The organism is Shewanella sp. MF08487 (assembly GCF_050848685.1).
In the GTDB taxonomy this organism is placed as follows: Bacteria; Pseudomonadota; Gammaproteobacteria; order Enterobacterales; family Shewanellaceae; genus Shewanella; species Shewanella glacialipiscicola.
Map to the genome: position 1 here is coordinate 1 of NZ_JBOZPB010000007.1, position 115,343 is coordinate 115,343.

A 115,343-nucleotide genomic window follows, 5' to 3' on the forward strand; every position below is an offset into this window, starting at 1 on the left:
TTGTCATAAACACGGCCTGTGCTTTTCATTAAATGAAATAGCTTTTCCCAGCGTTCATCGGTTAGCATAAGTCTTGGCATGGCTTGAGGTTATGGTTACTTTTGGCGAAGCAAATTATAACGTCTTGTCATGCTGTCTAAAAATCACTCTCGAAAGATCAACAGACCCTAAAGAATTGACTCAAAGTCGGTGATAACACGCTTAGTATTATTATCGTTATTTCAGCAGCGGTGATGCCTAACCAAGACGCTTCATATATAGGAAGAAAACCCTCAAAAACCCCGTCATTTGGGCGTTGTTAATCCGTTAGGGGCATCACTCAATCGAGCATTTCCCTTTATTTGTGGCATTTTTAACGGTAATCTTGGGCAAATAATGAAAAACACCTGAAATAGACAGAAATAATGAGTAAAACCACGCCTATCGTTCACAAAACCCGCACCCAATTAGTTGTTGAAGTGCTTAGAGAGAGAATTCTTTCAGGGGACATAGCCGCAGGGGAACCACTCAGACAAAGTGCCTTAGCTGAGGCGTTAAATGTTAGTCGCATTCCGGTAAGAGAAGCATTATTACAGCTTGAAGCTGAAGGACTGGTAAAATTCGAACCTCATAAAGGTGCTACAGCAACAGTTTTATCCGTTGAGCAAGTCACCGAACTGTTTGAATTACGCGCCATGATCGAAACCGATCTGCTCGCAAAAGCTATACCTCTACTTCAAGACGCCGATTTAAAAAACGCAGAACGTGTACTCGAGCAATTGGAGTCAGCCTTCAAACATGAAGATGCCGTCGCCAGTTGGAGCGAGTTGAATACGCAATTTCACACTTGCTTATATCAAGCGGCTAATCGCCCGCACACACTTGAGGTTGTTCGCAGCCTCAATACCAATTGTGATAGATACATTCGTTTGCAGTTATTGCTCGCTGGGGGGATTCCAGCTGCAGAGCATGAGCACAGGGCATTGCTTAACTATTGCAAACTAAGAGAAACAGAAAAAGCGACGGCGCTATTGCGCCATCATATTTTGCATGCCGCAATGACAATTCGAGAACTCGTCGCCAAACAGGCGGTCTAGCTCACGGACGACCATTACTTTTGCCGATAAGCTTTGTTGTCGATTCAAGGCAGCACCCAGGTTCTGCCTTTTTTATTTGAGAGAAACCACCATGCAGTACGCCACTATCACAGGTTGGGGCAAATGTGTTCCACCAGCCACCCTAACCAATGATGATCTTGCGACCTTTATCGAAACCTCCGATGAATGGATCAAATCTCGCACCGGCATTAGCCAGCGCCATATTAGCCATGTTAACACCTCTGAACTTGCTTCTGTTGCCGCACAACGCGCGCTAGCAGCAGCAGGTATCGATGGCAGTGAAATCGATATGATCATTCTGGCCAGTGCCAGCCCAGATACGTTAATCCCCAACATAGCCTCGACTGTACAAGCGAATATTGGCGCCAGTTGTGCAGCGTTTGATATCAATGCGGCTTGTAGTGGCTTCTTATATGGCTTAGGTTTAGCCAGCTCACAGATAAAGAGTGGCCAGAGCAAGAAAGTATTGGTCATTGGTGCCGAGCGTCTTTCTTTCTATTTAGATTGGTCGCGCCGAGATACCGCGGTGTTATTCGGTGATGGCGCAGGCGCTGTTGTCGTTGAAGCGACAGATGTAGCTGGCGGTGTGCTTGGTTATGAGCTGAATAACGATCCAGAAGGTCGTGATATTCTGAAAGCGGGCTTTGGCACGGCGATGGACAGATTCTCAGCCGACTCATTGGACTTTTTTATTGAATTCGATGGCCAAGAAATCTTCAAGCGTGCGATTAACGGAATGAATAAATTGAGCACAAAAGTGCTTGAAAAGTGTGGCGTTGATAAAGATGAAGTGGATTTAGTGATCCCGCATCAAGCTAACGAGCGTATTATCGATACGTTAGTCAGTCGGATGAAAATTCCCAAAGAAAAAGCCTTCGTTAACATCGCTAATTATGGTAATACCTCGGCAGCGACCATTCCAATTGCGATTTGTGATGCATTAGAGCAAGGCGTTATCAAGCCAAATCAAACCATACTTTCTTGCGCCTTTGGTGCAGGACTAACCTCTGCCGCACTCCTGCTGCAATGGGGAGAGCGCGTGACACCGATTAATATCAGTGATGCAGAGCTGCCACCTTGTGATAAAACAGGTATAGAGTTAGTTAAACGCGCAGTAGATTATTTTTGTAAGCCATAAGCCATGTTTGACTAACCCCAAAAAAAGCCATCTATTGAGATGGTTTTTTTCGTTTACGGCCTTCTATAACATAATCATTTAGACGTGTACTTAATTCGGCCATGAACGGCAATGTTAAACGAGGAGCGGTTAAGCAGATTGATGTAATACATCCGCTACGGTAAGTTGCGCACAGCCGCCCATTGCCGCCATTTGTGCCAGCAATAATTCACCACAAGCTAAAGCATCGGTCAGGGCGCTATGTGCACTATAAATGGGTAAACCATAACGTTCACGGCAAGCACCAAGACGTAAACTGCCCTCTTTAATAGCACTGTGCTGCCGTAATAAGCGATGTTTTTCAAGCATTAATGTATCAATAGCGGGTAATACAATGGCTTGATGGTAAATGGTTAATAAATCCTGCTGCAGAAAACGGCAATCTAAGGGAGCATGGTGCGCTACTAACACGCGGCCATAGGTTTGATTGATAAACCACGTCATTGCCTCTTCAATCGTCACAGCCTGTACGAGATGATTATCGAGAATACCGTGTATGGCCGCACTTTGGCCGACACTACCGCGAATTTGCACTAGCTTTTGTTCCGCACGCGCCAAAGGTATTTCACCGCGCTCAATCGGCACAAGTCCAATACTGAGTATTTGATCTTGCTGCGGATTAAGCCCTGTCATCTCCAAATCCATCGCCATCAAAGGTGCTTCGGATAACGGCATAGCTAGCAGTGGTAATAGCGATTGGTAATACCCCTTAAATAACTGATGTTGGCATCGTAATGTCCGCCAATTGAGCTGAGTTTTAAGCAGCAGTGTGTTCATATTAAAAACTGCGCATAAATTTCATTTTCATCCCAGCCTGCGCCTCATGCACCACCTTAAAGGCATCTCGTAACTGATGACGAACCAGCGATGACAAGTGTGCGGGCAATAAGTAATTACTCACCTTTAGCCCTTGGTTATGTTGGTAACCTTGATTTGATAACCGCATATGAGCAATAAACTCGTGAGCATCGGCCAGATTAAGTGCATCTTTACGATTAAGGATATTTGCCTCCATCAAAGCACGAATACGTTTAGCGGTATTCACCTCTTTGATCCCAGCAGACAAAGCATAAACACGGGCGATATCATTGATTAAAGCATTGCCCTTATGCTTCAAATCTATGCCTTTAACTTCGCTACCATCCCGTTCAAGCACAAATTTGCGGAAAAAGCCGAGCGGTGGCGACTCCACCAGCGAATTACCTGTCATGCCCGCGAGGAAAATATCATTATCGCGGGTTTGAGCTAAGACTTTATCCTGCAGCGCATCAAATAAGGTTTGTGGACCGTACACCGAGCGCATGTCAAAGAAGATGCTGGCGTGCATTAACGCCTTAGGCTCAGGCGTTATGACCCATTTTTCAAATACCTGTTGCCACTGTTTAAGCGACATTCGCCACTGTGGGTTTTGCGCCATAATGTTGCCGGGGCAAAAATCATAACCGCATTGGTCAAGCCCAGCGCACACCGCATGAGTTAAGGCATCGAAATAACCTTTGGCAAAATCGTCCATTTCTTCAGCGACTAAAAGGCCATTATCTTGATCCGAGCACGCCGCCTGATCTTGGCGCCCCTGCGAGCCAAACGCCAACCAACAAAAGGCCATCGGTGGCTCGCCGAGCAATTGTTGATTAAGCACGATTAAGCGCCGCGTCAGCGCATCGGTAACGGAGGTTAATACTCGGCCAATTTCTTCGGCTCTGGCATCGGCACTGATCAAGTTTTGCAACAACAGCGAAATTTGCCTACTCACATTGATTAAACTGGCCAGATCTTGCTGACGTTCAATTTCACCAATTAACAACAGTGGCTGTGAGCCCTGCCCGCGTAAAATATCGGTACTGGTCACCATGCCGAGAGTTTTATCTTGATCGATAATCGGTAAATGATGAATGTTATGCTCACTCATCAGCAACATAGCTTCAAAAATCAACGCATTCGATGAAATAGAAATCGGTGAAACCGTCATCGCTTGGTGCACAGCAACACGACCATCAAGCCCAACTGCTAATACCCGATTACGTAAATCCTTATCGGTTAAAATACCGACTAATTTGTGATTGTCCGTCACCAATAAAGATGACACTCGGCTATTGCGCATTAACAGCGCAGCCTGCGTGACACTAGCATGGGCATCAATGATAATCGGCGTCGATGACATTAACGTGCTGACTCGACTGGTTGTGGTCAAATCTTTTGCCTTAAAGCGTCCCTCATGGCGCAGGCGTTTAGCAAACGCGCGAGTAAAAAACTTATCGAAATCGCGGCTCTCACTTCTGAGTTTATCGAACAAGGTTTGAGGTAGATGATAGACCAAGCTATCTTCTAAAATAGCAACCTTATTAACCACTTTCTCCCCCGATAACAAAGTGGAAAAACCAAAAAACTCCCCTTCGCCGGCTCTATCTAGCAGTACACCATCGGGATCGCGCACTTCAAAAGCGCCACTGCGCACTATATACAGTTTAGGGGTATTGATATTAAAGGTGACATAGCCAGAAGCCTTACTGTAATAGCCAACCGTCACCGCCTTAGCGCAGCGCAGCAGCGCATCTTCGGCTAGAGTGTCGAATGGCACTAACCCTTGTAGAAATTGAACGACGGGTTGTAACTCGCTGGCATTCATGACCACACCTTATTTTTAAGCAGAATTTTTACCCTTATATAACCACTATAACCTGCATTATCACTATGCTACATTCGACTAAAGTCAGCACAGGGTTAATTTAATTGATTCATCAAAAACGCGGCAGTACCTAGACTAAAGGCTTACAACAGCCCGGCCAAAAGTCATAAAAAAGAGCGCCGGAGCGCTCTCTTATAATGAAACTCATCATTACATCATCAGATTAATGATCACTGGCTTCACCTGAACCTTTAGGGAAACGAATCGATTCAACCATTTCTTGAACATGTAATGGCGTTGCAGCTGTCACTCGGCTCACTAATGCAGCCACACCAAAGTTGATGAGCATGCCTACCATACCAATTCCTTCAGGCGAAATACCGAGGAACCAGTTAGCCGCGACGTTACCCGTTGGGTCAACAAACTTGAAGTAGATGATATAACCCGCAGTAAACAGTAAACCCGTCAACATACCAGCAATAGCGCCTTCTTTGTTCATTGTCTTAGAGAAAATCCCCATAATAATCGCAGGAAACAGTGACGATGCCGCCAAGCCGAAGGCGAACGCTACCACTGCAGCCACAAATCCTGGCGGATTCACGCCAAAGTATCCCGCAATCACAATACCGACACCCGCTGCCACACGAGCAAACATCAGCTCTTTCTTATCAGAGATATTTGGCATTAGGTTTTTCTTCAACAAATCGTGTGAAACCGACGTTGAAATCACCAATAACAAACCTGCCGATGTCGATAGTGCAGCCGCCAAGCCACCCGCAGCCACCAATGCGATAACCCACGCAGGTAAGTTAGCGATTTCTGGTGTAGCTAATACGATAATGTCGTTATCAATCTTCATCTCGTTTTTGCTAGCAGGATCTTCAATCTTGCCTGACGAGTAGTAAATCTTACCGTCGCCATTTTTATCATCCCACTTGATTAAACCGGTTTTCTCCCAGCTTTTGATCCAATTTGGCGCAGACTCATAAGCCACACCTTTAGCATCTGGACCATTAATGGTTTCAATCATATTCACACGGGAGAAAGCCGCTAAAGCTGGTACAGTCGTGTACATAATAGAAATAAACACTAAGGCCCAACCTGCTGAAATACGTGCATCTTTTACTTTAGGCACAGTAAAGAAACGCACGATAACATGCGGTAAGCCTGCAGTACCGACCATCAATGCCCCTGTGATACAGAACACATCAATCATGCTCTTAGAACCATCGGTATAAGGCGCAAATCCTAATTCAGTGGAAACATTATTGAGTTTCTCTAAAAGGTATACGCCACTATTATTACCTGCAGCATCTAGCAGCTCTGCACCAAAACCGATTTGCGGCACAACGTGGCCTGTCATCATCACTGAAAGGAAAATCGCAGGTACCATAAAGGCAAAAATCAGAACGCAATATTGGGCAACCTGAGTGTAAGTAATACCCTTCATACCACCAAGTACAGCGTAGAAAAAAACCACCGCCATACCAATATACACACCAGTGTCAACGTCGACTTCTAAAAAGCGCGAGAACACCACACCCACACCGCGCATTTGCCCCGCAATATAAGTAAAGCAAATGAAGATAGCGCAGATAACCGCAACCGTACGCGCCGCCTGTGAGTAATAACGCTCACCGACAAAATCAGGTACCGTAAACTTACCGAACTTACGTAAATATGGTGCCATACACAGGGCCAACAAGACGTAACCACCGGTCCATCCCATTAAATACACGCTGCCGTCATAACCTGTAAACGACACAATACCCGCTAGCGAAATAAATGATGCCGCCGACATCCAGTCTGCCGCCGTTGCCATGCCGTTCACAACAGGGTGAACACCACCGCCAGCAACATAGAACTCTTTAGTCGAACCCGCTCGGGTCCATATCGCGATACCAATGTAGAGCGCAAACGAGAGCCCTACAATAATATATGTGAGTGTTTGAACATCCATTTAAAAGCTCCTTAGTCTTCTTGTACGTTATATTTTTTATCTAAGGCGTTGGCTTTTGCCGCATAGACAAAAATAAGCGCAACGAATACATACATAGATCCCTGCTGTGCAAACCAGAAACCTAATTTGAATCCCATAAAATGGACTTCATTGAGTACATCAACCAATAAAATGCCGCATCCAAAAGAGACGACGGCCCAAATAGCCAATAGGAACAACACGAGACGTATATTCTCGCGCCAGTAGCCTTTAGCCTTGTCATTGTTTTCAAAACCCATAGTGACTCCCCTGTGCTGTTTTAATTTTAAGTCATGTTTAATCTAGCAACAGCTGGAGTGACCACAATCAAGACCTTAGTCTAATTTGCGACTAAGCTCACGACGGAGAAGTTGAATAAAAACTTAAAATCAAAGAGTTAACAATGATTTTACATTTAGATACAGCTTCAAATATTTCAACAGGTTAGACCAATGTCGAACAAGGAACGGGGGAATTTCAGGATATTTACGCCAAGTTAGGCGCTAAGGTGACTGAAGAGGGGCAATAAGATATTGTCCAAACTCGCAAAAAGAGTAAAACCAATAGAGAAATAGTCATCTGTAATGCGTTATGGTTTGAAGTTTTAATGAAGGGTTAACTGCTGCTGTAGATGCGATTCTATGCATCAACAAACGTGGTATTGGTTATTATCTTTCATCATGTTGACGCAAGAGATTTAAGATAAACCCCAACATAAAAATAACCCAACTTAGGTTGGGTTATTCACTCGAGGCTAAAACAGGTTTATCCTCACGTTCAATTATGGTATTAGTTGAATAAATCTAAAAAATTTCAACTAATTTAATGATTTAGTGGCTAAGAATTTAACTAACTCGGCCAATTCTTCAGGGCTATGGTCTGTTGAGGTCAACATATAGCGACCATTTACCAGTAATGAAGGCACGCCCTTGATACCTGAAAGTTCAGTTTGAGAGTCATAATTCATCAGGGTAAATTTAGCGTCAACAGAAGTCATTGCAGCATCCACATCATTGACTTTGGCCCCTTGCGCGATGAAAAAAGCTTTAACTTGTTCAGGTGTGGTAAACGGTTCACCTTTCTCATGAATTTGCTTAAAAACAGCCAGATGCACTTGATTCGTCATCTTTAATTTTTGCGCTATATAATAAGCAAACTGGCTCAATTCCCACGCAGGACGCCCCACGCCAACGGGTGTACGTTCAAAAGCGATATCTTTGCCTAATAATTTTACTGTTGATGCCATTAGTGGATCTTGTTTATAACAATGAGGGCAATTATAAGAAAAAAACTCTCGCAGCACAGGCTGTTGTACTTCAGTAATACCCGTAACGGTGACGTAGTCTTTGCCCTCTTCAAAGCTTGCAGCCTGCAAAGAAAAGCTAGCAGTCAGCATTAATCCACATACAAACACGGTCATGGGTAGAACTCGATTAAACACATTCATTTGATAGTCTCTTTTTATGAGTAATTTTTTATATAAGGATTACGCCTTCGCTTAAGTCAAACTTGAAGCCAAAAGATAATCTAAAAATATCGACTTTTACCTTTAACAATAATTAACCTTTTTAGCATGCTGCAAGCATATCCAATGGCGAAGCATACTGATAACGAAAGCCCAAATCTGTGACAATTGCGTCAGCTTGAATGACTTTACTTGGCATAGATTGTTGATTAAATTCGGGCGCAACTAAGCCTAAAGACTGTGCGGCGGCTTCATAAAACTCAGATTTTTTAGGGTGCAAAGGCGCACACAGATTATAAATCGGCGCGACAGATAACCCCGAACGCGTGGCGGCGATAATCGTACTCACTGCGCGAACACAATCATCAAGGTGAACTAAATTCACTGAAATATTAGCACCACTCACGTCGGTTTTGCCCGCCAGAAAACGGCCAGGGTGGCGCTTTGGACCAACAAGACCAGCAAAACGGACAATACAGGCATTGGTTTGAGCTTGGAATAAGGCTTCTGCATCGAGCAGGATTTGACTATCACTCGATTCTGCTACGGCATCTGCTTCGGTCATTAGCTTATCTTGAGCAGGATACACACCCGTAGTGCTAATAAACACAATCCGTTGATATTGCCAACCTTGGGTTAATGCGATGAGTTGTTGTAATTCTTCAACATAAGCGGCGTTACCACGCTTTAATCGAGGCGGAATGTTCACGACTAAATAATCGGTCTGAAATAGCCCCGCTAACGCTTTAGCATCGGGCGCACTTAGTGCATCGCTACCTAATTCCAGCGGATAAGCTTCAATCCCTGCTGTAGTTAATTCTGAAAGTTCATCCACACTGCGCTTACAACCTGTCACTCTGTAACCCTCATGGACCAGCTGTTTTGCTAAGGCAAAGCCAAACCAACCACAACCGACTAAGGCTACACTTTGTGCTAGCGCACCGTTTTTTGCTGTTACATTCACCCTATTCATCCTATGAAAGCCAAAAATCAAAGGATAGAATACGGAATTTAGTGCATAAGGTTCAAGTTTGAAGCGAACTAAAATAAAAACTAATGCCTTTATCGACTTGCAAGCTCCGAATAGCCCCTTCGGTTAGCTCTTCTGCTTTAATTGCCTGTTGAATGGTTACACCTTCGTGGATCAAAAAACGCAGCGTGGCATCACTTCCATCTTCTTTGCAAGCCCACACTTGCGGTTGACTGACCTCTTTTGTCGTCATAATCACTTTTGCAATATAACCATCAGACAATTTGACTATGGTGCCTGGTGGATAAATGCCTAGTATTTTAACTAATACTGAAATTAAGGATTCTGCATGTTTACTGGCATGATTTTTAAACAGAAAACCTAAAGCAATTTGGGGAGACATTATCTGTTGACCACTAAGCTGCTGATCGTAATCATTCGCTAAGCTCACAATTTGAGTGGTGATCGGGATCTTATTGCCAGTTAAACCATCAGGAAAACCCGAGCCATCCACAAACTCATGGTGGTGTAATACGATATTAAGCACTTCTTTAGGGAACAGTCCGCAACGATTAAGCATATCAAAGCCGAAATTAGGGTGCATTTGTATGAAATTGGTTTCTTGTGGTGTTAAAGCGCCATGCTTGCGGCGGATAGCCTCTGGAATTTTGAGTTTACCAATATCGTGAAATAAGCTACCGAGGGCAATATCACCTAATTCTTTAGGTGCTAAATCAAGGGCGTGGCCAATCATCATCGCCAATACTGCCACTGACACCCCGTGCTGGGTCACGCTCACCTCTTTTTCATCCATCCCCACTAAGGTAAGAAAAGGTGTGTCGACTTCCTGTAAATGACTTAATAAGTCTTGTGCTAGTACGGCCGATAATCGATAAGCCCCTTCGGGATCGCTGACGACTTTACCGTAAACATCTCGGCAATTATTCACACTCATTAAAAAACGCTTCTGACTTAAGCGTATCGCCTTACGGGTATCAGCCTTGAGATCCCGCTCAGGTTCGATTTCTATCTCATCTTCGGTATCAGCTTTAGCAATATTCGGTTTGGTATTCAATTCAGACAATAAAAAAACGTAAGTCACACCTAACCCACGGATCATCTCGATTTGAGCGTCACTATTAACCTCTACTCGATTAAATAAAAAGGGGTGATTAGTCCACGACAAAGGCAACTTAACTGTCATGCCAAGCTGAAGTTCTGATAGTAATAACTTTTTTTGCGGTACTTTTGCCACGCAATATGACTCCTTCCAAATGTGATGTTATCGAGTAACTGATGACATCATCAATTAATCGAGCCTGCACATTTAAGCTAAGTACATATAACTATAGATTATTTAAAAAAATTGAACCGCCAAATAAAAGCATAATGCAGATTGAATAGAGGGTAAGATATATAACGCATCACGTAAAAACGACTTAAACACAAGCATAACAACAGCTTAGTGAATGACTGTTAAAGTTTGGTTTTATCTTCTTTAGTCCAATCATTAAGGTAATAACTCAGTCGTTTCGATTTGAGTAGGTATATGCTGGACCAGAACAGCATCAAAGCATCTAAAGCTAAGCTCCAATGAAACAAAAACTGACTGTGAAGTAATCTTTGTCCGAGCAAGACAGCATCAAGCACTAATAATAACCATAATCCCCACTTCAAATGCACAAAAACCGGTATTAACCAATAGGGCGAACGGCGACGCTCAGCAATCACCACCAGATAAATCAATACGGCGCCCAGCCCTGCTGCCAGTGCCAGTAAAAAATCTGATTTTTCGGGATAAAAAATCCTTACCAACCCAGAGCGGTCACTCATTTGAGTCAGCGATGCAATAAAAATGCACCAACCGCGAGCAAGGTAAGCCAATAGAATATAGAGAAATATCGGCGGTTTAATATGCCCTTTGTCATCGAGCCAAGTGATGTGACTAAAATTCAAATTGATTTCCAATGAGCAAAAAACAGCATATACATGTTAATCATAATGGTGGCAACCGCAGCAAATTCAATCGTGTACGCCATAAAATTGGCCGTGTTTTATACATTTCAAACGGCTAAAAATAGTTTTTTAAAAGAGTTTTTTGAAAAGAGTGCTTTAAAACAAAGCACTATTTTAATACCTAACAGTTAATAAAGTTTCACCCATAAAAATGCTCAGCCAAACGACCTTTCCGCTCACAACTATCCAGCATTAGCGGCAAAAAGAGCTAAAAGACCCTCTTCATCAATCACTTTCACCCCGAGTTCTTGTGCTTTAGCAAGCTTTGAACCCGCAGCCTCACCCGCAACTAAGCAATCAGTATTTTTTGAGACACTGCCAGCGACTTTCGCCCCCAGTGCCTGCAGTTGTGCTTTAGCGTCATTACGATTGAGCTGATTTAAGGTACCCGTTAACACCCATGTTTGGCCTTTAAGCGGCTGTGCCTCTGTACTTGGCGCTTCTATGGCGGGCCAATGCACACCAGCGGCAACTAAGGCATCGATAACTTCAAGATTATGGGGCTGGGCAAAAAAGTGGGCCACATGTTGGGCGACAACAGTACCAACGTCTTCTACTGCAGTTAACTGCTCAACGGTGGCCGCGCGCAGCGCATCTAAACTGGCAAAATGCGCGGCAAGGTTTGCCGCCGTTGCTTCGCCAACTTCGCGAATACCTAAAGCATACAAAAAACGCGCAAGCGTAGTCGTTTTGGCCGCTTCAATTGCAGCGGCCAAATTGGTTGCCGATTTCATCCCCATGCGGTCAAGCATCGTCATCATAGAAGCTGTGAGTTTGAATAGATCGGCCGGACTTTGAACTAACTCTTTATCAATCAGTTGCTCGACAACCTTATCGCCCATGCCATCAATATCGAGTGCCTTACGCGAGGCAAAATGCTTGATCGCTTCTTTACGCTGCGCCTCGCAGAATAATCCACCGCTACAGCGAGCCACAGCCTCACCTTCAAGACGCTCGACTAAACTGCCACACACAGGGCAATTATGCGGAAATACAATGTCAGTCGCCGTTTCAGGACGTCTTTCTGGCACTATGGCAACAATTTGCGGGATCACATCACCGGCGCGGCGAATAATGACGGTATCGCCGACTTTAATACCTAAACGAGCAATTTCATCGGCATTGTGTAATGTGGCGTTTGATACTGTTACGCCACCCACAAACACCGGCTTTAAACGTGCGACTGGCGTAACGGCGCCCGTACGCCCCACTTGAAAATCAACCCCTTCAAGTACGGTCATTTCTTCTTGCGCAGGGAATTTGTAAGCTATTGCCCAACGTGGAGATTTTGCCACAAACCCTAACGTTTGCTGCTGGGCAATATCATTAACCTTCATCACCACACCGTCGATTTCAAAGGCTAAATCACTGCGGCGAGTTAAAATATCTTTATAGTAGTCATAAACTTGGCTTAACTCATCGCAAACCTTTACTTCACTACTTACTGGTAAACCCCAAGATTTAAGCTGCTGTAATTGCTCGAAATGGGTTTGGCCTAGTCGATGAGAACTTGGCTCAACGACGCCCAAGGCATAAGCATAAAAAGCCAAAGAGCGCGCCGCGGTAATTTTACTATCAAGCTGACGTAAGCTTCCTGCCGCCGCATTGCGCGGGTTAACAAACAGCTTCTCATTTTTAGCCCGCGCCCTCTCGTTGAGTGCCTCAAAGGCTGCTTTAGGCATAAAAGCTTCGCCGCGCACTTCAACCAGTTCAGGATAATCTTGACCACGCAATTTAAGCGGTATTGATTTGATAGTTTTGACATTTTCGGTAATATCTTCACCGACGCTACCATCGCCGCGGGTCGCCGCTCGCTCAAGCACCCCATTGCGGTACAAGATACTCACGGCAAGACCATCTAATTTTGGCTCACAGCAAAAACTCACATCACCGACTTTATCAGTAACACGTTTATGGAATGCACTGAAATCGGCTTCATCGAAAGCGTTATCTAAGCTCAACATAGGTTTGAGATGGGTTATCTGAGCAAACTTTGCCAGCGCCATCCCGCCCACTCTTTGAGTCGGTGAATCAGCAGAAATAAAATGCGGATATAGCGCCTCTAATTCCAGTAAACGCTGCATCAACCTATCGTACTCAGAATCTGTGATGCTTGGGGCATCATCCACATAGTAACGAATATTGTGCTCGTTCAGTGATTGGCTAAGGGCCTGCATCACCTGCGGCGCATTTTCAGCGGTTACTGTGTCAGAAAGGAGTTTATCGAGTTGAATGTCTTGCATAGGTTTATCCAGATTTTTAAATCACAAAAGTAGACTGCAACAAATGAGGCCGCGATTGCGGCCTCATTTATACATTAATGTCGTTTTAGGCGTTAGCGCGAATACGGTGTAAGTAGTCTTGCTTTGTAAACTCACCCCAAGGTAAACGCTGGCCGTCCAGCACAACCGCATCAATATCATCTGCAAGTTGACGGGCAGAATTAAGCATAATAGAAAAATTCATTAGAGCGTCACCATAACAAGGTAAAGTCATGAAAAATACCACACCTTGAGTAGTAAACTGCTCCATGTTATCGGGATCGAACACGCCCGGCTTTAACATGTTCGCGATCGAGAATAAGACTTCACCGTTACCTGCGTTATCCACATGGCGGTGGAAAATATTCATATCGCCATATTTAAAATTTAAGGTTAAGAAACATGGCAATAATTCAGCGCCGTTTAGTTGTAGGCCATCTTTTGCAACAACATGCAAAACTAATACGTCACGTGGCTCGCCTAAACTCTCTTCAGCAACCGGCTTAACTACCGCAGGTTCTTGAACAACAGTTTCTTGAACAGCAGGTTCTTGAATCGTATCTTTATCATCGGACTCATCAAATAGAGCCGTTTGCTGCGGAGTTGTGCGCTTGGCATATTCTTGTTCTGCCGCCTTTTGCGCCACAATGGCAGCATGGGATTGACCCATTAACGGCGCTTGCGTGTTAACAACAGGCTCTTGTCGCGACACTTTTGGACCACGGTGCTGTTCTTTTGCCACCGGAGACTGCAAGCTAAAATCGCTCGGAGCTTGCATAGGCTCGTGTATCGCTTGCGTTGTTAATTCTGCTTTAAATCCTGCAGGTTTAAGCTCTGCAAATTTTACTTCTGGCGATTTAAATTCGGGCTTAGGCTCTAGTTTTACATCCTGTTTTAAATAGGGGTTTGCTGCGGGAACCTCATTATTAGGCGATAACTCACCCGCCTTGCGAACTCGCACCGAGCCTATCCCATCGGCATCAAATCCTTCAGAATCGATTCGCTTAGGCTGTGGTTCACCTGATTCTGACTGCTTTTTATAAAAATTGCTCATGGGGCTATCTTTCAATGATTTAGGCTGTTGTTTCCTGATAGACCAAAATCCATGCACCAGCACAGCAACTATGGCGATGGCGCCTAAAACGAATAATACCAGTTGCAAATCTTCCATTGGTTACCCTGTTTTTCTTCTAGTTATCCAGCGTCAGCCATTGCCACCGCTTGCTCTATGTCTACCGCGACTATACGAGATACACCTGGCTCGTGCATAGTCACGCCTATGAGTTGGTCAGCCATCTCCATGGTTATTTTGTTATGGCTGATATATATAAATTGTACGCTTTGTGACATTTCTTTCAGTAATCGACAGAAACGTTCTACGTTGGCATCGTCTAAAGGCGCATCCACTTCATCTAACATACAGAAGGGAGCAGGATTCAGCCTAAAAATAGCAAATACCAATGATAAAGCGGTTAAGGCTTTTTCTCCACCCGAAAGAAGATGGATTGTACTGTTCTTCTTACCCGGTGGCTGCGCCATGATGGTGACGCCAGTTTCCAGTAAATCATCATCGGTTAAAGCTAAATATGCCCGACCACCACCAAATACTTTAGGGAACAAGCGTCCGAGATCTTCGTTGACTGAATCGAATGTCGTTTTAAAACGGCTTCGGGTTTCTTTGTCTATCTTGCGAATCGCTTCTTCTAGCGTAGCAAGCCCTTTATTTAAATCGTCATCTTGATGATCAAGATAGGATTTTCGCTCACTTTGCTGTTCAAATTCTTCGATCGCCGCAAGGTTAATGGCACCTAAGTGAATAATTTTTTGCCGAATTTGATCTAAATCACGCTGCCACAGGTCTGGGTTAGCCTCACCCAGCAGGTTTTCAATAATTTCAGACAATACAATTTGCTGTTCTTGCAAAGCTTCAAGCTGGCTATTGGCCTGACCTTTTATGCCTTCACGACGTAACTTTAACGTGCTGAGCTTTTGAGTCAAGCCCTCAAGCTTACCAAGTTCTTGTTTTTGCTTTATTCCTATACTATTTAATGCATCAGTAAGAGAACTTTGTTGTTGTCTTACGTCTTTTAATCCCTGTTGCTGTTGATGCTGTTGTTTGAGTAACTGTGCTAATTGCTCCGTCAGTTGCACACTATTTTGCACACCGTTCAACTGAGCAATTTGAGCCAGTTCGGCTAATAGTGCTTCGCGGGCGTGGATCAACTCATTAACGCGTACTTGTTGTAATTCAATTTGTTCCGTACTCACCGCAATGCGCATAGTTACGGTTTGCAGACTTACGGCTAGCGTCGATAGCTGACGCTCAACCTCAGTCATGCGTGTTTTTAATGTTTGATGGCGCGCACTATCGGCTTGTGAGTCTTGGCTGAGCTGTTGCTGAATATTGATACTCGTCTGCAGGGCCTCATCGAGTTCGACCTCTTGTTCGGTTAATAGTTCTAAATGTGCAGACAAACCCTCAACTTCTGCCACGCTACGGCTTAACATAACCTCGAGTTTGCTTAACTGTTCTGCTCGAGCGGTTAATTGCTCAGTTAAGCCGCTGAGCTGCATCGACTTAGTGGCTTTGTCTAACTGTAATTGATGACGTTTTTGCGTGCCGTCGGTCAATTGTTGCCTTTGCTGCTGCAACATTGCCGCAAGTTCTGTCATCACAGCTTGCTGTTCATGCAAACTTTGTTGTAAATCGAGGATATTTTGCGCTAACTGAGTTTGCTCTTTACTGAGCTGCACCAGTGACTGTCCGCCCTCTATCTTACTGATTAAAAAGCCTTGCCCCAGTAGATAACCATCGGCAGTGACAATCCGTTCATCGACTTTTAGCTTGGGTAGCAGTTGCTTAGCCACATGAATATCTGTTACCCACTTAAGACCGGTTAACCAAGGCGCTAGATTGACCTTAGCCTGCAGAAACTCACTTTTGGTTGATTGCAACCCCAACGCCTGAAAACCTATTTCGGTTTCAGCAACGCCAACAGGCAAGGTCAACAACCCATTCAAGGCCAATTCGGCGGCAGTTTCCCAACCATTATCAACAGTTAAACTTTGCCATAACTGCGGCTTATCGCTTTGTTGCTCCTGCTTTGCTAACCACTGCTCAACCAGCTCATGGCGTGCTTTAGTCGCGGTTAATTGCTGCTGAACTTGCTCGGCGCTGTGGCGGGCTTCATCTAAGGCTTGCGTACTTGCGCTTACCAAGGCTTCTTGTTGCTGGTTAACCTCAACTTGCAGTGCGAGCACATTGTCGAGCCGGTCAACCTCTTGTTTAAGCGGTGCGATACTCGAGGATAAATCATTATCGACTAAGGCAGACAGTTGCGCTCGTTGTTCACTGCTTTGTTGCTGTTTTTGCTGCAATAATTGCTGCTGATGCGCTAACTGACTGCGGCGCAGCTCAAGCTGCAACTTGTTTTGTGCAACCTCAGCCGCCTGTTGACACGCGGCCTCGGCTTGTTGCTGGCTACGCTCTAGACTCATGTCCCATTGGGATTGCAGCTCGTCGATAATTTCTTGCTGTTCATCATGCTGCGGCCCAAGCGTAGCAAGTTCAAACTCTAACCCACTAAGACTCGCTTTATAGCCGTTGAGCTTGTCAGTATTTTGTAGGATTTGGTTTTTCACTTGGCTTAATTGGGTTTCAAGCTGGGCATCGCGCTGCTGTTGATTTTGTAATTGTTGCTCTAACTTGGCGATGTCAGTGCCGGTCAGATAATAGGCTTCAACCGCGCGCTGCTCTTGCTCTGCCAATTGCGCGAGTTGTACTTGTAGCTCAGTTGTTTGCAACTCATCGGTTTGCGCCAATGACTGCGCCGCAGCTTGCTGTACTTCGATGCTACTTATCTGCTCAGATAAGCCCATCATTTGCGCTTGCAGCTCTTGATAACGCATCACGAGGAGTTCAGCATGGGTCTTGCGCTCGGCCTGTTTCAGCTCGCGGTATTGTTTGGCGGCCGTGGCTTGTTGCGCCAACTTATCAAGCTGCTTACCTAGCTCACTGCGAATATCTCCCAAGCGTTCGAGGTTTTCACGGGTATGGCGGATACGATTTTCAGTTTCGCGGCGACGCTCTTTGTACCGAGAAATCCCTGCGGCTTCCTCAATAAAAGTACGTAAATCTTGCGGTTTTGATTCGATCAGTCGTGAAATCGTGCCTTGTTCAATAATCGCATAACTACGGGGGCCAAGGCCTGTGCCCATAAATAAATCGGTAATGTCTTTACGGCGACACTTTTGACCATTGAGAAAATACCAAGACTCGCCATCGCGGCTGACTTGGCGCTTAACGGCAATTTCTTCATAACTGGCATATTGACCCGCGAGGCGACCGTCTTTGTTTTCAAAAATGAGTTCAACACCCGCCATAGAGACAGGCTTGCGCGCGCTTGAGCCGTTAAAAATCACATCGCTCATCGAATCGCCGCGCAGGTTTTTAGCCGAGCTTTCGCCCAGTACCCAGCGCACGGCATCAATCACGTTCGATTTACCACAGCCATTTGGGCCAATAATAGCGGTTAATGCCTGTAAAAAAGGAATTTTTGTGGTATCAACAAATGACTTAAAGCCGGCAAGTTTTATCTGTTTTAATCTCATGGTGCCAGTGATTACGTCTCTGAAGTTTGGCCTAAAAATGGCCTAAGTTGTGCAAATGCATTCTGTGGCTAACTTTAACAAAGCGAGCGGCATTTTGTAACGCTTTTTATTGAATTCATGCGGTTTTTAGCTTGTTATCTGACGATGAGTTGCTCACAATCGCAGTTATCTGTATCTCAACTTTTTGGAAATACAATATGACACAGAAAACCACCGCTCCCTTCCCCGTTAAAAGTGGTGTTAACTACTTTTTTGATGGTTTTAGTTTAATCAAACGCAAGGGCTTACGGACTTTCGTATTTATCCCGTTAATGATTAACCTACTGCTATTTGCGGGCGTCATTTATGCGGCAATAGGCCAGTTAGATACCCTATTCACTTGGATGAATGCACAAATTCCCGACTATTTGAGTTGGTTAAATTTTTTGCTCTGGCCGCTCGCCGTGACCACTATGCTGGTAATGCTCGCCTTTGTGTTTAGCTCAGTGATGAACTGGCTCGCCGCCCCGTTTAACGGCTTATTAGCGGAAAAAGTCGAGCAGTTATTAACAGGTAAGCCACTGAACACCGGCTCAGGTATCGATTTAATCAAAGATTTGCCACGTATTTTGGGCCGAGAATGGATCAAGCTTAAATATTATATTCCCCGGGCACTGGTGTTTTTGTTGCTGTTTTTAGTGCCTATGGTGGGACAAACGCTAGCACCGATTTTATGGTTCCTGTTTAGCGCCTGGATGATGGCGATTCAGTACTGCGATTATCCCTTTGATAATCATAAAGTCAGTTTTAAGGATATGCGCTTTGCGTTGAATCAAACCCGTGGTACCAGCTTTAGTTTTGGCGCCACAGTGACGTTATTTTCGATGATCCCTATTGTGAACTTTATTGTGATGCCGGTTGCCATTTGTGGCGCGACTGCCATGTGGGTGGATAAATACCGCGAAACCTATCGAAACGCCGCCATTGCGCCAGAGTAAATGACGGATAAAATAACAAAAAAGCCTCAAATGAGGCTTTTTTTATGTCTACACATAGAGTGTTAAGCGGTTTACGCTCGGTAAGGCGAATTAGCTCTTTTGTAAAATAACGCTACCGATAGAATATCCCGCGCCAAACGAGCTCAATAAACCTAAATCACCCGCTTTAAAGTCGCTGGAGTATTTATGGAACGCAATCACAGAGCCCGCAGATGCGGTATTGGCGTATTCATCTAATACCACTGGCGCTTGTTCTGGTGACACATCGTCGCCTAACAGTTTTTTCACCACAAACTGATTCATATTGATATTGGCTTGATGCAACCATAAACGCTTAAAGGACTGCGGCGTTAATGCTTGCTCTGCTAGATGATCATCCAGATGCTGATAAATCATCGGCAGCAATTCTTTAAACACTTTGCGACCTTGTTGATGGAACAGTTTGTCGGCTTGATGAGCAGCACTGGGATCGCAGCGATTCAAAAAACCAAAATTACTGCGAATATTGTTCGAGTAATCTGTAAAGCAGCGGCTTGAGAGGATTTTAAATACACTGTCAGACTGCGCCAAGCTTTGTTCTTCTAACACTAACGCTGTTGCTACATCTCCAAAAATAAAATGGCTATCACGGTCACGATAATTCACCTGCGCCGAGCAAATTTCAGGGTTTATCACTAACACTCTTGAGGCTGAACCCGTGGCAATGGCATTCGTCGCCGCAACAATGGCAAACGTCGCCGATGAACAAGCTACCTGCATATCGTAACCGTAACCACGAGTGCCTAACGCACGTTGAATTTCAATCGCCATTGCGGGATAGGCGCGCTGCGTATAAGCGCAGGCAACAATCACCAAATCAATCTGCTCCGCCTTAAGATTAGCATTTTTAAGCGCCATCAATGCCGCTTCAACCCCAATTTCAGCCTGCATAGATAACTCGTCGCTGCTGCGCTCTGGGATTAATGGCATCATCACCTCAGGATCGAGAATGCCTTCTTTCACCATCACATAGCGGTGCTTAATACCTGAGGCTTTCTCAATAAATTCACTTGATGAGTAAGATAAGGCTGCCACATGGCCTTGCTCAATTGAGCCAGCATTTTCAAGATTGAAAATATCCACATAAGCGTTAAAACTTTCAACCAAGGCTTCATTCGAAATACTGTGGGGCGGCGTAAATAAGCCACTTCCCGAAATCACGACCTGTTTCATAGTTGCTCCAAACGGGTGCTTGTTATAAGTTGAGCAGCAATGGCATCATCTCTTGTATGCACAAGAACTATCTTTAAGGTGAATCTATGCTTGCTGCTATAATCGTTACTTTTTAGATATTTGTGCTAAGTCTATCACGATTATTAAAGATTCTTGTCTTGGATTAATGGTCAACTAAACATCGCAAATAGCCGTGTTCAGTAAACTAACGCGTACACAAATAAATTATCATTCTAAATGTAACAATACTTTATCATCGGTAAAATAATGGCACATTATAAACAGACGACTAATCGGCCTTGCGAATAACAGCACATGCTTTAATAACTAAATAGCATAACGAAGAACAAACAATCACTTCTAAAAATGCTACAGCCGATTATGATTCAATAGTGAAAACATAGGAGCAAGCAATCCATGAGCAAAATTTTCGAAGACAATTCATATACTATTGGTAATACCCCGTTAGTACGTTTAAACCGTGTTAGCCAAGGTAATGTGCTGGCAAAAGTTGAAGCACGCAACCCAAGTTTCAGTGTTAAATGCCGTATCGGTGCCAATATGATTTGGGATGCCGAGAAAAAAGGCCTGCTCACCAAAGATCACGAACTGATCGAGCCCACATCAGGTAACACGGGGATTGCACTGGCCTATGTTGCGGCAGCACGTGGTTACAAGCTAACCCTGACAATGCCAAATACCATGAGTTTAGAGCGCCGCAAGCTGCTCAAAGCACTCGGCGCGAATGTTGTGCTGACGGAAGGCGCAAAAGGCATGAAAGGGGCGATTGATAAAGCAGAAGAAATTCGCCAATCAGCACCTGAAAAATATGTTTTACTACAACAATTTAATAACCCAGCAAACCCAGAAATCCACGAAAAAACCACAGGTCCAGAAATCTGGAATGATACCGATGGTGAAGTAGACGTGTTTGTTGCAGGTGTGGGTACTGGCGGTACTATCACGGGTGTAAGCCGTTACTTGAAAAGAGTGGCAGGTAAAACCATTACCTCTGTTGCCGTTGAACCAACGGATTCGCCTGTTATTGCACAAACATTGGCAGGTCTGCCTATTCAACCTGGGCCACATAAAATTCAAGGTATTGGCGCAGGCTTTATTCCTGGCAACTTAGATTTAGAATTAATTGACCGTGTTGAAGCCGTAACTAACGATGAAGCCATTGAGATGGCACGCCGTTTAATGGTTGAAGAAGGTATTCTAGCGGGTATTTCATCTGGCGCAGCGGTGGTTGCAGCCAATAAGATTGCCGCATTACCTGAGTTTGCGGGTAAAACGATTGTCGTTATTCTACCATCTGCTGCAGAACGTTACTTATCAACTGTGTTATTCCAAGGCCAATTTGGCGACGAAGAAAATATCCAGTAATCAATACCTTATTTCTCTAATCTACCTAGCTTCGGCTGGGTAGATTATTGTTGCTATTTGATTAAGAGATTAATCAGTTACCCCAGCCACTATCCCACGGCATGTGAAGTAAACTCTCACCTAAAGAAGTGTTAGCCGTACTATATCAAGCTAAACGGTATGCCTAAATTAATCATCTCGATTTTGGGTACATAACTGCACGACAACCCTCAGCAGTAAATAAAATTTAATCAACGAATAACATTAATCAAATTTTATTACCATTGATCCCCTTCGTATAATCACTATATCAAAACAGCGCTCCTATTGAAGCTATGTTAAGCAGTTGGTATTGAGAGGGTATTGAGAGGGTTTTAAAATGACTTCAAGACGCAAACACTGGACATCACAGGCCGCTAAACTTCCCAGCCCGATTGCAGGACTCGCACTCGCTATTGCCAGCTTAGGTTGGACTTGGGAGAGCATGACGCCTTCACTTAATGGCGCAGGTCAAGTCACAGGGGCAATCATTGCTTCGATTTTCCTGTTACTGCTCATGGGTAAATTCATACTGCATCCAAATATTTTAAAAGAAGAGCTCAGCCACCCTGTGATTGGTAGCGTGATCCCTACTTTCGCCATGGGGTTGATGGTGGTATCTAAATCATTGGGCGACTATTTTCCTAATACAGGCTTAACCTTATGGCTTACTGCCATCGCTATTCACCTTATCTTCTTAGGCGCATTTATCTACTATCGTGCCATTGATTTTAAACTCGAACATATGGTGCCCAGTTGGTTTGTGCCCCCTATTGGTATTATCGTCGCGGCGGTATCTTTCCCCGTATCGGATTACCAATGGCTAGTGAATGCTATTTTAATTTTTGGTATGTTGTCTTACTTAGTCATGCTGCCTTTAATGCTCTATCGGCTTATTTTCTGCCAAGCGATACCCGATGCGGCTAAACCCACTATTGCGATTCTGGCAGCCCCTGCGAGTTTGTCTCTGGCGGGTTATATGACGGTGTGCGAACAACCATCAATTCCCTTAGTGGCCTTACTGCTCAGTATCGCTATTTTGATGACTAGCGTTATCTACTTGGCTTTCTTTCATCTATTGAAATTACCTTTTAGCCCTGGCTACGCCGCATTTACCTTTCCGATGGTAATAGGAGCGACGGCACTTTTTAAAACCACGACCTGGTTAGCGCAATTTAGTAATATGAGTGAGTTAGCCGCATGGTTAAAATACTTAGCGGAATTCGAACTGGTGATCGCGACCTTAGTGGTTATCTATGTCGCACTACGCTATTTAGGACACTACTTCCCGCTGCAATTAAAAATGATGGAAAAAAACAGCAATCTTAAACAGTAAATAACTAAATTTAAATAGGACTAATTCTATTCAATAATTTATCACTTGATAGACACGCTTGATTCAGCAATGAAAATGAGTGATTTATATTCATTACAGCATGTCATTAAACATACTCATAATAATAAAATAATCACTCTACAGCCTTCATTATTAAACATCCCTGGCGATACAATAAAAACTCACCTAGACATAATTTAAAAAACACAATGACAATATAAAAATAGACCTTGAACAATCTAAAAATGTTACAAAAACAAAATTCAGCAACAAAATAAAAACAAAAAAATCAGAATGTTAATTTAGCACTATCACTGCCACTAAATAAGCACAACCTAATTTTAAAAGCCAATTTAAAAAGCCAAAAACCATTTTAATTTACATTTAACAAACATATTATCTTGTATTTACAATATTGCATTTATGATGCCGTTATGGTTATATCCATCCAAAATTTAAATATGCTCCAAATTAATTCAAATCACGAATTTGGATATGTATTTACGCCATTAAAAAATCAAACGATGTAATACCAATCGTATTAAATATATGTTCATTCAGCGGGAGTTCAACGCGCTTTAGACAAGGCGAAGGCTTGAAAGCATAGTGGTGCTCTGTCGAAAGCCTTAAACGCAGTATAAAGCGCGTTGCCATGCCGTTAAATCAGCCGCCCTTTGGGAGAATCACAGGCATCTCACTCCCGCGTTACATTGACTTAAAAGGGAATAACCATTTCTGCGTCAATGCACCTCGGATTGAAATACCTGTGAGGCTCTGAACTGATTAAATATTTAATGTGATGGGTATAATATAAAGGTAATAAAACATACATGAATCCTACATTAGCAAAAGCAGTTCACTTTGCATTAATGGCTAACGCAGCAACTGCCGGTTTATCAACTTTTTCGGTATTTGCTGCTGAAAATGAGACGAATTTTGAACGTATCGAAGTAACAGGTTCTCGTATTATTAGAGAGGGAGCCATGGCGCCAACACCCGTCACGGTTATCACTGGCGATGAATTACTATCGACGGGTGTCACCAATATTGGTGAAGCGTTAAATCAATTGCCTGCACTGGGTAGCACGTTTTCTTTAGCAAATTCTGGACGTTTTATTGGTATTTCAGGATTAAACCTTTTAGACCTCAGAAGTATGGGCACCGACAGAACGCTCGTACTGGTAAATGGTAAACGTCATGTTGCCAGCTCTGCTGGAACCGCTTCTGTTGATATCAATACCATACCCAGTGTTTGGGTTGATAAAGTTGAAGTCATTACTGGTGGCGCATCGGCCATTTATGGTGCAGACGCCGTAACTGGTGTCGTCAATTTTATTCTAAAAAAGGATATTGAAGGACTCGATGTGTCTGCCACTAAAGGCTGGGCTGACGATAATCCACATGCTAAAGATCGCTTATCATTATCTTACGGGACCCATTTTGGCCAAGAACGCGGTAATGCTGCTTTTGCGGTTGAATACAGTGCTCAAAATCAATTAGAAGCATTTGATCGAGATCAAACCTCCACGTCATTTACGAGCTTTAAAAATACCCATCGTCCAATAGGGCCCGATGGCAAGCCAATCGATTCTAATCACCCCACCGATCCTGATAAATATTACACACCTAATAGTGGCCCTTTTGTCATTAGTAATGCGGGAACATTCTTTTTAGATGGTTGGAAAACCTTTAATGCCGATGGTTCATTACGTGATGTGTATTCTGGTCCTAACGTTGACGGTATTAACTGTGTCGACTGTGATTATCTGAATATTAATCAATTTGTTGAGCTACAACCGGAATTTAAACGCTATAACATTAACTTCAAATCAGATTACCAATTCAACGACTCGATAAACGCCTATTTCGAAGCGAAATATGTCAATAGTCAATCGACCAATGAAAGGCAGCCTGCACTTTTCTTTGGCAAAGTGAGCGATCCTCTCAAAAATAACGATATCAAAATCGATAATGCCTTCATTAGCCCAGAACTCATCGCATTAATGAAAGCCAATAAAGATGCCAAAGGTAATCCTGCACCACTTGAGACTCTTAATATCCATCGTTTTATGACAGATCTCGGTCAACGAATAGAAGACGATAACCGTGAAACCCAGCGCTATGTAATGGGTCTTGAAGGCTTAGTTTTTGAGGACTGGGATTACGATGTCTATGGCATTTATGGTCAAACAGATCTCGAGCGAGTCAATAAAAATAACCTCGTACTAGCCAACTATCAACATGCATTAGACTCAATCACTGTCGATGGTAATGCGGTATGTCGTGATGAAAATGCCAGAGCGGCAGGTTGTGTTGCCTTAGATATTTTTGGTTTTGGCAAACCAAGCCAAGCGGCGATTGATTACGTTAACACCACTTCAACGGGAAACTCAGTTATTAAACAAACGGTTTTTGGCGGCTCTGTAACAAACTCAGCTCTATTTGAACTGCCTGCGGGAGCCGTGGGGTTTTCAACGGGAGTAGAATATCGTAAAGAAGAAAGTGAAATTTTTGAACCTACAAATGCACAAGGGACCTTCTTTAATGTTCTAGGTGAAGATAAAGGGGCTTTTGATGTCAAAGAAGTCTTCGCAGAAATGAGCCTGCCCTTACTAACTGATTTACCGATGATCCGTCAACTTGATATGGAGTTTGCAGTCCGCTTTGCAGATTACAGCACTATCGGTAACGCAACCACTTGGAAAACCGGTCTAAACTGGCAAGTCAATGATGAACTGCGTGTCCGTTCAACTTACTCAGAAGCCATTAGAGCACCGAATATCAGTGAGTTATATGGCGCCACGAGCCAAAATTTTATCAAAGTTAATGATTCATGCAAAACCCAATACTTAAACGACTTAAATAATCCAGGCGTTCGTAAAGCCAACTGTGCAGCATTAGGTATCCCAGCAGATTTTAACTCTGATTACGATTCACTAAGAATTGAAGGTGTGGGTAGCGGTAATCGCGATTTAGATCCAGAGGAATCAAGCAGTTACACTATCGGATTTGCTTATCAGCCTAGTTTAATTGATGGTTTATCTATCACGACTGACTACTGGGATATCGCTATTGATAACGCTATCTCCTCGGTCAGTGCACAAAATATTATCGACCGCTGTGTTGATTCAACCTCAGGCATTAATAACGAGTACTGCGCATTACTCACACGCAATCCAACGACTCATGAAATATCCTCCATCAAGCTGTCATCGCTCAATATCGCCGCTTTAGAAGCCGCAGGCATTGACTTTGATGTCGGTTATCACTTTGAGGCATTAAAAGGTGATTTTCGGACCAACTTAATTGCCACCCGTTTACTCAAGCGTAAAAACTATTCTTTTCAAGATGATCCTGATGACTTTGAAGAATTAGCGGGAACATTAGGTTACGCAAAGTGGCAAGCTAACTGGTCATTGAATTATGCCATTGAGCAATGGAGCGCTAACTGGAGAACCCGTTTTATTGAAGGTGTAAGTCTCTACACTGATAAAGAACTGGCTCTTAATGCTAACCCAAGCAGTAATTTAGAATATGATGACTATTTCATCAGTGATATCTCTATTGCCTATGCTTTTGATTCAGGTGTGACGCTCAAATTAGGTGTCGATAACCTATTCGACAGTGATTTACCCTACGGAACAACCGGTACAAGCGCAGGAGCTGCGGTATACGATAATGTAGGCAGATTCTTCCACACCACAGCAAGCTTTAAATTTTAATCTACGTTTGTAACTTAAACGAACACGAAAAACGGCATCCTAAGATGCCGTTTTTTATTAAAAAGTATTCAATATTTCCTATGAAAAATAGATTTAGCATCATTCTAAAACACCACTAAACTCGATCACTTTATGCTTATACAATATCCATTTATCGACAACATTAACCATTATCACTTTTTACACTGCATTGGTATAAAACATCAATTTGCGAAAAAAATAAAAATGCCCAACTTTATGCTGGGCATTTATTATTACTCTACCGAGTGGCTTAAAAAACTACGAATGCTTAGTTAATTTACGCTCGGTCGAATGCTGAGTTGTTTCATCCTGCGTATAAGATGTTGATACCTTGTCATAGTGAGCTTTATGCGGCTCAGCTAACGTTGTTTTACATTGCTCTATCCACCAATAACCTAAGCCTACAACCACACCGCCACCAACAATATTCCCGAGCGTAACAGGTATCAAATTATTGAATACAAAGTTAGCCACCGTTAAATCGGCAAACTGTTCTTGAGTGACACCTAAGGATGCAAAAAACTCAGGGCTGGCGATAGCTTGGATAGTCATTCCCATGGGTACCATAAACATGTTCGCGATACTGTGTTCAAAACCACTGCTAACAAACATAGCTACAGGTAAAATTAACAGTAACGATTTAGCCAACATGTCACGGCTCGCGAATGTCATCCACACACCAAAACAAACTAACATATTGCATAAGATACCCAGGCTAAATGCTTGGATCCATGAGTGATGTAATTTATGTTGCGCCACTTTAAGCGCATTTAATCCCCAATTGCCACCATCGAGCTCATACATACCCGCAGCGGTGATTAAACCCACCATTAACATGGCGCCGATAAAATTACCGGCATAGACACGACACCAACATTTAAGTAATTCAGTCCCAGTCACTTGTTTTTGTGCCCAAGCAACAGTACTAAGTACAGAACTGGTGAACAATTCTCCACCGCAAACAACCACTAAGATTAAGCCTAAACTAAAAGCGATTCCCCCCACAAGACGCACTAAACCCCAAGGTGCATCACCAGATCCAGTGGTCACCGTTAGGTAAAATACAAAAGCTAAGGCAATAAATGCACCAGCAAATATCGCTAAACCAAAGGATTGTATCGGTGCTTTCGTCACTTTACTTTTAGCGTAAATTTCTGCTTGGTTGTAACAACTTGCAGGAGTAGAAGACTGCGGCGCATCATGTGCGCTGTTTGCCACCGTTGGCACTCCTGATGATGAATTTGGGCTTTTCATAGCATGACTCCAACTTTGGATAAACAAACTCGAATGAATAGCATGTGTATCTCCTGCGGCGCGATTGCGCGGATCACATGAATCATTATTCTAATAATTTGGCCGTAATAATCGCTTAAACCATGTGCTTAAATAATGATTCACTAAAGTCTCGCTTTGTACCATACAACGCCTTTAGGCTGTGAAGCCGATATTGTGAAAGCGTGATGTTATTCACACCTAAAATGTGAGTTCTTTGAAGCGCAAGACAATAAAGGTTAATTGGTCTTACCAATGTCAAGCTATTTTCAAACAAACCCATCACACTATAAAGCGTGTACATAAGTTAAGTTTTACCTGTTTTATTGAACATTCAAATTTACGCTTATAGTGAGAACTCAACGCAATTGACTTCAATCCCTACGGAGGGTCGTCAAATCATCCACGACTTAGCGAAAGTACCGTTAAGGATAAGGGGGGGGATTAACTGGGGCATATTGGCGGCTTAAACTAAGAAAGATAAATAGTTAACGATTGAATTTTATAGATTATAACGCATGCTGACTCGTAAACGAGCAATGATATTTCAATATATTGATTAACTAACCCATCACTAAAAGCGCAGCACTGCAACATCAATATTCCCTAAAAATGCTTAATAATCTGCTAATTTCACACTATCGACTCAATGCATAATTGCAGGATCGGGTAATCACTCTATCCAATCAAAAATCAACCTATACGAGGATAGATTTATCCTCAATAAAAAGAGACATTAGATTACAGTAATCTGTGCGTGTTGAATTTAAACCCTGCACAATTCGAATGTCACAGTACGTTAAAAAGCGTGCTGTAATCCTTATAGTGGCCAATAAATGTTACCTAGCTAACAAATTTAGGATTAACCAACCACAAACTATTCCCTTTAAGATGTGATAGTCGGTGACCTATGCTAACATGCGTATGGACAATTGGTCTTACCAATTAAAAAGAATCATCGGTAACCGATAGTAGCAGTAAGCGTATCTTTGTCATCTTATCGGGTATCAATAGACAGACTGTTGAAATGGCGGCGTTTATAAAGTAACACGCACTTCACAATCCAGTTCCCATCATAGGGCGTCATCATGAAGGGAGCTTTATTTCAGGAATTAGCTATTGGCTTATACTCAGCATCGCTTCACGCTGATCGCCAGTAACCTTTATCTTAACCAGAAGGTATTAGTACGATGACCGAAAAAACTGAACTGTTTGCCAACGCATGGGAAAGCTTTACTCCTGGCGATTGGAAATCTGAAGTCAATGTCCGCGACTTTATCCAACAAAACTACACTCCGTTTGAAGGTAATGAATCATTCCTCGCCGGTGCCACTGACGCAACCACAAAATTGTGGGACAAAGTCATGGACGGTATCAAGCAGGAAAACCGTACCCACGCGCCTGTTGATTTCGATACTAAGATGGTCTCTACCATCACCTCTCACGACGCTGGCTACATCAACAAAGAATTAGAAACTATCGTTGGCCTACAAACAGATGCGCCGCTAAAACGCGCTATGTTGCCTAACGGCGGTATTCGTATGGTGGAAAGCTCATGCGCCGCCTACGATCGCGTACTGGATGAAGACGTTAAATACATCTATTCAGAACTACGTAAAACCCATAACCAAGGCGTGTTCGATGTTTACACCCCTGAAATTATGGCTTGCCGTAAATCCGGTATTCTCACCGGTTTACCCGATGCTTACGGCCGTGGCCGCATTATCGGTGACTATCGCCGCGTGGCGCTTTACGGTATCGATTATTTAATGAAAGATAAATTTGCCCAATTTGGTTCACTGCAAGCGCAGTTTGAAGCGGGTGAAGAATTATCAAATGTTATCCAATTACGTGAAGAAATCGCTGAGCAACACCGTGCACTAGGTCAAATGAAGAAAATGGCTGCCAAATATGGCTGCGATATTTCTCGCCCAGCGACCACTGCACAAGAAGCGATCCAATGGACTTACTTCGGTTACTTAGCCGCAGTGAAGAGCCAAAATGGCGCAGCAATGTCATTAGGCCGTACCTCTTCATTCCTCGATATTTATATTGAACGCGATCTGAAAAATGGCACCTTAACTGAGCAACAAGCTCAGGAAATGATTGACCATTTCGTGATGAAATTACGTATGGTGCGTTTCCTACGTACTCCAGAATACGATGAGTTATTCTCTGGCGACCCAATTTGGGCGACTGAATCTATCGGCGGTATGGGCTTAGATGGCCGTACGTTAGTGACTAAATCAAGTTTCCGTTTCTTGAACACCCTTTACACTATGGGTCCAAGTCCAGAGCCAAACATCACCGTATTGTGGTCAAAACAACTCCCAGTTGGTTTCAAAGAGTATTGCGCCAAAGTGTCTATCGACACTAGCTCAATCCAATACGAAAACGATGACTTAATGCGTCCAGATTTCCAATCAGACGACTATGCTATCGCCTGTTGTGTAAGCCCAATGGTTGTGGGTAAACACATGCAGTTCTTCGGTGCCCGCGCCAACTTAGCCAAAACTATGTTGTATGCGATTAACGGCGGTATGGACGAAAAGTTGAAAATCCAGATTGCACCTAAAGCCGATATGATCACCGATGAAGTGCTTAACTTTGATGACGTGATGAATCGTTTAGATGGTCTAATGGATTGGTTAGCAACGCAATATGTCACAGCACTGAACTCAATCCACTTCATGCACGACAAGTACTCTTACGAAGCGGCGCTAATGGCACTGCACGACAGAGACGTACGTCGCACTATGGCTTGTGGTATTGCAGGTCTGTCTATCGCAGCCGACTCACTGTCAGCCATCAAATTCGCTACCGTAAAACCGGTTCGTGATGAAAATGGTATTGCAGTCGATTTCGACATCAGCGGTGACTATCCAAAATTTGGTAACAACGACGCACGTGTTGATGATATCGCCTGTGACTTAGTTGAACGTTTTATGGCTAAAATTCGTGACCGTAAAATGTATCGCAATGCAGTACCAACACAGTCGATTCTGACTATCACCTCAAACGTAGTTTATGGTAAGAAAACCGGTAACACACCCGATGGTCGTCGTTCAGGTGCGCCATTTGCACCGGGTGCAAACCCTATGCATGGCCGTGATGAAAAAGGCGCAATCGCTTCTTTAACCTCAGTGGCAAAACTGCCATTTGCCCACGCTCAAGACGGTATTTCTTATACCTTCTCAATCGTGCCAAATGCGCTGGGTAAAGAGGATGATGCTCGCCGTACCAACTTAGCGGCATTGATGGACGGATACTTCGACCACAATGACAAAAAAGAAGGTGGCCAACACTTAAACGTCAACGTGATGAACCGTGAAATGCTTGAAGATGCCATTAAGCATCCAGACAAGTATCCACAGCTGACCATCCGTGTTTCTGGCTACGCAGTGCGCTTCAATTCACTGACGCCAGAGCAGCAACAAGATGTGATCACGCGTACATTTACTAAAGGTCTATAAGCTAAATTAGGCAGGGCTATAGTGAACTAAAGCTATAGCCTACTTAATTAAAACAGGAGTCACAATGGCAGTTATCGGTCGGATCCACTCGGTGGAATCCTTTGGCACTGTAGATGGTCCAGGCATACGGTTTATCACCTTTATGCAGGGCTGTTTAATGCGCTGCCAATATTGCCACAATCGTGACACTTGGGATCTTGATGGCGGAAAAGAAGTTCTGGTCGATGAGTTAATGAGTCAAATCATCAGCTATCGGCCTTTTCTCGATGCCAGCAATGGTGGTGTTACAGCCAGTGGTGGTGAAGCCATTTTACAGGCCGAATTTGTCGCCGAATTATTCACTGCCTGCAAAAAAGAAGGGATCCATACCTGTTTAGATACTAATGGTTTTGTACGTAAGTACACGCCAGTGATTGATGAGTTGCTCGACCATACTGACTTGGTCCTGCTCGACATCAAACACATGGACGATGAAAAACATATTGAGTTAACCAAAGTCAGCAACCATAGAACATTACAGTTTGCGCAGTATTTGGCAGAGCGTAATCAAGCGACGTGGATACGTTATGTGGTAGTGGGCGGATTTACCGACGATGAAGCATCGGCATTACAACTGGCCGAGTTTATCAAGCCCATGAAAAACATTGAAAAGGTAGAGTTACTACCCTATCACGAATTAGGTAAACACAAATGGGAAGCCATGGGCGAACGCTATCAGCTCGATGGCATCTCTCCCCCGAGTAGAGAAACCATGGAAAAGATCAAAGCGGTATTTGTCCAGCAAGGGATTAACGCGATTTATTAATCCACAGTAACAAAAGAGCCAAAACGGATAACCGCGGCAACAGCCTAAAGTTCTTCCCAATAACTGGCATCTAAACGCTCAAATGCTATTTTTAAAATCAGTGCCATATCGAGGTAACAGGCCTTAGCGCCTAACGTATGGCAATTGATACCCATGGACGACAACTTCGCACTCAACTGGTTACTCCAGTCGAACAGCGTTAACGGTAATGGATGGCGAGCTCGCCAGCCTAACCACAGCAGCCCCTGTAACGGTAAGCTGATGAAAAATAAACCGAGAGTGACAGCTTGGGGCAGAAATGCCCAACCGTGAATATACAGCTGGCTCATGCTCACAAAAATCGCCAGCACTGGCATCACCAGTATGGCGAGCTGAGTCGCTCGGACGACCCGATACTCAGGAAAATAAAAACCCAGTTGTCTAACCATAGGCCAAGTCTTCATATACTGATGACCATCACCTAAGGTTTTGAGGATCTTAATGCTCAATTTTAGACACCAACTACAATGGAATACTGCTTTAACCATAGCACAATCTGGCGAATCGCCCCAAGACTGTTATGGTAAAAACACCGCAGTTCCTCATTATTTTGAATCGTTATATTAAACACAATGGCAAAGGGTTTACACATGTCAAATAATCTGGTTTTAGTTCTCAATTGCGGTAGCTCTTCTCTCAAATTTGCCGTCATTGACGCGCAAACAGGTGACGACCAAATTTCTGGCTTAGCCGAATGTTTTGGTTTAGAAGACTCGCGCATTAAATGGAAAATCAACGGCGAAAAACATGAAGCGGCCTTAGGCGCATTTACGGCTCACCGCGAAGCAGTTGAATACATTGTTAATAAAATTCTTGCGGAACAACCTGAATTAGCAGCAAAAATTCAAGCCGTTGGCCACCGTATCGTTCACGGCGGTGAAAAGTTCACTCGCTCAGTGATCATCGACGAAAGCGTGATAAAAGGTATTGAAGATTGTGCTTCATTAGCCCCACTGCACAATCCTGCTCACCTTATCGGCATCCGCGCAGCCATTGCCTCTTTCCCTAAATTGCCACAGGTGGCAGTATTTGATACGGCTTTTCACCAAAGCATGCCAGACAGAGCTTATGTCTACGCCCTGCCTTACAAGTTATACCGTGAACACGGTATCCGTCGTTATGGCATGCATGGCACGAGTCATTTATTTGTTAGCCGTGAAGCGGCAAAAATGCTCAACAAGCCCATTGAAGAAACTAACGTTATCTGTGCTCACTTAGGCAACGGCGCGTCAGTCACTGCCATCAAAGGCGGCAAAAGTGTCGACACTTCTATGGGCTTAACCCCATTAGAAGGTTTGGTCATGGGCACTCGTTGTGGCGATATTGACCCTTCAATCATCTACCACTTAGTTCATCAACTGGGTTACACCTTAGAAGAAGTGAATAACCTGATGAACAAGCAAAGTGGTCTGCTGGGCATTTCCGAGCTGACTAACGATTGCCGCGGTATTGAAGAAGGTTACGCAGACGGTCATAAAGGCGCGACCTTAGCCTTAGAAATCTTCTGCTACCGCTTAGCCAAGTACATCGCCTCTTACACTGTGCCACTTGGGCGTTTAGATGCAGTCGTCTTCACCGGCGGTATTGGTGAAAACTCAGATTTAATCCGTGAAAAAGTGCTCAACATGCTGGAAATATTCAATTTCCATGTCGATAGTGAGCGCAACAAAGCGGCGCGTTTCGGTAAGAAAGGTGTCATCACCCAAGATAAAGGCACGATTGCCATGGTGATCCCAACAAATGAAGAATGGGTTATCGCTGAAGATTCCATTAAACTGATCAACAAATAAAAAGACCTAAGCCGTTTGCTCACCCAAACGGCTTTATGCCTTACGTAGCCGTACTCACAAGCAAATTTGCAGAAACTCTTCTGCCAAAAACCATCGAAACTAGAGGTTTTTATGTCTCGTAATATTATGTTAATTCCCATTGGTATAGGTGTAGGCCTAACTTCTTTAAGCCTTGGGATGGTTCGCGCATTGGAGCGCCACGGGGTTAAGGTTCAGTTTTTTAAACCCATTTCCCAGCTTAGACCTAACGATATCGGCCCTGAACGCTCAACCACTATTCTCAGTAAATCGCCAACGGTTAATCCGCTAGAACCCTTTGAGATGGCTCATGCGGAGGCCTTAATTCGTGCCGACCAAACCGACGTATTAATGGAGCAAATCATTGCCCGTGCAGCCGATTGCGCCAGTAATACTGAAACATTAATTGTCGAAGGTTTAGTACCAACCCGTAACCATCCCTTTGCTGATGATGTGAACTATGCCATCGCCAAAGCCATGGATGCCGATGTTATTTTTATTGCTACACCGGGTAACGATACTTCAACAGAGTTAATGAATCGCCTCGAAATTGCCTATAACTCTTGGGGTGGAAAAAACAACAAACGCCTGATTGGCGCTATAATCAACAAGATTGGCGCACCGGTTGATGAAGAAGGTCGCACTCGTCCTGACTTATCTGAAGTCTTTGATAGCCAAGGCATACAATACACAGATAGCACCAGTATGTTTCAACTGCCTGGTAAAAGCCCACTGCGTATCTTAGGTAGCGTGCCGTACAATCTTGATCTGGTCGCTCCGCGCGCCTCTGATCTAGCCAAACATTTAAGTGCACGCATTCTTAATGCCGGTGAAATGCATACCCGCCGTCTGCGTAAAGTGACTTTCTGTGCGCGCAGCATCCCTAATATGGTCACCCATATCAAAACGGACTCATTACTTGTCACCTCAGGCGATCGCTCCGATGTCATTGTATCGGCCTGCCTTGCAGCCATGAATGGCGTTAAGATTGGCGCTCTGCTGCTAACGGGCAGTTATGAGCCAGAGCCTGAAATTCTTAAACTGTGTGAACAAGCCTTTGAAACTGGCTTACCAGTCTTTTTAATTGACAGTAACACTTGGCAAACATCGCTTAATATTCAACGTTTTGATCATGAAGTACCTGTTGATGATGCGGTACGTGTCGATCTCGTGCAGGATTATGTTGCCAGCCACATTGATCAAACATGGATTGAAAGCGTTACCAAAAATTTACCCCGTGAGCACCGTCTATCGCCACCGGCTTTTCGCTATAAACTCACCGAACTTGCACGCGCAGCCCACAAGACTGTAGTACTGCCAGAAGGTGATGAGCCACGTACGATTAAAGCGGCGGCGATTTGTGCCGAACGCGGTATTGCTCGCTGTGTACTTTTAGGTAAAAAAGATGAGATTTTACGTATCGCCGCCCAACAAGATGTGGTGCTGGGCGAAGGAGTGATCATTATCGACCCAGAAGAAGTACGCGACCGTTACGTAGAGCCTATGTTAGAACTGCGTCGTAGCAAAGGCTTGACTGAAGTCGTTGCCAGAGAGCAGTTAGAAGACAATATGGTGCTTGGCACTATGATGCTAGCTCAAGACGAAGTCGACGGGATTGTTTCTGGCGCGGTTAACACCACGGCCAATACTATTCGTCCACCACTGCAACTGATCAAAACAGCACCAGGCTCAAGCTTAGTCTCATCCATCTTCTTTATGTTGATGCCAGACCAAGTGCTGGTTTACGGTGACTGTGCGATTAACCCCGATCCCACCGCTGAGCAACTTGCCGATATTGCTATCCAATCGGCAGAATCAGCTAAAGCCTTTGGTATCGAGCCAAGAGTCGCGATGATCAGTTACTCAACGGGTAACTCTGGCACAGGTTCTGATGTCGATAAAGTACGGGAAGCGACTCGTATCGCTAAAGAAAAACGCCCAGATCTTATCATTGATGGTCCATTGCAATATGATGCGGCAGTTATGCCAAATGTTGCCCGCTCTAAGGCGCCGAATAGCCCTGTCGCTGGTCAAGCTACTGTTTTCGTATTTCCAGACCTCAACACTGGTAACACGACTTATAAAGCAGTACAGCGAAGCGCAGACTTAATCAGTATTGGTCCTATGCTGCAAGGCATGCGTAAACCCGTGAACGATTTGTCGCGCGGTGCGCTAGTCGATGATATTGTCTACACTATCGCCTTAACCGCGATACAAGCAGCGCAAAACGATGCAGCCAAAAGCTAAAACTGCTTAATATTGATAGTAAAAACTGACTAAAAGCATTGGTTAATACCAGTGCTTTTTTATGTTTATATTTAGCGTTAACACCCCGCACAAATGCGTAAATGGCATAACAGATAAACCTAGAGAGCAAATATTGGAGATAAAAATGCGGGAGTAATTGGAAGAAGTAACATGTAAAAGGTAAATGAACTTAGAAAAATATCCACAACTGAATGGGAGTTTACGCGACAATAGCAAATGCGTCACTTTTTAACCAGCAGATAAAGCAAGACAATATCAGTAACTTACAAAGTATCACTGAAGTCTTCAACATAGTTTTCCACAGTTTTTGTGGATAACCTTTTTAAACCTTTCCTTACTATATGCCACAGCTATAATGCTTGAGTCAACTGATTTCCTCATCGATAGGCAATGAGTACAACACTTGTACATTCAAGCTAAAATCGCGATACTCAAAACAAATTCCAATAAATAAAACTTATGCGAATACTATTCTTTATTTCTTTATGGTTTCTTGTTGGCTGTGGTGATAACGCAACTAAAGAGGAATATCAACTCACACCAGAAGAGGTGAGCTTGGGCTTTTTTAAGGCGGTTTATGTCGACCGTGATATAGAGCAAGCTAAGCAATATGTTGACGATCCAATCAAACAAGTGCTGACCCATTACCATATTGCCAGCGCTGTGCAGCGCAATATGCTAAGTCTGTCGATGACCAATGTCGAAATGGAAATTTATGATATTGATATCGATTTCTTCCGCAGATTTACTCAAGACGTCATGGTGATCGTGAAGATGACGGGGCTGAAAGGCGGCCAACCTTGGATTGATGATAGAACCATACGCCTACACAAAATCGGCGGCAAATGGCTTATTGTCGAACTCATGCCAGAAAAACGCAAAGTTAACGGCTAACCGATTGAAAATAATTTACTTTAAAATCAACCATTTAAAATCTCTTTCGGCATTTTTAAATTAGTTTACTCTCTATTTTTGGCAAAAAAATAGCAACCTCAAGGTTGCTATTTCAATATGTTTATTTTGTTAGTTTCGACTCATAACTACCATCAACCTGATAGCAATCGATGATGCTTTAATGACTTATTCTTCGCTTTGTGTAGGTAAAGACTCAAGTACATCGTCTTTCACTTGATAATAAGCATTTTCGTATTCATGAACTTCCATAACAACTCCAGCTTGATTAGGTAAGGTCGCAGAGGCATGTCCTTCTATGCTGACATTTTGCCTTTGAGGAAAGGGATATTCCGTGCAAAGGAGTATATCAAAGCACAAACATCAATTACAGAAAACTTTCAGTTTCGTTTTAAAAAAATAAACTTTAAGTGTGGTTTGTCGCCAAAAGCGCTGGAAACCGTATGCGAAAAATGAAAGACTTTCACCAGTTGCCTACATTCAATCTTGAAAAAACTCATCTTTGTATACTAAGCATGCTACCAAACGTGACTTAATGAAGGGCCGACTGATGATTATCATGACGACTTAACCCCCCCTACAACCTTGGTTTAATATTCTGCTGAGTATGCTCGCCCCATAAAAAAGGCCAGTAAATACTGGCCGTTAAGCTTAAATATATTATTAAACGGAAGCAGACCTACAATAGCGCAGTACCTTAAGTGACTTATCTTGGGACACATCCATAAACGCTGGCGGATTATCCAGTCGCGTTATGTATTCTAATGTTGGCGCGGCATCAGCCACTTGTTGACGTAAAAACGCGGTATCGAGTTCTGGCGCATTTAAGCAGAGCAACAATTCACCATTTTGGGCTAGTAACTCAGGTAACCGCCGAATTAAGCGCACATAATCTTTGGTCGCTACAAAGCTGCCTTTCTGATTACTCGGCGGATCTGCCACTATGATGTCATAGGGACCAAGCTTTTTCAGTTTGCCCCAAGATTTAAAAATGTCATGAGGTAAAAAACGTGCGCCCGCGCTAAAACCATTTAACAAATGATTCTGTTTTCCGATACTTAATGCACCTTTACTCATGTCGATATTGACCACTTCATCGGCGCCACCTTGCAATGCTGCGACCGAGAAGCCACAAGTATAAGCAAACAAGTTAAGCACTTTTTTATAGCGAGCATTCGCTCGAACCCATTCGCGACCATTAGCCATATCGAGAAATAAACCGTGGTTTTGTCCACGCATTAGATGCACCTGAAATTGCGCCCCATTTTCACTGACAACATGCGGCTCAGGTACTTCACCCTGCAATAATTGGGTGTGCGTCTCTCCGCCGCTGCGATATTGATAAACAAGATTCAATGGGTTATCAGGACATATGACTTGCCAACGTTTCGTAATGGCCTGCTGGCAAGCGGTTAAATCGCTTTCTTCTAAGGGAGTAAAACTGGTCAGCAATAATACTGGCGCAAACCAATCTAAACAGAGGTGTTCACACCCCGCATAATACCCGCCGCGGCCGTGGAAAAGGCGCGCCGCATCACTACCTAACTCAATTGTCGCTAACGCTTGTATAAAACTTTGCATCTTTTCTTACTTACTCTCATTTGTACTGATATCGGCTTCATCACCAGCCGAAGTGTCGTTTGCCCGATTATTAGCGGTATAAGCATCTTCGATATTATCCGATAATAAAATAGCTAACCATTTACCACTTTTACTCGATTCGAGGGCTATTTTTACCACCATAGTCAACGGCACTGACAGCAACATGCCGACCGAGCCCAATAACCAGCCCCAAAAAATTAACGATAAAAACACCACTAAGGTCGATAACCCTAAACCGCGGCCCATGAATTTAGGCTCAATCATATTGCCCATCACCATGTTGACACCCACATACAACAGTGTGGTCGCGCCCGCCGCTGCGGGGCCAAGCTGAATGAATGCCAACAACACCGCAGGAATGGCGGCAATGATTGAACCAATATTAGGAATGTAATTAAACAAGAAAGCGATAACCGCCCATAAAAGCGCATAATCAACGCCGATGATAGACAACCCCACTCCCACAATAATAGCTGTAGCTAAACTCACTAAGGTTTTGATCACCATGTACTGATTAACCGATTGTAAAAAGCGCTCAATCTGCTGTAAGCGCATATCGGGATCGTCCAGTGCCAAATGTAATTTTTTAGGCAGCGATTGCGCCTCAAACAACATAAACACGATCGTCAGAATGATCAGAAATAAATTCGCCATCACATTACCAACACCCGACAGCATGTTCGTCGTCATTGATAAGGCCATGCCAGGATCAAAATAGGCTAAGACTTGATCCTTAGAAATACGAATATTGAAGTTATCTAACTTTTTCAATATCCATTCAAATTGCTCGATTAATTGCACTCGATATTGGGGCAATTGCTTTGAAAATTCGTTAATAGAACTGCCAACAACCGAGGCTAACCATAAGCCCATTAGCACAATAAAACCCATCAAAAGTATTACAGCAAGCCATTTAGGCACACGAAATCGGGTCATTAAACCAATGGCGGGATTACAGACCACAGCCAGAAAGCTCGACAGTACAAACGGCACTACAATGGGGCTCGCTGTTTTAATCCCTGCCAAAATAATCACTACAAAGGCCATAACCGCAAAGCCACGATAAGTAGCAAAGGGCGCATTGGGTTGTGTCATGTATTAAAAATCCTTCTTGTTCTGAGATAAAATTGTTAGGCTAAACTGAGAAAATACATAACCCAGCCACTTTAGCTTACTTAAGATAGCCATTTGCCATTATGAAACCAGAAACAGCGATTATACGCATTAAAAACTTAAGACTACGTACTTTTATCGGCATTAAAGACGATGAAATTCAAAATCGCCAAGACGTGATCATCAATGTCGTGATCCATTATTGCGCCGCGCAAGCCCGTAACAGCGATAACATGGAAGATGCACTCAATTACCGCACTATCACTAAAAAAATCATCGAACTGATTGAGCATAACCGTTTTTCATTACTGGAAAACCTTACCAGTCAAACGTTAGCTATCGCTAGCGAACACGACTGGGTTGAGTTTGCCAGTGTTGAAATCGACAAACCCCATGCGTTGCGTTTTGCCGATTCTGTCTCAATGGAATTATGTTATCAAAAATAATGGTGTAAAAAATACCAACGAAGTGATCGCTTCAGGCCATAACACGGTATATACCCTCAAGCTCACAGATAAGAGACGTTACATGAATATACTGATCACTGGCGCAAGCGGTTTTATTGGGCGTCAACTTGTTGAACGATTAGCGCCACACCATCAGCTGACATTAGTGACTCGTTCAGTGTCGCAAACACAAAAATTTTTGGGTCATCAGCATCATTACCTTACGAGTCTTGATGAACTGAGTCACTTAAATCATATTGATGCCATAGTGAATCTCGCTGGTGAACCCATTGTGGCTAAGCGCTGGAGTAAGGCTCAAAAACAGCGAATTTGTGATAGTCGCTGGGATATTACGGCAAAATTAACCCAGCTTATAAAGCAGAGTGCCAACCCTCCTAAAGTCATGGTGAGCGGTTCAGCTGTTGGCTATTACGGCCGACATGATGATCAACTGCTCGATGAAACAAGTGCAGCCCATGCCGAGTTCAGTCATGACATCTGTCAAAAATGGGAAAAAGCCGCGCAAGAGGCAAGCTCAGAACAAACCCGTGTTTGTATTATTCGTACCGGAATTGTACTGGGTAAAGGCGGCGCTTTAGATAAAATGTTACCCCCTTTTAAGCTTGGCTTAGGTGGTCCTATAGGCCATGGACGCCAAGGTATGAGTTGGATACATGTTAGCGATTTAGTCTCACTTATCCAATTTTTACTCACTCAAGAACATTGCCAAGGGGTATTTAATGCAACAGCCCCACACCCTGTCAGTAATGCAGTGTTTGCCAAGGCTTTAGGAAAAGCTTTAAATCGTCCCGCACTCATTACAACGCCCCCTTTAGCCTTACAATTAGCGATGGGCGAAATGTCACAGTTACTCACCGAAGGACAGTTTGTGATACCCAAACACGCGCTTGAGGCGGGTTTTAAATTTCAATTTAATGAACTTGAGCCTGCATTAATGGACGTTGTAAGCTCATGACTCCCCTGTAGAGCAGCGTTGTATTATTCAAACTGTACTTAGCATAAATAGAGAATTAACAAGACGTTATTGCCATAAAAAACGACTACCGCACGGCAATTAATAAATGGGTTTTTGCATAACAGTCACAAAACATTTTATCAACATCATGATTTATAAGATGATTTAACGACAAATAAAAAAAATCCTGTTAGAATCCTCTGCGATTGTTCGTAGAAATGGACACATAACGCCTTTCTTTAAGCACTCAGTATTGACCCCAGCAACACCGTTATTGGCTCTCTTAATGCCCATAATTTACCCTCAGTATCGGCTCATTAATATGACGAGACTGATCTGTAAACCCGATACGGCTCACATTCGCGCTTATTCATCCTTCTCCATCTCTAGGAGATTGACAGGATCCGTCTTCACGACCAAGCGTTTAACACAAAGTATTAGCAGGTACTTAATAACTAGATGGGCCAGTCTCATAACGTTTATGCGTTGAGTCATTCCCACAAAAAATTTGTAAGGAATTTTATGCACACGATTTATACGATTGGTGAATTAGAGTCTTTCTTAATTGCCATTTTCGTCCTGTTTATTGGCCACTCTATCAATCGCCATGTGCCTATTTTTAAAAAATATAATATCCCTGAACCGATTGTCGGTGGGTTAGTTATCGCCGCCGTGATTGCCATACTGCATGTCCAAAATATAACTCTCGTATTTTCCCTTTCAATGCAAAATACCTTAATGCTGATGTTCTTTAGCACTATCGGCCTCTCTGCAAACTACAAACTGTTACTCAGTGGTGGGAAAAAAGTCTTCATCTTTTTGGGGGTCGCGTCGGTTTATATCGTTATTCAAAATGCAGTAGGTATTAGTTTAGCCAGCCTATTAGGGCTTGAACCCATCATGGGGCTTATCGCGGGTTCTATTACACTTTCTGGTGGCCATGGCACCGGCGTTGCGTGGTCACAAACATTCGCCGATAGTTACGGTATCAATACCTTAGAATTTGCAATGGCTGCCGCAACCTTTGGCTTAGTCATGGGAGGGATTATTGGTGGACCTGTTGCTCAGCGATTAATTAGTAAACATAATCTCGTTTCTTCGTATGGCATTGGCCGTAAAAATCATACCGAACATCCGCATTTAGTCACCTATGATCAACTAGAAGAGGATCATGTGACGGCGAAAACCATTATTGAAACCTTATTTATACTCTTGTTGTGTATTACAGGGGCTCAATGGTTTGCTACTTGGATTGCTCAATCTGACGTCGCTTGGTTAAAAATGCCCGATTTTGTGTATGCCCTTTTCTTTGGGGTAATCATCGCTAACATTACTGAACTTACCCGTGGTTATAAACTTCATACTGAAAGTATTGATGTGATTGGTACCGTCTCGTTATCACTGTTTTTGTCTATGGCATTGATGAGTTTAAAATTATGGGAAATTTTTGATTTAGCCATTCCCCTGCTCATTATTTTGTTAGTACAAACGTCAGTAATGGCATTTTTTGCCTATTTTGTGACGTTTAAAGTGATGGGCAGCAATTATGATGCTGCGGTTATTACTGGTGGACATTGTGGCTTTGGCATGGGGGCAACGCCTACGGCGGTAATGAATATGGGCGCATTAGTGTCACGAACTGGGCCCTCACCGCAAGCATTTATGGTGGTACCTATTGTTGGCGCCTTCTTTATTGACATTGTTAACTTAATTATATTGCAGGGCTATTTGAGTTTCATAATGTAATGGGTTAGCTAATAGCACAGCGTTAGTTCTACCTATATCCATTTGAATAAAGGCCCTAAGCAATGATAACTTAGGGCCTTTTATTTATTTCACTATTTACGCATCACAGTTAACTACCTGATTTTAATAACTCCGCGCAGGATTGATTAAGCAATTGACGGCAACGCCACATACCCAGTAATGCCACCAGCAAAGCGCCGGATAGTGGTGCAATAGCCCACCATGGCCAGTGCATATAAACATTAAGCTCAAACACTTGAGTTTTAAGTAGATACAAAGCAAATTCAGCCACAATCACCGCTAACACGCCTGCAATGCCCCCTAGCAAAGCAAACTCTAAGCCGGTTGCACTGCGTAATAACCAACCCGATGCCCCAAAGGTTCGCAGCACCGCCAATTCGCGCTGCCGAGTTGCCATGCCAGCCTCAGTCTGTGCAATCAACACTAAGGCACTGGCCAATAGCACCAGTGCTAGCACTAAGGTCAGCGACAATGACACTTGCTCAATAATCTGTCGTAACTGCGCCACCATAGCGCCCACATCGATAATCGATATCGTCGGGAATTGCTGTATAAGCGCGAGGATCACGGCATCTTTAGACGTACCATCAGCATTCATCGTTTCATTTAAATAAAAGCTCGCCATTGAGGTATAAGCAAAGGGCGCAAGGGCTTCTTGCGTGAAAATCATGAAGAAGTTCGGTTGCAGTGTTTCCCAGTGCACCGCACGAATACTGGCAACTTTTACTATGAGTTCTTGATTATCAATAATATAAGTGAGTTTATCACCAATGCTAATGCCTAAACGATCCGCGACACCTGATTCCACAGAGACGTCATCGGCAGCTTGATTAAAATCCCCCTCAAGCAGTTCATTATTGGCTGGCAAGCTATTACGCCATGTCAGGTTTAGCTCACGGGAAATACCGACTCGGCCTTTGTCACCGGTTTCTGCTTGCTCATTCGAAATGAGTGTTTCACCGTTGATTTGAGTTAAACGGCCGCGGATCACCGGATAAATATCCGTTGCCACGATGCCCTTAGCCATCATGAAATCATTCAAGGGTTTAGCATCATCGGGGGCAATATTAACCAGAAAATAGTTAGGTGCATTCTCGGGCAACTGCTTTTGCCATTCATTGAGTAAATCTTGCCTTAAGGCCAAAATCGTCAATAACAATACTAAGGCGGCACTAAAACCGACCAATTGCAGTACGTTCTGCCGTGCACGACGCCTTAACCCCGCTAAAGCTAACTGGAATGGATTAGTGGTTTTCATACCGACACTATGGCCTAGGCGGATCATCACCCATCCCAGTAACCCGAGTAAGACCCCAAGTAATAATGCAGCGGCGACCACGGTCAGCGTTAAGGCCCAGCTTTGCGAGTACAAATATCCCAGCAGTGCCATCGCACTTAGGCTCAGTAATAAGTGCAACCACATCCCCAGTTGTAAACCTTCGAGCTGACGTTGCAGCACCCTCAGTGGTGGAATGGCTAATAAGCGCATTAATGGATAAGCCGAAAACATGAAAGCACTAATTAATCCAGTGCTAATACCAAGCAATAAGGGGCGCGTCAGTGGCGGTGAATAAGCTGCAATTTCAGCGGGTAATAAACGACTAATTCCAAAATCGAGCAACATACCGCCGATTAAACCAAGCGCAATACCCAGCAAAGTTACCAGTAATAAATGCATACCAAACAGTAAACGAATTTGCTTTGCCGAAGCGCCAAAGGTTTTTAACATAGCAACGACATCATAATGGCGCTGACAGTAACGCTGGGCGGCAATACCTATCGCAGCGCAGGCCAGTGCAATACCCATTAAACTCGCCAGTAGTAAAAAGCGCTCTGCTCGTTTTACGGCTTCGGCAATTGGCGAGTCGCCAGATTGCACATCAACCCAACGTTGGGTGCTATTTAATAGTGGCTTAACGCTTTGCTCAAAGGCGGTAAGCGAGGCTTCATCTCCCGCAAATTGATACAAATAAGTGACGCGACTCCCCGGTTGGATCACCCCCGTTTTCGCCACATCTTCCATGCGCATTAATACGACAGGCGAAGAAGCAAAAGGATTAAAACCTGCGTCGGGTAAACGGCTGATTTCATCACTGAGCACAAACTCACTATTGCCTAACTCTATGGACTTGGGATAACCCAACAGTCCACCTAAGCGGCTCTCAAACCAGATTTCGTCAGCTTGGGGTAACCCTTTAGTTTTACCATTTATTAATTCTATTTCGCCCTTAAGCGGATAGCTCGCCTCTACAGCGCGCACTGTTACTAACTGAAACTTATCCCCCGAATAGACCATAGAATTAAACTGCATGTTAGTGACATGCTTGAGCCCAAGCTCATCCGCTTTAGTGAGAATCGTCGTATCGATTTTAACCGGTGAGTCAATAATACGATCAGCGGCAATAAACTCTGTGGCTTGGCCAGTAATCGCCACTTGCAGGCGCTCGCTTACTCGCGCTAATCCACTCACAGACAACACCGCAAGGGTAATTGCCAGAATAATCAGTAACAACTGACCTTGCTGTAACTCACGTTTAAACAGGCGCCATGCTAGACTGAACTCCATTATTAAGCCTCCTTAGTGTCAGCGAGTATTTCACCGTCACGTAAAGAAGCAGAGTTATCTTCCTGTAAATGACCGTTATCCATCACCAACTGCCGCTGACAACGTTTAGCCAGCAGCAGATCATGGGTAACAAGGATGAGAGTGGTATGGCTTTCTTGATTAAGCTCAAACAACATATCGGCAATTTTATGGCCGTTGACGCTGTCTAAGTTGCCTGTTGGTTCATCGGCAAACAACACTTTAGGTTCACAGATAAAAGCGCGGGCAATCGCGACTCTTTGTTGCTCGCCACCCGAAAGCTGCTTAGGTAAATGAGTCAAACGGTGGGATAAGCCAACGCGTGTTAACATGGCTTGCGCTTTATCTTTAGCATTACGAACACCGGCGAGTTCGGCAGGTAGCATGACGTTTTCAAGCGCGGTTAAGGTATCGACCAACATAAAGGATTGAAAAATAAAGCTGACTTTTTGTTTACGTAATGCTGCTTTTTGTTCTTCATTGAGCTTTGATAATGCCACGCCATCAAGCCAAATTTCGCCAGAGGTAGGTGTATCAAGCGCCGCAAGCAGCCCTAGTAAAGTAGATTTGCCAGAACCCGACGGTCCAAGAATCGCAACACTCTCACCTTGCTTGACATCTAAGTTAATGCCATTGAGGATAGTGAGCGTCCCTTCTTGGGTAGTCACTGATTTTTCGAGGTTAACAACATTGATGGCACTGTTTTTTAAGATGACGTTAGACATAGAATCCTTCTCATATAAATCGTTCTGGTATCAAGCACTAAGGTTTAAATCGAGAACCAAGGCCCTTGTGGCATTTATTCTCTTGAGTGTATTGATGCAAGCCCCAGCTCATGCGGCAAAAGTACTAATCCTTGGCGATAGCTTAGGCGCCAGCTATGGCATGGCAGAGCAATTAGGTTGGGTGGCTTTATTGCAAAAAAACTTACCCGAACATCAGTTTATTAATGGCTCTGTGAGCGGTGAAACCACAGCAGGAGGCCTACGCCGATTACCCGCTTTACTCGACTCCGTTACACCTGACATTGTGGTCATTGAACTGGGCGGTAATGATGGTTTACGTGGTTTTCCCCCAACACAACTTGAAAATAATCTAACCAAAATCATTACACTGGCTAAAGATAGCGGAGCAAAAGTGCTACTGACCGAAGTCATGGTACCGCCTAACTATGGCCCTCGCTACACCCAAAAGTTCACCCAAGTGTATCAAGACATATCCAAAGCACAGAATATCGTCTTAATTCCCTTCTTTATGCAAGATATCGCGCCCTATCCAGAGTTAATGCAGCGGGATGGGATTCATCCTAACGAAAAGGCCCAAGCAAAAATTGCCACTTGGATGCAACCCTGGATAGAAAGTGCGCTAATCCAATAAAATAGCGGTATTTTTAAGCTAATAAACAGCTTGCTTAACTAAACTCATGTTCAACTGATAAAAATGTGTTCTAACGCAAGACTAACACTATAGATAAACAGTAAAATCAGTGTTAGCAAATGGTTAACTAAAACAAGGAGTCAATATGTCCCTTAGCCATCAGCAAAAAGTGTACTTACCCAAGGAAGCCCGTACTAAACAATTCATCACCGCAGAAATTAAGGTGACGGATGTATTACTGAGTCAATATCCCGACTATCAAACTTGTTACCAAAGTTTAAGCCGTTTGGTATTTAATTTGGCAGAACAACACGATCTACGTAATGTCCACGTGATCACTAACGATAAACTGCCTGTTGTGCGTTTTCATACCGAAGCGTACTGTTTCCAAACTACTGAACAAATTCTATTTTTCTACAATCCGGCCTACCACGAAGCTCAAAATTTATTTACACAAGAAAACTACCGCGCCCGTAAATTGCGCATTGTATTTTTGGCTACAGGTGAGGATATTCGCAGTAACTCGGCTAATTTTCACTCTCGAGTGCGTGAATTTCTTAATCAACTGATGCCAAAGCTGCCAATCAGCGAGCTCAAGGTGAAGATTCGTGACCATCAGCACTTATCTTACGACCTCTTTGCAAAATCCAAAGGCTATAAAGAAACCTATGGTTATAAGCTGCGCGCAATCGAGCCAAGATATAAAGCAAGAAAATGCGAGTTACCCGAAAACGTCAGTTCACTGACGTATGTAACGGTCAGCTTGCCACTGAGTCGTAGATTAAAGCAGGGATTATTGCCTGATTCCGCGACCGACTTTACGCCTTTATATCAACACCTCGAAGACAGCTTCCTCAAGGCCGCGGCCAGTAAACAGCTTACTCGATTAGCGATGATTGCTAATGGCCTAACGCCACTGGTACGTAACAGTAAGTTTGAGAAGCTCGACAGCAAAACTGAAGTACAGATGATAGGGTTCGATCCTAATGCGCTTGAGCAACAAGTTATTTGCCATTGGGATGCTGATAACTTAGTTGAAGCAGCGCACTTTATCATAGTCGCCGGCACTAAAGATGCTGATGATGCTGGTTTTGGTCGCTTTATGAATAATGTAGAAACCGCGCTGAAAACCTTTGCCGCCGATATCGGCGTTGATCCTGAACGTGAAGATTTAGTCATACGTTTCCACCAACATATCAGCTATCAAATTTAACCGTGCTGATTTACAGAAAACAAAAAAGGCGCATTAAGCGCCTTTTTAAATTCCATTTTATACTTATTAATCAATACTACAACATGGTAAATTGCTGTGTAATAAATGATTTTATCATAGGTCACTGTAGGCAATTAAAATAACAGTATGATATTTATTATCCATTTTTATATCAAAACTAAACTCTTAACCCCCAAACTTCAAACGCCTCTTTGCTCAGTTGCTCCCTAAAATCGGGATGAGCGATGGCAATGAGCGCTTGTGCTCGTTCACGTAATGAACGGCCACGTAAATTAGCGGCACCATATTCAGTCACAATATAATGCACGTGAGCCCTCGTTGTAACTACGCCAGCGCCAGGTGATAACACGGTGGCAATACGGGAAATACTGCCGCCCGCTGCTGTACTTGGTAGCGCAATCACCGAGCGACCACCTTCTGATAACCCAGCGCCGCGAATGAAATCCATCTGTCCACCAACGCCAGAATAAATTTTAGCCCCGATGGAGTCAGCACACACTTGGCCTGAAAGGTCGACCTGCAGCGCCGAGTTAATCGCCATCACATTCGGGTTTTTACGAATAATAGCCGTGTCATTCACTTGCTCAATATCCATAAAAATCACTGCTGGATTATCATCAACATAGTCGTATAACTTTTGGCTGCCCAGAGCAAAACCTGTGACTAATTTGCCAGGATAAAAACGTTTTTTACTGTTGTTCACCACACCCTTTTCAACCAGTTGCAATATTCCATCCGAAAACAACTCAGTATGAATTCCCAGATCGCGATGCCCGGTTAGACAGGACAGCACAGCATCTGGGATTGCGCCAATACCCATCTGCAAACAATCCCCATCACGCACCAGTTGCGCAACATGTTGGCCAATAGCCAAACTCACGGCATCACCCGTTGCAAAGGAATGTATCGGCAAAGCCACGCTTTGTTCATACACAGCGGCAAAGCGGTTAATATGAATAAAACCATCGCCGTGGGTACGTGGCATTTGTGGATTAATATGGGCGATGATCTTACCCGCCACTTGGCAAGCCGCGAGCGTGGCTTCAACCGAAATCCCCAGAGAACACATGCCGTGCTTATCGGGCGGCGAAACTTGAATCATCGCAGTATCAATTTTTTGCTCGCCACTTCGAAATAACTTTGGCACTTCTGAAAGAAAAATCGGCACATAATCCGCATCACCACTTTGCAATAATGCCCGTGTTGGCAACCCACCAAAAAAGCAGCGGTGGCGTAAATGCCCTTTTAAATTTGGATGACTTAAGGATTCGGCGCCTTCGGTATGTAGCTGTAAAAGGGTGAGATTATCTTTGGTGAGAGCGTGCTTGGCTAAAGCATCTAATAAAATTCGGGGCGTCGCGCCCATCGAGTGCGTCCATAGCGTCTCGCCGCTTTGAATTAGAGCAACGGCATTGAGCGCACTATGACAACGAATTGGCGGCATAATATATTCTCTTTACTAGGGCGTGTTGACGTTTCAGGGTTATTTTTGCAGCGAGTTGGCTGGCTTTTATGCAAGGCAAAGCCCGTGCAGTGTAGTTATTCTACATAAACGGGCGATAACGCAGCAGAAACGCCAGCCAAACGCTGCCCGAAGGGTTCGTCTGGCAAGCTCTTGCTCTTTGTCACTCGTCATTTGAGTAGAATAACTACATGTCACTCCTCGTTTCGTGATCACGAGCTTGCCAGAGCGAACAAAATTTAATCTCGAAACGTCAACACGCCCTAAGCATGATAACGGCAATAGTCCTAATTGAAGTGTAAAGTAATGCCTAATTAAGCAACATCAATTTCAATAACTTAGTACCACTTTTTAGTGATAGTTTGCGCTACATCAACACTCAAACCTTTATGCTTGAGAATAAAACTCGTATTAGGCTAATCCAGGCGTTTTGAAAATCGTAAACTTGCAATAAACAAACCTATACAGGTAAAACCTATCATCCACAGGGCATCAAATTGTAGATCCATCACTTGGGCATCGCGCAGTACAATGGCCCGTGACATCCGCATAAAATGTGTTGCAGGCAAGGCTTCAGCAATCCACTGTGCCGCAATGGGCATGGCCTCGTAGGGGAACATAAATCCCGATAATAATATTGATGGCAAAAGAATAAATATCGTCATCTGCATTGACTGCAGCTGAGTTTTGGCAATGGTTGAGATGACTAAACCTAAGGTTAAACTGGCACAAATAAACAACATGGCGGCAAGGGCAATAGAATCGAGCCCACCACGAATGGGTACATCGAACAACACATGCCCAGCGCTCAAAATAATGATGACTTGTACAAAGCCAACCAATACATAGGGCACGATTTTACCGAGCATTAATTCAAGCGGCCGCACGGGCGTGGTGATCAAAAACTCCATATTACCCTGCTCACGCTCACGCACTATGGCTGCAGAGGTAAACATCACCATGGTCATGGTTAAAATCACCCCCAAAAGACCAGGCACTATGTTGACCACTGAGCGTTGCTCGGGGTTGAAATATTGCACCACTTCAAAACTCGGCGTACTACTTTTTGACGCTCTGCCTGCGACTTCATCCAGCGGCATTTGTCTTAGGCTACGGAATGTTGCGGCAACGACAGTATCTGAGCCATCCACCAGCCATTGGCCGATAGGTTGTGCTAAATAGGCCTGCTCAGCAAAAGCGGGGTGGCGCACTAAACGCTCATCAAGATCGGCGGGTAGATACAATACTGCTTTCACTTCGCCGCGAGTAATTGCCGCCTCAGCCTCAACTACGCTGACATAACGCTGTTGAAAATCCACCACCTGCGTTGCTTCAACCGCCTGAACCAATGCGCGGCTATAAGCGGAATCACTTAAATTGACTAGACCAGCTGGCAGATGACGTGCATCGGTATTGATGGCATAACCAAACAGCATGAGTTGCACCAGCGGGATCATCACTATCATGCCAAAGGTCATGCGATCCCGAGATAATTGCCGCAGCTCTTTGACAACAATTGCAAAAATTCTACGCCACATGGTCAGCCTCAATAGTCAAGTTAGCACCCATGCGCTCACCTGTGCACGTTACAAACACATCCTCTAAACTGGCGCGTACTTCTTCCATTGTACGGCTTGCGACCCTTGGCTTGAGCCACGCTAATGGATCGGCAATATCACTGCGCACTAACACCCGTAGACGACTGCCGATTTGCGCCGCCGACAATATGGCAGACTCGGTTATAAGTGATTGTTTTAATGTACGTAAATCATCACCAGAGACTTCAATCACTCTAGCGCCCATCGCCGCCATTAATTGTTGCGGCGAGCCATCAGCACGCTTTACTCCCCGCTCTAAAATGGCTAAACCGTGGCAACGCTCGGCCTCATCCATATAATGAGTCGAGACCAGTATGGTCGTACCTTGGGCACTAAGATCGAATAAACGCTCCCAAAACTCGCGGCGATTTTCAGGATCGACTGCTGATGTCGGCTCATCAAGAAACAGTAACTCAGGGTGATGTAAGGTTGCAGCGGCTAAGGCTAAACGCTGTCTTTGGCCGCCGCTCATTGAGCCTGCCATTTGTTTATGGCGTCCGACTAAATCATAAAGCGTGAGTAACTCAGCGATGCGCAACTTGGCATTTTTACGATTCAGCCCATAAATTTGCGCTACAAACTCAAGGTTTTCTCGCACCGAAAGATTGTCATAAAGAGAGAATTTTTGCGTCATATAGCCGATACGTCGACGTAATTTTTCCTCAGCGCCGGGTAAGGTTTCACCCAAAACCCGAATATCCCCCGATGTAGGGCTTAATAGTCCAGTCAACATGCGAATGGAGGTAGATTTACCACAACCATTAGGGCCAAGAAAACCATAAATGGTTCCCTTGGGAATGGCTAAATCGAGGTTTTCCACTGCATTGACGCCAGCAAAGGCGCGGGTCATGCCGTGGGTCTCAATCGCAAAGTTGCTGTGACTCATGGCAGTTCAACTTCTAATGCCATACCCGTGGGTAAGTCCTGTCCTTCTGCCGAAATAGTAATATCAGTCAAGTACATCAAGCGCGCGCGGTCACGTTCATTGAGTGCATAAAATGGGGTATAAGCGGGTTGGCTACGGATATTACGTACCGTGCCAATAATCGGCGTTTCGCGGCCATCAACAAGAATATTAACGTTTGTGCCCGCCGTCACCTTATCGAGCTGAGTCGCGGGCAGGTACACCCGAACATAGGGGTTAGCGCTCGCTAGCAAGCCTATCAACTGAGTGCCCGGTGCAATTCTATCGCCCACTCGCCAAGGCAAAGTGTCAACAACAGCATCGCGCGCTGCCACTAAGGTCAAATCAGCTAAGGCTTTTTGCTCCAAATCTATACTTGCGTTAGCAGCAGCAACAGCCGCCTTAGCTTGATCAAGTTGTTCACTGCGGGTGCCGTTTTCTAACAGACGCAAACTTTGCTCCGCTTCTGTTTGTTTGGCTAAACGGGTATCACGCGCAGCGCGGGCAGTATCTAAATCAGCTTGACTGAGTACATGAGTCGCAAACAAACGCTGAGTTCGCTCAAAAGCGCGCAGTGCTTCTTTAACGCTGGCATTGGCACCATATAGCACTGCTTTGGCTTTTTTTATATCTTCTAAACGCGCGCCTGTGATCGCCTCAGCAAGCTTAGCATTAGCTTGCTCAAGTTCAGCTTGGCGCAGGGCAAGGCGCGCATTAGCAGAGGTTGTATCGAGCGTGAGTAACACTTCCCCCGCTTTAACCCGCTGGCCTTCAACCACATTCACTTGAGTTATGAGTTCTCCCACAGGAGCCGTAAGTGTCAGCCTGTCCCGCTCAACAGTGCCAAACACTCTAGGAGCGTGTTCTGTACAACCCACTAACAGCAACAAACACCCTAGGCTTGCCGTGACGACATGCATATTCATACTCATGGCAGGCCTCCTTGGGCCTAACTGAACATTTCGACAACAACCGGTATGACTGCGCGGAACTAAATTTTCAAATTAAACCTAATCTTTAAATTAAACATAAAATGCTAAATAGCTTAGGGTTAAGCGCCTTTCACTATCGCGCTGAGCCTTGTAATAAACAGCTGTACCGCTTCAACGGTGTCAAAGCTAAATGCTAAACCATAGTGAATTTCAGTCAGGCTCTTATGTAAACGCTTAGGGAAACGCGTCATTTGCGCATTATGAAAATAATCATATTTAGCATGTACGCCTGCAATAGTGGCAAATTCGCCAGAAAAAACTTCAAAGGCTGGACGAATAATCAAATTAGGGACTTTACCGTCGAGGTGTAAATAGAAAGCCTCTTTGGTATCGGGGAGCATATATTCAGTAATATTTTTGATGGTGAAGTTGGTACGACATTGCAGTGCGCTTAAACTACCCGCCATCTCATTATGTTCAATTGCCAAACTTATTACCCCTTATTTATCCATATCGCGCCGCTCACATAGCGCAGCATCTAACGACCTAAAATCATACCTGAAACCGTATATAAAACTGCATCTTAAAGAAGTGATGCTGATTTTAGCGAACGGTATTGGTTTGCATCACGTTTATCCACGCTATCTAAACTCAGCCTAATCGCTTTAGCCCTTAAATGCACTAAATGGATAGCAATATCACCCTGTTAGAGCGTGAGTTTACAGGATGTATCACAAAACCTTTATATACCAAAAGGTAAATGAAGATAAAACCTCTATAACGCGGCACTAAAATACTAAGGCCAACAGATTAATGTTGGCCTTAGTATTACAATATTGACTGGGTATGAATCAACTAATCAATGTCGACTAATGCCTGTTTGACATGGGTTTGATGATAGTGCAAACGGGTGATGGCTAAAGCAATTAAGGCTAATAGGGTTAATGACCCCATCACCACACCGCGCCACTGCGCCTCATGCCAAAACATCATCAAATACGGGCCACCCATCGCCGCGCCGAGGTAATAGAAACATAAATAGAGCGAGGTCGCTTTAGCACGGTCGCGATTAGCACGCATTGCCACAAAGGAGTTACAGCAACTATGAGTCAAGAAAAATCCACAAGCGGTCATTAAAAAGCCTAAACAAATGGAAAAAGAGGTATCAAACAGAGTCAGTAAACTACCTGTAAGCATCAAGCACCAAGACCATTGATACAGCTTATGCTGGCCAAATTTAGCCAACCATTTAGCGGTAAAATACGAGGCTATAGTGCCACTGGAATAACACAAAAAAATCAATGTCGCTTGAAAGCGGCTCCATTCATAGGGAGACGCCATTAAGTGCAGCTGAATAAAACTAAATTGATTCACCATCATCATAAAGGTCAAACCACCAATTGCGTACACTAAGCGCATTTGCGCATCGGTAAGATGATGGCTAAAACCGTAATAATCTTGTATCAAGCGAGCACGTTTTGATAAGGATGGCGCGGTTTTATTCTGCGACATCGCCTGTGCATTAGCCACTGACGGTAATAGATAATTCACTAGCGCAACGCCCGCAAGTGTTACTAAAAACAGCAACCACATGGATTCTTGCCAAGAAAGATACTGCGACATCACGCCGCCAAGTAAACGCCCAATAATGCCGCCTATACTGTTTGCCATAATATAAATACCGGCGGCTTTAAGAATAGTACTGGCTGACAATTGCTCCTTAAAGTACGCCATAGCAATGGCTGGCACCGCAGCCAGTAATCCACCTTGTAATAATCGCACCAACACTAATCCGTTAAAGTCCGGCGCCCAAATTAGCAATAAATTAGACAGCGCTAACAGCCATAAGCTGACAATAATTGGCGTATGCCGACCAATACGATCCGACAGCACCGCATACAGGAGTAATGAAAAAGCTAAGGAAAAACTGGTCACCGACAAAATCAACGTCGCTTTAGAGCCCGATACCACAAAATGCTCTGCAATCAGCGGCAGCATGCCTTGCATCAGATACAGGTTGATATATACCACCACAGAGGCTACGCACAGCGCCCACATCAATCGGCTATCACGTTGTTTATTATCAATCATAGTATCTAACACGGCTTGCACAGGAGCCTCGACAAAGTATCACTCTTAGGATAGACAAAGGTTATCACTGGACATAACATAACAATAATAAATAATATCTATCATAATCATTGATTTTTGTTATACCTCGTTATGATGAATAAGCAGATTAAAATCACGCTCTTCGCCACTGACTAACCACACTATGAGCCCAATTGATGGATATCCGCCAACTCAAACATTTAGATGCCCTAGCCAGTACAGGTAGTTTTACTTTAGCAGCAAAAAAACTGAATATGGCACAACCGGCTTTAAGCCAAAGTATCAAGCGCTTAGAAGTCGCTCTGGGCGTGATATTAGTCAACCGTACCAGTAACAAGCATGATAAATTACTCGCACTCACTGCCGAAGGTTTAGTGCTGCATCAACACGCCATACTCATCCTTAAGCAATTGAAACAAGCCGAAGCGCAAATTAAGGCAATGGCTAACCTGACCTCAGGTGAAGTCCGTATTGCCGTGCCGGGAATGTTGGGCTCTTTCTATCTTCCTTCGCGTTTAATGGCTTTTCGGCATAAATACCCAGATTTGAAACTTTCATTGTTTGAAGGCGGCACTCGCGATGCACTGCGCATGCTGCAACAGGAAGAAGTAGATATTGCGATTATTACCGCCCAAGACCTACAGCCCGAATTTGATAGTCAACTACTGATCCGTGAGCAAATGGTGATCGCGATGGGGGCTGAACATCCTCTAGCAGAACATAGTGCCGTGAGTCTAGATGACTTTTTCGACCATGAGTTAGTAATGTTCAAAACAGGTTATTTCCACCGCGAGTGGATTTTATCTCAAGCAAAAGAACTGAGAAAAAAGCCTAATATCGCTTTTGAGACTAATCTTATTAATCTTATTAAACAGATAGTTTCTCAAGGTTTTGGCATTACCAGCGTACTTGAAATGGCGATAAGTGCCAAAGATGACATATTAGCGAAACCTTTCGATCCGCCGGTATTTTTGAATCTACATATCGCATGGAAAAAACAGCGTCCCGTCAGTCAAGCAGACCGTGCCTTTGTCGATTTTTTGATGAGTAATAGATGAGTAATAGGTAAATTAATCTGCACTCAAGATAAGGATAAGCAAAATAAAAAACGCCCGATGAGGTTCATCGAGCGTCCTAGCTGAAATAAGCGTTAACCTATATCAGGACATGAGCAAAGCAGCTTAGGTTAAACCACTTAGCTGCGCTGACGCGTTGGCTTAGGTTGTCCTGTTCCAGTCACTTTATGCTTACGTACAGCGCGGCGGATTTTAGCACTTTTTACTTGTGCACGGGCCACACTGTGTTTATCTGCGGCAAGCATAGTACGAGTTTCTGGCTCTAAACCTGCCAATTTACGCAAGTAATTGACTTGCTCCATTGGCAATTCAACCCAGCCACCGCGTGGCAGTGATTTTGGCAATTCAACCATACCATAACGGATACGGATCAAACGGCTCACTTGCACTTCTTGGGATTCCCACAAACGGCGCACTTCACGGTTACGACCTTCGCGTAAACACACATGCCACCATTGGTTCATGCCTTCGCCGCCCGCAGGCTTAATGCTATCAAACTGCGCAGGGCCGTCTTCTAACATCACGCCAGTACGTAAACGCTGTACTGTCGCTTCAGGGATTTCACCAAAAGTACGCACTGCGTATTCGCGATCCACTTCGTTCGATGGGTGCATTAAGCGGTTCGCTAATTCACCATCTGAGGTAAACAATAATAAACCTGAGGTGTTGATGTCTAAACGACCTACCGCTACCCAGCGTGAATCACGCACTTTAGGTAAGCGATCGAATACCGTTGGACGGCCTTCTGGATCTTTACGACTGCAAATTTCGCCTTCGGGTTTGTGATATGCCAATACACGACAAATCACATCTTCGGCAGACTTTAACGAAATCGCGCGGCCATCAATACGTATTTTAGCATCGGCTTCAATACGATCCCCAAGGCCAGCGATTTCACCATCAATACTAACTCGGCCTGCAGCAATCCATGCCTCCATCTCACGACGGGAGCCATGGCCTGCACGGGCCAAGACTTTCTGCAATTTTTCACTCATTAGTATTTTGCTCTTCTGACTGTTCTGGCGTTAATTTCAAGCTTGAAAAAACCGCCTGCAATGACTCAGTATCCGACAGCGGCGGTAAATCCGCTAAGGTATCTAAGCCAAAATATGCTAAAAATTCTAAGGTAGTGGCATATAACGCGGGTCGCCCCGGTACTTCTTTATGGCCAACTACTTTAATCCAATGTCTATCTGACAAACTTTTTATGATATGGCTACTTATAGCCACACCGCGCACCTGTTCAATATCGCCGCGAGTCACAGGTTGACGATAAGCAATTACCGCCAAGGTTTCTAATGTCGCACGCGAATATTTTGGCGCCTTTTCTTGCCACAGGGGCTGCAAAAAAGGACTCAACACCTCTAAGGTCTGGAAGCGATAACCGCCAGCGACTTTCACAAGTTGCACACCTCGGTCTTGATAATCCTGCTGCAGCTCATCCAATGCAGCTTTTATTTTGTCTCTGGAAACCGTGAAATCCACCAATACAGTGTCTTTCAACATTTTCGCCGACAAGGGTTTCCCCAATACAAACAAACTCGCTTCAATAAGCTGTTTTAATTGAATAGGATTTATCTGCATCAATTAATAGGCCTTAACGTAAATAGTTGAAAACGGCTCTGTTTGGTACAATTCAACCAGTAATTCTTTGACTAATTCCATCAAAGCTAAGAAGGTCACTACCACACCGGCACGGCCTTCTTCTAGGGTAAATAAACGTTCAAATGCGGTAAAGTCTTCGGCGTTTAGCATGGCTAAAATCTGGCTCATGCGCTCACGGGTCGATAACTGTTCACGCTTAACATGATGATCTTCATTGGCATCGATACGTTTAAGCACGTCACCAAAGGCACGAGCGATGTCAAATAACGACACTTCTGGCGGGATCATTAATGGCTTAATATTAGGTGCTGCCACCGCTTTAGCTTGAAACACATCCCGCTCGAGCCGCGGTAAATCATCGAGTTTTTGCGACGCTTCTTTAATCACTTCATAGGCTTTCAACTGACGGATCAATTGCGCCCGAGGATCTTCCTCAATCTCATCTTCAGCCACCATACGCGGTAGCAGCAAACGGGATTTAATCTCGGCAAGCGTTGCCGCCATCACTAAGTAATCGGCGGCAAGTTCGATTCGAGCCTGAGTCAGCAACGTAATATATTCTAAATACTGCGCGGTGATTTGCTGAATGGGTAAATCGACAACATCTAATTTTTGCTTACGGATCAAATATAAAAGTAAATCCAACGGCCCTTCAAAGGACTCGAGGAACACTTCCAATGCCTCAGGCGGAATAAACAAATCCAGCGGCATTTCGGTCATTGCCTGACCACGAATAACGGCTAAGGGTAAACTTTGTTGCGTGCCCTGCATCCGCTATCTTGCTCCGTTAACGCTGCGCTACCCAACTTAGACTAACGCCAAACGCGCGATTATACCTGTAAACCTGCGACGATAAAACTGCCAAATGTGCACAGCCACTCTCAGCATCACTCACTCGCATCCATTAGCGATAAATCTAATGCGGCAGATTTAGAGGAATGGCGTGATATCCCCCGCGCCTTCACGTAAAATCTCGGCGCCATCTTCAGACATATCAATCACAGTCGTCGGTTTTTCACCTAAATAGCCGCCGTGAATAATCACATCCACTTGGTGCTCGAGCAAATCGCGAATTTGTTCAGGATCAGACTCGGCAAATTCTGCATTTGGCATCACTAAACTGGTCGACATTAACGGTGCGCCCAAGGCTTCAAGCAGTGCCAGAGCGATAACATTGTCAGGCACGCGAATACCTATGGTCTTTTTCTTGTCATTTTGCAGACGACGTGGCACTTCTTTAGTCGCTTTAAAAATGAACGTATAAGGCCCAGGCGTGCAACTTTTTAGGATGCGATACGCCTGATTGTCCACTTTGGCGTAGGTAGCTAATTCAGATAAATCGCGGCACATCAAAGAGAAGTCATGATCGTTCTCAATTTGACGAATTCGTGCCATGCGCGTCATCGCGTCTTTTTCACCAATCAAGCAGCCTAATGCATAACCTGAATCGGTTGGATAAACAATCACACCGCCCGCTTTTAAAGCGGCAACAGCTTGACTGATAAGGCGTGTTTGCGGATTTACTTCATGTACATAAAAAAATTGACTCATGGTCGTTCCATCCAAAATTCCGATTGCCAGACCCAATCAATACCTTGGGGCTGATACAGATTTTTACCTAATTCAATCCAATTACTTGGAAAGTGAAAATCACTCCCTATCGATGCAAGCAATTGATTTTGTATACTCAGGGCCACAAGATTGGCTCTGTCATCTAATGTTTGCTGGCCGAGTACCACTTCCATGGCATCTCCACCCGCTTCTTTATATTCGCGCACCAAGCGCTTAAGCCACTTGCCCGACAACTTGTAACCACTGGGATGCGCCAACACGGCTAATCCACCTGCGTTATGAATGATATCGATGGCGCTGGCCATATCACCCCAATTATTGGGGACATAACCGGTTTTACCGCGGGCAAGGTAGCGTTTAAACACGCTGGGCATATCCACGGCATGGCCATTTTCAGCCATCCAGCGAGCGTAATGTCCACGACTCAATGCCGCTTCACCCGCCAACGCCTTGGCACCTTCGTAAGCGCCTTCAATGCCGGCTTTAGCTAATCTATGGCCAATTTCTTGAGCGCGTAATTCACGTAACTCACGCTGGTTTTCTAAAAATGCTAATAACGCAGGATTATCCGCATCGAAGTTAAGCGCAACGATGTGGATATCATAACTGTTCCAGCGAGTAGAGATTTCTACGCCAGAGATCAATTTCAATGGTTCTGCTTGCGATTGATTAAAGGCACGGGCTGCGGGTAAACCTGCAACGGTGTCATGATCAGTAATAGCAAACAACTGCACGCCCTTTTCAAGGGCTCTCGCCACCAATTCAGACGGTGTTAATAGACCATCAGATGCGGTCGTGTGGCTGTGCAGATCAGCCAATATGCTTTGAGTATTCATAGGGCTATTGTACGTGAATTTGTTAATCAATGCGCTGTTATCTCGTATTTTATGGCGGTGTCAGTTAAATTTCCTGCTGCATTAAAGTCAACAAATTTGCAAAAATGAAAAATATTCAATTGACATTCGCCTCTAGCTAAGGCTTTCTATACATCAATTTACGAATTAGTGAGACTCTTTTGCATGACACACATTAACGCTTCATTAAACATCATTTGGTGGTGGCACTTCCCAACTTAGCGGGTAGTGTGAAGCTCTGTGCTCATTTGAAAGTGAACAGAATCAACAAGAAGCCCGCAGAAATGCGGGCTTTTTTGTTAGGTGCGAAAAATGTCGGCAAACTCGGGTAATAAAATTAGCAATAGAGACAACTCCATGACTTTTAAGATATTTTATAAGGTAGCTCGAGTATGAATATGCAAAAACAGACATTCGCACGCTCAAGTACACTAAAAGCGCCATTAACCTATCACAGCGATCCATTGCGTTTATACCAACACATTACCCAAGATGCATCCCACACTATGCTGTTGGAGTCGGCTGAAATCGACAGTAAAGATCACTTAAAAAGTATGCTGATGACCCATGCAGCCGTAATGATACGCTGCGATGGTTATCAACTGACCTTTAGTGCATTGACTGATAATGGCGCAAGTTTACTCGATCCTATCGCACAGTTTTTCAGTGCAAGTGCTCATGTGGTGCGTGATAATTTAGCCTTAATCGTAACGCTGCAAAAAGACACACAGCTACAAGATGAAGATGCGCGCTTAAAATCGACCTCGCCGCTAGATGGCCTACGGATGTTTATCCAGCAGATTGATTGTCGCGCCCATACTGACAGACAAACCAAACCCGCCTTTGAGGATCTATTTTTAGGTGGCGTACTGGCCTATGACTTGATTGATACCGTTGAACCACTGCCAGTGGTACCAAACAGCGATAATGATTGCCCAGACTATTTATTCTATCTTGCTGAAACCTTAATCCTTATCGACCATAAACTAAAGCAAGCCGAGATTATTACCCATAATTTTAGCCTCGATTCTGCTCAATATGCCGACATCACCACAGCGCTCAATGAGCGAGTACAAAGCCTAAGTATCCAATGTAAAACCTTGGCTAATTCACCTAGCGATGTACCAACACTCATCGCCATTGACGAGGCCGAGCAAGTGAATATCTCCGATGAGGTGTTTAAACAAACCGTTATCGATTTGAAAGAGCACATTATTGCGGGCGATATTTTTCAAGTAGTGCCATCGCGCAGCTTTAGTTTGCCTTGCCCAAATACCTTAGGGGCTTACCGCGCCCTGCGCCTAACTAACCCAAGCCCTTACATGTTTTATTTTAGAGGTCCAGATTTTACACTCTTTGGCGCCTCGCCAGAGAGCGCCCTCAAATACGATGCCAGTAGTAATCAAGTCGAAGTGTATCCGATTGCCGGCACCCGTAAACGCGGTAAAACCGCCACAGGTGAGATTGATTTCGACTTAGACAGCCGCATTGAACTCGAGCTGCGTTTAGATAAAAAAGAACTGTCAGAACACTTAATGCTGGTCGATTTAGCCCGTAACGATATTGCTCGTATTAGCCAAAGCGGTAGTCGTAAAGTTGCCGAATTATTGAAAGTTGACCGCTATTCCCACGTGATGCACCTCGTCAGCCGCGTAACGGGTCAACTGCGCCAAGATTTAGATGCCCTGCATGCTTATCAGGCCTGTATGAATATGGGCACCTTAGTCGGCGCGCCAAAAGTGCGAGCCTCACAACTGGTACGCCAAGCGGAAAAGACCCGTCGCGGCAGCTACGGCGGCGCAGTGGGTTACCTTAATGCCCTTGGGGATATGGATACTTGTATTGTGATTCGTTCTGCCTTTGTCAAAAACGGCATAGCCTTTATTCAAGCTGGCGCGGGCGTGGTATTTGATTCGGATCCCCAAAGTGAAGCAGACGAAACCCGTCAAAAAGCCCAAGCGGTAATTTCTGCCATAAAAATGGGCGCGGGGCTGCCTGTCAATGATGAGTCTACACAATCCACTTCAGCACAATCCACTTCAGCACAATATAAATAGGAGCCAAACATGAAACTCTATCTACTCGATAACTTTGACTCCTTCACCTACAACTTAGTGGATCAATTCCGCAGCCTAAATTGTGAAGTGGTGATTTACCGCAACGATGTTGCCGCCGACTATATTGCCGAAAAACTGCTTAATGAGCCAAAACCGGCGGCCTTAGTGTTATCACCTGGCCCTGGCGCGCCCCATGAGGCAGGTTCTATGATGGCACTTATCGCCAAAGTTGCGGGTAAGGCGCCTATGCTGGGCATCTGCCTTGGCCATCAAGCCATGGTGGAGTATTACGGCGGTACTGTAGCGCGCGCCCCTTTTGTGGTGCACGGCAAAGCAAGCCCTACCTTCCATAATGGCACTGGCGTATTTGCCGGCTTACCTTCTCCCTTACCCGTTGCCCGCTATCACAGCTTAGTCGCCACCAAAGTGCCCGATTGCTTACAAGTAATAGCAACCACAGAAGATATGCCGATGGCTATTTTACACCCAGAGCACAGAGCCGTAGGGTTTCAGTTTCATCCAGAATCGATTCTCACCACATTAGGTAGCACACTGCTCATTCAAACCTTGGCATTTCTAACCCAAGACGTCGCCGTAGGAGCAAATGTATGAGTACAAGAAACATTCAAACTTTGCTTGATATTTTGTATCAAGGTAACAGCCTAAGTCGTGAGCAAACCGCCGAATTATTTGGCGCGTTAATTCGTGGCGAAATGAGCGAAACCGCAATGGCAGGGATGTTAGTCGCGCTCAAAATGCGCGGTGAAACCATTGATGAAATCAGCGGCGCTGCCGATGCCATGCGCGCCGCGGCCAAATATTTCCCTTGCCCTGAGTTTAATACCGCCCAAGCTAACAACCAAACACAGGCTAACGGCGCGACAATTAACCGCGCGCTGAGTAACGGCATTATTGATATTGTTGGCACCGGTGGCGATGGTTTTAATACCATAAATATTTCCACCACCGCCGCCTTTGTGGCAGCAGCGGCAGGTGCTAAGGTCGCTAAACACGGTAATCGTAGTGTATCGAGTAAATCGGGATCGTCAGATTTACTCGCGCAGTTTGGCATTGACCTAACCATGTCGCCAGATACCGCCAGTCGTTGCCTTGAAGACTTGAATCTGTGTTTTCTATTTGCGCCGCACTACCATGGCGGTGTAAAACACGCAGTGCCTGTTAGACAAGCACTTAAAACTCGCACTTTATTCAACGTGTTAGGGCCGCTTATAAATCCCGCACGACCTGAGTTTATGTTACTTGGCGTATATAGCCCTGAGTTGGTTTTACCGATAGCGAAAGTATTAAAGGCGCTTGGCACAAAACGCGCTATGGTAGTGCACGGCAGCGGTTTAGATGAAGTCGCGCTGCACGGCAACACCCAAGTTGCGGAGTTAAAAGACGGCGAAATTATTGAGTATCAACTCACGCCAGCCGATTTAGGTGTGCCTTTAGCACACATAACTGACTTAGAAGGTGGCGAGCCTGCGCAAAACGCTTTGATTACCGAGGCAATCTTAAAAGGTCGTGGCACAGATGCCCACACCAATGCGGTCGCTATCAACGCGGGTTGTGCTTTATATGTATGCGGTATTGCCGATTCAGTTAAAGCGGGCACTTTACTGGCGATCGCGACTATCCAAAGTGGCAAAGCCTTTGAATTGTTAAGTCAGCTCGCAAAAGTCAGCAGTGAAACAAAGGAAAACGTAGTAATGGCTCCAGAATTAAAAGCTGATATTCAAGATGTTAGAATGCCGTCATCACTAGACACAGTGCAAAAAGGCAACGTGTTAACTCGTATTGTTGATACCAAAGCGGCCCATATTGCCGCCCTAAAACTCCGCTTTCCCGAGGCGAGCCTGTCGCCTAAAGTGTCTGATCGCAGTCTATTTGACGCGCTCAAAATGCCCAAAGCGGGCTACATTTTAGAATGTAAAAAAGCCAGCCCCTCTAAAGGACTTATCCGTGATGTATTTGATGTTGAAGCTATTGCTGATATTTACGGCAAATATGCGGCGGGTATTTCGGTGTTAACCGATGAGCAATTCTTTCAAGGGGATATGGACTATATCCCGAAAGTGCGTGCTCGGGTAAGCCAACCCATTCTATGTAAAGATTTTTTGATAGATGAATACCAAATCAAACTCGCCGCCCACCAAGGCGCCGATGCGATTCTGTTGATGCTGTCCGTGCTTGATGATGAACAATATCAACGTCTAGCGAAAGAAGCCGCTAAGTATCAACTCGATGTGCTGACCGAAGTCAGTAACGAAGAAGAACTTAAACGCGCCATCGCATTAGATGCGTCGATCATTGGGATCAATAACCGTAACTTAAGAGATTTGAGTACCGATCTCGCTACCACAGAAGCCTTAGCGCCACACATTGGCAGCGACCGCGTGGTGATTAGCGAATCAGGCATTTACAACAATGAGCAAGTACGCCGCTTGAGCCCGCTGGTTGATGGCTTCCTCGTTGGCAGTTCGATTATGGCCGAGGCTGATATCGACTTAGCCTGCCGTAAATTGATCTTCGGTCACAATAAAGTCTGCGGCCTCACCCGCGTGGAAGATATTCGCGCTGCGGCAACATCAGGCGCTGTTTATGCTGGGCTGATTTTTGCTGAACAATCGCCGCGCACATTAACACTTAATCACGCAGAACAATTGCTCAGCGAATATCGTGCATCTGATGCGCCGGCAATTGAATTTGTTGGCGTGTTTGTAAATGCCGCGCCCAGCACCATCTGTAACATTGCTACGCGCTTACAATTATTTGCAGTGCAACTGCACGGCGCAGAAACCGAACTTGAAATAGCCGAGCTCACCGAACATTTGCAACATGCGGGACTTACCACCCAAATTTGGAAAGCGGTCAGTGTTGATACAAAAACTGGCGAGATAGGTTTAATGCCCAAGGGCGCGCAGCGTTATCTTTTTGATAGTAAAAGTGCTGGCCAATTTGGTGGCTCGGGCCAAGCCTTTAACTGGCAAAGTAACATTCCGCAAAAGTCCCATGCCATGCTAGCGGGGGGACTCAATGCAGACAATGCAACGAGTGCTAATGCGCAAGGGTTTTACGGTTTAGATTTTAATTCCGGCCTAGAAACCGCCGCAGGGATTAAATCGGCGCAACTTATTCAAACGGCTTTTACCCATTTACGTCTCTAACCTAGCGCTTTAAAAAAGCCTAGATGAATTTAATACTAGATATAGAAACATAACCCTATTAATTCCAATGGCCTATTGAAAACAGCTCTATTAAATAACAGCTCAATCCAAGCCACTGGCAAACAGATTGATAAGATAAGGAAACAGGTATGTCAAAGTTAAAGCTTAACCCTTATTTCGGCGAATATGGCGGCATGTACGTGCCACAAATTTTAGTGCCCGCCCTTAAGCAATTAGAAACCGCCTTTGTAGAAGCACAAGAAGATGAAGCCTTTAAAGCCGAACTACATGATTTATTAAAAAACTATGCAGGCCGCCCAACGGCGCTGACTTTAACGCGCAATTTAAGCCCTAACCCACTGGTTAAAATCTACCTCAAACGGGAAGATTTACTCCACGGCGGCGCCCATAAAACTAACCAAGTGCTTGCGCAAGCATTACTGGCTAAACGCATGGGTAAAAAAGAGATTATTGCTGAAACCGGCGCAGGACAACACGGTGTTGCCACCGCCCTCGCCTGTGCTTTATTGGGCCTTAAATGCAAGGTGTATATGGGCGCTAAAGATATAGAGCGTCAATCACCTAACGTATTTAGAATGCGTTTAATGGGGGCTGAAGTGATCCCAGTTACGTCAGGTTCTTCCACTTTAAAAGATGCCTGTAACGAAGCTATGCGCGATTGGTCTGGCAGCTACGAAAAGGCCCACTATTTGCTCGGCACGGCCGCGGGGCCACATCCGTTCCCAACCATAGTGCGTGAATTTCAACGCATTATTGGCGAAGAAACCAAAAGACAGCTCTTTGAACGTGAAGGATGTTTACCCGATGCGGTTATAGCCTGTGTTGGCGGCGGCTCCAATGCCATTGGTATGTTTGCCGATTTTATTGATGAGCCCAGTGTTGAACTGATTGGCGTTGAACCCGCAGGTAAAGGCATAGACACGCCAATGCATGGCGCACCGCTCAAGCACGGTAAAACTGGTATTTTCTTCGGTATGAAAGCGCCTTTAATGCAAGATAGCGAAGGTCAAATTGAAGAATCCTACTCGATTTCAGCTGGATTGGACTTCCCATCCGTTGGCCCGCAGCACGCGCATCTTAATGCCACAGGCCGCGCCCGTTATGAATCAGCCACCGACGATGAAGCCTTGGAAGCCTTCCAACAATTGGCTCGCTGTGAAGGGATTATCCCCGCATTGGAATCGGCACATGCTATCGCCTATGCCGTGAAAATGGCGCGCGAGTGCACCAAGGAAACCATTTTAGTGGTCAATCTTTCCGGTCGGGGCGACAAAGATATTTTCACCGTTTCTGACATTTTGAATGGTACAGAGGAATAATAAACATGAGTGACACGTCTACCAACACTGGCCGTTACCAAGCCACCTTTGCCAAACTCAAAGCCGAAGGCCGTGGCGCTTTTGTCCCCTTCGTCACCCTTGGCGATCCTAGCCCTGAGTTATCGCTGAAAATTATCGATACCCTAGTGCAAAACGGCGCCGATGCCTTAGAACTGGGCTTTCCGTTTTCCGATCCCTTGGCCGATGGCCCAGTGATCCAAGGTGCTAACCTGCGTTCTTTAGCCGCGGGCACGACTCCAACGGCGTGTTTTGAATTACTGACGCAAGTGCGTGCTAAATATCCTGAACTGCCAATCGGTTTGCTGCTGTATGCAAACTTAGTTTTTGCTAATGGTATCGATGCATTTTACGCCAAAGCGCAGCATGCGGGTGTGGATTCAGTGCTTATTGCCGACGTACCCGTGGAAGAATCGGCGCCATTTAGCGAAGCCGCTAAAGCCCATGGTATCGCACCCATTTTTATCGCGCCGCCTAATGCCGACAGTGAAACCCTTGCTCTGGTTAGCGCCAGCGGCGAAGGTTACACCTATCTCTTATCCCGCGCAGGGGTGACAGGCACAGACACTAAAGCTGGCGTGCCGATGGAAGAAATTCTATCCAAATTGAAAACTTTTAACGCGCCGCCACCGCTACTCGGCTTTGGTATTGCCGAACCGGCTCAAGTAACCGCCGCCATCAAAGCAGGCGCTGCAGGGGCAATTTCAGGCTCTGCTGTCGTGAAAATCATCGAAACCCACCAGCACGATGAAGTTAAGCTACTTGCAACGCTTGGGGAATTTACTCGCGCAATGAAGGCTGCAACCTAAGCGAGTCTTGATTTAAATAATCCAATATAAATCAAGAATTCAATTACAAATAAAATAAGTGAGGTAGACTCGTCGCCTCGCTTATTTTGTTTATATTTACCAAGCTCTATGTTTACTCAGCCTTTATCTCCCGCAAACACTATCTGTCAAGGCAATACTGACACTCACGCAGTACTACACTGACAGCGTATTTATTTAGTCACAGTTCCTCGATAGAATGCCCTATCGAAGAAAAACTGACTTTTTATGCAGTATCGGATCTATATTCTCGAATTAACGCCTTGGGGCTGTGGTTTTGAAGGTGAAGTTGCAGGTAAATGCGATAATGGTGCGCCAATTTGGTTTTACTACCAAGGTAGCGATCAGCAGGCCGAAATGCGCTTTCCGGTTAACCAATGGGTGACGGTTGAATTACTCGGCCGACTTGCAAGTGTTCAAGTTGACATCATTAAGCAAGCTCCACGCCTACCAATTCAATTGAACTTTGAAACTTCAGGACAAATCGTCGACATCAGCCAAACACCCGAAGATACGATTTACCTGTCGCAATCAAACCTTGCACTCCCCTTTGATAATGAACTTGGCAAATCCCCTATTTAGCTCGGTCACTGGGTCAATGTAACGGGCGAGCTTTGGGTAACAAATGGAATGAATTAAGTGCTGATCCCTGCGCTAACTGTGAACATAGAGATAGGCTAGCTTGGGCTTTAATGATTGCGCTTTATCGGTGCAATACCTAGAATGTCGCCGCGCGGGCTAAACTTCATCAATCGCTTAAATACCCTGCTTCCGCTATTGAACCCAATGGGGAAAGCAAATGAAGTCGATAGCGGAATTGACAGTGTTAGCCTGTGACAAATCATTCGCCTGATGAATTTCCAATAGAGGATCCGATGACTATTTCTAAATCTTTGCCCGATGACAAACCTCGTACTTTTTTGGGCACGCCAAAATTACCAGCCAAGTATGCCACGGTTGTAATGCCATTTTTTCTTTCTATTCTAATGAGTTGTATCGTTTCTGGGATCAGTACTTTCAATGGCGTTGGCGCTTCACCGCAGTTTATCGAACTCTGGCTCGGTGCTTGGCTGATCTCATGGGTGGTTGCCTTCCCGACACTGCTGATGGTGTTGCCATTAGTACGTAAAATTACCGGACACTTTGTCGATTTACGCTAGCTTTACGATTTAGCCTTTCGAACTCGCATTCTGAGTTAACAGCCACAATTCAAAGCCGTCTTAGGACGGCTTTAGCTTAAGTTCATGCCCTTAATAATCGCGCACTGCCGCTATCCATACCGAGATAACCGCCCTATTTACAGCTCCAGCCAATAGCAGTTTTAAGCGAATGGCAGTTTTAAGCGAATAGCTCTCTGAGAAAATACCAAGCTAAGCGAATACATCTGGGGGCAATGCCTCTGAACTCATTCATCAGAGCCAATACATCTGGGCCAATCTATTTAAACTTAACCCACACCCAACTCATTTTAACCAGTGCCTTGAGCGAGGCTCCAGCCTGCGCTTTACAATGGATTTACACTGACTGTTTAACGGCACCTATTCCCATTGGACTCAGCCGACATTACCGCAATCTAAATCAATTCCCCTCGATTAACAAACCAACACAGACATCGATATAACCTACTGTATTTATAGCCTTAAAAGTCAATTCGCGCGTAATTCTCTCGATTATATATCCCTTAAGTTTAGCCTTTTTGCCAGCCAATTATCTTGCCGTCAAATACGTTTTTAACCGTACTTAGCCCGCTTATCCGTAAGTTAAAAGTATTAACCTGCATCACCACTCAAATGAGAATGGTTTGCATTTGAATATTTTCACGTGCTAATTTACTCGCCGTTGTCGGGACAGAGGCAGCAGGAAAAATGGCCTAAGGACTGCGCTAAACATAGCGAATTAACCACAGCAAGATAGATAGCCACACAGGCTATTTTGACTGCCGCATTAACTTGGTTTGTGTCCTTAGGTAACTGATTACTGGATCGGCAACACGCAACAGCATGCTGCCAAAGGAGGCGTAAGTGACTACTCAACAAAGGGAAATGGATCGCGAAATCTTTGATCTACTCGGCATCGGCATTGGCCCATTCAATCTTGGCCTCGCCGCCTTATCAGAACCTATCGACGGCTTTAACTGCTTATTTTTAGATGCTAAAACCAGCTTTGACTGGCATCCAGGCATGCTACTCAAATCCTCGAGACTGCAAACCCCCTTTATGTCAGATCTGGTGACTATGGCCGATCCCACCAGCCGTTACAGTTACCTTAATTTTGCCAAAAAGACGGGTAGACTTTATCCCTTTTATATTCGTGAGAATTTCTTTTTACCTCGCCACGAATACAACTTGTATTGCCAATGGGTGAGCCAACAACTCAGCAACCTTAAATTTGGTTTTAAGGTCACTCAAGTGGATTACAACGCCGGTGAAGGTATTTATCGAGTTACAGGTTTTGATAGGCGCAGTGGCAAAACCCATACCTATCAATGCCGAAAGCTAGTGTTAGGCACAGGAAGAGCCTTATCTGCCAAAGGATTGCCCCATTCAAGATGCACGGGTCATGCATACCGCCAGTTATATGCAGCAAAAAACCTACCTGCAGAGTCAGAGTGCCATCACAGTAATTGGCAGTGGCCAGAGTGCGGCGGAAGTGTTTTACGATCTACTGCAAGATATTGATACCTATGGCTATCAACTCAATTGGATGACACGTTCTGCACGTTTCTATCCCTTGGAATACACTAAGCTAACGTTGGAGATGACCTCGCCGGATTATGTCGATTACTTCCACGAACTAACACCGGAAAAACGCTGTGCTTTAATCGCCAGTCAAAAATCGCTCTACAAGGGCATTAATGCAGAGCTTATCAACGACATCTATGACTTGTTATATCAAAAGCGCTTGATTGCGGATTTCCAGTGCCAATTGATGACCAATGTGGCGTTAACCCGTATTCAAACTGACCCAGATGCACTCAAATTACATTTCCAGCATCAAGAACAAGATGCCCCTTTGAGCCAAACCACGGGCGCAGTGGTATTAGGCACTGGCTATCACTACCGTTTACCTCAATTTATCAAAGATATAAAGCAACAGATCGAGTTCGATGATGCAGGACAACTTGCGGTGCAACGCGACTACAGCATAGATATTCGCGGGGATATTTTTGTCCAAAATGTGGGTTTGCATACCCATGGGGTAAGCTCACCGGATCTTGGCATGGGCTGTTATCGCAACGGCATCATCTTAAAGGCCGTGCTTGGCTATGCGCCCTACCACATCGAAGAACACATCGCCTTTCAAACCTTCGATCCGGCCAAACTTGCCAATCATCAGCCCTGCGGCGCCAATGCAATTAACACACTGAATCTTAACTCTAAACATTTCCCTAAGACGTCGCCGCACAGCAATACCGCTGATGCATCGCCGCATCTCTACCCAACCCAAACGCCGACTTCGAGTATGAGCGCAGGCGCGGGAACCAATATGTCGGTCTTGATGGCGCCAAACAAGGAGGCGCAATAATGGCGAGTCAATTTAGCAGCCATTGTTTAACGCAGCTATCAGCTATGACAAGCATCAATGGTTTCCAGTTCAGAGCGTTAGATCTCAAGCAAGACATACCAACACTGCAGTCTTGGTTTAACCAGGATTACGCGCAGTTTTGGGGTATGCAGGGCTTGAACCTTGATGCCATAAAAAATCTGTTAGCAACAACAGAACACAAGTTTGCCTTGATAGGTGAATGGCAGGCCAAAGCGCTATTTATGGTGGAACTCTACGATCCCGCCCACGATGAAGTCGGTCAGCACTATCGTGTTGCACCGGGGGATTGTGGTATGCATCTGATTATCGCGCCGCCAGATGGCAAACCCGTCAGCGGCTTATCCTTAAAGGTGATGGATGCGATAGCGCAGCTCGTGCTTGAAAAACTGGCCTTTAATCGCCTCGTGGTTGAACCCGATCAACTCAATAGCAAAATTCATCGCTTAAATAGCCTGATAGGCATTAGCTATGAAAAAGCGATTCAATTAAGCACTAAAGCTGCTTTCCTCGGATTTTGCACTGCGGCTGATCGTCTGCGCGTATCAAGCCCGGCTTCTTCGACGCGCTTAGCCCAAACAACCTTAGCTCAGCCATGCTCGTTGAAAGCCCCCGTAACCTCTCCCATAACATTATCGACTCTTCAGGTGAATTAGATGAACTTACCCACAAAAGCCTTATTAATTAACCCATTGCCAACGCAAGATCATCATGATCAAGCAGTACATGCTCAACAAAGCTCGGCGCTATCGACAACATCGACTTCTCTGCCGGAGCATTTGACTCCCGCCTATTGGCAAGCGGCCAATCGGCATTTAGTGAAGAAAATCCTCTGCGAATTCACCCACGAGAAGCTCATTACGCCGACCCTATACGGGCAAAAAGCGGGGCTTAACCACTATGAACTCAGGCTCAAAGACAGCACTTACTATTTTAGCGCGCGGCACTATCAGCTAGATCATCTCGCGATTGATGCCGATACCATCCGCGTTTCACTTGCAGGCAAAGAACAAACCCTCGATGCGATGTCGCTGATCATTTCCCTTAAAAATGACTTAGGGATCAGCGAAACCTTACTGCCTACCTATTTAGAAGAAATCACCAGCACCCTCTACAGCAAGGCGTACAAGTTAGCGCATCAGGCGATCCCCGCTGCCGCACTGGCGCGAGCCGATTATCAAAGCATAGAAGCGGGCATGACTGAGGGCCATCCGGTGTTTATTGCCAATAACGGCCGTATTGGTTTTGATATGCAGGATTACCGTCAATTTGCCCCAGAAAGCGCGATACCGATGCAGTTAGTCTGGCTAGGCGTGCGCAAGAGCAAAACCACATTTGCCGCCCTCGAAAACTTGAGTCACGACGCATTACTAAAGGAAGAGCTCGGCCAGCAGTTCACTGACTTCCAACAACGTCTTAAAACCCAGCAGCATGATCCGCAGGACTTCTACTTTATGCCTGTGCATCCTTGGCAGTGGCGTGAAAAAATCGCCCGCGTCTTTGCCGGCGACATAGCCCGTGGCGATCTGGTTTATCTTGGTGAAGGCAATGAGCAATACCAAGTGCAGCAATCGATACGCACTTTCTTCAATCTTGCATCACCGCAAAAGTGCTACGTCAAAACCGCGCTTTCTATCCTTAATATGGGCTTTATGCGTGGTCTATCGCCCCTTTACATGAGCTGCACACCGCAGATCAATGCTTGGGTTGCAAACTTGGTTGAAAACGATCCTTACTTTGCCCAACAAGGCTTTGTGATCCTGAAGGAAATTGCCGCAATAGGTTATCACCACACCTATTACGAGCAGGCACTCACCCAAGATAGCGCCTACAAAAAAATGCTTTCTGCCCTGTGGCGCGAAAGCCCACTGCCACACATTGAGCCTAAGCAAAATCTGATGACCATGGCTGCGCTACTGCATACGGATCATGAAGATAAGGCCCTTATTGCAGCCTTGATAGCCGCCTCAGGCTTACCAGCAAAGGATTGGGTGAGTCGCTACTTAAACCTGTATTTATCGCCGCTGTTACATGCCTTTTTCGCCTACGATCTGGTCTTTATGCCCCATGGTGAAAACCTGATCTTAGTGCTCGATGAATATGTGCCAGTCAAGATTTTGATGAAAGACATAGGCGAAGAAGTCGCGGTACTCAATGGCGCGAAGCCGCTACCTGATGATGTAAAACGCCTTGCGGTGAGCCTTGAAGAAGAGATGAAACTTAACTACATCTTACTGGATATTTTTGACTGTATTTTCCGCTATTTAGCACCGCTGCTCGATGAGCAAACCAGTGTCAGTGAAAGCCAATTCTGGGAGTTAGTAGCGGACAATGTTCGTGATTACCAAGCTCAGCATCCGCATTTGGCCGCTAAGTTTGCCCAATACGATCTGTTTAAGGACAACTTTGTACGCACCTGCCTTAATCGTATCCAATTGAATAACAACCAACAAATGATAGACCTCGCCGACAGGGAGAAAAACCTGCGTTTCGCCGGCGACATCGACAATCCCTTGGCGGCCTTTAGACAAAGCCATGCCTTTAAGCGCCCTATGCTTAGCAAAGGACACGTTAACGCGCAACAAAGCAAATAGACCCGACACTTTCTGAAACTTGATGAAACCTTAGTGTGGGCCAATGTTGGCCCGCTTTATTTAACCCCAACCTAAACGGAATTAAAGATCACCATTATGAAGACTTTTCCTCTCTCCAGCATCGCACTCGTCTGTCGGCAAGCCCTCGTTAACCCTAAGCTATTGCTGTGCTCAGCCATGTTAGCCAGTGTGCCCCATGCTGTAGCAGACACTGTGGATGCGGATGGTAAAACCAAGAAGCACCAAAAAGAGATTGAAATCATCAATGTCATTGGCGCTAAGGATTTACACGACAACCGTTATAAGACCCAAGCGATGAACACGGCAACTGGGCTCGATTTATCCTATCTAGAAACGCCGCAGTCGGTAACGTCTATCACCCGCCAAATGATGAATGATCAACAGCTTAATAGCGTGATTGATGCCATGACCAGCGTCGCGGGGATCAATGCCCGCCCAATGGATAACGACAGATACAGTATTAGTGCTCGCGGCATTGCCGTGACCAGCATTTTGTACGATGGCGTGCCAACCACCTACGACACCCGCTTCAACTATGGCGATAATCTGATCGACACCGCCATCTACGAGCGAGTAGAAGTGGTACGCGGCGCAACAGGTTTAATGACAGGTGCCGGTAATCCCTCGGCGGCCATTAACCTTATCCGTAAACGCCCGACCCAAGAGTTTATGGGCAACACATCCCTAAGTGTGGGCTCATGGAATAATGTGCGCGGTATGGTCGATGTTTCCAGCGGCTTAAATGATGCGGGCTCAGTGCGCGGTCGCGTAGTGGCCACCTATCAGGATAAGGATTCGTTCCAAGACAGATACGAGCAGCAGCGCACAACGCTATACGGCATAGTCGAAACCGATATTGGCGATAGCACCTTATTCACCCTTGGTGTCGATTACCAAGATGCTACGCCGAGCGGCACTATGTCGGGCGGTTTACCGCTATTTTACAGCGATGGCAGTCGCACTAATTATGATCGCGCCACTTCAACAGCGCCCGATTGGGGCTCGGCGCATACCCAAGGCCTCAACACCTTTGCAAGTCTCGAGCACAGATTAGATAACGGTTGGAACCTAAAAGGGACTTACACCTATGGCGATAACTCACTTGAGTTCGATGTGCTATGAGCCACAGGCTATCCCGATCCTGTAACCAATATCGGCGCAACAGCAGGCTCTATCGCCTATGTCGACGGCAGTCGCACCCAACACAATGTGGATTTGCGCGCCGAAGGACAATACCAACTCTTTGGATTAGAACATCAATTGATGTTTGGCTGGAATGGCCAACGCCAAGAGTTCGCCAATCCCTACTATTATCCTACTGCGGCAGTACCGCCTTTGGGGGATTTTCGCGATCCGAACTTCCAATATCCAAAACCTCAATGGAAGGAAACTTATACCACGGGTTCATTTGGCGAAACCAAACAGAGTGCAGCCTATGTAGCGACTCAGCTTAATCTCAGCGACGCTTTAGCTGTCATCGTCGGATTACGTCTCAATGAATGGGAAACCGACCAAGATAACTTTGGCAGCAGCTACGATTTTAGCATTAGCAACGAACTCACTACTTACTTCGGCCTCACCTACGCCCTGACCGAGCAATATTCGCTCTACGCCAGTTATACCGACATTTTTGCACCGCAAACTAAGCAAAGAATCGATAAAAGCTACCTAGAACCGGTCAAAGGGAAAAACTACGAAGGCGGGATTAAGGCGAGCCTATTCGATGAGGCTTTAGATATGTCGCTGTCGGTGTTTGAGATCAGACAAGACAATGTCGGAGTCAGCACTGGCGATGTGATCCCAGGTACCACAACGCAAGTGTATGAAGGCGTAAACGGTACAAAAACACAGGGATTCGAATTTGAATCGACGGGTAAAATCACTGATGACTGGAATCTTTACTTAGGCTACACCCAGTTCACTAGCGAAGATCCTGAAGGCAAACGTATCAATACCACCTCACCACGCCAGCAATTAAAACTCTTCACCACTTATACCTTTAGCGGTGATTGGCATAAATTGCAAATAGGTGCGGGGGTTAACTGGCAGAGCCGCGTCTACCAAACAGTTAATTCGCCACTTGGCAAAGTCGAAGTAGAGCAAGGCTCTTACGCGCTAGCGAGTCTAATGGCAAGTTACGCCTTCACCGAGCAACTTAAGCTCAGCGCCAACCTGCACAACGCCTTAGATAAAAGCTACTACAGCCAAGTCGGTCAATATAGTCAATTCCAATACGGTACGCCGCGAAGTGCCAGCTTAACCTTGGACTATCGCTTCTAAGTCAGACTTTTATTGAGATAGTTCGAAAACCCTTGTGAGCCCAAATCTTGGGCTCACAAGGTCCTCATCTATATGGTACTTATCAATAATAGTGGGGCTTATCAATCACAGCCATTAAGGAGTCATTATGGCAAGCCAACGAGGAGACACCAGACTGCAAACATTGTGCGATACCTCGCCCAGCCACAACGCGTTGAATCAAACTATTTTGACACTCAATCAGCTGTTACATGAGCGGGCGCCCTTCTATGGCGAGCACCTTAGCGCAACGCAGTACCCCACGGGACTCAGTTTTGATGAATGGAGCTGCGCCGATACCTATCAAACTGCTAGCGCGTTTTGCCATCGCACACCCTAGCGCAGAAACTCAGAGTGAAACTGAAGCTATAACTGAAGCTATAACTGAAGCTATAACTGAAGCTGAAACCGAAACGGATAAAACAGCTGCAACCAGCCGAGCGCCCGCTTTCGCCAGTAAAAGCACTTTGGTCAGTAAAAACGCTGGGCCCAGTAGAAAAGACACTCGCAAAGCGCTGCATTCACTTTGGGGTCAATGGTATTTTGGCCTTTTAGTTCCGCCTGTGATGGAGTGGATTTTTAACGCAAAAAAAGCCGATTTCGAGCCTATTCACTGGCAGCCACGGTCCGTTTTTATGCAGGTACACGCCAGTGGCCGAGTGGCAAAATTTGAATTTAAAATAACAAAGCAACAGCCAAATACCGCTTTGACCTTTAAAAAACACCACGGCATCGAACCACTTTCTCAAACCAACACTAAGCCAAGTAACAAGATAGACACTGAAATACACTCGCCATTAAGCCCATATAAGCCGCCAGTTAATAAAGAACTCGCCCTACAAGGTCTTATCTTAAACTTACTGCAGCCAAGTGTTGAGCGCCTGCTGACTCTGAGCCCTGTACCCGCCAAGTTATATTGGAGTCACTTAGGCTATCTGATCCACTGGTATCTTGGGGAACTGGGACTTACCGAGCAATACAGCCAGCAACTAAAACAAGCCCTGTTTCGCCGCACGACCTTTTTAGATGGCAGCACAAATCCGCTGTATAACAGCATTAACTTACTCATCGAACCAGAGCAAGATAGCGCAACACCGAACACTGTTGCGAGAATAGTAACGAGTACAGCATCGAGCTCAACGAGTCCCAAAATCCACTGCATTCGGCGTACTTGCTGCCTAAGGTATCAACTCGCCAACACTGGCCAATGCCACGATTGCCCACTGTTAAGTCGTGCAAAGGTTAACGTCAACGCCACCAAGCAAACGTGAAGCTAGCTTATAAGATTAAATCGGTTTAATGGGCAAGATCGCAATCCTAAGCCCTGAGTGCTTTTTCCCTCATGTTGCGCATGCTACACTCAAGCCCATGTCTCTTTAACACGATTACTTATGAAACAACTGCTTGATTTCCTGCCCCTCGTCATCTTTTTTGCTGTCTATAAATTTTTCGATATTTATATCGCCAGCGGCGCATTAATCGCAGCCACCGCGCTTCAATTAATCGTGACCTACGCGCTATACAAAAAGCTCGAAAAAATGCACATCATCACCTTTATAATGGTGACCGTGTTTGGCACGCTAACATTAGTATTCCACGATGATTCCTTTATCAAATGGAAAGTCACCATCATCTATAGCCTGTTTGCGATTGCCTTAGGCGTCAGTCAGTTACTGAATAAATCGATACTAAAATCGATGTTGGGCAAAGAAATGCAAGTCGACGATAACATTTGGGCCCGCGTCACTTGGTATTGGGTGGTATTTTTTGCAATTTGTGGCCTAGTGAATATCTATGTTGCCTTTAGTTTGCCATTAGAAACTTGGGTTAATTTTAAAGTGTTTGGTTTAACCGCCTTAACCTTAGCTAATACTGTGTTAACCGTATTTTATCTGTATAAACACCTTCCAGAAGACCAAAGAAAGGAACTCAAATAATGTGGTATATGATTTCAGCTCAGGATGTTGATAACAGTTTAGAAAAGCGTTTAGCCGCGCGCCCCGCTCATTTAGAGCGCCTGCAAGCCCTCGCCGATGAAGGCCGTTTACTGATTGCTGGCCCACACCCTGCGATTGACAGCGAGAACCCAGGTGATGCCGGTTTTAGCGGCTCACTGGTCGTTGCTGACTTTGATTCGTTAGACAGCGCCAAACTCTGGGCAGATGCTGACCCTTATTTTGCCGCGGGTGTTTACCAAAGTGTGGTAGTAAAACCCTTTAAGCGAGTTCTACCTTAATGAAAATAGTGTCTTTTAATATCAATGGTCTGCGTGCCCGTTTGCATCAATTACAAGCCTTGATTGATAGCCACCAGCCCGACATTATCGGCCTGCAAGAAACCAAAGTGCACGATGAAGCGTTTCCATTAGCCGACGTCGAAGCCATGGGATATCAGGTGCATTACCACGGTGGCAAAGCCCATTATGGCGTGGCTATGTTGTCTAAGGCCGTGCCGATTAAAATCCAAAAAGGCTTTCCAAACGATGATGAAGAAGCGCAGCGCCGCATGATTATCGGCACCTTTGCCCAAGAAAATGGCCGCCCGCTGACGGTATTTAACGGCTATTTCCCCCAAGGCGAAAGCATAGATCACCCAACAAAATATCCTGCTAAACGTAAGTTTTATCAGGATTTAATGCAATATTTGCATACCAACCACAGCAACGATGAAGACATTGCCATCATAGGTGACATCAATATTTCGCCGACCGATTTAGACATAGGCATAGGTGAAGTCAATCGTAAGCGTTGGCTGAAAACCGGCAAATGTAGCTTCCAACCAGAAGAACGTGAGTGGTTAAAAACCTTGCAAGACTGGGGTTTAGTCGACACTTTCCGTCAATTACACCCAGAGCGCATCGAACGTTATTCTTGGTTCGATTACCGCAGCAAAGGGTTCGATGACAACCGCGGCCTACGTATCGATGTGATTTTAGCAACACCTTCACTGGCAGCACGTTTAGTCGAATCCGATGTCGATTACGATCTTCGCGGCATAGATAAACCCTCAGATCACGCGCCCATCTGGAGCACGTTCAAAGAGGCCTAATCCGCTAGGGATTAACCATCTCATAGACATAAAAACATCGGCCTAAGCCGATGTTTTTGTTTGAGAGTGACTTAAGCAGAATGTGATTGGCACAAGTAAGTTAAAAATGAACAGAATACATCGCAGAAAAGTTGTGAGCTTAGCTTCAGCCACAGATTAATCGTGAGCCATGGCATTCACTCATCGACGCGGTGAATAGAAACCTAGGGTTTCTGAGCTTATGAACGAGAGCCATGGTCGGCGAGCTGGTCGTTGAACATGGATATTGTTCAAGTCCGTCCTTGGATGCAGGGCCGCCCCGCCTGATGTGAATGGATTCACAAATGCCGCGATGGCATGGATGCCAAAGAGCGGCCATGGGGCGGACGGTCGTCTCGCAAATAACCAAGGCTCACCTGTTTAGCATTGGCGAAGCCTGTTTGTTTTAAAGAAATACATAGCAAGCCTTTGGACAGAAATGTGTTGGAAAGTAGTGTTTTGGGAGCAGTAATTTCAGTTGTTAGAAGTTTAGCGTTTACGGGTATCCACTCGCACAGGCTTGCCATGGCATTCGCTCGTCGACTCGCAGCAAGTCCGTCCTTGGATGCTCGACCGCCCCGTCCATGGGGAGGACGGTCGTCTCGCAAATCACCATGGCTCACCTGTTTAGCATCGGCGAAGCCTGTTTGTTTTGAAGAAATACGTAGCAAGCTTTGGGACAAAAGTGAGCAGGAACTGATGCTCTAATTGGTATATTTCAGATTAATATTGTAGGGATTAGCGCTGTAATAAGCGGCTGTAATACGTAGACTAAAATAGGAGATAGGCAACAAAGCTTACGTTTTAGCTTACTCATTAACCTCCATTATCTCAATAACTTGGCGTACACATGATGGAAGAAAAATCAGTCTAAAGCTCTCAGGATCGTTTCTCAAAGAGAATAAATCATTGGTGAGCGTTTCGGTTGTTTTTAAAGACTGCTTATACGACTCTCTAATCTCAGCTATTTGTTGTTCTGACATTACAATAGACTTAAATTTCGCGATTGCAACCGACCTATTGATTACGTCATCAATTACTTCTTCCTCTTGTTTATTAAAGAGAAATCTATCGACTATAGCTTGCCAACTGATCATGCAGTTCATTTCTGCATGTATCTGCATTTCATTTTTCAGAGGATTAATGTTTTCAGTCAGGTTCACACCACTTGGCGAACTTATACTACTGCCAAAATATTGGGGAGTATTTATACGACAGACTTTGTCCCAAGAAATACAAGAGTTTCCACAAGGCTGTCCTTTACTACAACTTTTTGCGTTTGCATTAAAGGAAAACACAAGTGTAACAATTATCAAAAAACCTAAATATCACAAAACTATCCTTAATTAAGCCAACAGCTAGTATTAAATCAAGCCATCCATTTCAAATCAACAACATAAACTAAGTGTTTAAATTCTAATGCACAAGAAATTAATGCTTCTATTGAAATTTAAAACAAAAGGTCTACTAAGTTGGGATAATTGTGAGTAGCCACTGATTTCCTACGTACTCAGTATGATTACTAAAATTAAGTCAATATTGCGATGCCTAAGTTAGCCTAAGGTCACATGTCTAACACGCTTTGGTGCAATAGCTTTTTAGCTAATCGAACAACGATAGGATTAGTGAGGATTGGCATTGATGCAACTGTGACCGTTGTGGCGGCATGGATGCCGTCGTCGAGCCCTCAGGGACGAGTTTATGGCGAGTCATAGTGGAAACAATGACAATGAATACTGCGCAACTGGCAATATATAGCTAACTTTTGAGGTATTTAGAGAATGAAATGGCGGAAATCTACGATTTGCGCCATGTTCAGATAATACGCTAATGCTTAATATGAGACTCAGTATCGGGCGTTATTGCTCAACAATCCATGCCGACGACCCACATTGAAGTTGAGATTAGCTCGTGTGATACTGCTGCAAAATGCCTTCTAAATCGACCGATGCATGGTGTAAATCGTTAGCTAAAGTGACACTGCGCTGAGAAGTTTGCTTGATGATTTCCGATTGATGACGAATTTCATTTAACTGCCCTGCAATATCGCGAGAAGTCATGCTTTGCTCTTCTGCCGAGGCGGCAATTTGGCTACTCATGTCAAATACGGCATTGATAGATTGTGCCATGCCTTGAACATCGTCACCAACGGCAATAATCGCGCTGCGACCTTCGTCTGCTTGATCGACAATTTCCATCGTAATACTTGATAAACGAGTCGTGCCGGATTGCAAACCTTCAATCATCGATTGAATTTCTACCGTCGCTTGCTGAGTTCGGCCCGCTAAGGTACGCACTTCATCGGCGACAACCGCAAAACCACGCCCTTGTTCGCCAGCACGTGCCGCTTCAATCGCCGCATTTAGAGCTAACAGGTTGGTTTGTTGCGAAATACTATTAATAGTGGTCACAACCGCATCGATACTCGCCGCATCTTTCGATAACTGTTCAACTGACGAAAATGCCGCGCCAATTTTAGTTGAAAGCAAGCCAATGCTGTTAACCGTGTTGGCAACACGTTCTTGACTCGTTGATATTTGCATTGAGTTTTCTTTGGTTTGCAGTGACGTGTTACTAGCATTAATAGAGACTTCTTCAATGGCCGACGTCATTTGTGCCATTGCCACAGCAACCGAATCGAGGAATTGATGTTGACTGCCGATCAACTTCTCACTGGTGGCCGCCTGTTGATTAAATTCATCCGACGCTAATGATAAGGTCTTAGCATTCTTACCAATCGCCGATACCATTTCACTCATGTTATCAGCACAGCGATCAATTTCACGGGCAATCAAACTAAAATCATCTGTACCAAAGAAGTTTAATCTAAAGCTCAAGTCACCATCGGCTAAGCGTTTGATGGCTAGGTACATGTCCCATAATCCGCCGCCAAGAGAAGTGGAGATCCAATAACTCAGTTGGAATAAAGGCAATAAACCCAATAAAGCCAACCAAAGCATAAAGTTAGCATCGCTACGCGCATCGGCTTCCCACTCATGGGTGTTTTGCGTCAGTTGTAAGGCTTGTGTGCCTGACACGCTGGCAGTGGCCGTCACGTTATCCCCTTGGCGCTGCGCCTCACTTTGCCTTGAGGTCACGGTTAAGCCGTATTGACTGGCAAATTGTGTTAAAGCGCCTACATCTAATTTTTGCATTGAAGCGACTTGCGCTAAGGCATCAACACTCGCTTGAACTCGGGCAATAGAAGCTTGCTCAACATTGCGTTGTGCATGTTGATAGTTAACCAGCGCCACACTGGCTGTAATCAAGGCCACCATAGAACACACAACCCAAAACTTTCCGTTGAGACTGAATTTTATTAATATTGCATCAATGGTGCGAAACTGGATTTGTTTCATTGTTATAATTCCTAAGGACAAAATACTATTTGGCGCTAAATCAGCATTATAACTCAGAATGCTACTATAGAAATGCCTGTTATGAGTTCCGAATAAAGATAATGCTAATCCGCACTCGACACGGAATTATCTTTGGCTGCTGACCATTTTTGTGTCAAGTAAACTAACTGACCCGTTAACAGACTCATGCTATACCCTAATAAACCACCGATGATTAACGATGGCACTATATTAGCGACATCACCCGCCATCGCAAACGTAATACAACAGCCAATAAAGGCACCAGGAATAAAACTAAGCTTTTGATAGCTTGCCTGTAAACACATAGCCGATGTGGCTATGCCTGTAAAAATATGGCCAAATACCGGCGAGATAAAAAAGCTACTACCCGCAATAATGAGCCAAGCCCAAAATACACCCGACAAATTGGTACACCACGCCATCATCACGCCCTGAAAGCCCGCTTTAGGTTGCGCAAAAAAAGTGCTGCAACCTAAAAAGCCAATCCAAGTAACCAGATGAAAGGCATCTGCGACGCCACACCAAATAGCCGCCAATAGGCCGGCAGAAATAGCGACTTGCCAACGATTTTCCATGGATGACCCCTTTTTTATTCAATCACGGAAGTTCATACCCTTGGCTGCTCTGAAACTCATGTCTTAAGCTCGCGTGGGTAAACACATTGGTTAAATTACCTCTATTACGGTAACTAAAACCTGATCTATTACAAATTTTCCGCATTAATGCCTGCAAAATAACTAACAAGCAAATATTTTGTAGTAAAAAAACAAAAAAAGCGCTTTTTAGACGCTTTTTTGTTCGGCTGTTTCACTTATATTGCTTTGCAGAACTTAAACTCGAAGCAGCTTATTAACGGGAAGATCGCGGATCCTTTGTCCCGTGGCAGCAAAAATCGCATTGGTTAAGCTCGGGGCAACGGGCGGCACACCTGGCTCACCCACACCTGCTGGCGGCGCATCAGATTCAATAATAATGATCTCGATATCCGGTGCTTGAGGCATGCGCAGTAAAGGATAATCGTGAAAATTCGATTGCTGCACTTTACCCTCTTTATAAGTGATTTCGCCCATCAAGGCTAAGCTCAGGCCAAACACTATCGCGCCTTCAGTCTGGGCTTTTACCCTATCGGGGTTAACTATCGTGCCCGCATCGATAGCAGCGATGGCATTCAGCACTTTAAGCTGTTTATCCTCGCTCACTTCCACCAGCATGGCCACTGCGACATAACTGACAAAACTGCGGTGTACGGCAAACCCCCAGCCCTGATTTTTACCCGCCTTGGGCGCCTTAGCTTGGGCTTTTTCGACCGCGTCGATTACCCCAAAATAGCGGCTCACGTCGACGGGGTGACGATTAAGATCTTCGCCATAGTTGCCATATTTAAACTGCTGGTCGGTAAAGGTCTCACGCCTTGCTTCACCTAACAGGCTACGCCACATTGCTGGGCAAGAAACCTGAGAACGATGAGCCATTTCATCGACAAAACTGCCGACACTAAAACCGTGCTGAATGTTACACACAGAGCGCATCCAACCAATACGGCTATGCGCCTGCGCTTTTACCGCTTCGTATCTTAAATTCGGCAAAGCAAAGGGTACATCCACAAAGCCTAAATCCAGCTCACCGCCAGAGGGATATTCCACCCCTTCGGCAAAGGTTGAACTGATCGATGGGAATCCCGTACGGGCTAAAAGCGCGGTAGGTTTGTTGCTGGCATCAAACAGTGCCTGATAGGACTGGGCGCTGATAGCATGGTAATAACCGTTTTGGATTTCATCCTCGCGGCTCCAACTCACCTTAATGGGACGCTTGAATTGCTTCGATAATAGCGCGGCTTCAACGCTAAAATCAGGTTTGGATTTACGCCCAAAACCACCACCCAATAGGGTGACATTCACTTTAATCGCATCTTCTTCCATACCCAGCGCAGCGGCCACATTTTGCTGGGTACTTTGCGGCGTTTGGGTCGATGCCCAGATTTCACAGCCCTTTTCAGTCACATGGGCAGTAGCAACGGGCGGCTCGATAGAAGAGTGAATTAAATAAGGCACGGTATAAACGGCCTTTAACGTATTCGCCTCGGGCCAGTTTTTGATTTCATCACCAGCTTGGCGCACGACGTTACCGCTTTGCTGTACCCGCTCGACAAGCTCCTTCAAATAAAGACTTGAATCATGCTGACTGTTGTCGGCCTGAGTCCAAGTGACTTTTAAGGCTTTGCGCCCTTCAAGGGCACTCCAAGTGTTTGTGGCGATAACAGCAACGCCGCCCAAAGCCTGAAAAGCGGGTGCGTCCTTAGCGGCGGGCAAACGATACACATCTACTACGCCGGCCACCTTGCGCGCCGCAGTATCGTCCAAGCTTGCCACATCGCTCCCAAGCACGGGCGGGCGTATTATGCTAGCGTAGAGCATGCCATCGAGTTTGATATCGTAACCATAAATCGCGCTGCCGCTTAACATGGCATCCATATCAACGATTTGGCGTGATGCGCCAATCTGCTTGAAATCTTTAACCTCTTTAAAGGTTAACGACTCAACAGCGGGTACGGGTTGCTTTGATGCGGCTAACGCTAACTCACCAAACTTGGCCGAGCGACCCGATTTAGCATGCAGCACTTTATGGCTGGCGGTATGCACCTCGCTCACGGGGACTTTCCAGCGCGCAGCGGCGGCTTGCTCTAGCATGGTTCTTGCCATCGCCCCCATCTGACGCATGCGGTCGTAATTTTCGCGAATACTGCGGCTACCGTCAGTGTTTTGGCTGGCATAACGTTTATCGGCTAAGCCTTGAATGGGGACGATTTTATCCCAATCCGCTTCTAACTCTTCGGCTAAGACTTGCAGAATGCCGGTTCTGATCCCTTGTCCCATCTCGGAGCGATGACAAGTGAGGTACACTTTGTCGTCTTCACCAATGGCAATAAACAGATTCAACCGCGCTTCTTTATCCTGCGCCAGCGCCATGGGGCTCCATGTTAGTCCACTCGCCCCCAATGCTAATCCGCCACCCACTGCGCCAAACAGTTTTAACACATCGCGGCGGCTGATATTTTCTACGGCAGTAAAAGTACTCATATTAGCCCTCCTGTTTGGCATAGTGTTGCAGTGCCGCTTTAATCCGCGGGTATGTGCCGCAGCGGCAGATATTCCCCGACATGGCCGAGTTGATTTGTGCTTCAGAAGGTTTCGGATGCTGCGCTACTAACGCCGCAGCTGACATCAATTGTCCCGCCTGACAATAGCCGCACTGGGGCACGTTATGTTCGGCCCAAGCATTTTTAAGCTTTTGATTATCCAGCCCTTCAATTGTTGCCAATCGTTTTCCCTGTGCCTGCCCCAAACTGGTTAAACAGGCGCGCACGGGTTGGCCGTCTAAATGCACAGTGCAAGCACCGCATAGCCCTGCACCACAACCATATTTAGTGTCCGTGAGCCCTAAAATATCCCGTAACGCCCACAGGATTGGCATTTTAGGATCGGCATCTAAGGTAAATGATTTACCGTTGATGAAAAGTGTTTGGGTGGAAGCGTCGGTATTCGCTTCCTTGACGACTGCTTTGGTTGATAATACTTCTGCCATAACTCACTCCTTAAGTGCCAACCACGACGCAAGATCGGCTTGGGTATCAATATCAATTGCGGCGCGGGGTAGTGTTATAGCGACTAACGCTCCCTGCTGTGCTTGTTGTTTTAGAATCGATTTCGCCCCGCGATCACCACTCAAGTGAGTGAACAAAGGCAATGTAGAGGCATTAAAAATAGCAGGTACACCTAAATCATCCAAATAATGGGCGGCAACGTCTTTACCCGTTTGATGCCACATCGAAATCAATTGCTGGTAATCATCAACGCCCAGCGCAACTTGGTCGGCCAGTGTTAACAACATGCCATCAAAGCCCTGTTCCAGCGCGTAACTTGCCGCCAAACGAACGGAGGATGCTAAGCCCGTATGCGACTGCTGATTAATCACTACATTAAATGGCTGGCGGGAATTAAGCTCAGCTAATAATGGCTGTAATATGTGATGATGAGTGCCAAGTATAATGAGTAAAGGCGCGACTTGAGGCGAATGAGCATCTGGGCGCGCCCTATCTAAAGTGAGGCCATCGAGTTGCTGCAAGCGGGCAATATGGCAGTTGATGATAGGCAATTTTTCTGTGCCAAAAGCATAATGTGAAGGAATAAGTTGCGCTAACTTTACCCCTTCAAAACGCTGGCTCTGGCCCGCAGCAAGTACCACGATAAGTAATCGCTTAGCCGAAGATTCCTGAGATATTGTGTGTGTTATCAACGCATAACCTCAACTAATTGCTTTAACGTTGCGCCGTGAAGCACACCATGACATTGAGCCAAAATACTTAACGCAATACTACTGGGTAACTCGCCGCCAAGGGCCAGTCCCGCAGGCGCTGAAAATACTCCCGAAAAAGATTGAGTGTTAAGTCCTGCCATATCCAGCACTTTATCGCGTCTATGGGCTGGCCCAAGCAATCCAATATAAGCCAAAGCATAGGGCTGAATGACCTTTAGTGCCGCAGCATCTAACCCAAGGCTGTGATTCATCACTACAACGCAATCGAGTGATGCGATAACGCTAGCCGCAATATCTTCAATGGGTTGTTTGATAATGTGTGCATGGGGGAAATCTGCCGCTCTAGCATAAGCAGTACGACTATCAATAACCGTCACCTGCCAGCCTAAAGAATACGCTATCGCGGCAAGGGGTTTGGCATCAATCCCACCGCCCATGATCCCAAGGTGAAACCTCGGCCTTAGGGGGATAATTAACGATTCACCGGTTTCTTGGTTAAAGATACCCGTTCGCACATAATCACTGGCAGGAAAAGGCGTTAACTCTGCTGGGTAAAAGGCCGCTTGATACAAACGAGCATCAAAGCCCGCGCTCACTAAGGGCAATTGGTAAAAGCCCGATTGGCCGTGACGAAATGCCTTTACCAGTTCAACTAAACCTAAATCATGATTTTCTTTCAGTAATGGCACCAACATAACATCGACAATACCGCCACAACCAAGACAGTAACTGGCATCGGACTCATCGCTAGCATCATACGTCACGCACATCACTTGCTTGGTTTGCATGGCTTTTTGCGCATAGCGGCGTAAATCAGCCTCTAAACATCCTCCGCTTAACATTCCTGCCCCTTGGCCAAACTCATGAAACAACATCATGGCGCCAGGTTTACGGTAAGCAGAGCCTTGAATGTGAGTGATGACTGCCAGTACCCAAGCATCATCTGCAAGCGGTAACCAATGCTCTAATAAACCTTCGATTTGGTGATCCATTTGCACGGGCTCCATTGGATTAGGCTGATAAGACTAGATGCACAATTAAGTCACCAGTAAATATCCACTATAAGATGTCAGTATAAGCTTAACATTGCAGATAAAAGTTATTACGCCAAATACTGGATATTAAATAGATAGACAATCAAGTTAACAAAGGCAGGACCGTATTGAAAGGAGTAATAATAGCAATATGCTTAAAGTGTTACGGGCAATAATCGCTCGTAACACTAAGGCTGATAACGAGGTTCACTTAACGTAAAAGTTGGTCGGCGACAAAGGGGTTATGCTCGCGTTCTTCACCAAAAGTGGACATAGGACCGTGGCCTGGAATAAATGCAACCTCTGCGCCCAAAGGCCAAAGCTTCTCGGTGATTGAGTTAATTAAATCCTGATGGTTCGATTGGGGGAAATCAGTGCGACCAATCGAGCTTCTAAACAAAATATCGCCGACCCAAGCTAACTGAGATTGAGCAGAGAAAAAAGCGATATGTCCCGGCGTATGCCCAGGGCAATGCAGTACAGACAAACGTTGTTCGCCCAGATTAACGATGTCGCCGTCCTGTAGATATTGCTCGGGCTCGAAGGCATCGCAATGGGGAAAACCGAAATTTTGGCTTTGCTTAGGTAAGTTTTCAATCCAAAATTTATCGGCAATATGCGGGCCGACAATTGGAATATTTGCAGCTTTAGCTAACGCTTTAGCGCCGCCGACGTGATCGATATGGCCATGAGTAAGCAGAATTTTTTCGAGAACTAAGCCGAGCTTGACGACTTCGTTTTGGATCCTATCTATGTTCCCTCCAGGATCAACAACCGCTGCACGCTTGGTTTTCTCACACCAGATAAGGCTGCAATTTTGCTGAAAAGGTGTCACTGGAATAATCTGATATTTCATAGCTTCAATCTCGTGTTATCCATAAGCGATAGATTACGCTAAGCCACTCATCATGGCTCAAATTAAGATTGAAAAAGTTGATCTTAACCCGAAGCCAAGCAAATAATCCTAGCTTGCAGCATAAACTGTTTTGTATACAATCTGCTAAATACAATACAGCGTCCTCAGCCATTAAGGTGACCTGATGAAACCCGATATTATTCTTGCTGATGTTTTGGCTAAAAAGCACACTTTTACCTTGCCACTAAACTATCAACATCCTATCGCAGAACAAATCCAAATATTTGCCAGAGAACTCTGTAGCCTAGAAAATAAAGACAAAAAGTTACCTTATCTGGTGTTTTTTCAAGGTGGTCCTGGGTTTGCGGCCATGCGTCCCGCCAGTAACAGCGGCTGGATCCGCCGCGCCTTAAAAGAGTATCGGGTTTTATTACTCGACCAACGGGGCACTGGCTTATCAACGCCCATCAACCACCTAAGTTTAAAACATTTAGATCCGGTCGCGCAGGCAGATTACCTTAGCCATTTTCGTGCAGATAATATAGTGCGCGATGCTGAAGCCATTCGAGCACAACTTTGTCCCGCCGATAAATGGGCAATTCTAGGCCAAAGTTTTGGAGGATTTTGCGTTTTACATTATTTAAGCTCGGCGCCTCAAGGCATTAGTGAAGCCTATATTACCGGCGGCATACCGTCGCTAACCCGCAGCCCCAATGACGTTTATCTCGCGACCTATCAACGAGTACTGACCAAAAACAAGCAGTTTTTTCAGCGTTTCCACGATGCGCAACACTTGGCTACACGCCTAGCAAAGCATTTATGTGAACATGAAGTGTATTTAGCCACCGGAGAACGCCTTACGGTTGAAATGTTGCAGCTACTTGGTATCAATATTGGTATGGAACAAGGACCCGAGTCGGTTTATTACCTACTCGAACAAGCATTGATTGACACTGCATCTGGCGTTGAGGTCAATCCCTTGTTTTTAAATCACTTCGGCCAGATGCTCGATTACAACACTAACCCTATTTTTGCCCTGCTGCACGAAGCCATCTACTGCCAACACTCCGCCTCACAATGGGCCGCGCACAGGATGAGACAACACTTCCCCACCTTTAACTATCAAGTCGGCAAAGCGTTGTTATTTACCGGTGAGATGATTTATCCCTGGATGTTTGACCAATTTAGCCACTTAATGCCGTTAAAAGCGGCGGCAGAAATCTTAGCCCATAAAACAGATTGGCCAGCACTTTATAATCTTGAACAGCTAGCACAAAATCGTGTGCCAGTCGCAGCGGCGATATACAGCGAAGATATGTTCGTAGAGATGCAATACAGTTTAGAAACGGTCCAACAAGTCGGTAGGCTCAAATATTGGTTAACGTCTGAATATGAACACAATGGCATTCGCATGGATGGCGAACGAATACTCGATAAACTGATCAGTTTAAATCGAGGCCAAACCCTAAGATAAACAGCTATGCTCATTTGCCAGCGTTAATGGAGTTAACGTTGGCATGATTGACTAGTTTTATCAATTAAGTGATTTTACCAATTTTTACAAAGACTTATTCCCGTAATAGTAAACCGCATTGGTTTATTCTTTTTGCCTTTTATAACGGTTATAAATTGGCGCACTGAATAAGCTAATTGAACATTTATTTATATCCATGTAATACACTAGAGAAACTTAACCATTCAATATGCCTGTATCAGCTAGTCATCAATCCCTTAGTTACAATAATCAGCCTATACGGCAAACGCCTTACGGGTGCGGCTTTTCGTGCCAGAGCCTTTAGCACCACTGGCTTTAGTGGTTGTAGTTTTTGACCCATTTGAGGCTTTACGATAAGTCGACTTGCGATAACCCGATTTACCACTGGCTGATTTGCCATAACCTTGGCCCTTTAAGCCATTAAGCGCTGTAGGCAATTGTGCACCCGCATTTTGGATAAGAGTAAATAGTGTGTCCAGTAATGGCTGCATAAAAGCTTTATAGGATGTTTCTTTATGGCAAATACCGTTCAAACCCGCCTCCCACAGTGCGGTCATATCGGGCGAAGTCGCACTGGCTGGTAAGCTGTTGATCAACCCTTTACCCACTTCAGTTGAAACGATGGATTTACCAAAACGTTGTAAAAAACTGCGTTTAAACAGTAATTCAATAATACCCGCACGCGTAGCTTCTGTGCCTAAGCCATCGGTTTCTTTGAGGATTTTACGAATTTCAGGATCCGTCACATATCGATTAATCCCAGTCATAGCGCCAAGTAAAGTCGCATCGGTAAAGGCCTTAGGCGGCTGAGTATTTTTTTCAAGCAGTTCACCCCGAGTGCAATGCAACAATTGCCCTAATGTTAAGGGTGGCAGTTGGCCGATAAACTCGTCATTGTCATCATCGTCTTTGCTGGTGCTTTCCTCCGCTGGCTTTTTTTCTATAGGTTTATTGCCATGAGATTCTTGGCGGGCGAAGAGTTGCTTCCAGCCTAAAGATTTGTCCTGACGCGCTTTGGTATTAAATAATCCACCCTCAATAGTCACTTGCACTGTGGTTTCGCCATAACAATAAGCGGGATAAAACTGTGCTAAGTACTGACGAGCAATATGCAGATATAGCTGTTTTTCCCGTAGACTCAAACTCGATAAATTAGCTGTTTTCTCTGTAGGCACTATCGCATGATGAGCATCGACTTTTTTATCATCCCATGCCTTAGATTTAAGGCGATGATCAGGCGCGTCAACCTGTTGTAATAGTTCAGCGGCTCCACCACTAATCGCTTTTAATACTAAGGGTGCGAGACTATGTTGCTCAACGGGCAAATAACGGCTGTCGGATCGTGGATAAGTGATCAGTTTATGCCGTTCATACAGACTCTGGCAGGTATCAAGTACATCCTTAGCACTCATGCCAAAGCGTTTTGCCGCATCAATTTGTAACGCCGACAAACTATAAGGTAATGGCGGATATTGTTTTTTATCCTTAGATACTAATTGCGTAATGACAGCAGATTTATCACTAATCCGACTCACCACATTCTGTGCTAATCCTCTGGCTAATACTCTTCCTTCTTCATCCATATACGGCTGACAAGCCTCACTGGGTTGCCATTTTGCGCTGAAGATTTCTTGCTTTTGTGTCGCCAAATGCGCCAAAACTTCATAGAAAGGTTTAGATTGAAAATTGGCTATCTCTTCATCTCGGCGCACCACCAGCCCAAGCAAGGGGGTTTGTACTCGGCCAACGGATAACACGCCTTGATAACCAACTTTTTTACCTTGAATAGTGTAGGCCCGCGTCATATTCATCCCATAGAGCCAATCGGCGCGGCTACGGGCAAGTGCTGAGGTCGATAACGGAATAAATTCACGGTTACTGCGTAATTGTGTCAGCGCACGTTTTACCGCTTGGGGGTTTAAATCACTGATAAGTAGGCGCTGGGTTTGATGCAATTTATCGCCCGTCACCCCAAGATAGGCAATCACTTCATCCACAAGTAACTGCCCTTCGCGATCAGGATCGCCAGCATTGACCAAAGTATTGGCTTGTTTGACCAATCGTTTAAGCACTGTGAGCTGGCTGCGAGTTGCAGCCTTAGGCTTCAATTGCCATTTATCGGGCACTATCGGTAAATGTTCGAATTTCCAAGATTTAAATTCAGGATTGTAGGCATCTGGCTCGGCTTGCTCAAGCAAGTGCCCCACGCACCAAGACACACAATCACCATTAGCAGCTTCGATAAATCCATCGCCTTTTTTATGGGGTTTAGGCAATACATCGGCAATGGCCCGCCCTAGGCTAGGTTTTTCTGCGATATAGAGGATCATACAAACACCAAGCACTGGATATAATTACAGTGTAATTTAGCCCAAACAGTCGCTGAGTGCAAATATCTATCCAACTCGGTCATTAAAAAGCCCGCTCAACTGTAAATTCAATTGCGAATAATTCTCAATAGAGGCTAAGGTACAACGAATTAAACAGGAGTAACGATGAAACAACTTGCGATATACACACAAGAAAGGATGATGTTCAACCCTGCATTAACGTTAAGATTCAATCAACTACTGTTGTTTTATAGTTTGATGTTACTCGCCATTGGCCTGCTTACTCATCGATGGTTTGCACAGGTTAACATTATCGATTTACCACTAGCATGGGGATTGATGTTATTGCTACCGATTGCAGTGAGTTTATCGTTATTGCTCAGCCATCAAGTGACGCGTTATAGCTTGAACTATTTATTGGGTATGTGGATGCTACTGTGGATTTTCGGGTGATTGAGTCAATAAAAAAGCCAGTGAAAATATCACTGGCTCATGCTATCGATACGCTAACGACTTATGCTCAAACGCTTGTCTTTCTTTATGGATGACAGACGTTGTGCAGCTCTAGGTTAGTGCCGATATCTTTATTACGATCCACTTTAGCATCATCATTACGCAACTGCGTTAAGTGATCTAAATAAGCTTGATCGACATCTTTAGTAATGTAATGGCCATCAAATACTGACGTTTCGAAACATTTAATCGCTGGATTTTCCATTCTTACTGCTTCAATTAAGTCTGGTAAGTCCTGGAAGATAATGCCATCGGCACCGATTAATTTAGCGATTTCATCAGCATCACGCCCATAGGCGATTAACTCGTTTGATGTTGGCATGTCGATGCCGTACACGTTAGGGAAACGAATTTCTGGAGCTGCTGAGGCAAAATACACTTTCTTAGCACCCGCTTCACGTGCCATTTCAATAATTTGCTCAGACGTCGTACCGCGAACAATCGAGTCATCCACCAGCAATACATTTTTACCGTAAAATTCGGTATTAATGGCATTGAGTTTACGGCGTACAGACTTCTTACGTTCCTGTTGACCCGGCATAATGAAAGTACGGCCAATATAACGATTTTTTACAAAACCTTGGCGGTAAGGCAAGTCCATACAACGGGCGATTTCAAGCGCGATATCGCAAGAGGTTTCAGGAATAGGAATAACCACATCAATATCGTGATCACACCATTCCTTCTTAATCTTCTCGCCAAGCTTAGCGCCCATATTGACGCGACTGGCATACACAGACACTTTGTCAATGGTCGAATCTGGGCGGGCAAAATAGACAAACTCGAAGATACAAGGAGCATAGCTAGGATCCGCCGCACATTGACGGGTATAAAGCTTGCCATCAATAGACACATAAATAGCTTCGCCAGGCGCTACATCACGCATCACTTCAAAGCCGACGGCATCAAGGGCAACACTTTCAGAGGCGACCATATACTCAGTGCCTGTTGGCGTTTCGTGCTTACCTAATACCAAAGGACGAATACCGAATGGGTCACGAAACGCGACAAGACCTTGACCGATGATCATCGCCACCACCGCATAGGCGCCGCGAGCTTGCTGGTGCACGTTAGCAACCGCATCGAACACTTCTTCAGACGTCAGCGTCAAGCTAGTGGTTTTTTGTAATTCATCAGCCAACAGGTTTAATAACACTTCAGAGTCTGAAGTAGTATTAACATGGCGACGTTTTTTGATTAGCCCTTCGGCTAATTCAACCGTGTTAGTTAAGTTGCCATTGTGGGCTAAAGAGATCCCAAAGGGCGAGTTAACATAAAAAGGTTGCGCTTCAGATGCGCTAGAACTGCCCGCCGTTGGATAACGCACATGGCCAATACCAGCATTACCTTGTAGGCGTTGCATATGTTTGACTTCAAAAACGTCTTTAACTAGACCATTGGCTTTACGCAGCCTGAAAGCACCACGATCAATGGTCACAATACCTGCCGCATCCTGACCTCTGTGCTGCAGCACTGTCAGTGCATCATAAATGGTCTGATTAACCGATGATTGGCCAACTATTCCGACGATACCACACATGGATAAGCTTCCTCATTGTAAGATGTTCTATGCCTTTTATGCTGAAATATAAGCAGATAATAACGTCATACTTTTACCTTTCGACTTAAGAACGGCGTTATTTATCACTCAGGTATTCGGTCACGTTTCTGCTTATTCAAATAACAACATCGAGGTCATTATCTAAATGGCGTGTGCATGTAATAGGCATCAGCCTTTAAACATGCGTAACATAAATTCCCAAGCGACAGCGTTTTTCAGCATTTAGGATTAATTAATTTTATTTCTTATAGTTTGGGTACAAAGCTGGAGGTGTTTTCCAAATAGTTAAAAAACCATTGAATAACCACGCCAAATTCGGGCACTAGCACAGAGTCCTTCCACCACTGGGTGTTGGGTGAACCTGTAAAAGCATCCATAAAAAACAGTAAAGCACTGACAATCAAGGCGCCGCGAATGGCACCGAAACAAAGGCCTAAAAGCCTGTCAGTGCCAGATAATCCGGTTTTAACAACCAGTTGTCCGAGAATGTAGTTAACTAAGGCGCCGAGCACTAAGGTAGTAATAAACAGAATGGCAATGGAAACGCCATTGCGCAGCATCTCATCGCTCATTTGCGTTAAATGAACGGCAAGATCGAGGTAAAATTGGCTGGCAATAAAGAATGCTGCAAACCATACCACTAACGACATGGCTTCTTTGGCAAATCCTCGGATCAGACTGATGAGAGTCGATAATCCGATGACGAATATGATAGCGTAATCAATCCAAACCATTGAGATGGCTTTCCGACATAGGCTTTAAGACGGCGCGATTCTACCAGAGACTGAAACGATTCTCACCCCCTAGCGAGGTAAATAAATCATTTTCAGTCTCAGATGTAGTATCGCCATTAAGACTCTAAGGGGTTAAAAGGTACTATCCAGCCCTTAAGCCGTGTGAGGGTTTCAACCTCAGCTTGTATTTTTTTCAGTTTGGCTTCGGACACATCTGGCCCAACAAAAACTTTAGTCAATACGCCATCCTTAGGTGTTGCTGGGATAGTGTAAGCTTTAAAACCACTTTTACGCAGCTGCGCAACTAAGGTTTTAACATTAGCGGCATTATTAAACCCACCTAACTGCAAGGTAAAACCGCTTTTTATTTTGTCAGGATTGACCGTTTTAACAGTGGACTCTTTTGCCGTATTCGCTTTAGGCGTTTCAACTTTAGGTTTTTCAACCTTTGCTACGGTAACCGGTTTGCTCTCAGGCTTTTTGGCCGGTTCAGCTTTAACGGTTGCCTTAGGCGGTTCTTTTTTGACCTCAGACTTTTTTACCTCGGGCTGGACTTCAGCCTTAACGTCTTGCTTAGCGGTCTCTTTGACGGCTGTCGCCAGCTGATTATCCGCATGAGTTTGGTCATCAGCCGCTAACTCAGGTTCCTTTGAGCTAGGTGCATCATCAACCGATAAAACCTCAAACATATCGTCGGGTTTTTGCTGTTCAATCACAGTTGGACGTAAAGGGATTTCTGAAAATTGCTCTTCTTGGCGATCTATTTTGCCATCCAAAATATCTGGCAAAAAAAGCACACCAAGCGCAACCAGCACTACAGTGCCAACTAAACGATTATGAAACTGGCTAGACAAAACGCACTTCCTGCTTAAATTGAGACTTAAAACCTGCCACAGTGTAAAAGGAGCCAAACACAATTACCACATCATCTGGGGTTATTTGCGCTTTTAGTGCCGACCAGGCGGCATCTATGCCCTCAAACTCAATCGCTTTGCTATCTGCAGCTAAGGTTTGACGTAATTGTGCCGCGCTTGCACCGCGTTCACCTTGCAGACTCACTAAATACCAAGTGTCAACTAAGGGCTCAACCACCGATAGCACGCCCGTAATATCTTTATCTTTAAGCATGCCACATAGCGCAAATACACGTTTACCTGCAACTATCGGCTGTAGCTGTTGCACTAAAAATCGAGCCGCATGGGGATTGTGAGCCACATCAAGCACCACCAAAGGCTGTTCGCTCACTCGCTCTAATCGACCGGTTAAACGAGCCGAACTAATACCTTTATTAATAATATCCGCCGAAATATCCGGCCAGCCATGTTCAATCACCGCCAGTACCGATGCCGCATTGGGCAAGGGCAAGGTAGGTAACGTTAAGTGATTAAGCTGCCTTATTTGCCCCGAAAACTCCCATGAGTCACCATGATTTTGATAACTAAATTCATGACCAACACGGTATAAATGTGCGCCGACTTCGCTAGCGACATCATTCACACTGCATGGCAAATTAGGCTCCCCCACGATAGCGAGTTTACCGGCGCGGAAAATCCCCGCCTTTTCACGGCCCACGAGTTCACGGGTATTACCAAGATAACTTTCGTGATCTAAATCCACCGATGTGACCACGCTGATATCTGCATCAATGATATTGGTGGCATCTAAACGCCCTCCTAATCCAACTTCGAGGATCACTACATCGAGCTTTGCGGCTTTAAAAAGGATTAATCCCGCCAGCGTAGCGTATTCAAAAAAGGTCAGAGAGATCTCGGCGCGCGCCGCTTCAATTTGCTCAAAGGCCGCCACAAAAGCGCGGTCTTGCGCATCTTCGCCATTGATACGCACTCGCTCATTATACTTGAGCATGTGCGGCGAACTGTACACGCCCACCGTTAAACCCGATAAGCGCAGAATTTGTTCTAACATAGCGCAAGTGGTGCCTTTACCATTTGTGCCAGCCACAGTAACCACTTTAGCCTGACCCAATGCCAGTAGATCTAAGCGGCGCGCCACTTGCGAAACACGGCTTAAGCCCATGTCGATTTCAGTGGGATGAATGGATAATAAATAATCAAGCCACTGATTAAGTTCTGCATTTGACGCTGGTACTGTTAGCATATCGGTACATCCTCGTATTCGATGCCTTACAATCTATTGCAATAAAGCTTGAGTGTGGAGCGGTAATCTTAATCCAGCATAAACAGTGGCCCTAGAGCCAATTTAGGTAACTGGTATTGCTCAGGATAAGTGACATCAACCAAATAAAGCCCATTGGGTTTTGCAGTTGCTGCCGCTTGTTTTCTATCTTTTAGGCTTAATAGCTCTGTCATCCACGTTAAAGGCTGATTGCCTAAACCAATTTCTAATAACGAACCCACAATATTACGCACCATGTGGTGCAAAAAGGCATTAGCAGCAATATCAACAATCACATACATACCTTGGCGGGTCACATTAACGCAATGCACATTACGAAATGGTGTTTTGGATTGACATTGCATAGCACGGAAACTGGTAAAATCATGTTCACCGAGCAACAACTGCGCCGCTTGATGCATTTTGTTAGCATCGATATCGCCATGATAATGACTGACGCCCTGACGCAAAATTCCTGGGCGAAATTGATGATTATAAATCACATAACGGTAGCGACGAGCCGTGGCAGAAAAACGGGCATGGAAGCTATCATCCACCTCTTTCACCCAGCGTACGGCAATATTATCAGGCAGATTAGCATTCACCCCAAGGGTCCATGCACTTTCATTACGAATGGCATGGGTTTCAAAATGCACCACTTGGCCAGTGGCATGAACCCCCGCATCGGTTCGGCCTGCACAGAATACGCCGATAGGCTCATTGGCCACTATCGATAACGCGCGTTCTAATTGCGTTTGCACTGAATCGACGTCGGTCTGGCGTTGCCAGCCAAAATAGCCATTACCGTCATATTCAATACCTAATGCAATCCGCATTCACTTATCCTCACTGGTTACTATTATTTAGCGGCGTATTTTATCACAGCATTAACTAAAAAAAACGGCGCTGTTAGCGCCGTTTAATCGAAACTGAAAGAGAAACCGCTTTAGGTGATATCCTTCAGTAAACGTTGCGCTTCTTCTTGCTGACGCGCATTGCCATCAATGTTGACTTCTTTAAGCAAGGCTTTAGCGCTATCACTGTCGTCAATTTCAATATAAGCTCTGGCTAAATCAAGCTTTGCACTAACTGAGTTTTCCTCGTCATCTACATCAATCATCGCCGCATCACCGATTAACGCATCGACGTCACTCATTTCAACGTCAATTTCCGAATACTGATCAGTATCAGAGCCTTCTTCATTGGCATCATTTAATAACTTATCGATATCAATAAAACCATTTTCATTTTGGAAATGAGTTAAATCGTGTTCTGGCACAAACCTCTGTTGTGCTTTACGCGACTCTTGGGCGTCAAGCGCGGCCAAGGCTTCATCAACCGTAAGATTATGGTCATCGATCAAGGAAAAGCTGTCTTCCGACGTCAGTACATCTTCGTCTTCATCAAAATCGACATTGGCCGTAAAGGCGGCGAGTACGTTATCGTCACTTAAATCAAACCCTTGCTCAAAATCTAACTCGTCCGGCTCTTTTTGAGTATCGAGTTTAAAATCTTCACTGAAATCAAGATCGTTGCGTGTAGCCTTAATAGGCTTTTCTGCAGTCGTCTGGGTAATGGCATCGATTTTAAGCTCGACATCATTATCCTCAATATCTGTTGGAGGCGTTACAGGGTTAACTTTAGGGGCAAAATCAAGCTCTGAATCCCAATCGAGTACATGAGGATCTGGGTTTTTATTGGCTTTTAAATCATTAAAGAATGATGATTCTTTATCTTTAGTGCTTATTAATGCAGCGGCAGTCGCTGCGGCTACCCCAGTAGCCGTTAGACTCACTTGAGGTTCATCATCGAGTTCAAACGTATCGTCAGTACCATTTAAGTCATGCCCAGCACCAATACCTTTAAGTAAATCATCAGTATCATCGGTGTCAGTAGGCGCTATTTCTGCAGTTTCGATATCAAAATTAATTTCGTCTGCATCGGCCTCTAATTGCTCTGGTAATTCAAACTGAGCTAAAAGCGCATCTAAATCTTCTTCATCGGTTAAATCTTCAGGCAACGAAGCTTGCAGCTCTGCGGCAATGGCTACGTTGATTTCGTTGTCGATGCTCTCTTTAACATCATCAGTAACATCATGTTGAGTAACGTTTTGCGAACCGTCTTGGACACTGTTTTGAAGCTCAGCAGTGGCATCAAGATCAATTTCAGGTTTGGTCTCAAAACTTGCCAATAAGGAGTCAATGTCATCGCTATTATCAACACCTAAATCATCAAGTTCAGCGTCTAACTCAGCGGCAATTTCAGCGCTAAAATCGGGTTCGGTGATTTCAGGTTCAGGTACATAAGCGGGTGTCGGCTTATCAAAATCAGCCAGTAAGGCATCGATATCATCAGCATCGTCAACACCTAAGGCATTAAGCTCTGCATCTAACTCAGCGGCAATTTCAGCGCTAAAATCAGGCTCGGTGATTTCTGGTTCAGATTCTGGTACAGAAATAGGTGTCGGCTTGTCAAAATCTGCCAACAAGGCATCGATATCGTCAGTATCCTCAACGCCTAAAGCATCAAGCTCTGCATCTAACTCAGCAGCAATTTCAGCGCTAAGATCGGGCTCAGGGATTTCTGGTTCAGATTCAGGTACATAAGCGGGTGTCGGCTTATCAAAGTCAGCCAGTAAGGCATCGATATCGTCAGTATCGTCAACGCCTAAAGCATCAAGCTCTGCATCTAACTCAGCAGCAATTTCAGCGCTAAGATCAGGTTCAGGGATTTCTGGTTCAGATTCGGGTTCAGGTACATAAGTTGGTGTCGGCTTATCAAAGTCAGCCAGTAAGGCATCGATATCGTCATTAGAAGTCATTGCCACTTCATTATCGGATTCAACAGCGGAATTCGATAAGGTGTCGCTAAGATCATCAACTACCACAGATTCTGATGCCGTTTTTGCGATTGGTGCACTAAACTCGGCAAGTAAAGCATCAAGATCATCAGTATCTGCTGCCGACGCCTTGGCAGATTGACTCGCGTCTATTTCAACATCGTTGTTTTGCTCAAAGCTAACATCATTCGTTTGGGCCAAATCGTTGCCAAAATTACGTTCTAATTCACTCAACTTATCTTTTGAGGTCTCTTCAGCATCTAAACCGGCTAATAACGCATCAAGGTCAGCTTCCTCAAGAATATTATCAGATTTAGGCTTGTCTTCTGGGATATCCGCTTCCTGATCGCCCATGGCTTCTGCCCATAAATCATCTAAAGACTGGCCTTCTTCCTCAACCTCAGATTCAACGGCAACACTCTGGTCAATAAACATCTCAGAGGCCATATCCATTTGATCACTGGCGTCAGAGAGATCGTGCTCTGGTTGTAAATCAATACTCCCCATATCGAGTAAGCTGTCGATAGAATCAATAGGATCACGGTCTAAATGTACCGCCATATCATCTAAATTGTCATTATCCATACTCAGCGTAGTCGCCGCAGCGCCCGCAGCCATAGCCGCTTGCTGTGCCTGCATCTCGCGACGTTCTTTATTACGTTTGCGACGTAATAACCAGAACACTCCAAATAATAGCAATAGAGCAGGAATAACCGCTGCTGCAACCATTAACATGGGATTATTAAGGAAATTACGCCATAGGTCATCGGGTTCAGCAGGAGGCTCGATGTCAGCTTGTGCGTCGGTTGGATCGGAGATTTGAGCCGCTTCAACCTCTGTTTTTAACGCTTGGTTTTGTAGCTTACTGACTTGTAGCGTTTCCTCTAATACAGCAATGCGTTGATTTAACTCTTCAACTTTCACTTTTAATGCTTCAACATCGGAAGTGCGTACGGCGAGCTGATCTTGTGTTCTAGCTAATTCATCGGTTAAGGACAGGTTTTTACTTTCAGCAGCCTCTAACCGTGCAGTGTTATCCGAACTCACCATTTTAGGCGTAGCTTGAACCTGTGTATCTACAGCGGGTACTGGCGCAACGCTGGTATCTGCAACTTCAGTATCAGCTACAACTGGTGTTGGCGCAGTTGTTTGAGGTGTTACGACCTTTTCGGCGATAACCGTTGGCACTGTGACAGGTGCAACTACTGGTGCTTTAACCGTCGTTACCTTGGCTGCCGGTTTAGCAGTGTTCTTTGCCGCGCGAGAGGGTTTATCACTTTGCTCGGCTCTTGCTATCGCTAAACGATTAGGAATAGATTGCATGACATCTTTAGATGGGATGAGCAGGATCATGCCGCGTTCTAAACTGTTGTAGCTGGCAGAATTAAACGCGTGGGGATTGGCATCGTATAACGCGGCCATCACTTGATAAATACTGACGCTGGCATCAGGGCGGACTTTTTGCGCTATGCTCCAAAAAGTGTCTTTAGATGTCGTAGGGCCGTATTGATGATTAACCTGACGAATTTGCCCATCTGGCCCCATGATTTTTAAAGGTTTTAATCTTGATGCGTCTGCGGCAATTGCGGGATCAACAAAATAAGTAATGGAAGAAACGGCTAAAACAGTGGCCATCAGACCCACAAGATACGAAGTGCGAAATGTCATCAATCCTTCCCTTTGAAGCGCTATAAAGTTATCTCACTGATAACAGGCTTTAGGCAATTGTATTTATTGAGATTACTATAAACCAGAAATCCCTACCCTGCTACTGTTCACAATTGTAAAACAAAAAAAGCCTGCTGACTGCAGGCTTTTTTAATGGACATCAATTACTTTCTAAAACCTAGTAATAATCTCTTACTAAGATCTCGGCAATTTGCACACTATTTAAGGCCGCGCCCTTACGAATATTGTCTGACACGACCCACAGGTTAATGCCATGAGAATGGGAGATATCCTTACGAATACGGCCAACATACACGGGATCAGTGCCAGCACCATCAGTCACGGCCGTAGGATAATCGTCATCGGACTCGAACAATACCACGCCATCAGCATTACGCAGTAACGCTTTTATGTCTTCCGCATCGACAGGTTGACGAGTTTCGATGTTGATTGCTTCAGAGTGACCATAAAACACCGGGACACGCACAGCAGTCGCATTCACTAATATCTCATCGTCACCGAAAATTTTCTGGGTTTCCCAGACCATTTTCATTTCTTCTTTGGTATAGCCATTATCCATAAACTTATCGATTTGTGGCAATACGTTAAAAGCAATTTGCTTTGGATACACTTCAGCTTCCGCGGGTAAGCCCTGCAGAAGTTTAGTGCACTGATGTGCCAATTCTTCAATCGCTTTTTTACCCGTACCCGATACCGATTGGTAAGTGGCGACGTTAATGCGAGTAATGCCATAGGCATCATAAATCGGTTTAAGCGCCACCAGCATTTGAATGGTAGAACAATTGGGATTGGCAATAATATTACGATTGCGGAAATCGGCAATGGCATGCGGGTTCACTTCGGGTATGACTAAAGGAACATCGATGTCATATCTAAAGTGTGAAGTGTTATCAATCACAACACAGCCCGCTTCAGCTGCAATCGGTGCCCATTTGGCAGAAACATCACCTCCTGCGGAGAAAAAACCAATTTGGGCTTGAGTCCAATCGAAGGTTTCTACGTCGAGAATGGTAATTTGTTTGCCATGGAAGCTGACCGTTTCACCGGCGCTGCGGCTACTGGCTAAAGGGTACAAATTGGCAATCGGGAAATTACGCTCTTCGAGGATCTCTATCATAGTTTGACCCACTGCGCCCGATGCACCTAAAACGACAACATTAAATTCCTGTGACATGGCTACTGACCGACTCCTGAAAAACCTAAATTGGACAACCAATTTACATCAGATAGGTTGTTATAAGCCAGTGCCAATGCACTAAATTCGCGTCGATGTAGGTGATTTTTTCTCATAATGTCAAAGCCATTCTCATTTAAGAATGTATTTCTGAATATCAGGTCATCGTCGCGCAAATCATAAACAAAGCGCGCAAGTTGTAATAAGGCTTTTTCATTCGGCGCCGTCATAAACTCGACTTCCTTAATATTGAAGGTCGGCAATAAATCGATAAGACTTTTATCCGCAGGAAGATTAAGTAACAGAGACAGTTTTTGATAAAGCATAAAAGTGCCGCGCGCCTTACCTTCTAAACTGTAACCTGCGATATGCGGTGTGGCGAACTCTGCAAGCTTTACCAGTTCTGGCAAGGGTTTAGGCTCACCTTCCCACACATCGAGCACTAATTTAAGATCCGTACGTTTTTGCTTAACCTTAATAAGCGCTTGATTATCAATCACATCACCACGGCAGCAATTAACTAGCCACGTATTTGGCTTTAGCGCGCTTAAACGCGCCTCATCGAATAAATGCTTGGTCTTGTGCTCACCCGTGCGCGTGATTGGCACATGCAAACTGATGATATCGGCCTGCGCCATGATGGTATCTAAACTGACAAAACTGCGTGGGTCGCCCTCCGCAGCTTTAATGGGGTCATTAAGTAACACTTTAATACCATAGGCTTGTAAACATTTTGCCGTTGCAGTTCCGGTATTACCCGCACCAACGATACCGACCACTTTTCCTTTCAGTGGTGAGTTAACACGCTGCGCTAATTCCAGCATAGCAATAAAAGCAAATTCACCGACGGCGGTGGCATTACAACCCGGCGCATTGGAAAAGGGAATATTACACTTTGCGAGGTAAGCTAAATCCACATGGTCAGTGCCAATAGTGGCACTGCCCACAAATTTCAGTTGATGATTACCCGCGAGCAACTCCGCATTAACGTTAGTTATCGAGCGCACTAGCAACACATCAGCGTCGCGCACTTGCGCAGCCGTTAAGCTGCGACCATTGAACGGAATAACCTCACCCATGTCGCTAAACAGAGCCGTAGCGTAGGGCATATTTTCATCGACTAAAATTTTCATAGGCACCTGATTCTAAAAATGTGGCAAAGGAAGGCATCAAGATGCTTGGTATTCTAACAAGACTTAAGAGATAAATCCTTGCCGATGCAACAGGTTCGCAAAAAGCACCAACAAAAAAGGAAGCCGAAGCTTCCTTTTTATACTGCTAGATAAACAAACTTATTTAAATTTTCGCATCACTAACGTGGCGTTTGTACCACCAAAACCAAAACTGTTGCTCATAACGGTAGTCAGTTCAGCATCGCGATATTCTCTAACGATTGGCATGCCTTTAGCCGCTTCATCAAGATTATCGATATTGATGCTTGGAGCAATAAAGCTGTTTTCCATCATCAACAAGCTGTAAATAGCTTCATGCACACCTGCAGCACCTAATGCATGGCCAGTCATCGATTTAGTCGATGCGATAGGAGGGCATTGGTCTTTGAATACTTCACGTAGCGCTTCTAACTCACGCATATCGCCGACTGGCGTTGAAGTGCCATGAGTGTTGATGTAATCAATCGGAGTATCGACATCGGCCATGGCTAATTTCATGCAACGAACTGCGCCTTCACCCGATGGAGCAACCATGTCATAACCGTCTGACGATGCGCCATAACCAATCACTTCAGCATAAATTTTTGCGCCGCGAGCCAGAGCGTGCTCTAACTCTTCAACCACAACAATACCGCCGCCGCCAGAAATCACAAAACCATCACGGTCAGCATCATAGGTACGCGACGCTTTTTCAGGTGTGGCATTGTACTTAGTTGACAGTGCGCCCATAGCATCAAAGCCCATGGTCAATGTCCAATCCACTTCTTCAGCACCACCAGCAAATACCATATCTTGCTTACCCATTTGGATAAGCTCTACAGCGTGGCCAATACAGTGGGCGCTGGTTGCGCAAGCTGAACTGATTGAATAGTTCATGCCCTTAATTTTAAACGGTGTGGCTAAACAAGCGCTGGCGGTGCTCGACATAATACGTGGCACAATATACGGGCCAACACGTTTAACGCCTTTTTCACGCAGAGTATCTGCAGATTGTACTTGGTTAGACGATGATGCACCGCCAGTACCGACAATCAAACCTACGCGAGGATCTGAATACTGTTCTTCCGTTAAATTGGCATCGCTAATGGCTTCTTGCATTGCAATGTATGCATAAGCTGCAGCATCGCCCATGAAGCGCAGTGCTTTACGATCGATATGCTCAGCTGGGTTTAACTTGATGTTACCCCATACATGACTGCGTAACTGCATTTCTTCAAACTGAGCGGAATGCGTAATACCACTGCGGCCCGCTTTCAGTGACTCGGTCACTTCTTGCTTGTTATTACCGATACTTGAAACAACACCCATTCCGGTGATCACGACTCTTTTCATTTTATTGCTACCCATTGTGTACATATCAGTACCTACTTTTCGCTGAGCCAATAATATCTGTTTTGACTCAATTAAGTGGTCAGCTTTCCATAAAGATGCGTAAAATAATGCCTATTATGAGACCGAGAGTAAATTTCTTTGACTGCAGAGCTCGATAAACCTTGCCAAATTAAGCGTGATTACCAGCAATTAATCAACCTTTATCCCGCAACAAATAACACTGATGTGCACTATGCCAGCAAATTGCGCGTTTATCAGCAGCAGATATTTAAGGCTAATGCACAACAAAAACTGCTCGTGCTAGGACAGATAGGCTTAGGTAACGGGCTCGAAATGTTATCTTGGTGGCACGCACAAGACAACCTAAACCAACGTTTACTGCTTAAAGTCTTCGAACCTAATCCCATTAATGCGTACGAACTTAAATTACTTTGGGATCAATCACACACGTCAATAGCTGAACTAGGCAGTGAATTAAAGCTTGATTCAGCCTTCACATTTAAGTTTGGTACTAAGCTCAACCCATTAGCGCAAACCTTACTCTATGCTGCGCCTGCGGCTATTATAGGCTGTCAAAGATTTATTTTTGATGACGGTCGTATCACAATTGATTTGCACTTTGGTGATATTCACACTCAACTCTCGTCATTCACCCACTCGCCACAGCATCCCATTTGCCACTGGCTAGTGCTGCCCCATCTGCAAAACCTGCTACATTCTCAAATCTACTGGCAAATGGCTAAACTCAGTGATGATAATGCAACGATTGCAGGAGTGGGATTAACAGAAACGACGCTTAATAGCATGAAAACCTGCGGTTTTGAGGTAAATGATACCAATGATTATAGTCGCTGTGATTACAGTAATAGTGATGATATAAGCTTCCCCGAAAAGCTGGTTAATGACCAGCGCAATGCCGTACTGTTACACGAGCGCCACGTCTTACGCCAGCAAGATACTAAAGCCTATGCCTTTAATCCTACGGCGCCAATGTTATCCTCAGCGATATCCTCCCCAGTTGCCATTATTGGGGGTGGATTAGCCTCGGCGCATTTAGCCTTGTCTTTAGCAGAGCGCGGCCAAGGCACGCAACTATTTTGTAAAGATGCCCAGCTCGGCCAAGGCGCATCGGGCAACCGTCAGGGCGCGATTTATCCGTTACTCACGCCCGAAAATGATGAATTGAGCTGCTTCTTCCAGCAAGCATTTTTATTTAGCCGACGTAGAGTGCAGGCGCTGACATCCGCCTCCGCTGACAATCAGACGTCGATTTCCCATGATTTTTGTGGCGTATTGCAAACCGCCCACGATGAACGCAGCCAATTACGACTCGATAAAATCATTCAAGGCCAACCCTGGCCAAGTGAAATAGCCTACGCCGTCGATGCTGAGCAAGCCAATTCCATTGCCAAGATCAATCTTGATAAACCCGGCTTTTTTTATCCTTTAGGTGGCTGGGTTTGCCCATTTGAATATGCAGAAGCTGCGATACAAAAAGCGATGCAACTGGCCGAGGTCAAACTCAATCCCAATACTGACATCCTTAACATTGAGCGCCAAACCGATGGTTGGTATTTATTAACAGACAATCGTCGTTTTGGCCCCTTTGTTCAGCTCGTGCTCGCTAATGGCGCAGAGCTCACGCAATTTGATGCCAGTAATCAATTACAAATCAGCCCTTTTCGCGGCCAAGTCAGCCATGTACCCGCACAATTTCAATTGAGTCAGCTCGCAACTGTGCTGTGCGCAAACGGTTATTTAACGCCAAGTCACCAAGGGCTCCACTGCCTTGGCGCGAGTTACGTTAAAGAACCCGAACATTTAGACTTTTGTCCGCAGGAACAACAAGAAAACCTCATGAAAATGCACGAGAGTTATCCCAATCAGCCTTGGCTTGAAGATATCGACATGAGTGGCAACAATGCCCGTGTTGGGGTGAGAATGGTGACGCGGGATCATTTCCCTATGATGGGCTGTGCGCCAGACGTGCCTAAAATCCTTAAGGATTATGAGCAACATCAACTCACTAAAGAAAGTCGCCACTACTGGCAAACCACGCCAGCCCCCGTGCATCAAGGGCTGTATATTCTTGGCGGATTGGGCTCACGGGGATTAAGTTCAGGGCCACTAGCTGCCGAATGTCTTGCGGCGCAGCTTTGCGGCGAGCCAATACCGCTCGATAAAGCCACCCTGTGTAAACTCAACCCCAATCGTATGTGGCTGCGAAAGTTACTTAAGGGCAAAGCGCTTTAAGCGATACATCGCTAGAAATAACGTTGTTGAGCGCCATAAAAAAGGGATTAAGCCTTGGCTTAATCCCTTTTTAAAAATTTTATTTTTAAACAACTTAAGCTGCTGTGATGACTATCCCGTTATCACTGCTGCTAGGTTCAAGGCAGCTAGGCTCAACACTACTGGATTTAACATGTCGAGGTTTTCGCGGCGCTCTGGGTACTTTTACCCGAGTACGATTGTTGTTATCGCGACTCTGGCGGATCAGCGCATCGCCGCTAAGACTGGGTACTAGGCTCGATGTCAGGTTTGCAGCCTCACGGTGGGATTTAGCCAATCTGTCATATAGCAACACATTGACCGATGCCGCAAGATTCATACAACCAACCGTAGGCACATACACTACGGCATCGGCTTTATCGATAATGTCTTGGCCAATAGTGCCATCTTCAGGGCCAAACACATAAAAGGCTTTCGGTGGATGGACAAAATCGGGCAGCGGCGTTGCGCCAACGACTAAATCTACACAAATCAGTTTAGTATCTGCCGGAATTGATTCTAATAATGAGTTAACACCCATGAGCGGAATATGCTCGCCAGCGTCTTTAGTATCAACATGATATTGCGCCGCGCCTGAACGCGCTGCGAGCTCGTAACGTCTGCCGGTATAGAATACGCCGTTAACGCCATAACAACCCGATGCGCGCATAATGCCGCCAACATTAACTGGCGTTTTAGGGTTCACTAAACCGATAAATACCGAGCTAAAGTCTTGTAAATAATCACTTATTGCCACTTGTAGCGGTTCTGAAATCAACATCGTATTTAGGCTACATCCAGCTCACTGATAATTTTGGCATGTAACTGTGCCCATGCTTGCTCAACTAAGGCGTAGTCGGCATCGTTTAATTCTTGGCGCGCCAGTGCTAAACAATCGGTCATTTTCAACATGAGGGCATCGATATCGGTTTCACCCTGTGCTTCAAGTTGTGACAACACCACGGCCACATGGCCCTGTAAATAGCCACAGGCAAACAAGGCATCGTCATCACCATGGCTGACTACGCTGGCGATCCACTGTTCTAATGCGTCTTCGTAATGCTCTAACATTGAATCTAACTCTCCATTGATACTGAATTTACGGGCGCATTGGCTGCAGCCAATAAATCTGGATTAGCCACCTGATACATCACGTAATCATGGTAACCGGTAATCACTTTGTAATAGCCGCCAAGCTCGCGATCTAATTTAGGGTCGCCACTATCCACAATTAGTGGTCGTCCTTCAAGTGCTTTTAACTTAGTTTTTGTGGCGAGGATAATAATATTGTCTTTTCCGATGCGCCTAATAAGCGCAGGCGACAACTGTTGATTACCGCGCCCTAAGATATGCCCCTGACCACCAATCAAGGTAATTACTAATTTAGTTGGCTTATCTTGGGTAAGCTCAAGTAACTCATTCGCGGTTAAATCGCTACCAATGAGTTTTTTATGCTGAATAAGATCAACACCTAACAAGGTATTATCGAGCTTTAATTCTTCCATCATAAAGGCAACGGTGCTACCAGAACCTATGATGTAAAGCTCATCTTCCATTTGATTAATCACATCGGCGGCAATATCTGCCAACACGAGTTCATCGACTTCTTTACCGCCCATTTTAACCGCTTGCACATAACGCGGCTCGGCAGGCACTAAAAGTTCACCAAATCGTTTGGCGCGCACTGTGCCTTGACGAAAAGCCACTTCATCGATATCCATTACATCTGCGGACATTAAGCTAACAAGCTCGCCATCGAGTAACATTTTCACCACCATACCTGACGCATGGGGCGTAATACCATAAACGCCAGAATGGATTTTAACGCCCGCAGGCACGCCCAGCACGGGTAATTTGTTATCAATATCGGCTTGTTCACACACAGAATAAACATCGCGAGCGGTGCCATCACCACCGGCAAAAAGGAGTAAATCTAGCGGTTCATCCAGCAATGCGCGCACAACGGCTTGGGTATCTCGTGCTTGGGTTTTTTCAGGAGTGTGATACACCACTCGCGTGGTAAAACCGAGTGTTTTAGCGGCGTCTTCACCCATGATGCCTGAAGCAGTAACAACCTCGATGTCATCAGCATAATCACGGATTACCTCTAGGGCCTGCATCATACGCAAGGCGGCTTTGGGTTCAGCGCCTAATGCAAGCGCTTCTTGCGCAACGCCATCGCTGCCCTTAAGGCCAACACTGCCACCTAAGCCAGCCAACGGATTGACAACTAACCCTAAACGAAACCGAATCACCCTTTACCTCACTTAACGCAATCTTTTGATTTTTATATTTTTTATCTTAATGGATATGACTAGGCCGTATGGGCTGTAACACTCGGTTTATCCTTAGGGATAAAGAATACCGCCAGCATAGCGGCAAAAGCGCATCCTGCGGCAAATACCCACGACCAAACCGCCCCGCTACCATCGCCCCAAATATAGCCGCAAATCCAAGTACCGAGCGCGCCGCCAACCCCAAAACTTAAACTAGCGTACAGGGCTTGACCTTGGCTTCTATGACTCGCATCGAAATGTTTATGCACAAATTGAATCGATGCCGCGTGGGTTAAGCCAAAGGTAAAGGCGTGTAAAAGTTGACTTATCCCTAACCACAACACGCTATCCACTCCAAAGGCGACCAACAACCAGCGCAGGCAAGTCATACCAATACTGACTATCAATAAGGTATTAACGCCATAGCGGCCAAGTAACCGCGGCGCGAACATAAACATCACGATTTCGGCCATCGCGCCAAGGGCGACAAATATCCCCGCTGAGGATTCTGAGTAACCCGCTTGTTTTAAATATAAGACGAAGAAGCCGTAGAAAGGTCCCGCGCTCATTTGCAACAACATCGCCGAGACTAAGAACCAAATAATCGCTTTATTCCATTGTAACGGTACTCGAACTTGATTAATGTCGCGCACTAAACGATTGGCGGGTAATGGCAGCGCGCACACTAACATACCCATAAATAATGATAGGCCGATATAGGGCAACACTTCTGTGCCCCACTGACCAATCGCAAAGCCAGCACTCACCACCAAGCAAATGTAGCCCACACTACCCCAACTGCGTATTTGGCCATAGCGACTGGCATTCTCGCCTAAGGTTTCGAGGGTAATCACTTCAAGCTGGGCAAGAATAGCGTTCCAAAAGAAAGTATATAAGGCCAAACTGAGCGCCATATACACAAACCCACCGTGGTAGAAAAAGCTCAAATAGGTCAGTGCTGCGGCCCCCGCGCCCATTTTAATCAGCTCGGCGCGCATGCCTGTTCGGTCAGCTACTTTAGCCCACACATTGGGTGCAACAATGCGCGTCGCCATAAGAATGGCGAGTAAAAAACCAATTTCTTGAGGGTTAAAACCGCGGTTTTCAAAAAAGACCCCAAGATAAGGGATCATAGTACCAAGAATTGAAAAGAAGAAAAAATAACAGGCACAAAGCCAGCGCAATTGCCGGCTTGTGCTAGAAGAAGTTGACATTAACGCATTCCATTTATCTCATGCTACTCATTGTATCGTTATCGCATACCAGCTATTTCATGCGACTTATCGCATACCAAGCACTGGCGTATGACTACGAACATCCTGATTTTGCGCTCTGTGCCTTAGCAAGTGATCCATCAACACAATGGCAAGCATAGCTTCGGCAATCGGTACTGCTCGGATCCCAACACAGGGATCGTGACGACCTTTAGTGACAACTTCGGCCATTTCACCCTGCGCCGTCATACTTTGGCCCGGCACACTGATACTTGATGTGGGTTTTAAGGCAATATGGGCAATGATCGGCTGACCCGATGAAATCCCACCGAGCACACCGCCCGCATGATTAGATTCAAAGCCTTGCGGCGACATTAAGTCACGGCCTTCGGAACCCTTTTGCGTCACGACACCAAAACCATCCCCAATCTCAACACCTTTGACGGCATTAATACCCATCAGCGCGTGGGCGATATCGGCATCGAGTCTATCAAATACTGGCTCACCTAAACCCACTGGCACACCTGTCGCGATAACGGAGATTTTCGCGCCAATGGAGTCACCGGATTTTTTCAGCTCACGCATGTATTCATCGAGCGCTTCAAGCTTGCTAGCATCGGGGAAGAAAAAGGCATTTTGCTCTATTTGGTCAAGATCAATGGTCTGCGCACAAATAGGGCCCAGCTGCGACATATAGCCGTAGATCTCGATACCGTGAACTTGCTTTAAATACTTTTTAGCCACCGCACCCGCCGCAACCCGCATCGCGGTTTCACGGGCTGAAGAGCGGCCACCACCGCGGTAGTCACGCATACCGTACTTTTGCTGGTAGGTATAATCGGCATGTCCTGGACGGAATAAATCTTTGATATTAGAGTAATCTTGACTGCGTTGATCGGTATTTTCAATCAAGAGTCCAATCGAGGTGCCCGTGGTTTTACCTTCGAAAACGCCGGATAAAATCCGTACTTCGTCGGGCTCACGGCGGGCCGTGGTATATCGGGATGTCCCAGGACGACGACGGTCAAGATCGTGCTGCATATCGGCTTCGGTTAATTCAAGCCCTGGAGGGCAACCATCAATAATGCAACCGAGCGCAACACCGTGACTCTCACCAAACGTCGTCACTACAAAATTTTGACCAATACTGTTTCCAGACATCCGCTTTGTACACCTTAGGTTATTTGTTCATCGCTCCGCGCCCAGCGAGTACTGGACAATTTATTTTCCCGCTGCAAGCCTAACTGGCAGCGGGAAAAGTCTCAACCTAATTTGCTATCTTAGGCTATTGTGCGTCGCGATAAATACCAAATACCGACTGATTTTCAACCAGTTGATCGCGGGTCAATACGAATACGCCATCGCCACCATTTTCAAAATTAATCCAAGTGAATGGCACTTCTGGGAATTGCTCAATCAAATGCACCATAGAATTGCCCACTTCGACCACGAGTAAACCCGTTGGCGTGAGGTATTGCGCGGCATTGGCGAGTATACGCTTGGTTAAATCTAACCCGTCGCGACCTGAGGCTAAACCAATGGCAGGTTCATGATGATATTCATCAGGCATATCGCCAATGTCTTCGGCGTCTACATAAGGCGGATTTGAGACAATCAAATCATATTGCGGCCCTTCTGGAATGGCTGAGAATAAGTCCGACTGCATCGGGAACACTCTGTCCATGACCCCTAAGGTTTCGATATTGATTTGCGCCACATCTAAGGCATCTTGACTGATATCTAGCGCATCAACTTCGGCGTCTTCAAATTCGTAGGCACAGGCAATCGCGATACAAGCGCTGCCAGTACATAAATCTAAAATACGCGTTACCGGTTTGCCGTATAACCAAGGGCTAAAACGGTTAGCGATCATTTCAGCAATCGGTGAGCGTGGCACTAACACGCGCTCATCAACGTAAAACTCAAGCCCTGCAAAACGCGCTTTATTAGTCAAATAAGGTACAGGTAGGCGCTCCCTGACACGGCGAATAATCAACTCGACAATTTTATGCTTTTCACTGCTGGTCAAGTTGCTTAAAATCACTTGCTGACCGATTTCTTCGGGTAAGTGTAAGGCATGGAAAACTAAGGCAATGGCTTCATCCCACGCATTATCAGTACCATGACCATAATACACATTGGCATCGTTAAAACGGCTCACGGCCCAACGTAACATATCGCCAATAGTACGTAATTCTGTCACAGCTTCATCTACAAAGATCTTATCCAAAACGTGCTCCCGCTAGTTTGTTCGCAAACATTGTAACTGAACTCTATTCAGAAACCATAGGATTCAATAGAATACCCGCCATGAATAAAGACGACGACAAAGAAGGCTTGGCGATGTTCTCAGCGCTTATTGATGGAATTAAACCCATCACCCAAAATAAACGACACTTTCGCATGCCCTTAAAAACCAAACAGGAAATAGAACTGAAAGAGCAGCAACTGCATGCTAATAGTTATTTCTCAGATACTTATCAACCACTACTGCCTGTACAAGGGCCGATGCGTTGGTTAGAAGAAGGTGTTGACAGTTTAGAACTCAAACGCCTGCGACGTGGCGATTACCAGCCAGATTTACTGCTGGATTTACACGGCTATCGCCAATCAGAAGCCAAACTTGAGTTAGCGGCACTGATCCAAGCCTGCGTTAAACAGCAAAGCCTGTGTTGCTGCATTATGCATGGTTACGGCAGCGGTATATTGAAACAGCAAGTCCCTATGTGGCTAGTACAGCATCCTATGGTGAAGGCTTTCCATCAAGCGCCTAAAGAATGGGGCGGCGATGCGGCGTTATTAGTGCTAATTGATATTGGTGAGCAGCCGCATAGACGTTAATGTTCTGGACTAAACTTAAGCCATTAAAACATTTGCTTTCAATTAAGATAAACAAACGGCCCACCTTAAGGTGGGCCGTTTGTTGTACTTATTTTGCAATCACGATATGGAACAACATTAACTGATACTGTGGGGCGCGTGCTGCCAGACGATTGAAGCTTGCTCAGCATGTTTATCAATGAGCGTAATACCCGATGTCGCAAATAAAGGCGGCTCCACACCTGCCACTAACTCACTCACCAAATAACCTAATAAAGGCATGTGAGCAATCACGAGTATTTTATCGGCTTTATATAACTCAGCATAGGCCGCAACTAAGGCTGCAACATTCGCGGGATCACCAGCGGGTACAAGGTCGTCAGCCACTAACCATTTACGCGGCTCAGGAAAATGCTGACTTAGCTCTTGCCAAGTTTGCTGTGCACGTAAGTAAGGACTTACTAAAACAAGATCGAAATCGGTCACACTGCGCGCTAACCAGTTGCTCATCAATACTGTATGGTGCCTGCCTACATCGCTCAGCGTTCTGTCTCTATCAGACAGCGCATTAAATCCTGCGTCACCATGTCTCATCAAAAATAGCT

At 45.1% G+C, this 115,343-nt stretch carries 87 protein-coding genes, 6 pseudogenes and 1 other annotated feature (1 of these 94 running past the window's edge); of the genes and pseudogenes, 38 read left to right on the forward strand and 55 right to left on the reverse strand.

The annotated features are described in order from the left end of the window. Positions 1–80: pseudogene (locus tag ACRN9H_RS06915) on the reverse strand (IS5/IS1182 family transposase); the annotation flags it as partial. A 324-nt stretch (positions 81–404) separates the two neighbouring features. On the opposite strand from ACRN9H_RS06915, the gene ACRN9H_RS06920 reads away from it, so the two are divergent. Continuing rightward, positions 405–1,076, forward strand: a complete 672-nt coding sequence (locus ACRN9H_RS06920) for a GntR family transcriptional regulator (RefSeq protein WP_432313052.1) — start codon at positions 405–407, stop codon at positions 1,074–1,076. Between the two features lie 91 nt (positions 1,077–1,167). Continuing rightward, positions 1,168–2,235: a ketoacyl-ACP synthase III gene (locus tag ACRN9H_RS06925; protein WP_432313053.1), complete on the forward strand. Its 1,068-nt coding sequence runs from the start codon at positions 1,168–1,170 to the stop codon at positions 2,233–2,235. Between the two features lie 129 nt (positions 2,236–2,364). Here the strand turns inward: ACRN9H_RS06925 and ACRN9H_RS06930 are convergent, their stop codons facing one another. The 11 genes from ACRN9H_RS06930 to ACRN9H_RS06980 all read right to left on the reverse strand — a co-directional run bounded on the left by ACRN9H_RS06930 (position 2,365) and on the right by ACRN9H_RS06980 (position 18,201). Further along, positions 2,365–3,051: an exonuclease domain-containing protein gene (locus ACRN9H_RS06930; RefSeq protein WP_432313054.1), complete on the reverse strand. Its 687-nt coding sequence runs from the start codon at positions 3,049–3,051 to the stop codon at positions 2,365–2,367. Position 3,052: 1 nt separating this feature from the next. After that, positions 3,053–4,900 carry a DUF294 nucleotidyltransferase-like domain-containing protein gene (locus tag ACRN9H_RS06935; RefSeq protein WP_432313055.1) on the reverse strand — a complete coding sequence of 616 codons (1,848 nt, stop codon included), beginning with the start codon at positions 4,898–4,900 and terminating at the stop codon, positions 3,053–3,055. Between the two features lie 223 nt (positions 4,901–5,123). Next, positions 5,124–6,860, reverse strand: coding sequence for a sodium:solute symporter family protein (locus ACRN9H_RS06940; RefSeq protein ID WP_432313056.1), 1,737 nt, complete (start codon positions 6,858–6,860; stop codon positions 5,124–5,126). An 11-nt stretch (positions 6,861–6,871) separates the two neighbouring features. After that, complete coding sequence (locus ACRN9H_RS06945; RefSeq protein WP_220774626.1) at positions 6,872–7,138, reverse strand: DUF4212 domain-containing protein; 267 nt, start codon at positions 7,136–7,138, stop codon at positions 6,872–6,874. Positions 7,139–7,695: 557 nt separating this feature from the next. Continuing rightward, positions 7,696–8,325 carry a thiol:disulfide interchange protein DsbA/DsbL gene (locus ACRN9H_RS06950; protein ID WP_432313057.1) on the reverse strand — a complete coding sequence of 210 codons (630 nt, stop codon included), beginning with the start codon at positions 8,323–8,325 and terminating at the stop codon, positions 7,696–7,698. A 121-nt stretch (positions 8,326–8,446) separates the two neighbouring features. Then, a complete protein-coding gene (locus ACRN9H_RS06955) occupies positions 8,447–9,307 on the reverse strand; it encodes an NAD(P)-binding domain-containing protein (RefSeq protein ID WP_432313058.1) in 861 nt (286 codons plus the stop codon). A 61-nt stretch (positions 9,308–9,368) separates the two neighbouring features. Then, complete coding sequence (locus ACRN9H_RS06960; RefSeq protein WP_432313059.1) at positions 9,369–10,568, reverse strand: HD-GYP domain-containing protein; 1,200 nt, start codon at positions 10,566–10,568, stop codon at positions 9,369–9,371. 221 nt (positions 10,569–10,789) lie between these two features. Continuing rightward, the gene (locus ACRN9H_RS06965; RefSeq protein ID WP_432313060.1) at positions 10,790–11,269 is read right to left on the reverse strand and encodes a DUF2919 domain-containing protein; all 480 of its coding nucleotides are present in this window, start codon (positions 11,267–11,269) and stop codon (positions 10,790–10,792) included. A 242-nt stretch (positions 11,270–11,511) separates the two neighbouring features. Next, positions 11,512–13,572: an NAD-dependent DNA ligase LigA gene (gene ligA / locus ACRN9H_RS06970; RefSeq protein WP_432313061.1), complete on the reverse strand. Its 2,061-nt coding sequence runs from the start codon at positions 13,570–13,572 to the stop codon at positions 11,512–11,514. Positions 13,573–13,657: 85 nt separating this feature from the next. Beyond that, positions 13,658–14,761, reverse strand: a complete 1,104-nt coding sequence (gene zipA / locus ACRN9H_RS06975) for a cell division protein ZipA (RefSeq protein WP_432313062.1) — start codon at positions 14,759–14,761, stop codon at positions 13,658–13,660. 23 nt (positions 14,762–14,784) lie between these two features. Next, the gene (locus tag ACRN9H_RS06980) at positions 14,785–18,201 is read right to left on the reverse strand and encodes a chromosome segregation protein SMC (RefSeq protein WP_432313063.1); all 3,417 of its coding nucleotides are present in this window, start codon (positions 18,199–18,201) and stop codon (positions 14,785–14,787) included. A 197-nt stretch (positions 18,202–18,398) separates the two neighbouring features. Here ACRN9H_RS06980 and cysZ point away from each other — a divergent pair, with 197 nt between their 5' ends. Continuing rightward, positions 18,399–19,178: a sulfate transporter CysZ gene (cysZ, locus tag ACRN9H_RS06985; protein ID WP_432313064.1), complete on the forward strand. Its 780-nt coding sequence runs from the start codon at positions 18,399–18,401 to the stop codon at positions 19,176–19,178. Between the two features lie 90 nt (positions 19,179–19,268). Here the strand turns inward: cysZ and ACRN9H_RS06990 are convergent, their stop codons facing one another. Continuing rightward, positions 19,269–20,390, reverse strand: coding sequence for a beta-ketoacyl-ACP synthase III (locus tag ACRN9H_RS06990; RefSeq protein ID WP_432313065.1), 1,122 nt, complete (start codon positions 20,388–20,390; stop codon positions 19,269–19,271). 417 nt (positions 20,391–20,807) lie between these two features. On the opposite strand from ACRN9H_RS06990, the gene cysK reads away from it, so the two are divergent. The 3 genes from cysK (at position 20,808) to ACRN9H_RS07005 (ending at position 26,852) form a co-directional block, all read left to right on the forward strand. Beyond that, positions 20,808–21,776 (forward strand): cysteine synthase A, encoded by a 969-nt coding sequence (cysK, locus tag ACRN9H_RS06995; protein ID WP_432313066.1) that lies wholly within the window; start codon positions 20,808–20,810, stop codon positions 21,774–21,776. A gap of 358 nt (positions 21,777–22,134) precedes the next feature. Then, positions 22,135–23,130, forward strand: a complete 996-nt coding sequence (locus tag ACRN9H_RS07000) for a TDT family transporter (RefSeq protein ID WP_432313067.1) — start codon at positions 22,135–22,137, stop codon at positions 23,128–23,130. 830 nt (positions 23,131–23,960) lie between these two features. Beyond that, positions 23,961–26,852 (forward strand): TonB-dependent receptor domain-containing protein, encoded by a 2,892-nt coding sequence (locus tag ACRN9H_RS07005; protein WP_432313068.1) that lies wholly within the window; start codon positions 23,961–23,963, stop codon positions 26,850–26,852. A gap of 279 nt (positions 26,853–27,131) precedes the next feature. On the opposite strand, the gene focA is transcribed toward ACRN9H_RS07005, so the two are convergent. Further along, positions 27,132–28,127, reverse strand: a complete 996-nt coding sequence (gene focA, locus ACRN9H_RS07010) for a formate transporter FocA (RefSeq protein WP_432313069.1) — start codon at positions 28,125–28,127, stop codon at positions 27,132–27,134. A 1,208-nt stretch (positions 28,128–29,335) separates the two neighbouring features. Here focA and pflB point away from each other — a divergent pair. Both pflB and pflA read left to right on the forward strand, forming a co-directional pair. Beyond that, positions 29,336–31,618 carry a formate C-acetyltransferase gene (gene pflB, locus ACRN9H_RS07015; protein WP_432313070.1) on the forward strand — a complete coding sequence of 761 codons (2,283 nt, stop codon included), beginning with the start codon at positions 29,336–29,338 and terminating at the stop codon, positions 31,616–31,618. Positions 31,619–31,682: 64 nt separating this feature from the next. After that, positions 31,683–32,423 (forward strand): pyruvate formate lyase 1-activating protein, encoded by a 741-nt coding sequence (gene pflA / locus ACRN9H_RS07020; RefSeq protein ID WP_432313071.1) that lies wholly within the window; start codon positions 31,683–31,685, stop codon positions 32,421–32,423. Between the two features lie 44 nt (positions 32,424–32,467). On the opposite strand, the gene yfbV is transcribed toward pflA, so the two are convergent. Further along, complete coding sequence (yfbV, locus tag ACRN9H_RS07025) at positions 32,468–32,911, reverse strand: terminus macrodomain insulation protein YfbV (protein ID WP_432313072.1); 444 nt, start codon at positions 32,909–32,911, stop codon at positions 32,468–32,470. Positions 32,912–33,052: 141 nt separating this feature from the next. On the opposite strand from yfbV, the gene ackA reads away from it, so the two are divergent. The 3 genes from ackA (at position 33,053) to ACRN9H_RS07040 (ending at position 37,432) form a co-directional block, all read left to right on the forward strand. Further along, complete coding sequence (gene ackA, locus ACRN9H_RS07030) at positions 33,053–34,252, forward strand: acetate kinase (RefSeq protein ID WP_432313073.1); 1,200 nt, start codon at positions 33,053–33,055, stop codon at positions 34,250–34,252. A gap of 111 nt (positions 34,253–34,363) precedes the next feature. Continuing rightward, positions 34,364–36,517, forward strand: a complete 2,154-nt coding sequence (gene pta, locus ACRN9H_RS07035; RefSeq protein ID WP_432313074.1) for a phosphate acetyltransferase — start codon at positions 34,364–34,366, stop codon at positions 36,515–36,517. 480 nt (positions 36,518–36,997) lie between these two features. Next, complete coding sequence (locus tag ACRN9H_RS07040; protein ID WP_432313075.1) at positions 36,998–37,432, forward strand: hypothetical protein; 435 nt, start codon at positions 36,998–37,000, stop codon at positions 37,430–37,432. Between the two features lie 681 nt (positions 37,433–38,113). On the opposite strand, the gene ACRN9H_RS07045 is transcribed toward ACRN9H_RS07040, so the two are convergent. Further along, positions 38,114–39,031, reverse strand: coding sequence for a class I SAM-dependent methyltransferase (locus ACRN9H_RS07045; protein WP_432313076.1), 918 nt, complete (start codon positions 39,029–39,031; stop codon positions 38,114–38,116). A 6-nt stretch (positions 39,032–39,037) separates the two neighbouring features. Continuing rightward, positions 39,038–40,147, reverse strand: coding sequence for an AI-2E family transporter (locus ACRN9H_RS07050; protein ID WP_432313077.1), 1,110 nt, complete (start codon positions 40,145–40,147; stop codon positions 39,038–39,040). Positions 40,148–40,248: 101 nt separating this feature from the next. Here ACRN9H_RS07050 and folX point away from each other — a divergent pair, with 101 nt between their 5' ends. The 3 genes from folX (at position 40,249) to gltS (ending at position 43,333) form a co-directional block, all read left to right on the forward strand. Beyond that, positions 40,249–40,611 carry a dihydroneopterin triphosphate 2'-epimerase gene (folX, locus tag ACRN9H_RS07055; RefSeq protein ID WP_432313078.1) on the forward strand — a complete coding sequence of 121 codons (363 nt, stop codon included), beginning with the start codon at positions 40,249–40,251 and terminating at the stop codon, positions 40,609–40,611. 82 nt (positions 40,612–40,693) lie between these two features. After that, positions 40,694–41,587 carry a TIGR01777 family oxidoreductase gene (locus ACRN9H_RS07060; RefSeq protein ID WP_432313079.1) on the forward strand — a complete coding sequence of 298 codons (894 nt, stop codon included), beginning with the start codon at positions 40,694–40,696 and terminating at the stop codon, positions 41,585–41,587. A 522-nt stretch (positions 41,588–42,109) separates the two neighbouring features. Beyond that, entirely contained in the window at positions 42,110–43,333 is a 1,224-nt protein-coding gene (gltS, locus tag ACRN9H_RS07065; protein ID WP_432313080.1) for a sodium/glutamate symporter, read from the forward strand. Positions 43,334–43,442: 109 nt separating this feature from the next. Here gltS and ACRN9H_RS07070 read toward each other — a convergent pair whose 3' ends face one another. After that, positions 43,443–45,920 (reverse strand): ABC transporter permease, encoded by a 2,478-nt coding sequence (locus ACRN9H_RS07070; protein ID WP_432313081.1) that lies wholly within the window; start codon positions 45,918–45,920, stop codon positions 43,443–43,445. A 2-nt stretch (positions 45,921–45,922) separates the two neighbouring features. Then, positions 45,923–46,663: an ABC transporter ATP-binding protein gene (locus tag ACRN9H_RS07075; protein WP_432313082.1), complete on the reverse strand. Its 741-nt coding sequence runs from the start codon at positions 46,661–46,663 to the stop codon at positions 45,923–45,925. Positions 46,664–46,757: 94 nt separating this feature from the next. On the opposite strand from ACRN9H_RS07075, the gene ACRN9H_RS07080 reads away from it, so the two are divergent. Both ACRN9H_RS07080 and ACRN9H_RS07085 read left to right on the forward strand, forming a co-directional pair. Further along, positions 46,758–47,315, forward strand: a complete 558-nt coding sequence (locus ACRN9H_RS07080) for an arylesterase (RefSeq protein ID WP_432313083.1) — start codon at positions 46,758–46,760, stop codon at positions 47,313–47,315. A gap of 145 nt (positions 47,316–47,460) precedes the next feature. Beyond that, the gene (locus ACRN9H_RS07085; RefSeq protein WP_432313084.1) at positions 47,461–48,528 is read left to right on the forward strand and encodes a DUF3083 family protein; all 1,068 of its coding nucleotides are present in this window, start codon (positions 47,461–47,463) and stop codon (positions 48,526–48,528) included. Between the two features lie 178 nt (positions 48,529–48,706). Here the strand turns inward: ACRN9H_RS07085 and ACRN9H_RS07090 are convergent, their stop codons facing one another. The 6 genes from ACRN9H_RS07090 to ACRN9H_RS07115 all read right to left on the reverse strand — a co-directional run bounded on the left by ACRN9H_RS07090 (position 48,707) and on the right by ACRN9H_RS07115 (position 55,557). Beyond that, entirely contained in the window at positions 48,707–49,993 is a 1,287-nt protein-coding gene (locus ACRN9H_RS07090; RefSeq protein ID WP_263188292.1) for an acetyl-CoA hydrolase/transferase family protein, read from the reverse strand. Positions 49,994–50,427: 434 nt separating this feature from the next. After that, positions 50,428–51,549: an ABC transporter permease gene (locus ACRN9H_RS07095; protein WP_432313085.1), complete on the reverse strand. Its 1,122-nt coding sequence runs from the start codon at positions 51,547–51,549 to the stop codon at positions 50,428–50,430. After that, positions 51,539–52,495 (reverse strand): ATP-binding cassette domain-containing protein, encoded by a 957-nt coding sequence (locus tag ACRN9H_RS07100; protein ID WP_432313086.1) that lies wholly within the window; start codon positions 52,493–52,495, stop codon positions 51,539–51,541. Before ACRN9H_RS07100 ends, ACRN9H_RS07095 begins: the two co-directional genes overlap by 11 nt. Next, positions 52,492–53,445, reverse strand: a complete 954-nt coding sequence (locus tag ACRN9H_RS07105; RefSeq protein WP_432313087.1) for an HlyD family secretion protein — start codon at positions 53,443–53,445, stop codon at positions 52,492–52,494. The genes ACRN9H_RS07100 and ACRN9H_RS07105 overlap by 4 nt, the downstream gene beginning before the upstream one ends. A gap of 119 nt (positions 53,446–53,564) precedes the next feature. Then, complete coding sequence (locus tag ACRN9H_RS07110) at positions 53,565–53,933, reverse strand: hypothetical protein (RefSeq protein WP_373316150.1); 369 nt, start codon at positions 53,931–53,933, stop codon at positions 53,565–53,567. A gap of 367 nt (positions 53,934–54,300) precedes the next feature. Further along, positions 54,301–55,557, reverse strand: a complete 1,257-nt coding sequence (locus tag ACRN9H_RS07115; protein ID WP_432313088.1) for an MFS transporter — start codon at positions 55,555–55,557, stop codon at positions 54,301–54,303. A 176-nt stretch (positions 55,558–55,733) separates the two neighbouring features. Here ACRN9H_RS07115 and ACRN9H_RS07120 point away from each other — a divergent pair, with 176 nt between their 5' ends. Beyond that, positions 55,734–56,615: a LysR family transcriptional regulator gene (locus tag ACRN9H_RS07120; RefSeq protein WP_432313089.1), complete on the forward strand. Its 882-nt coding sequence runs from the start codon at positions 55,734–55,736 to the stop codon at positions 56,613–56,615. A 137-nt stretch (positions 56,616–56,752) separates the two neighbouring features. Here the strand turns inward: ACRN9H_RS07120 and rluB are convergent, their stop codons facing one another. The 5 genes from rluB to rnm form a co-directional block, all read right to left on the reverse strand. Further along, positions 56,753–57,628: a 23S rRNA pseudouridine(2605) synthase RluB gene (rluB, locus tag ACRN9H_RS07125; RefSeq protein ID WP_076499955.1), complete on the reverse strand. Its 876-nt coding sequence runs from the start codon at positions 57,626–57,628 to the stop codon at positions 56,753–56,755. Beyond that, positions 57,621–58,217 (reverse strand): SMC-Scp complex subunit ScpB, encoded by a 597-nt coding sequence (gene scpB / locus ACRN9H_RS07130; RefSeq protein ID WP_432313090.1) that lies wholly within the window; start codon positions 58,215–58,217, stop codon positions 57,621–57,623. Before scpB ends, rluB begins: the two co-directional genes overlap by 8 nt. Before the next feature lie 3 nt (positions 58,218–58,220). Continuing rightward, complete coding sequence (locus tag ACRN9H_RS07135; RefSeq protein WP_432313091.1) at positions 58,221–59,009, reverse strand: segregation and condensation protein A; 789 nt, start codon at positions 59,007–59,009, stop codon at positions 58,221–58,223. Positions 59,010–59,168: 159 nt separating this feature from the next. Then, complete coding sequence (locus ACRN9H_RS07140; RefSeq protein ID WP_263188310.1) at positions 59,169–59,789, reverse strand: L-threonylcarbamoyladenylate synthase; 621 nt, start codon at positions 59,787–59,789, stop codon at positions 59,169–59,171. After that, complete coding sequence (gene rnm, locus ACRN9H_RS07145) at positions 59,786–60,646, reverse strand: RNase RNM (RefSeq protein ID WP_432313092.1); 861 nt, start codon at positions 60,644–60,646, stop codon at positions 59,786–59,788. The genes ACRN9H_RS07140 and rnm overlap by 4 nt, the downstream gene beginning before the upstream one ends. A 210-nt stretch (positions 60,647–60,856) precedes the next feature. Next, positions 60,857–60,964, forward strand: a sequence feature (Trp leader region). Between the two features lie 98 nt (positions 60,965–61,062). Here rnm and ACRN9H_RS07150 point away from each other — a divergent pair. The 16 genes and pseudogenes from ACRN9H_RS07150 to xthA all read left to right on the forward strand — a co-directional run bounded on the left by ACRN9H_RS07150 (position 61,063) and on the right by xthA (position 79,580). Beyond that, positions 61,063–62,721, forward strand: coding sequence for an anthranilate synthase component 1 (locus ACRN9H_RS07150; RefSeq protein ID WP_432313152.1), 1,659 nt, complete (start codon positions 61,063–61,065; stop codon positions 62,719–62,721). A gap of 9 nt (positions 62,722–62,730) precedes the next feature. After that, positions 62,731–63,333, forward strand: a complete 603-nt coding sequence (locus tag ACRN9H_RS07155) for an aminodeoxychorismate/anthranilate synthase component II (protein WP_432313093.1) — start codon at positions 62,731–62,733, stop codon at positions 63,331–63,333. Continuing rightward, positions 63,330–64,427 (forward strand): annotated as a pseudogene (gene trpD / locus ACRN9H_RS07160) (anthranilate phosphoribosyltransferase); the annotation flags it as partial. The gene ACRN9H_RS07155 and the pseudogene trpD, both read left to right, overlap by 4 nt. Positions 64,428–64,472: 45 nt before the next feature. After that, positions 64,473–65,891, forward strand: coding sequence for a bifunctional indole-3-glycerol-phosphate synthase TrpC/phosphoribosylanthranilate isomerase TrpF (gene trpCF / locus ACRN9H_RS07165; protein ID WP_432313153.1), 1,419 nt, complete (start codon positions 64,473–64,475; stop codon positions 65,889–65,891). 149 nt (positions 65,892–66,040) lie between these two features. Beyond that, positions 66,041–67,231 carry a tryptophan synthase subunit beta gene (gene trpB, locus ACRN9H_RS07170; protein WP_432313094.1) on the forward strand — a complete coding sequence of 397 codons (1,191 nt, stop codon included), beginning with the start codon at positions 66,041–66,043 and terminating at the stop codon, positions 67,229–67,231. A gap of 5 nt (positions 67,232–67,236) precedes the next feature. Beyond that, positions 67,237–68,058 carry a tryptophan synthase subunit alpha gene (trpA, locus tag ACRN9H_RS07175; RefSeq protein ID WP_432313095.1) on the forward strand — a complete coding sequence of 274 codons (822 nt, stop codon included), beginning with the start codon at positions 67,237–67,239 and terminating at the stop codon, positions 68,056–68,058. A gap of 246 nt (positions 68,059–68,304) precedes the next feature. Then, on the forward strand, positions 68,305–68,658 hold the full coding sequence (locus tag ACRN9H_RS07180) for a glycerate kinase (protein WP_432313096.1): 354 nt from the start codon (positions 68,305–68,307) through the stop codon (positions 68,656–68,658). A 293-nt stretch (positions 68,659–68,951) separates the two neighbouring features. Continuing rightward, positions 68,952–69,236 carry a DUF2798 domain-containing protein gene (locus tag ACRN9H_RS07185; protein ID WP_006082193.1) on the forward strand — a complete coding sequence of 95 codons (285 nt, stop codon included), beginning with the start codon at positions 68,952–68,954 and terminating at the stop codon, positions 69,234–69,236. A gap of 861 nt (positions 69,237–70,097) precedes the next feature. Beyond that, a pseudogene (locus ACRN9H_RS07190) lies at positions 70,098–71,601 on the forward strand (lysine N(6)-hydroxylase/L-ornithine N(5)-oxygenase family protein). Continuing rightward, on the forward strand, positions 71,601–72,275 hold the full coding sequence (locus tag ACRN9H_RS07195; protein WP_432313097.1) for a GNAT family N-acetyltransferase: 675 nt from the start codon (positions 71,601–71,603) through the stop codon (positions 72,273–72,275). The pseudogene ACRN9H_RS07190 and the gene ACRN9H_RS07195 overlap by 1 nt, the downstream one beginning before the upstream one ends. Continuing rightward, positions 72,276–74,213: an IucA/IucC family protein gene (locus ACRN9H_RS07200; RefSeq protein ID WP_432313098.1), complete on the forward strand. Its 1,938-nt coding sequence runs from the start codon at positions 72,276–72,278 to the stop codon at positions 74,211–74,213. A 96-nt stretch (positions 74,214–74,309) separates the two neighbouring features. Beyond that, positions 74,310–76,514, forward strand: a pseudogene (locus tag ACRN9H_RS07205) (TonB-dependent siderophore receptor). Between the two features lie 127 nt (positions 76,515–76,641). Beyond that, positions 76,642–77,803 (forward strand): annotated as a pseudogene (locus ACRN9H_RS07210) (IucA/IucC family C-terminal-domain containing protein). 120 nt (positions 77,804–77,923) lie between these two features. Beyond that, on the forward strand, positions 77,924–78,469 hold the full coding sequence (locus ACRN9H_RS07215; RefSeq protein WP_076499944.1) for a septation protein A: 546 nt from the start codon (positions 77,924–77,926) through the stop codon (positions 78,467–78,469). Next, positions 78,469–78,768 carry a YciI family protein gene (locus ACRN9H_RS07220; protein WP_076499942.1) on the forward strand — a complete coding sequence of 100 codons (300 nt, stop codon included), beginning with the start codon at positions 78,469–78,471 and terminating at the stop codon, positions 78,766–78,768. The genes ACRN9H_RS07215 and ACRN9H_RS07220 overlap by 1 nt, the downstream gene beginning before the upstream one ends. Further along, on the forward strand, positions 78,768–79,580 hold the full coding sequence (gene xthA / locus ACRN9H_RS07225; protein WP_432313099.1) for an exodeoxyribonuclease III: 813 nt from the start codon (positions 78,768–78,770) through the stop codon (positions 79,578–79,580). Before ACRN9H_RS07220 ends, xthA begins: the two co-directional genes overlap by 1 nt. An 827-nt stretch (positions 79,581–80,407) precedes the next feature. Here xthA and ACRN9H_RS07230 read toward each other — a convergent pair. The 8 genes from ACRN9H_RS07230 to ACRN9H_RS07265 form a co-directional block, all read right to left on the reverse strand. Beyond that, the gene (locus ACRN9H_RS07230) at positions 80,408–80,761 is read right to left on the reverse strand and encodes a hypothetical protein (RefSeq protein ID WP_227257003.1); all 354 of its coding nucleotides are present in this window, start codon (positions 80,759–80,761) and stop codon (positions 80,408–80,410) included. 741 nt (positions 80,762–81,502) lie between these two features. After that, positions 81,503–82,957 carry a methyl-accepting chemotaxis protein gene (locus ACRN9H_RS07235; RefSeq protein WP_432313100.1) on the reverse strand — a complete coding sequence of 485 codons (1,455 nt, stop codon included), beginning with the start codon at positions 82,955–82,957 and terminating at the stop codon, positions 81,503–81,505. Between the two features lie 104 nt (positions 82,958–83,061). Continuing rightward, entirely contained in the window at positions 83,062–83,553 is a 492-nt protein-coding gene (locus ACRN9H_RS07240; RefSeq protein ID WP_220772983.1) for a DUF1097 domain-containing protein, read from the reverse strand. A gap of 255 nt (positions 83,554–83,808) precedes the next feature. Next, on the reverse strand, positions 83,809–86,055 hold the full coding sequence (locus ACRN9H_RS07245) for a molybdopterin cofactor-binding domain-containing protein (RefSeq protein ID WP_432313101.1): 2,247 nt from the start codon (positions 86,053–86,055) through the stop codon (positions 83,809–83,811). A gap of 1 nt (position 86,056) precedes the next feature. Further along, on the reverse strand, positions 86,057–86,560 hold the full coding sequence (locus ACRN9H_RS07250; protein ID WP_432313102.1) for a (2Fe-2S)-binding protein: 504 nt from the start codon (positions 86,558–86,560) through the stop codon (positions 86,057–86,059). A 3-nt stretch (positions 86,561–86,563) separates the two neighbouring features. Then, positions 86,564–87,271 carry a nucleotidyltransferase family protein gene (locus ACRN9H_RS07255; protein WP_432313103.1) on the reverse strand — a complete coding sequence of 236 codons (708 nt, stop codon included), beginning with the start codon at positions 87,269–87,271 and terminating at the stop codon, positions 86,564–86,566. Further along, entirely contained in the window at positions 87,268–88,284 is a 1,017-nt protein-coding gene (locus ACRN9H_RS07260) for an XdhC family protein (protein WP_432313104.1), read from the reverse strand. The genes ACRN9H_RS07255 and ACRN9H_RS07260 overlap by 4 nt, the downstream gene beginning before the upstream one ends. A 253-nt stretch (positions 88,285–88,537) precedes the next feature. After that, positions 88,538–89,182, reverse strand: coding sequence for an MBL fold metallo-hydrolase (locus ACRN9H_RS07265; protein WP_432313105.1), 645 nt, complete (start codon positions 89,180–89,182; stop codon positions 88,538–88,540). A 184-nt stretch (positions 89,183–89,366) separates the two neighbouring features. Here ACRN9H_RS07265 and ACRN9H_RS07270 point away from each other — a divergent pair, with 184 nt between their 5' ends. Then, positions 89,367–90,656, forward strand: coding sequence for an alpha/beta fold hydrolase (locus tag ACRN9H_RS07270; protein WP_432313106.1), 1,290 nt, complete (start codon positions 89,367–89,369; stop codon positions 90,654–90,656). Between the two features lie 275 nt (positions 90,657–90,931). On the opposite strand, the gene ACRN9H_RS07275 is transcribed toward ACRN9H_RS07270, so the two are convergent. Then, entirely contained in the window at positions 90,932–93,007 is a 2,076-nt protein-coding gene (locus tag ACRN9H_RS07275) for a DNA topoisomerase III (RefSeq protein WP_432313107.1), read from the reverse strand. Positions 93,008–93,172: 165 nt separating this feature from the next. Between ACRN9H_RS07275 and ACRN9H_RS07280 the strand changes: the two genes are divergently transcribed. Further along, positions 93,173–93,460, forward strand: coding sequence for a hypothetical protein (locus ACRN9H_RS07280; RefSeq protein WP_432313108.1), 288 nt, complete (start codon positions 93,173–93,175; stop codon positions 93,458–93,460). 85 nt (positions 93,461–93,545) lie between these two features. On the opposite strand, the gene purF is transcribed toward ACRN9H_RS07280, so the two are convergent. The 9 genes from purF to fabB form a co-directional block, all read right to left on the reverse strand. Then, complete coding sequence (gene purF / locus ACRN9H_RS07285; RefSeq protein WP_263188337.1) at positions 93,546–95,060, reverse strand: amidophosphoribosyltransferase; 1,515 nt, start codon at positions 95,058–95,060, stop codon at positions 93,546–93,548. A gap of 266 nt (positions 95,061–95,326) precedes the next feature. Continuing rightward, a complete protein-coding gene (locus ACRN9H_RS07290; RefSeq protein WP_076498148.1) occupies positions 95,327–95,815 on the reverse strand; it encodes a CvpA family protein in 489 nt (162 codons plus the stop codon). Between the two features lie 116 nt (positions 95,816–95,931). Next, on the reverse strand, positions 95,932–96,669 hold the full coding sequence (dedD, locus tag ACRN9H_RS07295) for a cell division protein DedD (RefSeq protein ID WP_432313109.1): 738 nt from the start codon (positions 96,667–96,669) through the stop codon (positions 95,932–95,934). Then, positions 96,662–97,933: a bifunctional tetrahydrofolate synthase/dihydrofolate synthase gene (gene folC, locus ACRN9H_RS07300; RefSeq protein ID WP_432313110.1), complete on the reverse strand. Its 1,272-nt coding sequence runs from the start codon at positions 97,931–97,933 to the stop codon at positions 96,662–96,664. The genes dedD and folC overlap by 8 nt, the downstream gene beginning before the upstream one ends. 68 nt (positions 97,934–98,001) lie before the next feature. Then, positions 98,002–98,787, reverse strand: coding sequence for a tRNA pseudouridine(38-40) synthase TruA (truA, locus tag ACRN9H_RS07305; protein ID WP_432313111.1), 786 nt, complete (start codon positions 98,785–98,787; stop codon positions 98,002–98,004). Between the two features lie 110 nt (positions 98,788–98,897). After that, positions 98,898–102,458: a FimV/HubP family polar landmark protein gene (locus ACRN9H_RS07310; RefSeq protein WP_432313112.1), complete on the reverse strand. Its 3,561-nt coding sequence runs from the start codon at positions 102,456–102,458 to the stop codon at positions 98,898–98,900. 178 nt (positions 102,459–102,636) lie between these two features. Continuing rightward, the gene (locus tag ACRN9H_RS07315; protein WP_220772968.1) at positions 102,637–103,653 is read right to left on the reverse strand and encodes an aspartate-semialdehyde dehydrogenase; all 1,017 of its coding nucleotides are present in this window, start codon (positions 103,651–103,653) and stop codon (positions 102,637–102,639) included. 2 nt (positions 103,654–103,655) lie between these two features. After that, positions 103,656–104,786 (reverse strand): 4-phosphoerythronate dehydrogenase, encoded by a 1,131-nt coding sequence (locus tag ACRN9H_RS07320; protein ID WP_220772967.1) that lies wholly within the window; start codon positions 104,784–104,786, stop codon positions 103,656–103,658. A gap of 159 nt (positions 104,787–104,945) precedes the next feature. Continuing rightward, positions 104,946–106,157 carry a beta-ketoacyl-ACP synthase I gene (gene fabB, locus ACRN9H_RS07325; protein ID WP_432313113.1) on the reverse strand — a complete coding sequence of 404 codons (1,212 nt, stop codon included), beginning with the start codon at positions 106,155–106,157 and terminating at the stop codon, positions 104,946–104,948. Between the two features lie 138 nt (positions 106,158–106,295). Here fabB and ACRN9H_RS07330 point away from each other — a divergent pair. Both ACRN9H_RS07330 and mnmC read left to right on the forward strand, forming a co-directional pair. Continuing rightward, positions 106,296–106,988, forward strand: a pseudogene (locus ACRN9H_RS07330) (FAD-dependent cmnm(5)s(2)U34 oxidoreductase); the annotation flags it as partial. Positions 106,989–107,147: 159 nt separating this feature from the next. Next, positions 107,148–108,410 carry an FAD-dependent 5-carboxymethylaminomethyl-2-thiouridine(34) oxidoreductase MnmC gene (mnmC, locus tag ACRN9H_RS07335; protein ID WP_432313154.1) on the forward strand — a complete coding sequence of 421 codons (1,263 nt, stop codon included), beginning with the start codon at positions 107,148–107,150 and terminating at the stop codon, positions 108,408–108,410. Positions 108,411–108,504: 94 nt separating this feature from the next. Here mnmC and ACRN9H_RS07340 read toward each other — a convergent pair whose 3' ends face one another. From ACRN9H_RS07340 to prmB, 6 genes are all read right to left on the reverse strand, one after another. Next, positions 108,505–109,209 (reverse strand): RNA methyltransferase, encoded by a 705-nt coding sequence (locus ACRN9H_RS07340; protein WP_432313114.1) that lies wholly within the window; start codon positions 109,207–109,209, stop codon positions 108,505–108,507. Between the two features lie 5 nt (positions 109,210–109,214). Then, a complete protein-coding gene (locus ACRN9H_RS07345) occupies positions 109,215–109,499 on the reverse strand; it encodes a YfcL family protein (RefSeq protein ID WP_076498130.1) in 285 nt (94 codons plus the stop codon). Positions 109,500–109,504: 5 nt separating this feature from the next. After that, positions 109,505–110,683: an ATP-NAD kinase family protein gene (locus tag ACRN9H_RS07350; RefSeq protein WP_432313115.1), complete on the reverse strand. Its 1,179-nt coding sequence runs from the start codon at positions 110,681–110,683 to the stop codon at positions 109,505–109,507. A gap of 59 nt (positions 110,684–110,742) precedes the next feature. Further along, positions 110,743–111,918 (reverse strand): MFS transporter, encoded by a 1,176-nt coding sequence (locus ACRN9H_RS07355; RefSeq protein ID WP_432313116.1) that lies wholly within the window; start codon positions 111,916–111,918, stop codon positions 110,743–110,745. Between the two features lie 66 nt (positions 111,919–111,984). Then, entirely contained in the window at positions 111,985–113,079 is a 1,095-nt protein-coding gene (gene aroC / locus ACRN9H_RS07360) for a chorismate synthase (RefSeq protein ID WP_028761043.1), read from the reverse strand. A gap of 124 nt (positions 113,080–113,203) precedes the next feature. Beyond that, on the reverse strand, positions 113,204–114,148 hold the full coding sequence (prmB, locus tag ACRN9H_RS07365; protein ID WP_432313117.1) for a 50S ribosomal protein L3 N(5)-glutamine methyltransferase: 945 nt from the start codon (positions 114,146–114,148) through the stop codon (positions 113,204–113,206). An 80-nt stretch (positions 114,149–114,228) separates the two neighbouring features. Between prmB and smrB the strand changes: the two genes are divergently transcribed. Further along, positions 114,229–114,759: an endonuclease SmrB gene (gene smrB / locus ACRN9H_RS07370; protein ID WP_105252090.1), complete on the forward strand. Its 531-nt coding sequence runs from the start codon at positions 114,229–114,231 to the stop codon at positions 114,757–114,759. Between the two features lie 117 nt (positions 114,760–114,876). Here smrB and sixA read toward each other — a convergent pair whose 3' ends face one another. After that, positions 114,877–115,343, reverse strand: the 3' portion of a protein-coding gene (gene sixA, locus ACRN9H_RS07375; protein ID WP_220772986.1) for a phosphohistidine phosphatase SixA. It continues 4 nt past the right edge of the window; only the last 467 of its 471 coding nucleotides appear in the window; the start codon falls outside the window, past its right edge — the gene reads right to left on this strand; its stop codon occupies positions 114,877–114,879.

Excerpts from the sequence above, each read along its gene's own strand:
- ACRN9H_RS07080 (WP_432313083.1), top strand. The coding sequence starts at position 46,758 with ATGCAAGCCCCAGCTCATGCGGCAAAAGTACTAATCCTTGGCGATAGC.
- pflA (WP_432313071.1), top strand. The coding sequence starts at position 31,683 with ATGGCAGTTATCGGTCGGATCCACTCGGTGGAATCCTTTGGCACTGTA.
- ACRN9H_RS07290 (WP_076498148.1), bottom strand. The coding sequence starts at position 95,815 with ATGGTTTGGATTGATTACGCTATCATATTCGTCATCGGATTATCGACT.
- focA (WP_432313069.1), bottom strand. The coding sequence starts at position 28,127 with ATGAAAAGCCCAAATTCATCATCAGGAGTGCCAACGGTGGCAAACAGC.
- ACRN9H_RS07215 (WP_076499944.1), top strand. The coding sequence starts at position 77,924 with ATGAAACAACTGCTTGATTTCCTGCCCCTCGTCATCTTTTTTGCTGTC.
- pta (WP_432313074.1), top strand. The coding sequence starts at position 34,364 with ATGTCTCGTAATATTATGTTAATTCCCATTGGTATAGGTGTAGGCCTA.
- ACRN9H_RS07345 (WP_076498130.1), bottom strand. The coding sequence starts at position 109,499 with ATGTTAGAGCATTACGAAGACGCATTAGAACAGTGGATCGCCAGCGTA.
- rluB (WP_076499955.1), bottom strand. The coding sequence starts at position 57,628 with ATGAGTGAAAAATTGCAGAAAGTCTTGGCCCGTGCAGGCCATGGCTCC.
- folC (WP_432313110.1), bottom strand. The coding sequence starts at position 97,933 with ATGCTAACAGTACCAGCGTCAAATGCAGAACTTAATCAGTGGCTTGAT.
- ACRN9H_RS07140 (WP_263188310.1), bottom strand. The coding sequence starts at position 59,789 with ATGAGTCAATTTTTTTATGTACATGAAGTAAATCCGCAAACACGCCTT.
- ACRN9H_RS07120 (WP_432313089.1), top strand. The coding sequence starts at position 55,734 with ATGGATATCCGCCAACTCAAACATTTAGATGCCCTAGCCAGTACAGGT.
- ACRN9H_RS06980 (WP_432313063.1), bottom strand. The coding sequence starts at position 18,201 with ATGAGATTAAAACAGATAAAACTTGCCGGCTTTAAGTCATTTGTTGAT.
- ACRN9H_RS06920 (WP_432313052.1), top strand. The coding sequence starts at position 405 with ATGAGTAAAACCACGCCTATCGTTCACAAAACCCGCACCCAATTAGTT.
- ACRN9H_RS06935 (WP_432313055.1), bottom strand. The coding sequence starts at position 4,900 with ATGAATGCCAGCGAGTTACAACCCGTCGTTCAATTTCTACAAGGGTTA.
- ACRN9H_RS07245 (WP_432313101.1), bottom strand. The coding sequence starts at position 86,055 with ATGAGTACTTTTACTGCCGTAGAAAATATCAGCCGCCGCGATGTGTTA.
- ACRN9H_RS06950 (WP_432313057.1), bottom strand. The coding sequence starts at position 8,325 with ATGAATGTGTTTAATCGAGTTCTACCCATGACCGTGTTTGTATGTGGA.
- purF (WP_263188337.1), bottom strand. The coding sequence starts at position 95,060 with ATGTGTGGTATCGTCGGAATAGTTGGCCAATCATCGGTTAATCAGACC.
- ACRN9H_RS07100 (WP_432313086.1), bottom strand. The coding sequence starts at position 52,495 with ATGAGTCACAGCAACTTTGCGATTGAGACCCACGGCATGACCCGCGCC.
- folX (WP_432313078.1), top strand. The coding sequence starts at position 40,249 with ATGAAACCAGAAACAGCGATTATACGCATTAAAAACTTAAGACTACGT.
- ACRN9H_RS07085 (WP_432313084.1), top strand. The coding sequence starts at position 47,461 with ATGTCCCTTAGCCATCAGCAAAAAGTGTACTTACCCAAGGAAGCCCGT.
- ACRN9H_RS07185 (WP_006082193.1), top strand. The coding sequence starts at position 68,952 with ATGACTATTTCTAAATCTTTGCCCGATGACAAACCTCGTACTTTTTTG.
- scpB (WP_432313090.1), bottom strand. The coding sequence starts at position 58,217 with ATGCAGATAAATCCTATTCAATTAAAACAGCTTATTGAAGCGAGTTTG.
- ACRN9H_RS07270 (WP_432313106.1), top strand. The coding sequence starts at position 89,367 with ATGAAACCCGATATTATTCTTGCTGATGTTTTGGCTAAAAAGCACACT.
- ACRN9H_RS06990 (WP_432313065.1), bottom strand. The coding sequence starts at position 20,390 with ATGAAACAGGTCGTGATTTCGGGAAGTGGCTTATTTACGCCGCCCCAC.
- ACRN9H_RS07275 (WP_432313107.1), bottom strand. The coding sequence starts at position 93,007 with ATGATCCTCTATATCGCAGAAAAACCTAGCCTAGGGCGGGCCATTGCC.
- zipA (WP_432313062.1), bottom strand. The coding sequence starts at position 14,761 with ATGGAAGATTTGCAACTGGTATTATTCGTTTTAGGCGCCATCGCCATA.
- smrB (WP_105252090.1), top strand. The coding sequence starts at position 114,229 with ATGAATAAAGACGACGACAAAGAAGGCTTGGCGATGTTCTCAGCGCTT.
- ACRN9H_RS07180 (WP_432313096.1), top strand. The coding sequence starts at position 68,305 with ATGCAGTATCGGATCTATATTCTCGAATTAACGCCTTGGGGCTGTGGT.
- pflB (WP_432313070.1), top strand. The coding sequence starts at position 29,336 with ATGACCGAAAAAACTGAACTGTTTGCCAACGCATGGGAAAGCTTTACT.
- aroC (WP_028761043.1), bottom strand. The coding sequence starts at position 113,079 with ATGTCTGGAAACAGTATTGGTCAAAATTTTGTAGTGACGACGTTTGGT.
- ACRN9H_RS06945 (WP_220774626.1), bottom strand. The coding sequence starts at position 7,138 with ATGGGTTTTGAAAACAATGACAAGGCTAAAGGCTACTGGCGCGAGAAT.
- ACRN9H_RS07155 (WP_432313093.1), top strand. The coding sequence starts at position 62,731 with ATGAAACTCTATCTACTCGATAACTTTGACTCCTTCACCTACAACTTA.
- ACRN9H_RS07280 (WP_432313108.1), top strand. The coding sequence starts at position 93,173 with ATGAAACAACTTGCGATATACACACAAGAAAGGATGATGTTCAACCCT.
- cysK (WP_432313066.1), top strand. The coding sequence starts at position 20,808 with ATGAGCAAAATTTTCGAAGACAATTCATATACTATTGGTAATACCCCG.
- ACRN9H_RS07320 (WP_220772967.1), bottom strand. The coding sequence starts at position 104,786 with ATGAAAATTTTAGTCGATGAAAATATGCCCTACGCTACGGCTCTGTTT.
- ACRN9H_RS07235 (WP_432313100.1), bottom strand. The coding sequence starts at position 82,957 with ATGAAACAAATCCAGTTTCGCACCATTGATGCAATATTAATAAAATTC.
- cysZ (WP_432313064.1), top strand. The coding sequence starts at position 18,399 with ATGACACAGAAAACCACCGCTCCCTTCCCCGTTAAAAGTGGTGTTAAC.
- ACRN9H_RS07060 (WP_432313079.1), top strand. The coding sequence starts at position 40,694 with ATGAATATACTGATCACTGGCGCAAGCGGTTTTATTGGGCGTCAACTT.
- ACRN9H_RS07310 (WP_432313112.1), bottom strand. The coding sequence starts at position 102,458 with ATGACATTTCGCACTTCGTATCTTGTGGGTCTGATGGCCACTGTTTTA.
- ACRN9H_RS07240 (WP_220772983.1), bottom strand. The coding sequence starts at position 83,553 with ATGGAAAATCGTTGGCAAGTCGCTATTTCTGCCGGCCTATTGGCGGCT.
- ACRN9H_RS07095 (WP_432313085.1), bottom strand. The coding sequence starts at position 51,549 with ATGTGGCGTAGAATTTTTGCAATTGTTGTCAAAGAGCTGCGGCAATTA.
- trpB (WP_432313094.1), top strand. The coding sequence starts at position 66,041 with ATGTCAAAGTTAAAGCTTAACCCTTATTTCGGCGAATATGGCGGCATG.
- ACRN9H_RS07150 (WP_432313152.1), top strand. The coding sequence starts at position 61,063 with ATGCAAAAACAGACATTCGCACGCTCAAGTACACTAAAAGCGCCATTA.
- mnmC (WP_432313154.1), top strand. The coding sequence starts at position 107,148 with ATGTTATCCTCAGCGATATCCTCCCCAGTTGCCATTATTGGGGGTGGA.
- ACRN9H_RS07005 (WP_432313068.1), top strand. The coding sequence starts at position 23,961 with ATGAATCCTACATTAGCAAAAGCAGTTCACTTTGCATTAATGGCTAAC.
- ACRN9H_RS07075 (WP_432313082.1), bottom strand. The coding sequence starts at position 46,663 with ATGTCTAACGTCATCTTAAAAAACAGTGCCATCAATGTTGTTAACCTC.
- ACRN9H_RS07070 (WP_432313081.1), bottom strand. The coding sequence starts at position 45,920 with ATGGAGTTCAGTCTAGCATGGCGCCTGTTTAAACGTGAGTTACAGCAA.
- ACRN9H_RS07050 (WP_432313077.1), bottom strand. The coding sequence starts at position 40,147 with ATGACACAACCCAATGCGCCCTTTGCTACTTATCGTGGCTTTGCGGTT.
- ACRN9H_RS07045 (WP_432313076.1), bottom strand. The coding sequence starts at position 39,031 with ATGCAAAGTTTTATACAAGCGTTAGCGACAATTGAGTTAGGTAGTGAT.
- ACRN9H_RS06940 (WP_432313056.1), bottom strand. The coding sequence starts at position 6,860 with ATGGATGTTCAAACACTCACATATATTATTGTAGGGCTCTCGTTTGCG.
- ligA (WP_432313061.1), bottom strand. The coding sequence starts at position 13,572 with ATGCAAGACATTCAACTCGATAAACTCCTTTCTGACACAGTAACCGCT.
- ACRN9H_RS07260 (WP_432313104.1), bottom strand. The coding sequence starts at position 88,284 with ATGGATCACCAAATCGAAGGTTTATTAGAGCATTGGTTACCGCTTGCA.
- ACRN9H_RS07315 (WP_220772968.1), bottom strand. The coding sequence starts at position 103,653 with ATGTCACAGGAATTTAATGTTGTCGTTTTAGGTGCATCGGGCGCAGTG.
- ACRN9H_RS06930 (WP_432313054.1), bottom strand. The coding sequence starts at position 3,051 with ATGAACACACTGCTGCTTAAAACTCAGCTCAATTGGCGGACATTACGA.
- ACRN9H_RS07000 (WP_432313067.1), top strand. The coding sequence starts at position 22,135 with ATGACTTCAAGACGCAAACACTGGACATCACAGGCCGCTAAACTTCCC.
- trpCF (WP_432313153.1), top strand. The coding sequence starts at position 64,473 with ATGCCGTCATCACTAGACACAGTGCAAAAAGGCAACGTGTTAACTCGT.
- truA (WP_432313111.1), bottom strand. The coding sequence starts at position 98,787 with ATGCGGATTGCATTAGGTATTGAATATGACGGTAATGGCTATTTTGGC.
- ACRN9H_RS07090 (WP_263188292.1), bottom strand. The coding sequence starts at position 49,993 with ATGCCGCCAATTCGTTGTCATAGTGCGCTCAATGCCGTTGCTCTAATT.
- ACRN9H_RS07200 (WP_432313098.1), top strand. The coding sequence starts at position 72,276 with ATGAACTTACCCACAAAAGCCTTATTAATTAACCCATTGCCAACGCAA.
- xthA (WP_432313099.1), top strand. The coding sequence starts at position 78,768 with ATGAAAATAGTGTCTTTTAATATCAATGGTCTGCGTGCCCGTTTGCAT.
- ACRN9H_RS07105 (WP_432313087.1), bottom strand. The coding sequence starts at position 53,445 with ATGAGTATGAATATGCATGTCGTCACGGCAAGCCTAGGGTGTTTGTTG.
- ACRN9H_RS07135 (WP_432313091.1), bottom strand. The coding sequence starts at position 59,009 with ATGCAGGGCACGCAACAAAGTTTACCCTTAGCCGTTATTCGTGGTCAG.
- gltS (WP_432313080.1), top strand. The coding sequence starts at position 42,110 with ATGCACACGATTTATACGATTGGTGAATTAGAGTCTTTCTTAATTGCC.
- ACRN9H_RS07250 (WP_432313102.1), bottom strand. The coding sequence starts at position 86,560 with ATGGCAGAAGTATTATCAACCAAAGCAGTCGTCAAGGAAGCGAATACC.
- ACRN9H_RS07265 (WP_432313105.1), bottom strand. The coding sequence starts at position 89,182 with ATGAAATATCAGATTATTCCAGTGACACCTTTTCAGCAAAATTGCAGC.
- rnm (WP_432313092.1), bottom strand. The coding sequence starts at position 60,646 with ATGAATACTCAAAGCATATTGGCTGATCTGCACAGCCACACGACCGCA.
- ACRN9H_RS07355 (WP_432313116.1), bottom strand. The coding sequence starts at position 111,918 with ATGTCAACTTCTTCTAGCACAAGCCGGCAATTGCGCTGGCTTTGTGCC.
- ACRN9H_RS07040 (WP_432313075.1), top strand. The coding sequence starts at position 36,998 with ATGCGAATACTATTCTTTATTTCTTTATGGTTTCTTGTTGGCTGTGGT.
- ACRN9H_RS06925 (WP_432313053.1), top strand. The coding sequence starts at position 1,168 with ATGCAGTACGCCACTATCACAGGTTGGGGCAAATGTGTTCCACCAGCC.
- ACRN9H_RS07340 (WP_432313114.1), bottom strand. The coding sequence starts at position 109,209 with ATGTTGATTTCAGAACCGCTACAAGTGGCAATAAGTGATTATTTACAA.
- ACRN9H_RS07195 (WP_432313097.1), top strand. The coding sequence starts at position 71,601 with ATGGCGAGTCAATTTAGCAGCCATTGTTTAACGCAGCTATCAGCTATG.
- ackA (WP_432313073.1), top strand. The coding sequence starts at position 33,053 with ATGTCAAATAATCTGGTTTTAGTTCTCAATTGCGGTAGCTCTTCTCTC.
- fabB (WP_432313113.1), bottom strand. The coding sequence starts at position 106,157 with ATGAAAAGAGTCGTGATCACCGGAATGGGTGTTGTTTCAAGTATCGGT.
- ACRN9H_RS07220 (WP_076499942.1), top strand. The coding sequence starts at position 78,469 with ATGTGGTATATGATTTCAGCTCAGGATGTTGATAACAGTTTAGAAAAG.
- trpA (WP_432313095.1), top strand. The coding sequence starts at position 67,237 with ATGAGTGACACGTCTACCAACACTGGCCGTTACCAAGCCACCTTTGCC.